The sequence below is a fragment of the Aeromicrobium stalagmiti genome (assembly GCF_013283745.1).
GTDB lineage: Bacteria > Actinomycetota > Actinomycetes > Propionibacteriales > Nocardioidaceae > Aeromicrobium > Aeromicrobium stalagmiti.
In genome coordinates, this window is record NZ_JABSTZ010000001.1 from 113352 (window position 1) to 225940 (window position 112589).

A 112589-nucleotide genomic window follows, 5' to 3' on the forward strand; every position below is an offset into this window, starting at 1 on the left:
ACAGCCGGTCGACCAGGCCGATGCCGGAGTCGCCGAGCGTCGGGTTGACGAGCTCGAGCTTGTGCATCGTGCCCCACCGCCACTGGCTCGGGTTGCGGGACTGGATCATCGTGAGCTCGTCACGAGCGTCCTCCATCGCCTGGGCGAGCACCTGGTCGCGGGTCTCGCGGGTGCTGGACGTCGTGACGTCGTCCCACCAGTGGTTGCCGGGACGGTCGAGGATCGAGCTCACCACGCTGAACCACCGCTCGCCGCCGTCGGGCCACTCCGACTCGGGCAGCTCGTCGTGGAACGTCAGCCTGAGCAGGTTGCGCCACACGGCGTTGAAGTAGGCGGCGCCCGGCGAGTCGGCGTCCTGGTCGTAGTCCCAGCTCCTGAGCGTCGCCTGGCCCTGGCGGTAGTAGCGGCTGCCCAGCTCGACGTCCAGCAGCTCCGGGACGAGGCGTGCGGCGACGGCGCTGTAGGTGTCGTTCTGGATGCGCGCCATGTCGGCGACGCCGAGGCCCTGGCCGGACGCGGCGGTGCCCGCCTCGATGAGGTCACGGATGCGCTCGGAGCGATAGCCCTCGGCGGTGTCGGCCCCCAGGAGCACCGGGTACTGGTCGCCGATGACCTTGTTGTTGGCCGTGACGATGAAGCCCTCGTCGGGGTTGTAGACCGTCGGCAGGGCGTCGAACGGCACCGATCCCTTCCACCCGTAGGACGGGTCCCAGCCCGGGACCGGCCAGCGCCCGTCGCCCTTCTTGCGGATCGGGATCGTGCCGGGCGACTGGTAGCCGATGTTGCCGTCGACGTCGGCGTAGACCAGGTTCTGCGACGGCACCGTGAACAGCTTCGCGGCGGCCCGGAAGTCGTCCCAGTCCTGCGCCCGGCCGAGTGCGAAGACAGCCTTGATCGTCGGCTCGGGCTTGAGCGCGGTCCACTGCAGGGCGACCTCGTAGGAGCCCTCCTCGACCGTCTTCTGCTCGCTCGTGCCGACGTCGGCGAGGTCGTCGTCGAGGTCGGACAGGATGGGACCGTGGCGGGTCGACCGCACCGTGATGGTCTCGGACTCGCCACCGGCGACCTCGAACGTCTCCTTGCGGGTCTCCAGCGGCACCTGCTTGCCGGCGTACTCGTAGGTGCTGCCCGTGACCTTCTCCAGGTAGAGGTCGGCGACGTCGGCATACATGGTCGTCACGCCCCACGCGATCTTCCGGTTGTGGCCGACCACGACGCCCGGGAGCCCCGAGAACGAGAAGCCGGCGACGTCATACGGGCACGCCTCGCTGACGGTGCGGCAGTGCAGGCCGACCTGGTACCAGATCCCGGGCATGGACGGCGCGAGGTGCGGGTCGTTCGCGAGGATGGGCTTGCCGGTCGTCGTGTGGTCGCCGTCGACGACCCATGAGTTGGAGCCGATGCCGTCGCCGGTGCCGAGCAGCGCCGGCAGCGCCTCGGCGCCCGACCTGGCCTTCTTCAGCGAGGCCACCGCGGACCGGGCCAGACCTGTGGCGGTCGGCGGCGCCTGGGCGACGTAGCGGCCGTCGGCCACGGTGCCCTCGTCCCCCACGATCGTGTGGTGGTCCTTCGGGTAGTCGGGATAGAGCTGCTCGACCTCGGGCACCGTCAGCTTCTCGGTCGACAGCACGCGGGAGATCTCGTCGCTCATGTTGCTGCGCAGGTCCCACGCCATCGCCTTGATCCAGGCCAGGGAGTCGGCCGCGGTCCACGGCTCGGGCGTGTAGCTCGGCCCGGTCAGGCCCAGCACGGCGTACTCGAGCGACAGCTCGGACCCCGAGCGACGGTCGATGTAGGAGTTGACGCCGCGTGCGTACGCGTTGAGCAGGCCCAGGGTCGTGTCGTCGAGGAGGGCCAGCTCCTTCTCGGCCACACGACGCCAGCCGAGCGTGCGGACGTACTTGTCGGTGTCGAGCGCGGCGTCGCCGACGAGCTCGGCCAGACGGCCGGACGTCACGTGGCGGCGGAAGTCCATCTCGTAGAAGCGGTCCTGCGCGTGCACGTAGCCCTGGGCGAGGAACAGGTCCTCGGGGGTGTCGGCGTAGATCTGCGGGATGCCCAAGCCGTCGCGCTTGACCTCGACGCTGCCCTGGAGGCCCGTGATGTCGACCTCGCCCGTCGTGTCGGGGAACGACTTGCGGACCGTGACGAACGAGAACACCGCCACCCCGAGGACCAGCAGGGCGAGCAGTCCGGAGATGACGATCAGGATGCGGCGCACCGAGTCATTCTCACCCACCGTCTCCGGCAGGGCGAACTCGCGGCGTCAGGCCCTCTCGGCAGAACGGATCTCGCCGACGAGCTCCTCCAGGACGTCCTCCAGCATGATGACGCCGAGCACCGTGCCACTCGCGTCGGCGACCCGCGCCATGTGCGACCCGCGGCCCTGCATGGTGCGCAGCGCCTCGTAGAGGCCAGACCCGGCGGCGACCGTGGCGAGCGGCCGCAGCCACTTGTCGGCGATCGTCTCGCGACGCGACTCGTCGTCGGTCTCCAGGACGTCCTTGATGTGCAGGTAGCCGGTGATGTCGCCCTCGGCGTCGACGACGGGGAACCGGGAGAAGCCCGTCTCGGCGCAGGCGCGCTCAACGTCGACCGGGGTCGCGCTCGGCGGGATCGTCACCAGGCCGTCGCGGGGCAGCAGCACCCGGTCGACCGTGCCGTCGGAGAAGTCGAGCGCGCCGGAGACGAGGCTGAACTCGTCCTCGTCGAGCAGGCCCTCGCGCCGCGACTCCTCGACCAGTCCGGCGACCTCGTCGTGGGTGTAGGTCGAGGAGACCTCGTCGACGGGCTGCACCCTGAACAGCCGCACGATGATGTTGGCCGCGCCGTTGAGCAGGATCACGAACGGCTTGAGCACGACGACGACGCCGAGCATGAACGGCCCGAGCACCAGCGCGGCCCGGTCGGGCCCGACCAGTGCGAGGTTCTTGGGCACCATCTCACCGAGGACGACGTGGGCACCGACGACCAACGTCATCGCGATGACGAACGAGATCGGGTGGACGAGGCCCTCGGGGACCTGCGCCGCCTCGAAGACCGGCTCCATGAGGTGGGCGATCGCCGGCTCGCCGACCGCGCCGAGACCCAGCGAGCAGATCGTGATGCCCAGCTGCGCCGCCGCCATGACCTGCGTGATGTTCTCGATCGCGCGCATCGCCATCCGGGCCGGACGCGAACCCGCCGCGATCCGCGGCTCCAGCTGCGTCCGCCGTGCGGAGATCAGCGCGAACTCTGCCGCGACGAACAGGGCGTTGAGCGCGAGCAGCACGAACGTCAGCGCGACGCCTCCCCAGTCAGACATGGGCGCTGCTCCCCTCGTCGTCGACGGTCAGCGAGACGCGGTCGATGCGGCGTCCCTCCATCCGCTCGATCGTCAGGGTGACGAGCAGCGGCTCCGGATCGTCCTCGTCGTCCCCCGCCAGCGGGCGGTGCCCCCAATCAGGCGTGCGGTCGAGGCTCAGGCTCACGACGTCGCCGCGGACGCCGATGCGACCGAGCTGCTCGTGGATGAGCCCGGCGATGGTCTCGTAGTCCTCGCCCTCCGGCAGCGCGACGCCCGTCTGCTCCTCGACCTCGTCGGGTCGCAGGAGGCCCGAGAGCGACCACGTGCCGTCGCGGCGGTGCCGGCTGCGGGACGAGAGCCGGTCGTGCTCGTCGGCGATGTCGCCCACGATCTCCTCGACGAGGTCCTCCAGCGTGACGACCCCGTCGGTGCCGCCGTACTCGTCGATCACGACCGCCATCTGCATGCCCTGCTCGCGCAGCACCGACAGCAGCGGGTCGAGCTCGATGCTGTCGGGGACCGTCGTCGCCGGATCCATGATGTCGACGAGGCGAACGTTGCGGCGACGGTCGACCTCGACGCCGACGGCCTGCTTGACGTGGACGATGCCGAGGATGTCGTCGGGGCTCCGGCCGATGACCGGGAACCGCGAGTGACCCGTCTGCCGGGCCGCCTCGATGACGTCGTGGGCCGTGTCGCGCCCCTCGAGGAAGTGCACCCGGACGCGCGGCGTACGGACGTCGGCGGCCGTGCGGTCGCCGAACGCGATGCTGCGGGCCACCAGGTCGGCGGTCTCGTCGTCGATCGCCCCCTCGACGGCGGAGCGGAGCACCAGCGACCGCAGCTCGACGGGCGAGCGGGCCGACCGGAGCTCCTCCTGCGGCTCGACCCCGAGCGCCCGCAGGATGCCGTTGGCCATGCCGTTGAGGAGCCGGATCGGCCAGGCCATGGCCTTGGTGAAGATGCGCTGCGGCAGCTGGGTGAGTGCCGCGGTGCGCTGCGGGAGCGCCAAGGCGAAGTTCTTGGGGACCAGCTCGCCGACGAGCATCGTCACGACGGTGCTCAGCACGAGCGCGACGGCGTAGGAGACCCCCTTGAGCGCCCCGCCCTCGAGGCCGAGCGACTCCAGCGGGTCGTGCAGCAGCTTGCCGATCGCCGGCTCGGCGAGGTAGCCGATCGCCAGGTTGGTGATCGTGATGCCCAGCTGGGCGCCGCTGAGCTGGGTCGACAGCGATCGCAGGGCGACGAGCGTGCCCTGGGCGCCTCGGTCGCCGGCCTCGGCGTCGCGCTCGATCGTGGCGCGGTCGACGGTGACGAAGGAGAACTCCGCGGCGACGAAGACACCGCAGGCCAGCATGAGGAGCAACGAGGTGGCCAGGAGCAGCCATTCGGTCATCGACGGGCTCCGGAAGGACTGTCCCGATGAGGGAGGGGATCGGTCACGGTGTCGCAACTGTACCCTTGAGAGGCAATTCCGATCGAGCGGGAGCAAGTCGTGCCGAAGTACCAGTACCAGTGCAAGGACTGCGGGGAAGCGCTGGAGGTCCAGCAGAGCTTCACCGATGATGCGCTGACCGTCTGCCCCCACTGCGGCGGCGACCTCCGCAAGGTGTTCAACGCCGTCGGCGTCGTCTTCAAGGGCTCCGGCTTCTACAAGACCGACAGCCGTTCCGGGGCGTCGTCGACGACCTCGACGTCGACCACCTCGTCCACCTCGAGCGACAGCAAGCCGGCCAAGACCGAGAGCGCACCGGCCCCCAAGGCCGAGGCCAAGCCGGCCAAGAAGTCCGGGTCCGACTCCGCCGCCTGACCCACCGGTCCCCCCGCTCGCCTGCTGCCTGTGGACGGGGCACGGCACCCGACGCCGGAACTTCCTAGAGTCCCGGCATGGACCGCATCCAGCAGCTCGTCCTCGAGCACCGGCGCCTCCTCGCCGCCCTGTTCACCGGACTCGCCGTCCTCGCCGGCCTGACGTCGTTGCGCTCGTCGCCTGACGGGGTGCGCATCGTGGTGGTCGAGCGCGATCTCCGCAGCGGCCACGTCATCGCCGGCTCCGACCTGCGGACGACGACCGTCCCGCCCGCCGCGGCGCCGGCACACGTCCTCGACCGGGAGGCCGCGGTGGGGCGGCGGGTGGCCGGGCCCATGCGCGCCGGTGAGGCCGTCACGGACTTCCGGGTCGTCCGGGCCGGATCGCTGTCGGGATACGGGCCCGGCGCAGTGCTCACCACGATCCGGGTCGACCGTGCCGACGGCGCCGCCGGCGTTCGGGTGGGCGACCGGGTCGACGTCGTGGCCGTGGATCCCGACGGCGAGAGCGGGGCCGAGGTCGTCGCCCGCGACGTCGAGGTCGTCACGGTGCCCACGGAGGACGACGCCGCGACCGCCCTCGGCGTCGTCACGTCCGAGAAGAACGCCCTCCGGCTGGCCTCCGCGGGCCTTTCGTCACGGTTCAGCATCATCAGCACGACGGGCTAGTGGACGCGGCACGGACCTCGCTAGGGTCGAGGCACCACCACTTCAGACCCACACAGGGGGAACCATGCTCAAGGGATTCAAGGACTTCCTGCTCCGCGGCAACATCGTCGACCTCGCGGTCGCGGTCGTCATCGGCACGGCTTTCACCGCGCTCGTCGGAGCGTTCACCAAGTCGTTCATCGAGCCGCTGCTGGGCGCCATCGGCGGGGGCGGCGAGCTCGGCATGAGCTTCACAGTCAACGACCAGGTCTTCACGGTGGGTGCGTTCATCACCGCCGTCATCACGTTCGTGATCACGGCGGCGGTCATCTACTTCTTCGTCGTGACCCCCATGAAGAAGGTCCAGGAGCGTCTCGCCGCGGGCAAGGTCGAGGCTCCGGTCGCCGTGCCGGAGGACGTACAGCTGCTCCGCGAGATCCGCGACTCGCTGGCCAGCCGGCCGGGGGGCACGACCCAGATCTGACGCCCCCTGGGAGGTGGATCCGCAACCTCACCGCCCTGGGAGGTGGATCCGCAACCTCAGCGTCGGGGTGCAGGTGACTCTGCAACGTCAAGACCCCGGACAAGGTTGCAGATCCACCTCCCGGGCCGGCAAGACCCCGGACAAGGTTGCAGATCCACCTCCTAGGCGGGCCCGACCCCGGACAAGGTTGCAGATCCACCTCCCGGGCAGGCCGGATCTCGCTAGCCGTGGTGGGGCGGGACGTCGCGCAGGAGCTCGTCATCGCGCGACGAACCGCCCCGCTCGCCCCAGCCCTCGTCGGTCTCGTCCGACGTCGTGCTGGGCAGCAGGTCGCCGAGCAGCTCCGCCGCCCGACGCCGACGCTCGCGCTCGGCGCGATCAGGCCCTGACGAGCTCATCGAACCAGTCCGGGGTGAGCTTGGGGTGCGACGGGTGCCAGCCCGTGCGGTCGCTGAACAGCTGCGAGCTGACCCGCTGCGAGCGCGTCAGGATCTCGAGCTTCTCGGCGCCGAGGCGCAGCAGCCACGGCGGCAGGAAGTGCCCCGCCTTGCGACCGGCCGCCAGCGCGATCGTGTCGACGTAGTCACGCCTCTGCACCGGCTCGGAGCCGACGTTGTAGATACCGCCCGGGGCGGTGAGCGCGTGCACGACCGCGGTGCCGACGTCGTCGGGGTGGATGACGTGCATCCACGACAGCTCTTCGCCCAGCCCGATCGACCGACCGGCGGCCGCCCGCCGGAACAGGAACGCCGTGTTGGGATCATCGCCCGTGATGAGTCCGAACCGCAGGCTGACGGACTCTCCCCCGGCTGCAGCGAACGCGCGGACGTTGTCCTCCGCGACGACGACGGGCTCGGTCGCGCGGGTCACGTCGACGGGGCTGTGCTCGTCGATCCAGTCGTCGTCCTGCTCGGCGTAGATGAAGCTCAGGCTCTGCTGGACCATGCGACCGACGCCGGCGCGCTGCGCCGCCTCGGCGACGACGCGCGAGCCGAACAGCCGGATGCGGTCGATGGCCTTGAGCGACCCGGGCCGAAGGGCGGCGCGTCCGACCGGGACCTTGGTGGCGAGGTTGGCGACGGCGTCACAGCCCTGCATGCCGGCGGTCAGCGTCGCGCCGTCGTAGAGGTCTCCCCTCCACGGCTGGGCTCCGGTCGCGGCGACCTGGGCCGCGTGCTCGTCGGTGCGGACGAGTCCGACCACGTCATGTCCTGCATGGTGCAACGCCTCGATGGACGATCGGCCCATCACTCCGCTCGCACCGGTGAGGAAAACCTTCACGTCTCACTCCCTGGTGGGTTCCCCCGGCACGGATGGCCCGGGCGTCCACGTCGGGCCCGGTGGGACCGTCGGCAGATTACGAAACGATAACAAAGAACTCCGCGAAGGTATTACCCGCAGGTAACATTCAGGCGTCCGGAAGGCTCAGCCGACCAGCGGGACGACGTCGGCGATCGAGGCGAACACCTCGGTCGGACGGAACGGGAACCGGTCGACCGCGCCGGCCGGTGTCGAGCCCGTGAGCACCAGGAACGTCCGCAGGCCGGCCTCGAGGCCCGACAGCACGTCGGTGTCCATCCGGTCGCCGATCATGACCGTCGTCTCGGAGTGTGCCTCGATCTGGTTGAGGGCGCTGCGCATCATGAGCGGGTTGGGCTTGCCGACGAAGTAGGGCTCGACGCCGGTCGCCTTGGTGATCAGTGCCGCGACGGAGCCGGTGGCCGGGAGCGACCCGCTGGGCGACGGTCCGGTGGCGTCGGGATTGGTCGCGATGAACCGCGCACCGTTCTCGATCAGCTGGATCGCGCGGGTGATCGCCTCGAACGAGTAGGTGCGGGTCTCCCCCAGCACGACGTAGTCGGGCTCGCTGCTGGTCATGATGTAGCCGACGTTGTGCAGGGCAGTCGTCATGCCGGCCTCGCCGATGACGTAGGCCGTGCCCTCCGGGCGCTGCTCGGACAGGAACTTCGCCGTCGCCAGCGCGGAGGTCCAGATCGCCGACTCGGGCACGTCGATGCCGGCGGCCCGCAGGCGCGCACACAGGTCGCGCGGCGTGAAGATCGAGTTGTTGGTGAGCACGAGGAACTTGCGCCCGGTCTCGCTGAGGCGGTTGATGAAGTCGGCGGCGCCGGGGATGGCCTTCTCCTCGTGCACGAGGACGCCGTCCATGTCGGTCAGCCAGGTCTCGATCGGCTTGGTCATCGCGGCACCCGGATCGACTCGTTCGTCATGCCCCTATTGTCCACCAGCGGGATGCTGATCGAAGAATTCCCAGATGACGTCCGTCGCGTCGACCGGGCTGTCCTGGGTCCGAGACGTCCGCCCCGGTGACATCGGCCCACCACCGGGCCAGCCGTGCACCCCGCCCACGACGGCGTAGATGTCGACGGACGTGCCGTCCTCGCAGCCGGTCCACGCGAAGTGACGCACGGTGTCGGTGGCCCGGGTCGTCGCGCCACCGGACGGGCAGCGGTCGTGCTTCGCCCACTTCGACATGATGTCGTTGACGGGCGGCAGCCGGCCGATCACCGTGTCGGCGCCCTCGTAAGGCACGGTCGTGTCGGCGGTGCCGTGGAAGTAGACGATCGAGGCCGCCGGAGCCTTGCGGCACTTCGGCTCGTAGTAGGGGCCCGACACCGCGGCGTACGCCGTGAACTGCGTCGACGCGTCGCACGCGAGCGCCAGCGTCAGCGCCGAGCCGTTGGAGAACCCCGCCGCGTACGTCCGCGACGAGTCGATGCAGGCGTCCCGCTTGACCTGCTTGACGAGGTCACGGACGAAGGCGAGGTCGGACCGCGGGTTGGTGATCGGCGACCGGAAGTACCACTGCGACACGTCGCCGCGGCCCAGGGGCAGCACCAGGATCGCGTTGTCCCGGTCGGCCATCTCGGCCATGTCGGTCGCCTCGAGCACGGTGCGCGGATCGCCGCCGAGACCGTGGAACATCAGCACCAGCGGGGTTCGACGGGTGGGGTCGTAGCCCGGCGGCACGTGCATCACGTACGACCGCTCACGTCCCCCGGCCACGAGGGTGCGGTCGGTGTCGCCGACGGGCAGCGGACGCGCGGTCGAGCACTGGGGCTGGACGGTCGCGGCCTGGGGCTCGTCGGCCGCCCCGCACGCGACCACGCCTGCGAGGACGAGAACGACGATCGCCGCACCCAGAACCAGTCGCCTCACCGCTCGCGCTCCGGGCGCGACGAGGAGCAGGGACGACTGGACACAAGGGCGATCGTAGGGGCTCGGAGCAAGGACCGATAACCTGACACACGACGCCCTCGTAGCTCAGTCGGATAGAGCGACCGCCTCCTAAGCGGTAGGCCACAGGTTCGATTCCTGTCGAGGGCACAGGAGCACCCTCGGTTCGGCTCGGGACGAGTCGATCGTCGAGAGGGCCATGGCCGCAGACGAGGCGGAGCTCCTCGGCGGGGACATCCCGGACCACCGGCACTCCAGCGCCTCTGACGGGGCCACTGGCGCCCGTAGTCGTCGTGCGCGGTTTCGAGCGGCCAGCCGCGGGTAACCCCTCTGGGCCATGGTCCGCCTCCGACGCACGTCCCCCAGCTCGGCCGGATGGTCGCGCGTGCGGCACGGTCGTGGCTTCCGCTACCTCGACCAGGACGGCGCTCCGCTCGAGCCCGAGCAGGTCGAACGGTGCAAGCTGCTCGTCATCCCCCCGGCCTGGACCGACGTCTGGATCTGCCAGCACGACAACGGCCACCTGCAGGCGGTGGGCACGGACGACGCAGGACGCCGGCAGTACCTCTACCACCCGGGCTGGCGGGAGCGCCGCGACCTGGAGAAGTACGCGCGCATGGAGGGGTTCGCGGCCTCGCTGCTGAAGCACCGCGCCGCGGCCCGGCGCGACCTCGGCGGCGACGAGCTGACCCTCGAGCGGGTCGCCGCCACGGCGTTCAGCCTGCTCGACCTCGGGATGTTCCGGATCGGCTCCGACCGCTACGTGGAGGAGAACGGCAGCTTCGGCCTCACCACCCTCGAGAAGCAGCACGTCCACCCCGAAGGCCGAGGGCTCGCATTCGCGTACGAGGCGAAGTCGGGCCAGCAGGTCGACGTCACGGTGCGTGACGAGCGGGTGCAGGCCGTCCTGGAGCAGCTGCGCCGGCGACGCGGTGGCGGCGACACGCTGCTCGCCTACAAGTCCGGGAGACGCTGGAAGGGCCTGGCGGCCGGCGACGTCAACGCCTACGTCAAGCAGCACCTCGGCGAGGAGTACTCCGCCAAGGACTTCCGCACCTGGCGTGGCACCTCGATCGCGGCGCTCGCCCTGGCGCGCTCCGACGCCGCGACCCCCACCGCGCGCAAGAAGGCTGTCGCCGCCGCGATGCGTGAGGTCTCCGAGCACCTGGGCAACACCCCGGCGATCGCCCGCTCGTCGTACGTCGACCCGCGGGTGGTCGACCGGTTCGAGGACGGCAGCACGGTCGGCGCCGACCATCGCCGGGTCGCTCCCGGAGCGCCGATCAGCCGGACGCTGGAGCGCCAGGTGCTGCGTCTGCTGCGCCGGTCGTGACCCGCCGGCCGAGGTGACCTACAGCGCCGACTCGATCGCCCGCCAGAACGTCGGGTAGGCGTAGATCGTGTTGCGGAGCGTCGCGAGCGGGATCTCGGCCCGCACGGCGACGGCGAGCGCGGACAGCGTCTCCCCGCCGGCCGGTCCGGCGCTGGTCGCGCCGACGATGACGTCGCGGTCGTCGTCGATGACGAGCTTGAGCAGGCCCTCGTGCCCGGGCCCGTGGACGAAGCCGCGGCTGCTGGCCGCGATGTCGGTCGAGCCGATCCGGACGTTGATCCCCTGCTCGCGCGCCTGCTTCTCGGTCATGCCCACGCCGCCGATCTCCGGATCGGTGAAGGTCACTCGCGGGAAGCTCGCGTCGTAGTCGCCCAGCTCCTCGCCGAGGATCGCCCGGGCAGCGCGCTCCGACTGGTACATCGACACGTGCGTGAACGCTCCGCGGCCGGCGATGTCGCCGATCGCCCAGAGACCGTCCTTGACGGCCATCGAGTCGTCGACCGTCAGGAACCGGCCCGCATCGACGCCGACGGTGTCGAGGCCGATGTCGTCGAGGCGGGACCGGCGGCCGGCCGCGACCAGGACCCGCTCGGCCTCATAGGTCACGTCGCCGCAGGTGACGTGGAAGACCTCGCCGTCGTGCGCGACGGCGTCGATCGAGATGCCGGCATGGACGCCGATCCCCTCCGCCTCGAGGACGGAGGTGATCAGCTCGGACGACTCGGGCTCCTCGACGCCGAGGATGCGGGGACCCACCTCCAGCACGGTCACCTCGGTGCCGAAGCGGGAGAAGGCCTGGGCGAGCTCGAGGCCGATCGCACCGCCACCGATCACGATCATCGACGCCGGGGCTGCCTCGGCCTTGAGGATCTCGCGGTTGGTCCAGTACGGGGTGCCGGCGAGCCCGTCGATCGGCGGGACGGCCGCCGTGGTGCCGGTGTTGAGCACGACGCCCTTGGCCGCGACGAACGTCTCGTCGCCGACCGTCACGCGGCGGTCACCGTCGAGCCGGCCGTGGCCGCGCACCAGGCGCGCGCCGGCCGCCGTGACCCGGTCGGCCGCGACGGTGTCGTCCCAGTCGTCGGTGGCCTCGTCGCGGATGCGGCGGGCCACGAGCGAGAAGTCCGGCTCGACGGTCGTGGTGCCCGCGACCCCCGCGGCACGGCGCGACTCGGCCAGTAGGTTGGCGGCGCGGATGAGCATCTTGGAGGGGATGCAGCCCCAGTAGGGGCACTCACCGCCCACGAGCTCGGCCTCCACGGCCACGACGTCGAGACCCGCCTTCGCGAGTCGACCGACCAGCGCCTCCCCACCGGGACCGAGACCGACGACGACGACGTCACACGAGATGTCAGGCATGCTGCCATCCTCTGACATCGCGGCGCCCCGCACCAGCGTGGGGTCGGCGGATCAGCGGCCGTAGAGCATGCGCTGGGTGTTGAGCCGGCCGAAGCCCGTCCGCCGGTCGTAGCCGGCCGCGCCCACGTCGTCGGCCTTGGCGGTCACGGCTGCCGCGACGTCCGAGGCCCTCCACCCCGGGCCGATGCGTGAGACGAGGATCGCGGCCGAGGCTGCCACGTGCGGCGCCGCCATCGACGTGCCGTCGAGGAAGCAGTAGCTCGTCCGGGCGGGGCACCCGAGCTCTGCGGGCGGGCTGTAGATCGTCGTCGAGACGATGTCGCTCCCCGGTGCGACGACGTCGACGAACGAGCCGCAGCTGGAGTACGACGCGATCGCACCGGACCGGTCGAGGGCGCCGACCCCGATGACACCGGGATAGGCCGCCGGGTAGGTCGTCCTCGAGCTGCCGAAGGCCGGGCAGCCGCTGTTGCCCGCCGCCGCCACGACCACGACGTTGCTGCGCTGGGCGTAGGCGACGGCCTCACGGCTTGCGGTGTCGGCCTGGGTCGTGCTGAGGGACAGGTTGATGACGTCCGCACCGTGGTTGACGGCCCAGACGATGCCCCGCGCCACGTCTGCTGTGCTGCCCACCCCGTCGCGGTCGAGCACCCGGACGGGCAGGATCCTCGCCGACGGTGCGAGACCGGCGACACCGCGACGGTTGTCGGCGACCGCTGCGATCGTGCCCGCCACGTGGGTGCCGTGGCCGTTGGTGTCCTCCGACGACGTGCCGGGGTCGACGAAGTCGCGACCGGCGAGCAGCCGCCCGGCGAGGTCTCGGTGCGTCCTGCGGACGCCGCTGTCGATGACGGCCACCACGGTGCCCTTGCCGCGGGACTTGCGCCACACGGTCTCGGCCTTGAGCTGGGTCAGGGCCCACTGCTGCGGCCGGAAGGGATCGTTGGTCGCCGCGGCCCGGACCGGGTGGGCGAGGTCGACACCGATCGTCGACGTCTGCGCGAGGGCCGCCCTGATCAGGTCACGGGCGCTCGCGAGGGACGACGTGCGTCGGCTCGTGATGATCGGGCCCTCCGCCGAGGCACGGGTCGTGACGACCTCGAGGGGGACGCCCGCCACCGCCGTCGAGAGGATCCGTTCGACCTCGGCCGTGACGCCGTCCCCGGCCTGCGCAGGCGGGAGCACGCCGGCCGTGACGCCGCACGCGAGCACGAGGACGGACAGGACCCGCGATGCCGTCGATCTCAGGAGTGCCACGCTGGTTCAACGCTTGCGTGTCACCCGGGGTTACGCCGGACCTGTCACGCCTCGGGACGCGGACCGTGGGTCTGGAGGAACAGCACCGGGCCGTCGAGGTCCCGGCCGAGGGTGCGGACGGCTCCCAGCGCCTTCGCCGTGTAGACCGGCTCGAGCTCGAGGTCGATCCCGGCGGCGCGGTCGAGCGCGGCCTGCCCGTCGGCGGTGGTGGCGCCGTACGTCGCGCCCATCCACTCGTCGCTGGCCGTGAGGTCGTCCGGGCCGAGGTCGATCGAGACGTCGGCGCCCCGGTCGCGCAGCAGCGCAGCCGTCCGGTTCGCGAGGCGGCTGACGGTCACGGCGTCGAGCCGGAACGAGTCGTTGACCACCACGCCGAGCACCCGGGTGCGCAGGCCGGCGAGGCGAAGCCCCAGCAGCAGGCCGGCGGCCGTTCCTCCCGATCCGACCGCGGTGACGATCGTCGCCGGCTCGGGCATCAGGCCCGCCTCGACCTGCGCGGCGATCTCGAGGGACGCCTCGACGTAGCCGAGGCTGCCGACCGGCGACGACCCACCGGCCGGCAGGTAGTACGGCAGCCGGGGCGGCGACCGCAGCGACCACGACGCGTGCCGGGCGAGGATCCACGGGGCGGCGACCTTCAACCGGCCGACCGACGGGTAGCGGTGCAGCGTCGCGCCGGACGCGTCCAACCGTCGCAGCTGCTCGCGCACGTGGTCGTCGACGGGTTGATCGACGAGTCCGAGGACCGTGTGGAGGCCGTGCTCGCGGCCGTACAGTGCCGCCGCCAGGCCCCAGTGGGTGCCGATCCCGCCGACCGTGAAGAGCGTGCTCGTGCCTCTGCGGTGCGCCTCGGGGATGATCCACTCCAGCTTGCGGACCTTGTTGCCGCCCCACGCGCCGTCACCGAAGACGCCCTCGTCCTTGATCCACACCTCGGCGTCGAGGTCGAGGCCGTCCAGGCGCCTGACCGGCGTCGGCGCGGTGCCCAGCGCGACGTGAGGCAGGTCGGCGTCCGGGAAGCGGTCACCCAGTCGGGTCATGAGCGCCACTCTAGGCCGGGCCCGGCCCTACGAGCGGGACGAGCCGCTCGTGGATCGGGGCTCGCGCCACCGCACGATGCTGAAGACCAGCAGGCCGAGCGCTGCCGCGGCGGACACCCACAGCCCGAGAGCCGTGACCCAGCCCGCCGCAGGCAGCTGGGGGCCGAACCCGACGCCGAGCACGGAGAACTCCGGGATCTCCGGCTTCGCCCACCAGACGCCACCGAGGAACACGAGCCACAGCACGCCGAGGACGCTGAGGACGATGCGCGGCCAGGTGGCGACGCCGAACTTCGCGGCCTCGATCGCCCGACGCTCGAGCGGGTCGAGGATCTTCTGCGCCCACACGTAGCGCCGCGACAGCAGCGCGATGCCGGCGACCAGCACGAGCGTGCCGGGGCCGGGCGCAGGCATCATCACGATGCCGACCGGCACCAGGATCCATCCGAGGATCTCCGTGCCCGTGCGCTGGAACCACCCCTTGACCGCGGCTCCTACGCTCATGAGAACAGTCTGCCGCATCACATGAATTCGGATGGCGCAACCCGCGGCTCACCGGTTGACTGGAGGATGTGAACATCGCATCCTCCCTCCTCTCGCTCGCCGAGGAGACCCTCGGCCTGACGCTCCCGATCCGCCTGCACGCGTGGGACGGCAGCGAGGCCGGCGTGCCCGGCGCCCCGGTCGTCGTGATCCGCAACAAGCGGGCCCTGCGCCACATCATCTGGAAGCCGGGCGAGCTGGGCGTCGCGCGGGCGTACGTCCAGGGCGACCTCGACGTCGAGGGTGATCTCGGTGACGGCCTGCGCGCGATGTGGAACGCGGTGCGCGACGCGCGCGCCGCCGACGCGACCGCGGGACGGCCGAAGATCGGCCCGAAGCAGGTCGCCAAGGGCGCCGCCCTGGCGGTGCGCCTCGGTGCGATCGGCAAGCGTCCGCCGGCGCCGGCGGCCGAGTCGAACCTCACCGGTGAGCTGCACAGCAAGGAGCGCGACCAGGCCGCGATCTCGCACCACTACGACCTGTCGAACGACTTCTACGAGCTGATCCTCGACCCCAACATGGCCTACTCGAGCGGCTTCCACGTGACGCCCGAGATGACCCTCGAGGAGGCGCAGACCGCCAAGCTGCACCTGATCTGCAAGAAGCTCGGTCTCAAGCCCGGCATGAAGATGGTCGACATCGGGTCCGGCTGGGGCTCGCTGACCCTGTTCGCCGCCGAGCACTACGGCGTCCACGTCACCGGCGTGACGCTGTCGGTCGAGCAGCGCGACTACGTGATGGGCAAGGCCGCCGAGCGTGGTCTCGCCGACAAGGTCAACGTCAGCCTGCGCCACTTCCGCGACCTCGAGGCCTCCGGCGTCGCCGACAACGGCATCGACGCGATCGCGTCGATCGAGATGGGCGAGCACGTCGGCGACGCCGAGTACGTCGTCTTCGTCGACTCGATCTACCGCTACCTCAAGCCCGGTGGACGCGCGCTCATCCAGCAGATGTCGCGCAGCAACGACGCCCCCGGCGACAGCCCCGGCGGCGGACCGTTCATCGAGACCTACATCGCCCCGGACATGCACATGAAGCCCCTGGCCAAGACGATCGGCCTCATCGCCGCGTCGGGCCTGGAGATCCGCGACGTCCAGGCGATGCGCGAGCACTACCCGCAGACCGTCGCCGGCTGGGCCCAGAAGCTCGAGGACAGCTGGGACACCGCGGTCAAGCTCATCGGCGAGGAGAACGCCCGGGTGTGGCGGCTCTACCTCGTCGGCGGTGCGCTGGCGTTCGAGGAGAACCGCATGGGTGTCGACCAGATCCTGTCGGTCAAGCCCACCGCGCGAGGCGTCAGCAGCATGCCGACCTCCCCGCTCGACTGGCTGACCTGAGCACGACTGACATGATCGACGCGTGATCACCAACGACCTGTCCCAGTCCGGCGCGGCCCTCCTCGGAGGGCTCGCGGTCGTCGTCGCCTTCATGGGCGTCGGCCTCGCGATCGCGCAGCGGCAGAAGAAGCTGACCGTCGTCGACACGATGTGGGGCATCGGGTTCGTCCTGGTGGCCGCCGAGACCGCTCTGGTGTCGTCGGGTGGGGACGGAGACTCGTCCCTGCGCTGGATCCTGCTCGCGATGGTGGGCGTGTGGGGACTGCGCCTCGCGTGGCACCTGCACCGCCGCAACTCCGGGCAGGCCGAGGACCCGCGCTACCAGGCGCTGGCCGACGAGGACGGTCGCTCGTTCACCCAGGTCGCCCTGATGCGGGTGTTCCTGCCGCAGGGGATCGCGATGTTCCTGGTCGCGACACCGATCATGATCGGCGCCAACAACGAGGAGATCAGCACCCCGTTGCTGGTCGCCGGACTCGTCGTCTGGGCGATCGGCTTCTTCTTCGAGGCGGTCGGCGACGCACAGCTCGCGGCGTTCAAGGCCGACCCGGCCAACAAGGGCCAGCTGATGGACCAGGGCCTGTGGCGCTACACGCGGCACCCCAACTACTTCGGCGACGCCTGCGTGTGGACCGGCATCTGGATCGTCGTCGCCGGCTCCGGCGCGGGCCTGGCCACGGTCATCAGCCCGATCGCGATGACGGTGTTCCTCACGAAGGTCACCGGCGCCGCGCTCAACGAGAAGGGCATGAAGAAGAGCAAGCCCGGCTACGACGAGTACGTCCGTCGGACGTCCGGCTTCATCCCGCTCCCGCCCAAGAAGTAACCCGTCAGGCGGAGACGAAGATGTGGGCCGCGGCCTCGGCGTCGATCTCGGCGGTCTCGCCCTGGCGGGCGACGACGACACCGTCGTGGCCCTGCGACACCAGCACGTCGTTGCCCGGCAGCGCCCCCACGCGGCGGAGCACCGACATGACCTCGGTGTCCTTCTGGAGCTCCTCGGCGATGCGGCGGACGACCAGGCGGGTCGGCTCGGTGGCGCCCCGCACGGCGGCGGTCATCGACTTGACGCCGGTGAGGAACTCGGCCTCCTCACCGGTCTCGCCGAGCTCGGCCAGGCCGGGGATCGGGTTGCCGTAGGGCGACTCGGTGGGGTGCTGGAGTATCTCGACGAGGCGGCGCTCGACCTGCTCGGACATCACGTGCTCCCAGCGGCACGCCTCCTCGTGGACGTACTCGATCTCGAGGCCGATGATGTCGATCAGGAGGCGCTCGGCGAGACGGTGCTTGCGCATCACGCGGGTCGCGAGCTGACGGCCCTTCTCGGAGAGCTCGAGGTGCCGGTCTCCCTCCACGGCCAGCAGACCGTCGCGCTCCATGCGCGCCACGGTCTGGCTGACGGTCGGACCGCTCTGGTGGAGGCGCTCGGCGATGCGCGCCCGCAGGGGCACGATGCCTTCCTCCTCCAGCTCGTAGACCGTGCGGAGGTACATCTCGGTGGTGTCGATCAGCTCGCTCACTCGTCCATTGTTCCACGACCTGCGGCTTCTCCCGCCACCCCGCACAATGGACCGCATGCCGACGTCCGTCATGTGGTTCCGAACCGACCTGCGCCTGCACGACCAGCCGGCTCTCCGCACAGCGATCGAGCACGGCCCCGACGGGGTCGTCCCGCTGCTGGTGCTGGACGACCGCTACTGGGGACCCGGCGCCTCGACCCGCCAGGCCTACCTCGTGCGGCTCCTGCACGAGTTCGACGACCGCATCGGCGGACTGCACATCGTGCACGGCGACCCGGTGTCCGAGGTCCTGCGCGTCGCGCGCCAGGTCGAGGCCGACACGGTGCACGTCTCGGCCGACTACACGCCGATGGGCGCCGAGCGCGACACCGACGTCGAGGCGGCCCTCGCCGAGCACGACATCCGCCTCGTCCGCACCGGATCGCCGTACGCCGTGGCACCCGGTCGGGTCACCAAGGACGACGGGACGGGCTATCGCGTCTTCACGCCGTTCTTCCGCGCCTGGCAGCAGCACGGGTGGCGGCAGCCCGCCCCGCCGGCCGACGACGTGCCGTGGCTGCGGCCGGGCGGTCGTACGCACCGCATCCCCGAGGCCGCGGTGCCCGACGGCATGACCCTGCCGCCGCACGGTGAGCGGGCCGCGCTGGAGCGGTGGCAGGAGTTCCTCGCGGACGACGTCGCCGACTACGACTCCGCCCGTGACCTGCCCGGTCCCGATCGCACGTCGCGGATGTCGGTGCACCTCAAGTGGGGCACCATCCACCCCCGCACGATGCTGGCCGACCTCGCTCCCCTGCGCTCTGACGGAGCTGCGGCGTACGCCCGCGAGCTCGCGTTCCGCGAGTTCTACGCCGACGTGCTGCACCAGCGCCCCGACTCGGCGTTCGGCTACTACAACCGGACGTTCGAGCACATGGAGTACGACCAGCCGGGCGACGACCTCGAGGCATGGAAGACCGGGCGCACGGGCATCCCGATCGTCGACGCCGGCATGCGCCAGCTGCTGGGCGAGGGCTGGATGCACAACCGCGTGCGCATGATCGTGGCGAGCTTCCTGGTCAAGGACCTGCACCTGGAGTGGCAGCACGGCGCCAAGCACTTCCTCGACCTGCTCGTCGACGCCGACATTGCGTCCAACCAGCACGGCTGGCAGTGGGTCGCCGGGTCCGGCACCGACGCGTCGCCCTACTTCCGGATCTTCAACCCCATGACGCAGGGCAAGAAGTTCGACCCGGAGGGTGAGTACGTGCGCCGCTGGGTGCCCGAGCTCGCCGACGTGCCGTCCAAGCACGTGCACACGCCCTGGGAGCTCGCCGAGCCTCCCGCGGACTACCCGGCCCCCCTCGTCGACCACGCCGAGGAACGCGCCGAGTCGCTGCGCCGTTACGAGGCGATCCGCCCCGCTCGATAGGTTGGTCGCCATGGTGACGATCCCGGCGCAGTTCAACGGACCAGACCACTCCGGCAACGGCGGCTACGTCGCCGGCATGCTGGCTGCCGAGCACGGCGGACCCGGTCCGGTCACCTCGACGCTGCGCCTGCCACCTCCGCTCGACGTCCCGCTCAGCTGGGAGCACGACACGCACCACGACGGCGAGATCGTCCGACTCCTCACCGCCGGCGGTGCCGTGGTCGGCGAGGCCACACCGGGCACGTTCACCCGGGACGTCCCCGCCGTCCCGACGGACGCCGAGGCAGCGACGGGCCTCGCGGCCTACCCGGGGTTTCACCACCACCCCTTCGACCGCTGCTTCACGTGTGGGACCGCGCGCGAGGACGGCGACGGCCTGCGCCTGTTCACCGGTCCGATCGGCGACGGCCGGACCGCCGGACCCTGGACTCCTCACGCCGCGTTCGGCCACACCGACGGGCTGCTCGACGTGCCGACGACGTGGGCCGCGCTCGACTGCCCCGGCGGGTGGGCGGCCGACTTCACCCAGCAGACCATGGTGCTGGGACGCATGACCGCCGAGGTCGTCCGTGCGCCCCGCGCGGGCGAGCCCCTGCTCGCGGCCGGCGAGCTCGACGAGCGTGACGGCCGCAAGTTCCTCACGAGCACCGCGCTCTACACCCCGGATGGCGAGCTGCTCGGCCGCGCCGAGCAGGTGTGGATCGAGGTCGACCCGGCAGGCTTCCGCTGACGTGGCTCCGGGAGTCGCGGCGTAACGTTCTCTGACGTGCCGCGGCTCTCCCACCTCCTCGCCGACACCCGGCCACTGCGCAACCATCACTTCCGGCGGCTCTGGATCGCCAACATCATCACGGTGATCGGCGCCCAGCTCACGGTCGTCGCCGTGCCCGCCCAGCTCTATGCCGACACGGGCGAGTCGTTCTACGTCGGGCTCGCCGGTGTGTTCGGCCTGGTGCCACTCGTCGTGTTCGGGCTCTACGGCGGCGCGCTCGCCGACGTCTTCGACCGGCGCACCCTGCTCGTCATCACGACCGTCGGCCTGATCGTGACGAGCGCCCTGTTCTGGGCCCAGGCCGCCGCCGGCAGCACCAACGTGTGGCTGCTGCTGTCGCTGTTCTCGGTGCAGCAGGCCTTCTTCGCGGTCAACCAGCCGACCCGCAGCGCCGTCATCCCCAAGCTCATCGAGCCCGAGCTGCTGCCTGCTGCCAACTCGCTCAACATGACGGTCACGATGGCAGGCGCGATCGCCGGCCCGCTGGTCGCCGGCGTCCTGATCCCGGTCATCGGGTTCGAGTGGATGTATCTCATCGACACCCTGACCCTGTTCGCCACCCTCGGTGCCGTGCTGCGGCTGCCGAGCCTCAAGGTGCTCGACGCGGCGACCGCCGTGCCCGGCATCCGCGCCGTCATCGACGGATTCGTCTACCTGCGCACCCAGCCCGTCCTGATGATGTCGTTCGTCGTCGACCTCATCGCGATGGTGTTCGGCATGCCGCGGGCGCTGTTCCCCGAGATCGCCCACCTGTCGTTCGACGGGCCGGACGACGGCGGGATCGTGTTTGCCCTGCTGTTCGCCGCGATCCCCGCCGGGGCGGTCATCGGCGGCGTGTTCAGCGGCTGGGTGTCGAAGATCGAGCGGCAGGGCCGTGCCGTCGTCATCTGCATCGTCGTCTGGGGCCTCGCGATGGCGGGGTTCGGCATCGCGGTGGCCCTGGCCGACCGTTGGATGACGCCGATGCTCGTCGTCGCGCTCGCCATGCTGGTCGTCGGCGGTGCAGCGGACATGGCATCAGCTGCCTTCCGCAGCAGCATGCTGCAGGCGGCTGCCGACGACGCGATGCGCGGACGCCTGCAGGGCGTGTTCATCGTCGTGGTGGCCGGCGGCCCCCGCATCGCCGACACCCTGCACGGCGCGACGGCCGCCGCGGTCGGCACCGCGGCGGCAGCAGCCGGCGGCGGCGTGCTGGTCGTGGTCGGCGTCGTGATCGCCTCCCTGGCCGTCCCCTCGTTCGTCCGCTACCGGATCACCCGCACCGCCGCCTGACCGCCTCGGCCCCCTGCCACACTGAGGCCGTGGCCCGTCGCGAGCTGAGCATCGAGCAGGTCCAGCGCTGGGTCGTGTCGTTCCTGATCCTGGCGGTCGCCTCGTTCCCGCTGGGAGCACTGACCGCCGTGTCCGACTCGATCGTGGACGACGGTCGGCGTGGTGACGCCGTCCTGCTGATCGTGGTCATGGCGGCCCTGGGCGTGCTGGCGCTCGGCGCGATACGCCTGGTGCACCGCCGCCCGGTGCTGTCGCCGTGGCTGGCGTGCGGCGCCGTCCCTGCCGTGGCCGCCGCGCTGCTGGTGCTCTAGCTTCCAGCGGCTCGGGGTTCCACCGGCTCGGGCGAGCCGTCAGACCCGGGGCTCGCCGACCAGCGGGGAGAACGTCGGGCGGCGCGGCATGACGCCCGTCGCCAGCTCGAGCGACGCCGTGTCGGGTGCGGCCTGCGCGGGACGCACCCCGATGACCGTGCGGACCACCAGCACCGGCACGACGACCAGCGCGAGCAGCACGACCAGCAGCCACGAGGCCCGGCCGAACGCGTCGTTGGTGGCGGCGGTCAGCCCGGCGACGACCGAGCCGCCGCCGACGTACGCGGACGACCACAGTGCGGATCCGGCGATCGAGGCGACGGCGAAGCGTCGGTACTCCAGGCCCGAGGCGCCCGCCGCGGCCGGCGTCAGGGTGCGGATGACGGGCACGAGGCGGGTCGCGAAGATCGCCACTCCACCGCGGCGTCGCAGCAGGTCGGTCGCGCGGTCGAAGTGGTGCCGCCCCAGGCGCTGCACGGCGCGGGTCTCGCGCAGCGCGTCGCCGTAGCGGCGACCGAGCAGGTAGCCGACGTGATCGCCGAGGCTCGCGCCGATCATGACCGCCACGCCGAGCAGCACCATCTGCGTGGGTGATCCCAGCGTCGCGGCGAGCACGACGACCGCGGTCTCGCCGGGCAGGAGCATCCCGAGCCCCAGCCCCGACTCCGCGAAGGCAAGACAGAAGCCCAGTCCGAGTGTCAGAGCGATTCCAGTCATGCACCCACCGTGCGAGACCGATACGTCGACCAGCCGGAGACGAGGTGGCTCACAGGTGAACATCGCCGGACGTGCGCGAGGCGCCGGGGCGTGATGCGATCGGAGCATGAGCACGCTCACCCCCCAGACCCGTCAGCCCCGCGCCCGTGGCCCCCTCGTCCTGCTCGGGCTTCTCGTCGCGTCGTTCGCGGTCGCCGCGATCGGCGGCCTCGCGACGGCCGGCAACGTCGACGGCTGGTACGCCACGGCCGACAAGCCACCGTTCAACCCGCCGAACTGGCTGTTCGCGCCCGTGTGGACGGCGCTGTACGCCGCGATGGCCGTCGCGGCGTGGCTGGTGTGGCGCCGCGGCGGCGACCTGCGCCTGTGGTGGGTGCAGCTGGCGCTCAACCTGGCATGGACGCCGGTCTTCTTCGCCGCCGAGCTGCTGTGGCCCGCGCTCGTCGTGATCGTCCTGCTCGACCTGGCCGTCGCGGCGACGTTGGTCATGTTCTGGCGCACCGACCGGGTCGCCGGCGCCCTGTTCGTCCCCTACCTGGCCTGGGTGCTCTTCGCGACGGCCCTCAACGCGTCGATCGCCGCGCTCAACTAGGTCCGGCACGACTGACTAGGGTGGGTCCATGACGACGGTGCTGACCTACGGGACGTTCGACCTGTTCCACATCGGCCACCTCAACCTGATCAACCGGCTGGCCGAGCTCGGCGACCGGCTGGTCATCGGGGTGTCGACCGACGAGTTCAACGCCGGCAAGGGCAAGAAGTCGATCGTGTCCTACGAGGACCGGGCCCGGATCGTGTCGAGCATCAAGGGCGTCGACCTGGTCGTGCCCGAGACGTCGTGGGAGCAGAAGGTCTCCGACATCAAGGCGCACGACGTCGACGTGTTCGCGATCGGCGACGACTGGCGCGGCAAGTTCGACGAGCTCAAGGAGCTGTGCGACGTCGTCTACCTGTCACGCACCGACGGCATCTCGAGCACCGAGATCAAGCAGATGCTCCGCGTCCTCGACCCGAGCCACATCACCGAGATGCAGGACGCGCTCTCGGTCATGAGCCGCCTGCTCGAGCACTACCGCGACCTGACCTGACGGCGCGAGGTCTCAGGGCGCGAGGCGCTCGCGGACCCACCCGCCGGGCACCTGGGTGAAGCGGATGCGATCGTGCAGACGGCTGACGCGCCCCTGCCAGAACTCGATCGACTCGACCGCGACGCGGTAGCCGCCCCAGACCGGCGGACGGACGACGTCGTGCCCCTCGAAGACCTGCTCGACCTCGACCACCCGCTGCTCCAACGCCTCTCGGCCCGCGATCGGACGCGACTGCGGAGACGCGACGGCGCCGATCTGCGAGCCGCGGGGACGCGACGAGAAGTAGGCGTCGGACTCGGCGTCGTCGAGGCGGGTGACAGAGCCCTCGACCCGGACCTGGCGCTGCAGGGGGTGCCACAGCATCGTGGCGGCGGCCCGGGGGTTGGCCGCGAGCTCGAGGCCCTTGCGCGACTCGTAGCCGGTGAAGAACGAGAGGCCCCGCTCGTCGAGACCCTTGAGCAGGACGATGCGGACGGACGGCCGACCGTCAGGCGTCGCGGTCGCCAGCGCCATGGCGTTCGGCTCGTGCACCTTCGCCGCCACCGCCTCCTCGAGCCAGCGCCCGAACAGGGCCAGCGGATCGTCGCCGGCGGCCGTCTCGTCGAGGCCGTCGCGGGCGTACTCCTCACGCATCCGGGCCAAATCAGGGGTCTCCATGTGCCCAAGGTAATGGCGCAGGGCAGAATGCACCGTATGACTGAAGTGCACCACGGACTTGAAGGCGTCATCGCGTTCGAGAGCGAGATTGCCGAACCTGACAAGGAAGGGTCTGCGCTTCGCTATCGCGGCGTCGACATCGACGACCTCGTCGGGCGCGTCCCCTTCGAGAAGATCTGGGGCCTCCTGGTCGACGGGACGTACGATCCCGGTCTGCCGCCCGCCGAGCCGTTCCCGATCCCCGTCCACTCCGGCGACATCCGCGCCGACGTCCAGAGCGCCATCGCGCTGACGGCCCCCGCCTGGGGCATGAAGCAGCTCTACGACATCGACGACACCCAGGCACGAGAGGATCTCGCCCGCACCGCGGTCATGGTCCTGTCCTACGTCGCCCAGGCCGCTCGCGGCGTCGGGCAGCCGATGGTCCCGCAGGCCGAGATCGACAAGTGCTCGACGATCACCGAGCGCTTCCTGACGCGCTGGCGTGGCGAGGTCAACCCCGACCACGTCAAGGCCATCGACGCCTACTGGGTCTCCGCGGCCGAGCACGGCATGAACGCCTCGACCTTCACGGCCCGCGTCATCGCCTCCACGGGCGCCGACGCTGCCGCTGCGCTCTCGGGTGCGGTCGGCGCGATGTCGGGGCCCCTGCACGGCGGCGCCCCGGCCCGCGTGCTGACGATGATCGAGGCCGTCGAGAAGTCCGGCGACGCCGAGAAGTACGTCAAGGAGCAGCTTGACGCCGGAGAGCGCCTGATGGGCTTCGGCCACCGCGTCTACCGCGCGCAGGACCCCCGGGCCCGCACGCTGCGCCGTACGGCCAAGGAGCTCAACGCTCCCCGCGCCGAGGTCGCCATCGCGCTCGAGGAGGCCGCGCTCAAGGAGCTCAAGGAGCGTCGTCCCGACCGCGTGCTCGAGACCAACGTCGAGTTCTGGGCCGCGATCATCCTCGACTACGCCGAGATCCCGCCGCACATGTTCACGGCGATGTTCACCTCCGCCCGCACCGCCGGGTGGAGCGCGCACATCCTGGAGCAGAAGCGCACCGGACGTCTGATCCGTCCCTCCGCGATCTACACCGGCCCGGCCTCGCGCCGCGCCGACGAGGTCGAGGGCTGGAACCCGGACTGGGCCAACAGCTGACCCTGCACCGCCACTGAGACGAGAAGATCTGGGTTTGTCCGCGCCGGCGCGGACAAACCCAGATTCTTTTCTCCCCGAGCGACTCGCCTAGAGTGAGGCCGGTGAAGTCCAGATGGGTCACGATCCTCGCCGGCGTCATCGCTGTTGTCGTGACCCTGAGCGTCGCGATCGGCCTGTCCTCGCCTGACGGCGTCGTCGCGGGTGCGGGTGACGACAGCCCCTCCGCGCGACCGTCGGGCACCCCGCAAGCCTCCGCCACGACGACCGCACCCGCCACGGCCGAGCCGGAGGAGACCGCCGACCGGGCGCCCCTGGACGTCAAGGGCACCTGGCCGGGACGTCCCGACGGCACCACGGCGTCGGGTCCGACGGTCGACTGGTGCCCCGCGGTGCGGACGACCGGCGCGGCCGAGGCCGAGCAGGTCTTCGGTGCCGAGGCCACCGATGCGGCCGCGTGCGCCGCGGTGCGGTTCATGTTCGAGCAGCGCTACTCGCGCCTGTCGCTTCCCCGCACCTCGTACGCAGCCGGCGACTTCGACTTCGTTCTGCCCGCCCTGACGGCCGCCACGGCACAGACCTATAGTCCCCGGATCGACCGCTTCGTCAGCTCGCCCGGCGACCGGACGGCCGCCGACGACCTCGGCCTGGTGCTCCTGCGGGCCGACGACGGCGGCGGCGCCGACCACGCCCTGGCCGGCGAGGGACGGGTGTTCTACGGTCCGGCGTTCACGACCCGGGGCTATCGCCAGCGGGCCGCGTGGATCAACCCCACGTGGTCGAAGGTCGCGATCCGGGTCGACCGCTCGAAGTCGCAGCCGCGCATCGTCGCGACGTTCACCGCCTCGGCCGCCGTGCCGGTGTTCGACACCGACGACGACACCGACGACATGATGACCGTGCCGACGAGCGCATCGCTGTTCCTGCGGCAGGAGGGCTCCGACTGGCGCATCGGCGGCTGGACGACGATGCGCACCGGCACGGTCGAGTTCGGCGCCCTCGAGCTCCGCTGACGGCGCCACGACGCCGTCCGGACATGAGAGGGGGCCGGCCATCCCCCCGAGACGGCCGGCCCCATGACGCTTGCGCGTCGGTGCCTCTGTGAAAGACCGTAACGAACTTCCGGCGATAAGTGCAGTCTTGACTTTTGGCGAGGAACTAGTTAATTAGGACTACAGGGCCTAGTCCTTCCGAGTACTCCCTCGGGGGACCCCTGGATGCGGAGGCGCTCCCTCGCCTCCGCATCGCCACGTCCGGGGCGGAATGCCCGCCAGGCCTCGGCAGTTGACCCAGTCATGACCACCATCGGACTCATCGGCGCCGGCCACATCGGCAGCCAGATCGCTCGCGCAGCAACAGCACACGGCCACCAGGTCGTCATCAGCAACTCCCGCGGACCCGAGACCCTGACGGACCTCGTCGCCGAGCTCGGCCCCGACGCCCGGGCGGCGACTCCCGAGGAGGCGGCGACGGTCGGTGACCTCGTCGTCGTGACCATCCCGCTCAAGGCGATCTCGACCGTCCCCGTCGAGCCCCTCGTCGGCAAGACCGTCATCGACACCAACAACTACTATCCCCAGCGCGACGGCCACGTCGATGCTCTCGACGACGAGTCCACGACCAGCGCCGAGCTGCTCCAGGCCCACCTCGTCGGCGCACACGTCGTGAAGGCGTTCAACCACATCCAGTCCGACCACATCACCGAGCACGCACAGCCCGCGGGCTCAGCCGACCGCCGCGCGCTGGTCGTGGCGGGTGACGACGAGGCCGCCAAGGCCACCGTCGCGGCGTTCATCGACGAGATCGGCTTCGACGTCGTCGACCTCGGCCCCCTGGCCGAGGGCTGGCGCATCCAGCCCGACACTCCGGGCTACGGCCCGCGGCTCACCGTCGACAGCCTGCGCGCGGCGGCCGAGGCGGCGCAGCGCCGCGGCTGACCGGGCCGACCGTCAGCGCAGCTGGACGAGCGCCTGCAGGTCGTCCTGAGGAAGCTCGTCGACGACCGCGGTGACCTCCATCCAGCGCAGGTCCACGGCAGCCCAGTGCTGCGAGAGGAACGCGGTCTCCGAGGCGTCCTGACCGGTGGCGATCCGTACGAGACTGCTGCGGGGAGCCAACGTCGTCGCGTCGACGACGTTCCATCGTCCATCGATGTAGGCCTCCGCGACAGCGTGGAAGTCCATCGGCGAGAGGCCGGGGGCATAGACCGACACCAGGCGGGCCGGCACGTCGAGGGCGCGGAGCAGGGCCACCACCAGGTGCGCGTAGTCACGGCACACGCCCTTGCGCGCCAGGAAGGTCGCGACGGCACCGTCGGTGGGCTGGCTCGCGCCGGGGACGTACGACAGGCGGTCGCCGACCCAGGAGCTCACGGCGTCGAGCAGGTCCTTGCCGGACAGTCCGACGAACTCCGACTTGGCCGTGGCGAACAGGGTGTCGGACTCGCAGTAGCGGCTCGGACGTCGGTAGGTGATGATGTCGAGCTCGCGGTCGGCGGCGGGGTCGGCGAGTCCGTCGAGCTCGGCCCGGTAGTCGATCGTGACGGGGCCCGTCGGGCCGGTCAGGCGGTGCAGACGGGTCCCGTGCTCACCCACCAGCTCGGTCGGCTCGACCGGCTGGCCACTGGCGATGATCGTCAGCGTCTCGGAGACCACCGGGCTGCCCGCCGCGACGGCGACGGAGAGGACCAGGTCGGCAGGGTTCCAGCAGTGGAGCTCGAGGTGGGTCGTCACAGTTCTCTTCACCGCCTGATCCTGTCACAGCACCGGGGTGGGCCGCCTGCTCGCAGGACGTGACGATCACGACCCCCTCCGGGGGGTTTGAGACGTCAGGAGTCGTACGCCTCGAGGATCTTGTCGGCGGCGGTCGCGGCGGGCATCTCGCCCGAGAGCACCGCCTCGCGGATCTCGGCCCGGACCGACGCGACGGTCGGGTCGGTGCGCAGGCGCTGGTCGAGCTCGTCACGGACGAGGGCCCAGGTGAAGTCGAGCTGCTGCTGCGCCCGCTTCTCGCGCAGACCCTTGCTGCCCATGAACTCGCGGTGCCGGATGATCCGGCTCCAGACCGTGTCGATGCCGGTGCCCTCGACGGCCGAGCAGGTCAGCACGGGAGGCACCCAGTCCTGCGTGCCGGCATAGACCAGACGCAGCGCACCGGCGAGGTCCTTCGACGTCGCCTCGGCCTCCTGCACGCGCTCGCCGTCGGCCTTGTTGACCGCGATCACGTCGGAGATCTCCAGGATGCCCTTCTTGATGCCCTGCAGCTGGTCGCCCGTGCGCGCGATCGTGAGGAACAGGAACGTGTCGACCATCCCGGCGACCGTGATCTCGGACTGACCGACACCGACGGTCTCGACCAGGATCACGTCGTACCCGGCGGACTCCAGGACCGTCATGGCCTGGCTGGTGGCCCGGGCCACGCCACCGAGGGTGCCGGCGCTGGGCGATGGCCGGATGTAGGCGTCGGGGCTCACCGACAGCCGGGCCATGCGGGTCTTGTCGCCGAGCACCGACCCGCCCGTCCGGACGCTCGACGGGTCGACCGCGAGCACGCCGACCCGGTGCCCCTCGTCGATCAGGTGGGTGCCGAGCGCCTCGATGAACGTCGACTTGCCGACGCCGGGCACACCCGAGATGCCGACCCGGATGGCGCCGCCGGCCGCCTCGTTGAGGATGCCAAGCAGCTCGCGGGCCTCGGCCCGGTGGTCGGCCCGGCTCGACTCGACCAGGGTGATGGCACGCGAGATCGCGGCCCGCTTGCCGACCTGGACGTCGTCGGCCAGCTCCGCGACGTCGACCATCAGACCCCGCCCGTCACGGGGCGAGCGTCGTGCGCAGCTTGTCGAGCAGGTCGAGCGCCGAGTCGGCGATGACCGTGCCCGGCGGGAAGACCGCTGCCGCACCCATGTCGATCAACGTCTGCACGTCGTCGGGCGGGATGACACCACCGATGACGACCATGATGTCGGGTCGACCGAGCTCGGCGAGCGACTCCTTGAGCGCCGGCAGCAGCGTCAGGTGCCCCGCCGCGAGCGAGGAGACGCCCACGATGTGCACGTCGGCGTCGATCGCCTGCTGGGCGACCTCCTCGGGCGTTGAGAACAGCGGGCCAACGTCGACGTCGAAGCCCATGTCGGCGAACGCCGTCACGATGACCTTCTGGCCGCGGTCGTGCCCGTCCTGGCCCATCTTGGCGACCAGGATGCGGGGGCGGCGGCCCTCGGCCTTCTCGAACTCCTCGGTCGCCGCGATGACCTGGGCGACGTTGCCGGCCTGGCCGGCCTCGGTGCGGTACACACCAGAGATCGTACGGATGACCGCCTGGTGGCGCCCGTAGACCTTCTCCAGCGCGTCGGAGATCTCGCCGACGGTGGCCTTGGCCCGCGCCGCGTCGACCGCCAGGGTCAGCAGGTTGTCGTCGAGCGAGCCGTCGCTGGCCGAGCCACGCTCCGCGCTGCGGGTCAGGGCCGCGAGCGCCGCGTCGACCTCGTCCTGGTTGCGCTCGGCCCTCAGCCGCTCGAGCTTGGCGATCTGCGAGGCGTAGACGGCCTTGTTGTCGACCTTGAGCACGTCGAGCGGGTCCTCGTCGGCGAGGCGATAGGTGTTGACGCCGATGACGGCCTGCGTGCCTGCGTCGATGCGGGCCTGCGTACGGGCTGCCGCCTCCTCGATGCGCATCTTGGGGATGCCTGCCTCGATGGCCTTGGACATGCCGCCGGCCTTCTCGACCTCCTGGATGTGCGCCCAGGCCCGGTTGGCGAGGTCGTGGGTCAGCCGCTCGACGTAGTATGAGCCGCCCCACGGGTCGATGATGTCGGTCGTGCCCGACTCCTGCTGCAGCAGCAGCTGGGTGTTGCGGGCGATGCGGGCGCTGAAGTCGGTCGGCAGCGCGATGGCCTCGTCGAGGGCGTTGGTGTGCAGCGACTGGGTGTGGCCCTGCGTCGCGGCCATCGCCTCGATGGCGGTGCGGCCGACGTTGTTGAACACGTCCTGCGCGGTCAGCGACCAGCCGGACGTCTGGCTGTGCGTGCGCAGGCTCAGGCTCTTGGGGTTCTTCGGGTTGAAGTCGGCGACGAGCTGGGCCCACAGGGCGCGGGCGGCCCGCAGCTTGGCGACCTCCATGTAGAAGTTCATGCCGATGGCCCAGAAGAAGCTCAGCCGCGGCGCGAAGGCGTCGATGTCCAGGCCCACGTCGAGGCCCGCGCGGATGTACTCGACACCGTCGGCCAACGTGTAGGCGAGCTCGAGGTCGTTCGTCGCCCCGGCCTCCTGGATGTGGTAGCCGGAGATCGAGATCGAGTTGAACCGCGGCATCCTCTGCGCCGTGTAGGCGAAGATGTCGGAGATGATCCGCATCGACGGTGCCGGCGGGTAGATGTAGGTGTTGCGGACCATGAACTCCTTGAGGATGTCGTTCTGGATGGTCCCGGAGAGCTTCTCGGGCGGCACCCCCTGCTCCTCCGCCGCGACGATGTAGAGCGCGAGCACCGGCAGCACGGCGCCGTTCATCGTCATCGACACGCTCATCTCGTCGAGGGGGATGCCCTCGAACAGCTTGCGCGTGTCGTAGATCGAGTCGATCGCCACGCCGGCCATGCCGACGTCGCCGACGACGCGCGGGTTGTCGGAGTCGTAGCCCCGGTGGGTCGCGAGGTCGAAGGCGACCGAGAGACCCTTCTGGCCCGCGGCGAGGTTGCGACGGTAGAACGCGTTGGACTCCTCGGCGGTCGAGAAGCCGGCGTACTGGCGGATCGTCCACGGCTGCGTCGTGTACATCGCCGGGTAGGGCCCGCGCAGGAACGGTGTCAGGCCCGGATAGGTGTCGAGGCCGTCGAGGCCCTCGAGGTCAGCGGCGGTGTAGAGGCCCTCGACGTCGATGCCCTCGGGCGAGGCCCACGGCTCGGCGCCGTCGGTCGCGCGCGCATAGGCGTCGGCGTCGGGCTCGTAGGGCTGCTCCGGATCGAGCGGGAGCCCCTGGAAGCTGTCGGGAATACTCATGCGGTGAGCTCCTCTCGGATCGAGCGGAGGAAGGCGAGCGCGTCGACTCCCATCGCGATGGTCGTGTCTGCCCCCACGTCGGCCTTGCCGGCGAGCACGACGTACGTCGCGCCGGCTCCTCGCAGGGCCGTGACCAGCTCGGAACCCCACTCCTGATAGGCCACGTCGTTGCCGACGAGGCAGACGACCGCCGAGGTGCCAGCCTCGCGGTGGGCCGCGAGGACGTCGTCGACGCCCTCGGTCGGGCCGGCCACCACGGTGTCGACGCCACCGGCGGCGAGCAGGTTGGCGGCGAACGTCGAGCGGGCCGTGAACGCGGCGATCGTGCCCATCGAGGCCAGGAAGACCGGGGTGGACGCGGGAGTCGCCCGCAGCGCCTCGAACTCGCCCGCGTAGCGGTGCACCTCGAGCGGCCGGTCGTACGGACGCCGCTCCGGCAGGTCCTCGTGGAGGTTGGGGAACTCCGAGACGCCGGTGATGGGGCGGCGACGCCTGGCGATCGCGAGAGCCCGCTCCGAGACCGTCGCCTCGACCCGGGTGCGCACGAGGTCGAGCGCGGCCTCGAGGCTGCTGGTCGCGTCGATCTCGCCGAACAGCGCCCACGCGGCGCGAGCCAGGTCGTCGGTCAGCTTCTCGACGGCGTGCGATCCGCCCGCCGGGTCGGTGACCTCGGCGACGTGCGACTCGCTGATCAGCAGGCTCGACGTGTTGCGGGCGATGCGACGGCTGAACGGCTCCGGGAGGCCCAGCGGCTCGTCGAACGGCAGCACCGTGACGGCCGCGGCGCCGCCCACACCGGCGGCGAAGGCCGCGACGGTCGTGCGGAGCATGTTCACGTAGGGGTCGTACGACGCCATCATCGGACGGGACGTCACCGCGTGCTGCATCTGTCCGGCCGCGGCGGTCGTGACCCCGCTGAGCTCGACCACCCGGTTCCAGAGCCGACGGGCGGCACGGAGCTTGGCGATCGTCGGGAACTGCTCGTCGGTCGCGGCGTAGCGAAAGTCGATCAGGGCGGCGGCCTCGTCGACGCTGAACCCCGCCTCGCCCAGCGTGCGCAGGTACTGCGCCCCCGTCGCGAGCGAGTAGGCCAGCTCCTGGACGTCGGACGCGCCGGCGTCGTGGACGGCGGTCGCGTCGACCGTGAGGGCGCGGACCCCCAGCGGCTGGGCCAGCCGTGCGATCTCGACGGCCGCCTCGAAGTCGACCACCCCGCGACCGCGGAAGGCCGCACCGACCGGGTCGGCGCCGAAGCTCGTGCCGGGCGCCGCGTCGACACCCTTGTCGGCGATGACCGCGGCCAGGGCCCGGGCCGCCTCGAGCGGCTCGAACGGTGCGTCGAGGGTGACGGCCGCCAGGTCGACGAACACCGGCTCGAGGATCGTCGCGAGCGCGTCGATCGGCACTCCCCCGGTGCCTGCGGAGATCCAGAGCGAGTTGACGCCGTTCTCGAGGTCGGTCACGACGTCGCGGGCCGTGCGCTCGGCATCGGGGTCGGTGAACCACGCGCGGACGTCCCAGCCGTCGAGCTCGCGCGTCGCGGTGGCGCCCCGGGTGAAGGGAGCCTGGCCCGGCAGGCCGCCGTCCGTCAGCTCGGCGCTCAGGGCCGGGGTGCCGAGCGGGGTGACCGAGATGCCGTCGAGCGTCGTGGTGGCGAGCTTCGCCCAGACGTCGGCGTCGGGTGCGTCGTCGGCGAGCCGGCGCGACTTGCGGAGAACCGCCGCCGTCGCCTTCTCCCACTCGTCCTGGGTGTGCTCGAGTCCCTCGGAGAGGGCGACCTCGACTGCGGGTCCGTCAGATGCCATAGGGGGCATCGTACGAACACCCTGTGACCCCGGCCACTCAATGTGACGAATGTGACGGTCCTGTTACGACGACGACCCGTCGACCTCGACCAGGAAGCCGGCCAGGTCGAGCACCTGGACGTGCTCGGCCGGGGTGGCGGTGATGGGGTAGGCCGTCGTGCGGCGGCGCCCGGTGACCATGAGGATCGTCGTGATGACACCGTCCACGACGCCGTCCCCGTCATCGTCGACGGCGCTGTCGACCGGGTGGTCGAAGCCGTCGGGCAGCTGCGGCAGCAGCTCGTCGAAGTCGGCGGTCAGCGCCGGCCAGCCGGTGGGGTCGCCCACCGCGAAGCCGCCGTCGACCGCGATGTCCTCCGCGCCGTCCACCCAGGTCCACACAGGCTCAACCGTACGGCGACGCGTCCAGCCAGTGCAGCGCGCCGTCCTCGTCGTCGAGCTCAGACCGCAGCAACCGCCCCGCTGCGGCACTCCAGGCCCCGTCTCGACGCGCGGCTGAGACAATGGTGCCGTGAAGATCCCCGCCGAGCTCCTGCCTCAGGACGGACGTTTCGGGTCCGGCCCCTCCAAGGTCCGCGTCGAGGCGCTCGACGCCCTCGCCGCGACCGGCACCTCCCTGATGGGCACGTCGCACCGTCAGGCCCCCGTCAAGGACCTCGTGGGACGTCTCCGCGAGGGACTCAGCACCTTCTTCGCGCTGCCCGACGGCTACGAGGTCGTGCTCGGCGTGGGCGGGTCGCACGCCTTCTTCGACGCTGCGACGTTCGGCCTGGTCGAGCGGCGCTCGCAGCACCTTGTGCACGGCGAGTTCTCCCGCAAGTTCGCGACTGCTGTCGCGGGCGCCCCGTTCCTCGACGATCCCGAGGTGCTGGAGACCGCTGCGTCGACCCACCCGCTCCCCCACGCGACCGCCGGCGTCGACGTCTACGCGTGGGCGCACAACGAGACCTCGACCGGCGTCATGCTGCCGGTCGCGCGGCCCTGCGACGTCGACGACGGGGCGCTCGTCCTGGTCGACGCAACGTCGGGCGCCGGCGGCCTGCCCGTCGACGTCGCCGAGACCGACGTCTACTACTTCGCCCCGCAGAAGGGGTTCGCCTCCGACGGCGGCCTCTGGATCGCACTGATGTCGCCGGCTGCGATGGATCGGGCCCAGAGGGTCAAGGCGAGCGGACGGCACATCCCCGGATTCCTCGACCTGCCGGTCGCGATCGACAACTCGGTCAAGAACCAGACCTACAACACCCCGGCCCTGGCGACGCTCTTCCTGATGGAGCAGCAGGTGCGGTGGATGCTCGACCAGGGTGGTCTCGACTGGGCCGTGACCCGCACGGCCGACTCGTCCTCACGCCTCTACACCTGGGCCGAGGCGTCGTCCTACGCGTCGCCCTTCGTCACCGCCCCGGCCGAGCGTTCGCAGGTCGTCGGCACGATCGACCTCCACGGGGTCGAGCAGGACGCCGTCACGGCCGTCCTGCGCGACAACGGCATCGTCGACGTCGACAGCTACCGGGGTCTGGGTCGCAACCAGCTGCGCATCGCGATGTTCCCTGCGGTCGACCCCGACGACATCACCCGTCTGACGCAGTCGATCGACCACGTGGTCGCCCACCTCTGACGGTTGACCACGGTCCCTCCGCCAGCTGGAGGGGGCAGACGCTCTCCCCGCGGCATCCTTCGTCCGCCCGAGGGAGATCCACCCCGGGCTGACGACAGGTCCCTCGGGAGGACAGCGCTGCTAGGTGACGACGGTCCCGGCGCGGTGGAGCTCGCGATGCTCCTGGTAGATCTCGGCGTTGCGGTGCAGGGTCTCGACCTCGGCGTCGCTCAGCTCACGGCGCACCTTGGCAGGCACGCCCGCGACGAGCGACCGCGGCGGCACGACCGTCCCCTCGAGCACCAGGGCGCCGGCCGCCACCAGCGACTCCGCACCGATCACCGAGCCGTTCATGATCGTGGCGCTCATGCCGACCAGCACGTGGTCCTCGACCGTCGCGCCGTGGATGACGGCGCCGTGGCCGACCGACACCCCCTCGCCGAGGACGACCGGCTTGCCCTTGTCGACGTGGAACACCGCGTTGTCCTGCACGTTGCTCCGCGCCCCGATCGTGATGGGCTCGTTGTCGGCCCGCAGGACCGCGCCGTACCAGACGCTCGCGCCCTCGCCGATCACGACCGAGCCGGCGAGCACGGCGGTCGGCGCGACCCACGCGCCGTCCGCGACCTGAGGGATCTTGTCTCCGAGTGCGATCAGCATGGGGCCAACGTATCGAAGAGTCCGCTCAGCTGACCCACCGCGAGATCGGATCGATCGCGAAGTAGACGACGAACAGGATGCTGATGAGCCACAGCAGCGGCGAGACGGCCGACGCCTTGCCCTTGACGGCCTTGATCACGACGTAAACGATGAAGCCCGCGCCGATGCCGGCGGTGATCGAGTAGGCGAACGGCATGAGCGCGATCGTGAGGAACGCCGGGATCGCGATCTCGTCGTCCGTCCAGTCGATGCCCTTGACCTGGCTCATCATCAAGAAGCCGACCAGGACCAGCGCCGGGACGGCGGCCTCGTTGGGGATGTGCTGCACGAGCGGGGCGAAGAAGGTCGACAGCAGGAACAGCAGGCCGGTGACGACCGACGCGAGGCCGGTCCGCGCACCGTCGCCGACACCGGCGGCCGACTCGATGTACGACGTGTTGCTCGAGACGCCCGCGGCACCACCGGCCGCGGCCGCGATGGAGTCGACCACGAGGATGCGCTGGGCGCCCTCGGGCGTCCCGTCCTCGTCGTTGAGGCCCGCCTCGGCGCCGATCGCCGTCATCGTGCCCATGGTGTCGAAGAAGTCGGCCAGCAGCAGGGTGAAGATCAGCAGCGCCGCGGTCACGAAGCCGACCCGCTCGAACGAGCCGAACAGCGAGAACTCGCCGAGCAGCGAGAAGTCGGGCTTCTCGACCAGGCTGTCGGGCCACGACGGCACGTTGAGGTTCCAGCCCTTCGACGTGGGGTCGCCGTTGCTGCCGGGCACGTCGGCGATCGCCTGGACGATGCCGGCCAGGACCGTCGTGGCCGCGATGCCGATGAGGATCGCGCCGGGCACGCCCCGGGCGTGCAGGGCGATCATGATGAGCAGGCCGATGCTGAAGACCAGCACGGGCCACCCGGCGAGGTTGCCGCCGATGCCGAGACTGACCGGGGGGGCAGCGTTGCCGGTGGTCCGCACGAAGCCGGCGTCGACGAAGCCGATGAACGCGATGAACAGGCCGATGCCGACCGCGATCGCGGTCTTCAGCTGACGTGGCACCGCGTCGAAGACTGCCTTGCGGAAGCCGGTGAGCACCAGCACCAGGATGATGAGCCCCTCGAGGACGACGAGCCCCATCGCGTCGGCCCACGTCATCTGGGTGGCGACCGAGTAGGCGACGAACGCGTTGAGGCCCAGACCCGTGGCCAGCGCCAGCGGGAAGTTGGCGACGACGCCCATGAGGATCGTCAGCAGTCCCGCCACCAGCGCAGTGGCGACCGCGATCGTCGCGAAGCCCGACCCCGGCTCGGTGCCGCCGCCCAGGAAGTTGCCGTCCTGGTCGGCCACGCCCGCGAGGATGATCGGGTTGAGGACGATGATGTAGGCCATCGTCAGGAAGGTCACGACACCGCCGCGCACCTCCCGGCCGATCGTCGATCCCCGGGCGGAGATCTTGAAGTACTGCTCGAGCGTGCGGGTCATGGCACTCCTGGTCGGGCGGGCGTTCGTCGACGAACGAGCATGCCAGACGCCGTCCGGCCGCGACAGCGGTGTGTCGACCCGACGTCAGCGCTGGTGCGTCGCGGCGGCGCTGACGACGCCGAGCAGGACGATCACGAGCGCCGCCCAGAACCACGTGGCCCCGGCGAACCCGCTGCCGCCGGGCGGCGGGGTGACCGTGGTCGTGCCGCCGGCCGGCGTGGTCGCCGCGACCTCGGGCGTCGGCGCCGTGAAGTCCACGCGGAACAGCGGCGATCCGCCCCCTTCGCTGCCGACGAGGAACGTCTTCCCGCCGAGCTCGGTCGCGAGGGTCTCACCCTGGTCTGCGGGCGGGAGGTCGATCGTGTCGACCTCCTTCCACGTCTTCGGGTCGAGGACGAAGGCCCGTGAGTAGTTGCGGGCGATGACGTGGCGGCCGTCGGGGGTGAACGCGGCGTCGGTGATGACGCCGGGGACGGCGCCGTCGAGGGCCGTGACGCGGTTGGGCTGGTCAGCCACCAGGTCGTCGGGGAGCGCGAAGACCTCGCCCCCGAGCAGGCCCTTGGTGAGCAGGTACTTCTCGTCGGTCCTCGGGTTGACGACGAGCGCCTCGACGTCGCGCGGCCCCTCGGGATAGGTGAGGGGATACCGCTTGACCGCCGCCGCCGAGATGTCGGTGCGGCCGAACTCGGGCACCGAGTAGAGCGCGATGTCGCTGCGCTGGCGGTCGTTGTCGCCGGTGTCGGCGACCCAGAGCGTGCCGTCGGCGTCGATCGACAGCGCCTCCGTGTCGACCCACGTCACGACGGGCGTGAGCGTGCCGACCGTCGCGCCGGTCGAGATCTGCACCGCATAGATCGCGGCCGCGCTGCCCGAGTCGTTGATCGTGTAGGCCAGGTCGTCGTCGGTGCGGCTGACGACGAGCCCGCTCGACTCCGTGATGCGGGGATCCTCCAGGCGGCTGACCGGCTCACCGCCGGAGGTGGCGGCATCGGCCTTGTTCGCCAGCGAGCTCACCACGACGATGACGAGCAGCGCGACGAGAAGGCCGGGGATCAGCAGGCGACGGTGACGCGGATTCATGGTCCTCCAGCATGACAGCAGGACGGCGGTCCCACGATCCGGGCGGGTAGTGTGAGGGGGTGAGCGAGCGTCAGCGAACGAATCACGAGGCCATCACGCCGGCGTCCTCGAACCATGCCTGTTCGACGGAGACGACGGCGTGAGCGACGACGACGAGTGGATGATCCAGCAGGGCGACGGTCCTGAGACCATCGAGCGCAAGATGGGGCACCGCGAGATCGCCCGCCTCGAGCGGGCCGCCCGGCGCCACGAGTTCGGCCGCCCTGAGCTCACCGAGCTCGAGATCGGCAACACGACGCACCGCGTCGCCGAGGTCGAGCCGATGGACGTCGACGGCGTCCGCACCATGACCGTCGGCACGATCGTCTGGGGCGTCATCGGCATCGCCCTGCTGCCGTTCCTCGGCACGTTGGAGGAGAACGGCCGCACCTGGTGGCTCTGGACCGCCGTGGCCGGCTTCGGCCTCGGCCTCATCGGCATCGAGTACTGCAGGCGGCGCCGCAACGCGCTGCGGATGCAGCCCGGGCGGCGCCGCAAGGGCGACTGAGTCGCCTCACGCCGTGAGGTCGGCGTCCACGTCGCTTGCCTTGCGGACCGTGGTGCGCAGCGGGACCTCCTTGATCAGCAGGGCCGCCACGAGGCTCAGCACCGCGACGACGGCTGCCACCCCGAAGATCGTTCCGGTCGCGTCGCCGTAGGCGGCGCGGACGACCTCGGCGACCTGCGGAGGCAGGCTCTTGACGTCGAGCAGCGACCCGCCGCCACCCGCGGAGTCGATGCCCAGCGCCGAGAGCTTCGACGTGACGTCGCCCTTGACCTGCGAGGCGAGGATCGCGCCGAGCACCGAGACGCCGACCGCACCACCCAGGGAGCGGAAGAAGGCCACCGTGGCGCTGGAGGCACCGACCTGCGAGACGTCGACGGTGTTCTGCACCGCGAGGACGTAGTTCTGCAGCAGCATGCCCATGCCGATGCCGACGAAGGCGATGAAGGCCATCGCGTGCCACTCCGGCGTGGTGTGGCTGATCGTCGAGAGCAGACCCATGCCGAGGATCAGCGAGACCGAGCCGATGACCAGGAACCGCTTCCACCGTCCGTAGCGCGTGATGAGCTGGCCCGAGAGCAGCGTGCCGAACAGCGAGCCGACCATCAGGGGGATCGTCAGGAGCCCGGCCTCGGTCGGCGTGCGTCCGCCGGCGACCTGGAAGTACTGGCCGATGAAGACCGATCCGCCGAACATCGCGATGCCGACGGCGACGCTGCCGATGATCGCCAGCGCCGTGGTGCGCTCCCGCACGACCGCGATGGGGAGCAGCGGCTCGGGGTGGCGCAGCTCGACCCGCACGACGAGCACGGCGGCCAGGACGGTGCCTCCGAGGAACGCTGCGGTCTGCCACGAGATCCAGTCGAACGAGTCGCCGGCGAAGGTCACCCACAGCAGCGGGAGGCTCGCGGCGATCGCGATGAGGACCGCACCGACGTAGTCGAAGTTGACCTTGCGGCGCACCGTGGCGATGCGAAGGTACTTCTGCAGCACGATCAGGCTGATGACCGCGAGCGGCACGCAGACGAAGAACGTCCAGCGCCAGCCGAGCCCGGGCGTGTCGACGATCAGGCCACCGAGGAGCGGGCCGCTGACCGTCGCGACCGCCATCGTGGCGCCCATGTAGCCGCTGTAGCGGCCACGCTGGCGCGGCGGGATGATCGAGCCGATGATCGACTGGGCGTTGGCCGTCAGACCACCCATCGCGATGCCCTGGACGACTCGCATCGAGATCAGCTCGGGCAGGTTGCGCGACAGGCCCGCCAGCATCGATCCGATGACGAAGATGACGATCGAGATCTGGACGAGCGCCTTCTTGTTCATCAGGTCCGAGAGCTTGCCCCAGATGGGCGTCGACACCGTCATCGCGAGCAGCGAGGCGGTCACGACCCACGTGTACTGGGTCTGCGACCCCTCGAGGTCGGCGATGATCGTCGGCAGCGCGTTCGACACGATCGTGCTGCTGAGGATGGCGGTGAAGAGGGCCGCGAGGAGGCCGAACAAGACCTCCATGATCTCGCGGTGGCTCAGCTCGTCGCCGCTGGCAGACGTCTGGGGGGCGGTCTCGGTCTTTAGTTGCATGCTGCAACCATACGTCTGGAAGTGTCCGCGGGCAAGTCGCGAACGCCCCACGTGAGCGGACTCACGTGGGGCGTCGGGTGCTGCGGGGACGAGCGAGGCCTAGAGGCCCTCGACCTCGTCGCGGGTGAGGGTGTCGAACACCGGGTCCGGGAGCTTCTGGGCGCTCGCCGCTCGGCTCAGGCGGGCACCTGAGTGGGCGCCGCAGCCGTGGTCGAACGACACGACACGGCCGTCGTCGTTGGCCATGCCGTTGGCGCAGACGCCGAACCGCTCCGAGAGCGGGCCGGCGAGGCTCACCATGAAGCCGCACGAGTGGCACACGCCCGAGGCCTGCTGGGCGATCGGGGCGTCAGGTCCTTGATCACCCTCCTGCCAACGCTCGGCGGCCATCTCGCGGCCCTCGAACGAGAGCACCCACTCGCGGCCGAGGCCGACCTCGCGGGCGAAGAACCGGTCGGGAGTCTGCTCGTCGCCGTCGCCGGCCGCCCACGAGGGCACGAGGCGCGCGTCGTCCTCGTCGGGCGGCAGGACGTCGCCCGGGCTCAGGTCGCCGGGGCGGATGCGATCGCGGTAGGGCGTCCAGGCCGGGGCGACGATCGCGTCGTCGCCGGGCAGCAGGACGACGTCGTTGACCGTGATCTCGTCGCTCTCGGGCGCCCGCGAGATGCTGACCGACCAGTACCACCCCGTGTAGCCCGGCTTCAGGCACGCGAAGTGGTGCGAGACGAGTCGCTCGCCGTCCTCGACGACGCGCAGGTGGTCACCGACCGTGCCGGCGTCGGCGGCGCCGTCAGCAGCCGCGCGGGCGGTGTCGACGGCTGCGGACAGCTGGGCATCAGTGGGCATTCCTCAATTGTGACCCATGTCTGGGCGCGCGCGCTTCTCGGGGTGAGGCAGGATTGATGACATGGAGGAACCGGAGGGACCGTACGACTACGCGCGTGACCCCGCGAACGACGAGGGGCAGACGCGTCCCGGCACTCCCCCGCCGTCGGGCATCGCCCGCACCGCCCAGGGGGTCGGTCGCCTGTCGCGCGGCACGGCCCGCGCCGTGGCCAAGGGCAGCACTGCCGCCTTCACCGGAGCCCGGCGGTTCACCCACTCCGGAGGCGCCGGCGAGAGCGGCTTCTCGCGGCTGCTCGAGCTGCACGCGTTCAACACCGCCGGAGACGCCGCCGTCGCCATCTCGCTCGCCGGCACGCTGTTCTTCACCGTCCCCACCGGCGAGGCCACCGGGCAGGTCGCCCTGTTCCTGGTGCTCACGATGCTGCCGTTCGCCGTCGTCGCCCCCCTCATCGGCCCGTTCCTCGACCGGTTCCGTCGCGGTCGTCGCTGGGCGATCGGTGCCACACTCGCGATCCGGGCGTTCTGCTGCTGGGTCCTGGCGGGTGCCGTCGCCGACGCGTCCCCCGCGTTCTACTTCGCAGCCCTCGGCTGCCTCGTGTCGTCCAAGGCCTACGGCGTGACCCGCGCGTCCGCCGTCCCGCGGCTGCTGCCCGAGACGTTCACGCTGGTCAAGGCCAACTCCCGGATCTCGCTGACCGGCACGGGGGCCGCGGCGATCTCGGCACCGCTCGCCGTCGGTGCCGCCACGATCGGCGCCGACTGGGCCCTGCGCTACGCGGCCCTGCTGTTCGCGGTCGGCACCGTCCTGGCGATCCTGCTGCCCGAGAAGGTCGACTCCAGCGAGGGCGAGGAGCAGGTCGACCTGACCCCGCACACCTCCGGGCCCCAGAAGGGCCTCAGCATCACCCGCGCCGTCGTCAACGCGCTGCGCAGCAACTCGGGCCTGCGGCTGCTGTCGGGCTTCCTGACGATCTTCATGGCGTTCACGCTGCGCGAGCCACCCGCCTCGATGGGCTGGGACTACAACGCCACGATCCTGCTCGGCCTCGTCGTCGGCGGTGCAGGTGCCGGCAACACGATCGGCACCCTGATCGGCTCGGCCGCGAGCTCCCGTCGGCCCGAGCAGGTCGTCATCGGCGTGCTGGTCATCGACGTCGTCGTGCTCGCCACGGTGGGCGTGTTCTTCACCTGGTGGACCGCAGTGATCCTCGGCCTGACCGTCGGCATCTGCCAGTCGTTGGGCAAGCTCAGCCTCGACGCGCTGATCCAGCGCGACGTGCCCGAGCGCGTCCGCACCAGCATGTTCGCCCGGTCCGAGACGCTGCTGCAGCTGGGCTGGGTCACCGGCGGCCTCATCGGCATCGGCCTGTTCACCCTCGACGCGACACCGCAGATCGGCTCGCTCGTCATCGGCGCGCTGCTGATCGTGTGGTTGGCATTCGTGGTGACCAAGGCGCGCCGGCCCGATGCCGCCCCGGCGGCTGCGCCACAGCCGCCGTCGTACGACCCCGAGAGCCAGCAGACCCGCCGGTTCTAGGCGGTCGTGCGGTCGGTCAGAGCTCGAGCTCGGTCGCCACGGCGCGCAGCACCTGCGCGATCGGCTTGGCCTTCTTGGCGTCCGGGTGACGGCCGTGACGGTAGCCCTCGCCGACGACGTCGAGCATCCGGATGAGGTCCTCGACGATGACAGCCATCGCCTCGGGGTCCTTGCGACGGGCCTGCGACTGCGAGCGCGACACCGAGCCGACCGGGTCGAGCACGCGGACCTGCAGGGCCTGGTCGCCCCGGCTGCCCTGGACGATGCCGAACTCGACCCGCGTGCCGGCCTTCAACGTGGTGACGCCGGCGGGCAGGGCGTCGGAGCGCACGTGGACGTCGGGTCCGTCCTCCTGGGTCAGGAAGCCGAAGCCCTTGTCTGCGTCGTACCACTTGACTTTGCCCGTGGGCATGATGCCACCTTCATGTCGCTCGATCAGGACGACCACTGGTCGTGCAGCCAGCCTAGTGGGCGGCACACCACGCCGTGAATTGCGGGACCGTCAGGGCCGGTCCGACGGAGCGTCCTGCGGCTGCGGCTCCACGCGATCGAGCGGCACCGTCCGCTCGATCCGCTCCGTCCGGTCGGCGTGATCGATCGGCTCCGTGCGGTCGACGTGCTCGCGCGGCGTGCGCTCCTCGAACGTCACCTCGACGGACTGGAAGCCCTTGTGCCGCTGCGACTTGGCGTAGGCGGCGTAGGCCTTCTGGTCGGCGTCGGTGAGGATCACGTTGTCGGTGAAGGGCGTCAGCAGCGCGCGCGGGTAGAGGCGCCGGCGCCTCACGACGTTGACCTCCAGACCCAGCACCACCATGATCGACGCGATGTAGATGAAGGCCATCAGGCCGAGGACCAGCGCGAACGTCTGGTTGACCTGGTCGTCGGCCTTGCCGATCACCTCGCGAACGTAGGTGTTGCCGACCCACTGCAGCCCCTGCCACAGGACGCCCGTGACGAACGCCCCCGGCAGGACGGACCGGAGCTTGGCACGCCCCAGGCTGACGAGCCGGAAGATCGCCGCGAAGATCATGACCGTGAGCAGGAAGCTGGCCACCTGCACGAGCCGCTCGAGGGTCGGCTCGAGGTTCGTCCCGATCGCGTCGGGATTGGACAGCACCGACGTCACGATCGCCAGGGCGAGGATGCCGAGGCCGCCGATCGACAGGAACGCCAGGCTGCGCAGCCGCAGGAGGAACGGGTTGGCGCGACTGTTGCGCGGTACCGACCACGCGATGTTGGCAGCGTTCTGGATCGCCTGGCCGAGCCCCATCGCACCGTACGTGGCGGTGAGCCCACCCGCGATGATGGCGCCGGTGCTGCCCTGCAGGCCCTCGGGCCTGCCCAGCTGGTCGCCGATGATCGGGAACTGGCTGAGCGCGGAGTCGATCAGCCGGTCCCGCAGGGCGTCGTCACCCTGCAGCACGAAGCCGAGGATCGACGTGCTGAGCAGCAGGAGCGGGAAGATCGCGATGAACGCGTAGTAGGTCAGGATCGCCGACAGGTAGGCGCCCTGGTCGTCGAAGTACTTGTAGACGACCGCGATCGGGAAGCCGACGACCGGGTGGCGGCGCTGGAACCGGTCGATCCGTCCGACCGGACGCGGCCCCTCCTCGCTCATCCCTGGACCAGTCGTGCAGGCAGGTGCGGCTGCAGCGCGGCCACCACGGCGTCGAACCGCGGACGGTCGAGCACAGCACCCTCGCGGCGGACGCCAGCCGGGTCGACGACGAGGAACCGGTTGAGGCGCACCTCGCTGGGTCGTCCGGCCGGGTCCCACGGACCGGGGCCGAGGTCGAACCAGAACCGTCCGTCCCGCGCCTCCTGCTCGTGGTCGCGGTCGTGGTCCTTCGACGTCATCATCAGCGCGACCAGCGCGGACGCGTCGCGGCCGATCAGCAGGACAGGTCGGTCCTTGCCCTGGCTCGGATCGTCCTCGAACGGGACCCACGTCCACACGACCTCGCCCGGGTCGGGCTGCCCGTCCGGATGCGGGTCGTAGGCGATGTCCACGCGACAACCCTGCCACAGGCCACCAGCAGTGGTGAGTCACCCGGACCGCGACACCGTCAGGCCGCCTGAGACCGAGCGAGGTAGGCGGCGCGCAGCCCTGCTCTCGCGCGATGACCCAGCGCCGACACGGCGTTGGGCGTCAGGCCCAGCTCGCCGGCTATCTCGTGCGGCCGGCGCCCCTCGACCTCGAGCTGCCACAGCACCTGGCGCCAGCGCGGTGGCAGCGAGCGGCACGCAGCGCGGACGGCGTCGTCGTCGACCTCGTCGACCCCGACGACGTCGGCCACCGGGTCGAGATCGGCCAGCAGGTCCCAGCGTCGAGCAACGACGCGTCGCCTGGCCGCCTCGTGCCGGACGGCCGTGAGCAGGTAGGCGCGGAACGACGTCACGGGCCCGCGGCCGTCGGCGACCTGGGCCAGCACCCGGGCGAAGGCCTCCGCCACGACGTCGTCGACGTCGTGACGCGCGGAGAGTCGACGTGCGACCCGGACGGCGACCTCCCGGTGGCGCACGAACAGGAGCCCGAAGGCCTCGCGGTCCTCGGCTCGTGCGCGCATCATGAGCTCGGTGTCGATGGTGGTGTCGGGATCGGCGTCCATGGCACCAGTTATCGCCGACCTGCCGGTCGACCACCAGCCCCCCGGACCCCGCCTGTGGACAACTCCGCGCCCCGGCCGACGGTCGGCACGACACTGGCCGGGTGGAGACCTTGACCCTCACCGAGCTGAGCCGTCGGACGGCACGACACTGGCGCACGCTCCTCGTGGGCGCCTGTGTCGGCCTGGCCGCCGGCGTGGCGATGCACGTCGTGATCCCGACCCGCTTCGAGGCCGTCGCCGTGGTCCGGGTCGATGCCGCCGACCCCGCCCTCGTCGACATGGCGGCCGAGGAGGCGCTGGCGTCCTCTCGGCGGGTCTCCGCGGAGGCCCTCGACGCCCTCGGCGAGCCGCAGCTGTCGATCGACGGGCTCGAGCAGGCCGCCACGACCCGCAGCGTCGACAACTCCCGGGTGCTGCACGTCACCTATCGCGCGTCCACCCCCCAGACAGCGGCACGCGGCGCCGACGCGGTGTCGAACGCCTACCTCGCGGTCCGGTCCGTCGACGTCGCCGGGACGGGGCACCGACCGACCTCCACCGCCGAGGTGGTCGATCCCGCCCGAACCCCCACGGCTCCCGTTGGTCCCGGCGGCGCCGCGACGACGCTCGCCGGGCTCGTGCTGGGGCTGCTGCTGGCCGTGCCGCCGGCCGCGCGGCCTACTCGAAGTCCGGCAGCTCGCGCTTCATGACCTTGCCCGTGGGGTTGCGCGGCAGCTCGTCGAGGAACATCGTCCGCGCCGGCACGGCGAAGCGGGCGACCCGCTCCTTGGCGTACGCCTTCAGCTCGTCCTCGCTGACCGAGCGTCCGTCCTTGACGACGACGTAGGCCGCGAGCACCTGGCCGAACTTCGCGTCGGTGATGCCCGTGACCACCACGTCGCTGATGTCCGGGTGCTCGATGAGGGCGTCCTCGAGCTCGCGAGGGAAGACGTTCTCCCCGCCGGAGATGATCATGTCGTCGTCGCGGCCGGAGACGAAGAGCCGGCCGTTCTCGTCGAAGTGCCCGACGTCTCCACTGTTCATCAGACCGTCGGCGAACGACTTGGTGTTGCCGTCGGTGTAGCCGCCGAACGGCATGTCGTTGCCGACGTGGATGACGCCGGTCTCGCCCTGCGGCACCTCGGTGCCGTCGGGCCCGAGGATCTTGACCGTCGTGCGGAACGGCGGGGTGCCGGCCGTTCCGGGGGCCTCCCGCAGGTCGGTCGGGCTGGCGATCGTGACCCACCCGGTCTCGGTCGCGCCGTAGAAGTTGTAGACCGAGTCGGTGAACAGGTCCATGTAGTGGTTGGCGAGCTCGCCGGCCAGCGCCGACCCGCTGCTCGCGGTGATGCGCAGCGACGAGACGTCGGCCTGGGCGATGACGTCAGGATCGGCGTCGACCATGCGTTGCATCATGAGCGGGACGACGACAAGGGCCTCGGCCCGGTGCTGCTCGACGTCGCGGATGACCTGCAGCGGGTCGAAGCGGCGCCGCAGGACGTAGGTCGGTGCCGTCGACAGGTTGAAGGCGAAGTTGATCAGGCCCCAGGAGTGGAACAGCGGCGCAGCGATGACGATCGTGGAGTTGCCGCGGTAGGGGATGGCGCCGAAGAAGGCGATGAGGGGCTTGAGGTCCTTCGGCTCCTCACGGCGCGCACCCTTGGGCAGGCCCGTGGTTCCCGAGGTGAAGATGATGATCTGGCCGTGGCGCGCAGGCTTGGGATGGCCCTTGGTGGGCTGGCCCGCGGACAGTCCCGCGACGGTCGGGATGTCGCCCGGCGCATCGGGGTCGGCCCACCCCAGCACGATCGTCGATCGGTCGACGTCACCTGCGACGTCGAGGAACTCCTGGTCGACGATGACGCACGAGGCGTCCTCTCGCTTCGCGAGCTCGCCGAGCTGCGAGCGGCTCGCCATCGTGTTGAGCAGCAGCACCCGTCCGCCGGCCTGCATGATGGCCACGATCGAGACGATCATGTGCCGGTGGTTGCGGGCGAGCACGGCGATCGAGTCGCCCGGCTCGACGCCCCGGTCCTTCAGCGCCTGCGTGAACTGGTTGATCTGGTCGGCCAGCCCGGACCACGTGATCTCGCCGGCGTCGTCGATGATGGCGGTCTGCTTCGGGAAGCGCTTGGCCGCGGCATTGACGCCCGACGGCAGGCCCGGACCCCACTTGGCCAGCTGCAGCCCCGCGCCGATCAGCCGGTGCGGAGGAAGCGGCTTGAGCATCCCGATCCGACGAAAGACCTTCAGGGTGTAGCCGAGCTCAGACATGCTTCTCCGTTCGGGATGCGGTGTCTCGACGGTAACCGCTGCCGAGACGACCTCGAAAGTGTAACAACGAGTTACAGGACACGGTGTCTAAGGAGCCTCTCATCACCGGCTCATCACGACCTCATCGTCGACCGGTCACATGGTCTCGACACCACCTCACCGACTGGAGACCTCACATGCGCACTCGAACCCGTACGACCGCCCTCATGGCCGTGGCCGGCCTCGGCCTGACGACCGTGGCAGCCCTGGGCCTCGCGGGCCCGGCCTCCGCCGCGACCTACGAGTGCCGCGGCGTCGCTGCCACGATCGTCGGCACGACCGGCAGCGACGACATCGACGGCACGTCGGGCCGCGACGTGATCGTCGCGCTCGGTGGCAACGACGACATCGACGGCCACGGCGGCAACGACCTCATCTGCGCCGGCTCGGGCCACGACGACGTCGACGGCGGCTCCGGCCGTGACACGATCTGGGGCCAGTCCGGGCACGACGACATCGACGGCGGCTCCGGCAGCGACCGGATCGACGGCGGGACCGGTCGCGACGAGATCGACGGCGAGTCGGGTCACGACCGCATCTGGGGATCGGCCAGCAACGACGAGCTCGCCGGCGGCTCCGGCAACGATCGCATCAGCGGCGGCAGTGGACGCGACCTGCTCGAGGGCGAGCGTGGTTCCGACCGCCTCGACGGCGGCTCCGGCAAGGACCGGGTCTACCAGGGCGAGAAGCCGGATCACGACGACGATGACGATCACGACGACGACTGAGCAGCTGCCGGCATGCCCCTGAGGCCTGGCGCCGGGTCAGCTCCTAGTGCGCACCGTCGCGGGCCAGCACGGCCCGGACGGTGCGCGCGAGGATCGCGAAGTCCAGGCGCAGGTTCCAGTTGTTGACGTACTGCAGGTCCATGCGGATCGACTCCTCCCACGAGAGCGCCGAGCGTCCACTGACCTGCCACAGGCCGGTGAGGCCCGGCTTGACGTGCAGCCGCCGCCACACCCACTCGCTGTACTGCGAGGTCTCCGACGGCAGCGCCGGGCGGGGGCCGACCAACGACATGTCGCCCTTGACGACGTTGACCAGCTGCGGCAGCTCGTCGATCGAGGTCTTGCGCAGGACGTGGCCGAGCCGGGTGATGCGCGGATCGTTCTTGAGCTTGAACAGCGGCCCGGCACCCTCGTTGTGGGAGCGCAGCGCGTCGAGCCTGTCCTCGGCGTCGACCACCATCGTGCGGAACTTCCAGATCGTGAACGGCTCGCCGTCCTGGCCGGATCGCTCCTGCTTGAAGATCGCGGGGCCGCGCGAGCCCAGGCGGATCATGACGGCGACCGCCAGCAGGAGCGGGGAGAGCACGAGCAGGGCCACCGCGGCGGATGAGCGGTCGAACAGCGACTTGACCGCCAGAGACATCAGGTGGTCGTTGGGCGCCCGCAGCGACAGGGCGATCTGGTCGCCGACGCGTCGCGGCCGCAGGTACTCGACGTGGTCGTTCATGTCGGCGACGACGAGGCACTCGACCTCGGCCCGCTGCAGCGCCCACGCGAGGTGGCGCAGGGCGGGACTCGCGAGGGCGCGGCCGCTCGCGATCACGACGGACGTCGCCTGACGCTGGGCCACGGCGGTGAGGACCTCCCGCACGACCTCGGCGAGGCCGTCGTCGGAGACCGAGCCGGCCGGAGCCAGCTCGTGCGGGGAGCGCCACGAGCAGGTCGCCACGACGTTGACGTCGCCACGACCGGCCCAGCGGTCCTCGAGCCGGCGGACCGACTCGACCTGCCCGACGAGGATCGTCGGCGTCCGGCGCAGCAGCTGTCGGTGCACGAAGGCAGAGCCGGCCAAGACAGCCGGCGCCGCGAGGATCGCGACCGCCGACTGGCGCGTGAGGTCGGTGTTCTGGACGTCGCCGATGACGAAGGCGAGGGAGAGAACACCCAGCACCTCGATGAAGCGGATCGCCGGCTTGAACGATCGCGCCCGGTCGAAGGCCGGGAGTGCCGCGAAGCTGTAGAGGAGCCACGCCGCGACGATGCTGACCACGGTCGACTTCCAGGCGATCGGCAGCGCGAAGTGGCGGTCGGCGAGGTACCACGTGACGGCCAGCGCTCCCGCGTAGCCGGCCACTCCCTGCCGCAACAGGGCTCGGGGAACGCGACCCAGGCCGGCACGGCGTGCCGCGCGGGCCTCCAGATCGGTCTGCAGCCCCCTCAGCGGCGTGTTGACGTTCATCACGGCCATGACTCAGATGCCCTTGCCGACGAGGTTGGCGACCCGGGCGATCGCATCGGCCGAGAGCAGCCGGAACGAGATGAGCAGACCCAGCCAGGCCCGCACGTTGAGTCGCTGCAGCCGCAGCGCCTGACGCAGCCAGGTCCGCGCGGCCTTGCGCTGGCCGGCCGCGGCGAGGGCGAAGCCGATCTGCGAGCTCATCCGGGCGAGCGCGGCCGGATCGGTTCGCAGCTCGGTGTGCTTGTCGAGCAGATAGGTGAGCCCCTCGGCATACTGCGCCCACTTGCCGTAGAAGAACGACTGGCCCGACCAGCGGACCGACACGAGCGGCTCGTTGACGAGCCGGATCGGCGCGAGCTGGGACGTCGTCAGGAGCACGTCGTAGTCCTCGCCGTAGGCGCCCGGGAGGCTCTCGTCGATCATGCCGACGCGCTCGACCAGCACCTGGCGCCGGAACACGAAGCTGCTGGAGTGCAGCCCCGCGATGCGGTCGCGCACCAGGTCGTCGTGCGTCACCAGCGTCAGGGGGACCGGACGCTGGTGGATCGTGCGTCCGTCGTCGACCTGCATCGCGGTGCCCACGAGGCCGACCTCGGGGTGCGCCGCGAAGACGGCCATCTGGGCAGCGAGCTTGCCGGGCATCCAGTGGTCGTCGTCGTCGAGGAACGCGACGAAGTCGTGGGAGGCCTCGACGATGCCGGTGTTGCGGGCACCGGCCAGTCCGCGGACGCGCTCGTTGGACACGGCCCGCAGCGTGCGGTCGGGCCCGGTCTCGACGGGCGGCAGATCGGGCTCGCAGGCGTCGAAGACCACGATGATCTCGATCTGACCCGCGTAGGTCTGGTCGACGATGCTCTGCACGGCCTGCCGCATGAGCTCGGGACGACGATGGGTCGGGACGACGGCGGTGACCGCCGGGAGCCCGTCGGTGGTGGCCCCGGACCGCTCGACGGCGGTGTCGGGGCGACGATCGGCGGCGATCACTCCTCCGACTCCGCGAGGAAGGACCGCAGCATCGAGCTCGATGTGTGGCGCGTGTAGGGGAAGTAGACGACGTCGACGCCGAGCTCACCCATGGTGCGCTCGAGGCGATAGCCCTTCGGCGTGCCCTGCCAGTCGTTGCCCTTGAAGATCGCGTCGAACGGGCGCTGCTGCCACACCGCGACCTTGTCCTCCGACCGGTCGATGATGACCTCGTCGACGATGCCCAGGGCCGAGATGATGTCGATGCGCTCGTCGCACGGCACGACCGGGAGCCGGCCCTTGAGGTTCTCGACGTACTCGTCGCTGCCGACGCCGACCACGAGGTGGTGGCAGTAGTTGCGGGCGCGCCGCAGGAGGTTGAGGTGTCCGACATGGAACATGTCGAAGACGCCGCTCGAATAGCCGACGTCGTACTTGGGGCGTGCTTCAGTCACTGGGGTTCCATGCCTTCACTCGGTGTTGCCATGGAAGAGGAGGCTGGCGCTCGTTCGTGACGGGTGGCCGACCAGATTTCACCGATCAAGCACCGTGACGGCCGTCACCCGGCCGTGGCAGGGCGGCGGCCGACCACGTCACCGTCCGTCACTCGACGGTCGGCGGACTCGCCGACGGAGTCGACGCAGGCTGCTCGGGCGTCGGGGTCGGTGTCGGGCTCGGTGGCGTGCTCGGCTGTCCGCCCCCGCTCGCTGCCACCAGGATCCGGACGCCACCCAGGGTCAGGTCGAGGAGGCCGCCCGAGCTGCCTCGGTCGACCACGACAGGCGGAGCCGGCACCGATGGTGATGCCGAGGGACGCGACGGGCGTCGCGTCGGAGGCGTCGTTGTCCGCCCGGCGGACGGCCCCTGCGGTTCTGCCTCCACCGACTGCGGAACAGCACTCACGTGGTCCTGCACCACTTCTGGTGTCGGCGACGGCACAGCCGGTGAAGCCGACGATCGCGACGTCCGGGGGGTGGTGTCTGGCTCGGGGGCGTCCGTCTCGGCGCCCGCCGCCGCATACAGCGGCGTGCGGGTCGGCTCGGCGAGCCGGGTGCCGGTCGCGCCGACGATGGTCGCCGTCGTCAGGGCGGCAGCGGCGGTCGGCGGGGCGAGCGCGGCGAGGATTCCCTTGCCCAGGACCACCGCGTGGGTGACCGCGGCTGCTGCACCACCGGTGGCGGCCGCGACGACGACGCCTCCTGCGACGGATGCCGCGAGAGCGGCCGGCGCGATGATGGCTCCGACGTCGCGGTTGACCTCCTGCAGATCGAGGTAGATCGCCATGCACGACGAACACGACTCGAGGTGCGCGTGCACCTTCTCCTGGTCGCGGGCCGAGGCCGTACGGCGCACGAACGCCGACAGCTTCGATCTCACGTCGCGACACGACCGGCTGTCGGTCGAGTCGTCACGCTTGATGTGCTGCTGGAGATAGGCCTCCCGCAGGCCGGAGCGGGCACGGTAGACCAACGCGGAGATGCTGTTGGACGACAGGTCCATGAGCGGCGCGAGCTCGTGGGGCTTTCGCCCCTCGACGTCGAGGTGCCACAGGACCGTGCGCCAGCGCTGGGGCAACGACTCATAGGCCGCTCGGATGGCTGACCGCTCGAATCCGTCGAGCTGGCCGGCGCCGAACGCCACCGGCTGGTCGATCTGCTCCACGTCGTCGGTCGGCATCACCCGCCGACTTGCCTTGGCGCGTCGGCCGCACTCGTGCCGGACGGTCGTGAACAGATAGGCACGGAACGCGTGCTCAGGGCCCTTGCCGCGGCGCACGAGATCGAGCACCTGGGCGAACGACTCCGCGACGACGTCCTCGGAGTCCTCCTTCTGCCCCAGGTGCCGCGCGAGTCTCTGGGCGGCATAGCTGTAACGGGTGAACAGTGCTGCATAGGCTTCTTGATGGCCGTCACGAGCCAGCGCGAGCAGTGCCACGTCGTCGAGCTCGTCGACGGACACCTCTGCGCCAGGCACGTTGACCGGGTCAACGTCCTGCATGGTCTTACCCCTGGATGGTGTAGATCGACCTCTGTAGAGGTCCCCCTGATCTGTAACCGTTGGTTACGGCGTTCGCAGCATTGCATGCGACGAGAAACCGCGTCCAGAGGGTCAGAAGCACAGATTTCCGGCGCGACGGCGGCCCACGAATAAACAATTGCGGCGCCCCACGCACCGCGAAACGGGACGATCGTCCGGTTTTGCGCGTGATGGCGCCGTCCGCAGCAATTGTTTTTCTGCTCGCTCACCGCCCTCACGCGTCGATCGGGCTCCATTGTGATTCACACCTCATCCAACAAAAACCTTCTGCCCCCGTCATAGGCGACAGGTGGACCGCTCCTTCTGTATAGAGCCCCCGATCCAGGGGAGCTTGTGAACCCAAGGACAGATCAGATGGCCCCCGCTCAGCAGACCGCGCAGCTCACCGACCTCGTCGGTTCGCTCAAGCGGCACTGGCCCATCGTCGCCGTCGTGGCGATCATCGGCCTCATCCTCGGTGTGCTCGCGTCGTTCGCGGTCCCTGCGAAGTACGACGCCACGACCACCGTGTCGGTCAACCCGATGAACGCCGACCCGCTCACCAGCACCGTCGACGCATCGCGGTCGGTCAGCATGCCGACCGAGGCCGGCATCGCGGCCTCGGCCAAGGTGGCCGAGGCCGCGTCCGACGCGCTCCGCCCCACCTATCGCATCGACGCCGGTCGCATCAAGGACTCGACGACGGTGTCGTCACCCGACGAGTCGCTGATCCTGACGATCAGCTTCTCCGGCGACACCCCGAAGCAGGCCGCCGCCGGCGCCGATGCCGTGGCGGAGGCCTACCTCATGCTGCGGCGCGACGACGCCGCCAGCGAGGTCGAGCGGCTCGTCAAGGCCGCCGAGACCCAGCTGCGCAAGATCCGCATCGACTCCAACGAGGACGCCTACGCGAGCCGGATCGCCCAGCAGTCGCTGCGCATCCAGGCCGACTCCCTCGGCGAGAAGCTCGCCCAGCTGAGCAACGTCGACCTCAACCCCGGACAGATCGTCGGCAACGCCGAGACGCCCTCGACCCCGTCGACGCCCGGCGCCGTCCCGCTGGGCCTGGCCGGGCTCTTCCTGGGCCTCCTCGCCGGCATCCCGATCGCCCTGCTCCGCAAGGAGGAGGACTCCGAGATCGGCGGCGTCGACGGACTCCACGCGATCGGCGACCAGATCGTCCTCGACGGCACCAAGGACACCAACCGCGCCGACACGTGGGACATCGCGGCGTTCATGCTCAAGATCCCCACCGAGATCGGCACCGAGGGCCCGTTCATGATCATGGTCGACGCCGAGGACGGCGACGGTCGATCGGCCACCGCGGGCCAGGAGCTGGTCGACGCCCTCTCGCGGCGCGGCCGCTCGGCCCGCTTCGTCGATGCCGGCGCCATCAACGAGGGCAAGATCAGCCGCGGCTGGCCGACCGACAAGAAGCGGGTGTCGTGGGCCGGCGAGATCATCGTCATCGACACGACGCACCTGACCTCCGACGCCAACAAGGTCGCCCTCGCGACGCGCTCGGACTCGGTGCTCGTGGCCCGTTCCACGACCGACGACGCAGCCGCCCTGCGCCGCCTGGCGGGTCTGCTGAAGTCCAAGAACGTCGACATCGCGCTGACGGCTCTGTTCCCGTCCCGCCACGAGATGATCGCGCTCAACCGCTGATCCCTGCCGACCGCTCCCGCGGTCGTCGCACCTGAAGGCGCCCGGACCATCCATGGTCCGGGCGCCTTCGCGTCGTCGCGGCGGGCCCTGACCGGGTGGTGTGCAGCAGAACCCCGGGCCGACACGGTGCCGAGCAGCACCGACACCGGGCGACCGGCCGGGCCAGACCGACAGGTCGGCCGCCGCCCGAGCAGTCGCCGCCCCGGTCGCTGCTCGCAGGGGCGCCGTCGCGCCGGGTTCAGGCTGAGCGGTGCGCCAGCAGGGCCACGAGGCCCAGGCGATGGCGCAGCGGGAAGCTCACGGCGAGGTAGACCGCAGCGACCACCACGATGGTGCCGAGCAGCACCGGCACGGACGACCCCAGGGCCAGCCGCGACAGCACGGACAGCGACCCGACCAGGCCGATCGACAGGCCCGCGGCCACCCAGAGCGACCGCCCCTGCGGTCGCAGCCCCATGAGGTGCTGCACCTGGTAGACCACCACCGCGGTGTCGACGATGATCGTCACCGCCCACGCCACGGCCGCACCCTCGATGCCCCACATCGGAACGAGAGCGAGGTTGAGCGCGACGTTGAGGGCGAGCGCCGCAGACTTGTCGGCCAGCTGCCAGGTGCTGCGACCACCCATGAGCAGGATCGTCTGCACGGTGCCGGCCGCCGTGGCGAGCCCCATCGCGAGCGCCAGCGTCGCCAGCGACACGGCGCCGGCGTCGAAGCCGGGGCCGAACAGCGAGAGCACGGCGTCGCCGAAGACGGCCAGGATCACGAAGAAGGGCCACGCCAGCCAGATCATCGCGGAGGTGACGAGGCCGTAGATCTCGCGCGCCTCCTCGATCGCCCCCTTGGCCAGGGCGGCGCTGATCTGGGGGCCGACCGCGATGCGTGCGGCCTGCTGGATGACCTCACCGGCGCGCGCGCAGCGTGTGACGACGGCGTAGATGCCGGCCTGCTCGGCCGAGGTGATGGCACCGACGATGATGACGTCGACCCACTCGAGCAGGATCTCGACGGCCGCCGTCACGCCCCGCGTGGCGCTGAACGCCCAGAACTCGCCCGCCACGCGACGCAGCTCGGCGGGGCGGGCCGGCCGTGGCCGCGCCGAGCCGGAGTGTCGCACCATCATCACCACGGCGACGATCGTCGCCAGCACGAGGACCACCGGGACCGGCGCCATCCACGCCGTCAGGACGGCCGCGACTCCCCCACCGGCGGAGACGACGACGAAGACCCCGATCAGCCGGAGCATCGGCAGCGCGATGTTCTGCAGCAGCGGATAGGTCAGGACGTCACCGAACCCTCGTGACACCGAGAGCATCACGGCGACGAGCGACGACATGACGGCCAGTGCCGCGGCGATCACGACGAAGCGCGACGAGAGCCCGGAGAACAGGTCGGGGTGCGCCCGGATGATCGCCGCGGACACCACGACGACGAGCACGCCGCCGAGCAGGACCGGCCGCACCGCCGTGCGGACGAGGTGCGGGACGTCGACGAGCCGCCCCGTGGCTCGGGCCGCGGAGACGTAGCGCACCAGCCCCGTGTCGGCGCCGAGCTCGGCAACGTTGGAGACGATCATGAACACCGCCACGACCAGGAAGTAGGTGCCCGCGCCCTCCGTGCCCAGCTCACGACCGACGATCGCGGCGAGGAGCAGGCCCACGATCGAGCCGGCTGCACCGCCGACGAGGTTGACCGCGCCGGCCCAGGCGATCCCGCGAGATCCCGGCTCAGCCACCGGAGTCGCAGGTGTCGAGCCCGTAGCGTCTGCGCAGCAGCACCGCTGCGACCAGCATGACCGCGAGCAGCTGCATGATGTCCATGCCGTAGACCACGATGATCGCGCTGGCGACCACCAGGACGCTGTGCAGGATCAGGTCGACGTCGCCCGGCGAGCGCCACGTGCGGATCGTGGTGCCCCACAGGAACGTCAGGAACAGGACCAGGCCGACGAAGCCGTAGCTGAACATCAGCATCCAGACGTAGCCCTGGGTGCCGAGCGAGATGCCCTGCTCGGCCGACGGACGCGGCGCCCCGTAGCCGAGCAGCGGTGACTGCAGCGTGCGCCGGAAGGTCTCCTCGTAGAGCGTGAAGCGGGTGCCGTTGGAGTCGCCGTACTCCTGACGGGTCTGGATCTGGGTGAGCAGGCCGTTCGCGATCAGGACGGTGGCGCCCGCGATGCCGAGCACCGCGATCGTGATGACCGGTGCGGCGCGGTCGCGCAGCGCCATGCGGATGACGACGTAGACCGCAGCGAGCACGAGACCCGCGAACATGCCGCGATTGGACGTGCTGAGGGCGGGTGCCATCATCGCCACGAGACCCACGATGATCGCGATCCGCAGGACCACGGACCGGGTCTGCAGGAAGCAGGCCACCGCCACGGGGGTGAGCAGGACGATCGCGACGCCCCAGCTGTTGGCGTAGGGGAACGGCGCCGACGGGCGGAGGAAGTCCGTCGGCGACCCGAACGGCGACTGCACCTCGGCGAACGGCGGGAAGAACAGGTCGTGCACGTACTCGTTGCTCGTCAGGGACGACGGCAGGAGCAGACCCACGGGGGTCGACAGCCGCGTCTCGGGGAAGGCGAGACCGGCGAGGCCACCCACGATCGTGAAGAACCACACGAACGTGAGGGCGTTGACGATCTTGCGCCGGCTGAGCCGGCTGCCGGCCGCGATCGTGTAGACGAAGGCGGTGCCGACGATGACCAGGATCGAGAAGCGGTAGGCATAGCCCAGCAGGCGGGTCGTGCCCTCGACCATGATCGCGCAGGGGATGACCCAGGCCACGAACGCCGTGAAGGCGTAGACACCCGGGACGAACCGCGCAGCAGCGTGGTGGGCGAGGTAGGACAGCATCACGACGGTCAGCAGGACCCCGGTGATGACGGTCGCGCCCAGCACCCAGAACACCGGGAAGCCCCAGAGCAGCGCCAGGACGGGCCAGGCCGGGAGCGCCTCGCCCGGCTGGTCGAGGACGACGTCGGTCCGACGGGTGCTGGTGGAGGTCGCCATCAGGGCTCCCGGCGCAGCGCCGCGAGCTCGCGGTAGCGACGCACGCAGGTCGCCGCGAGCAGCAGGGCGTTGAGCGCGGCGAACGCGCCGTAGGCCCACAGGAACGGGGTCGTCCACGCCCACAGGAGCACGACGAGGTTGAGCAGGCCCGTGTCGGCGGGAGCCTGGATCCAGACGCCGAAGCGCGGCACCGACTCCGGGCCGGCGACCGGGTCGCGGCGGGCGAGCTGCTCGGCGAGGATCTGGGCGAAGAAGCGCACCGTCGAGACCAGCCCGAAGGCCATCGGCACGAGGAGCACGGCGTCGGACACGTCGGTGAACCGGTAGAGCCCGACGAGCACGGCGAGGTGGAACAGCAGGTGGCGTCCGGAGTCGACGACGTGGTCGAGCCACTCCCCCGCCGGCGACCCGGTGCCCCGCAGGCGGGCGAGCTGTCCGTCGGCGGAGTCGAACGCGAACCCGAGCTGCAGCAGCACCATGGCGCCGACCGCCATCGGCACGCCCGGCGAGACGGCGACGAGCAGGCCGGCGCCGGCCAGGAACGCGACGAAGCTCGCCGCCGTCATGTGGTTGGGAGTGGCCGGGGTCTGTGCCGCGACCGACGCGATGAGGCGCCCCAGCCGACGGTTGACGACGCGCATGTACCAGGGCACGCCGGCCCCGCTCTTCTGCGCGCGGGCCAGTTGGGCGTAGGCGGCGCGGGCCCCGGTCTGCTCCGTCGTGTCGTCCATGGCGCTCACGAGGTCGCCACCAGCGACAGGTCCATGCTGGCGTTGGGCGTCGACCGGTAGTTGGAGTGAACCTCGACCGCGATGCTGTTGGCGCCGGTCTGCAGCAGGCCCAGCGGCACGTCGAACGTGACCGGGTTGCTGGTGGCCGCAGCGGTCGAGACTGCCGACGACGCGTAGGTCGTGGGCGTCAGCGTGCCCGCGGGCAGGTTGGAGCGGGTGACCTCGACGCCGTTGACGTAGACCGCGACACCGTCGTCGGCCCGGGTCGTCAGCTTCAGCGTCTTGACCGCCGAGGCGTCGGCGACCGTGAACGATCGACGGTAGTAGGACGTCAGCGCGCGGGTGCCTCCCGCCGGCACGTCGATGTTGGTCGCGATGGGTCCGGACGTGCCCCAGCCGAGCGGCGCAGCGCCTGAGCGCCAGGCGCTCGTGGCCGACGCGGACGTCGTCCAGTCCGTCGGCACGGTGGCCGCGCTGTCGAAGAAGTAGGACCAGGCCGACCCCACGGCCACGAGCGGCGTCGTCGTGGTCTCCGCCGCCGGCGCCTGGCTGCCGGCCTCGGCGACGAGCGACAGGTCCATGCTCGAGCTCGGCGTGGTGCGATACATCGAGTGGACCTCCACCGACACCGTGTTGGTGCCGATGCGCAGTGCGGACACCGGAACGGTGTAGGTGACCGGGTTGGCCACCGCCGTCGCCGTCGAGGGGGCGGACGAGGCGTACGTGCTGCCGGTCAGCGTGCCGGCGGGCAGGTTGGCCCGCGTCATCTCGACCCCATTGACGTAGACGGCGACACCGTCGTCGGCCCGGGTCGTGAGTGTCACCGCACCGAACGTGCTGCCCGGCGCGATCGTGAACTTCTTGCGGTAGTAGGACGCGACGGCGCGGGTCTGACCCGCCGGGACGTCGATGTTGGTCGCGATCGGACCGGTGCCCCAGCCGAGCGGGGCCGTGCCCGTCGCCCAGGCCGAGTCGTCGAAGAACGACCGGTTCCAGTCGGTGCCGACGGCGGCAGTGTTGGAGAAGTAGTAGGCCCAGGCGGAACCGGCCGGCACCAACGTCGTCGTGACGGGCGCGGCCGCCGGGACCGCGACCGCGGTCGACGCCGAGCGGTTGCCCCAGCTGTCGGCTGCACGGACGACGTAGCGGTCCGAGCCGGTCGAGCCGGGGACCGTCACGGTGGTGGAGGTCGTGGTCGCCACGACCCGGTCGTTGCGCAGGACCTCGTAGGTGACGTCGGACGAGGATCCAGCACTCCAGGTGAGCGTGGCCGATCCTGCGGCCAGAGTTGCCTTGAGGGCCGTCGGGGCGCCCGGAGCCGTGCTCGGCCGCGGGGCGTAGCGGACGAACCCGCCGATCCACTGGTTGCTGCCGTTCTCCTTGACCGACGACGTGATCGAGCCGCCGGCCCACAGCGTGCCGTCCTTGGCGACCTTCAGCGCCCAGGCCCCGAGGCCGTTGCGGGCCCGCATCTCCGGGGTGAACTCCATCGCGAAGTCGCCGGTCTTGGCGTCCCACGCGCCGACGTAGTAGGTCTTGTCGGCCTGGGTCCACGTGATGTTGGTGCCGCCCGGGTTGGTGCTGTCGTAGGCCGTGGTGTCGGAGTAGACCCAGTTCTCGCAGTGGCAGCCGCCGAAGACCAGCCCGTTGCCGCCCGTGATGGCCTGCAGGTCGCCGCCGGCCTTGGTGATGTGCTTGTTCTCGAGCGCGAACGTCGAGGGGTTGTAGGAGAACATGCTGTGCTGCGAGCCGCCCAGCCACACCTTGGACCCGACCTGCTGGATCGCCTGCTGATAGCGCGCCGAGCCCGCCGTGCTGAAGGTCGGCTGCCAGTTCGCGACCTTGGCAGCGCCCGAGGCCGTGCTGATCGCGGCGGCACGGTCGGCAGGCTGCGTGTTGTTCTTCATCTGCGTGAAGTAGCCCGAGAAGTAGACCGTCGACTTGTCGTCGCTGACGTCGAGCGCGGTGCCCGTGCCGTTGAACTCGGGGTTCCAGCTGTTGTCGGCGGTGCCGGTCGAGAGCGCGATGCGCGCTCCGTTCTTGGCGTAGCGGTCGCTGGACCCCGGCTTGACGAAGTGGGTGAACGAGCCGGTGAGGTAGAGGTAGGTGCCGTCGGTGTCGAGCCCGCGCACCGACACGACACCGCCGGAGACCCTGTTCTCGAGGTTCGTCGTCCAGCTCGGGTCGAGCGCTCCGGTCTGCGGGTCGAGGACGACCAGGCCGCTGCGGGCCGTGCCGGACACCTGGGTGAACTCGCCCCCGACGGCCAGCTTGCCGTTGGGCAGTGCCGTCAACGACTTGACCATGCTGTTGAGCTGGGGCGTGAACGAGCGGATGAAGTCGCCCGTCGTCGCGTCGAACGCCGCGAGGTAAGGCTGGGCGACGCGATCGTCGCCGGTCGCCGACGCACCCTTCAGCACCGTGGTGAAGTTGCCGCCGACGTACATCGTGTTGCCGATCTGGGCGAAGGCCTGCACCTCGGTCGCGTTCTCGGTCGTGCCGCCGTTGCCGAGCCCCGTGACGCCCCAGCTGCTGCTGAGCGAGCCGTTCCTGGGCACCGCGCGGATCGTCTGGGCGGGCGTGCCGGCGTCGGGGACCGGCGTGAAGGTCAGGTCGCTGCTCATGAGCTTGGGTCGGATGAAGACCTGGCTGAACGGCGTGCCGTACGCACCGCCGCCCACCTCGGAGTAGATGTAGCTGTCGGACGCCGTCGAGCCGATGCCGTTCTGGCCGAAGTTGAACCCCCGGACGTAGTTGTTCTTGACGTTCTCGTAGGTCCACAGCCGCTTGTAGGCCGTGTCGGCGCCGAACTCGTAGGTCGTGAGGTTGCTGCCCGTCGACCCGCCGATGTTGACGGTGGCCAGCGGGAAGCCGGCGCCGAGTGCCCAGCTCCAGCGGTCACGACTGTTGGCGCGGTAGGTCCAGCGGGTCTCCTGCCAGGCGGTGCCGGTCTGGTTGGTCGCCCGGCGGATGCGGACGCCGCTGCCGTAGGTCGGGTCGTCGAAGCGCTTGCCGCCGAGCAGGCCGTTGATGACGGTCGAGTCGAGCTGCTTGGGCGAGAACGCCGCGGTGCCCGTCACGGTCGTGGCGACCTCGGCCGGCGTGCCCTTGCCGTTGTAGTTGTAGGTCCAGTTCTCGCGGCCACGGCCGATGAGCTCCCAGCCGCCGCCATCGGTCGTCTGGTCGCAGTAGATCTGGGTCGGGACCTGCAGCTGCGGGGTGAGGATCCAGTAGACGCCGTCGGGCGAGGCGCTGTTGAGCTGCTTGATCTCCCAGCACGACGCGGCGGCGGTCGACGGGCGCAGGCCGTCGACCGGGCTCGCGGCGCTCGCCGGCGCGCTCAGAGCGGTGAGCCCGGAGACGACGACCGCAGGGACCAGGACTGCCAGCAGGGCAGAGCGGAACGTCCGGGGAGTGAAGGCACGCACGATGAGGATCCTCAGGTGTTTCGGCGAGGGCCTGGCGAGTCGCTCGGCCCTTCTACCTCCTGAGAGTGATCAGCGTCCAGAGCATGACGACATCTCGGCCGCACCTTTTCGCGAGACGTCGGTCACGGGGCGCCATCTCCCTTGACAGCGCCGTCTAGCGCGCCGGCTCCGCGGCGAGCAGGGCCGTCTCCTCCTCGGTGAAGATCCGCGACCGGATCATGAACCGCATGCCCGTCGGACCCTCGATCGAGAACCCGGCACCGCGACCCGGCACCACGTCGATCGTGATGTGGGTGTGGGACCAGTAGTTGAACTGCTCCCGCGAGATGTGCACCGGGACGATGCCCTCGGGGTCGATGTCGGGATCGGGACCGATGTCGAGGTCGCCGAGGTGCACATCGGTCGGCCCGACGATGTAGAAGCCCTGCGTGAAGCACATCGGCGCCGAGCCGTCGCAGCACCCACCCGACTGGTGGAACATCAGCGGCTTGCCGTGCGTGGCCCGAAGGCTGCGGAGGAGCTCCGCAGCCTTCGGGGTCATCGCGATGCGTTCCACGCGAGCGTTCATGCTCAGAAGAAGCCCTGGGCGTTGTTCGAGTAGCTCACCAGCAGGTTCTTGGTCTGCTGGTAGTGGTCGAGCATCATCAGGTGGTTCTCGCGACCGATGCCCGATGACTTGTAGCCGCCGAACGCCGCGTGCGCCGGGTAGGCGTGGTAGTTGTTCGTCCACACCCGACCGGCTTGGATGTCACGGCCGGCACGGTAGGCGGTGTTGGTGTCGCGCGACCACACCGCGGCACCGAGGCCGTAGAGCGTGTCGTTGGCGATGCTCATCGCGTCGTCGTAGTCGTCGAAGCCGGTCACCGAGACGACGGGGCCGAAGATCTCCTCCTGGAAGACGCGCATCTTGTTGTTGCCCTGGAAGATCGTCGGAGCGACGTAGTAGCCGCCCGACAGGTCGCCACCGAGGTCGACGCGCTCGCCACCGGTGATGATGCGGGCCCCCTCCTGCACGCCGATCTCGAAGTAGCTCAGGATCTTCTCGAGCTGGTCGTTGCTGGCCTGCGCACCGATCATCGTCTCGACGTCGAGCGGGTTGCCCTGCTTGATGAGCTTGGTCCGCTCGGTCGCGGCGGGCAGGAACTGCTCGAGGATCGAGTTCTGGATGAGCGCGCGCGAGGGGCACGTGCAGACCTCGCCCTGGTTGAGGGCGAACATCGTGAAGCCCTCGAGAGCCTTGTCGTAGAACGCGTCCTCCTTGGACGCGACGTCCTCGAAGAACACGTTGGGCGACTTGCCACCGAGCTCCAGCGTCACGGGGATGAGGTTCTGGCTGGCCATCTGCATGATGAGGCGACCGGTCGTGGTCTCACCCGTGAAGGCGATCTTGCGGATGCGGCTGGACGAGGCCAGCGGCGCGCCCGCCTCGGTGCCGAAGCCGTTGACGACGTTGACGACACCGGCCGGCAGCAGGTCGGCGATGAGCTCCATCAGCAGCATGATCGAGGCCGGGGTCTGCTCGGCGGGCTTGATCACGACGGCGTTGCCGGCCGCGAGCGCAGGAGCGAGCTTCCAGACCGCCATGAGGATCGGGAAGTTCCACGGGATGATCTGGCCGACGACGCCGAGCGGCTCCTGGAAGTGGTAGGCGACCGTGTCGTCGTCGATCTGCGAGAGGTGGCCCTCCTGGGCACGGATGGCACCGGCGAAGTAGCGGAAGTGGTCGACCGCCAGCGGCAGGTCGGCCGCCATGGTCTCGCGGACCGGCTTGCCGTTGTCCCAGGTCTCGCCGACGGCGAGCATCTCGAGGTTCTCCTCGATGCGGTCGGCGATCTTGTTGAGGACCACGGCCCGCTCGGCCACCGACGTCTTGCCCCAGGCGGGGGCGGCGGCGTGGGCGGCGTCCAGCGCCAGCTCGATGTCCTCGGCCGTGCCGCGGGCGATCTCGCAGAAGACCTTGCCGTTGACGGGCGAGATGTTCTCGAAGTACTGGCCCTTGACCGGGGCGACGTACTCGCCACCGATCCAGTTGTCGTAGCGCGACTTGTAGGTGACGACGCTGCCTTCGGTGCCGGGCTGGGCGTACACGGTCATGCGGAGCTCCTTGGTTCGGGGACTCTGTGACCGTAGTCACAGGCCCGTTGCAAGGGCGTTGCAGCAATGTTGCGCAGGTCACACGACCGGTCAGGCGCCGAGCTCCAGGTCGAGCCTCTGCACGTGGGCTGCGACCTGCGCGTAGCGCGGCGACGTCGGCGGCAGGATCGACAGCACGCGCTCCCAGACCTCGAAGTCGTCGCGGCCGTGGCCGGTGTCGGCGAACGACAGCAGCGCGTCGGCGTCGTCCGAGGCGAGCAGGCACGACCGGACGTGCATGTGCAGCTCGTCGCGGAGCCGCTCGACCGCCGGCGCCGTCGACGCCGGCAGGATCGGACCGCGGTAGCGGGCGACCGCGGTGCGCAGACGCCCGGCGGCGAGATCGGCCCGCACCTGCACGATGTCGGTGTCGACGACGCTGTCGATGCGATAGGGCCGCGACTCCAGCCGGATCGGGCCGAGCACCGACCGCAGGCGCGACAGCTCGGCGCGCACCGTGACCTGCGCCTGCTCGTCGTCGCTGAGGGCGACGCCCAGCTCGGCCGTCGTCATGCCGTCCTCGGACTCCGAGAGCAGCAGGATCAGCTCGCTGTGCCGCAGGCTCAGCCGGGTCGTCGTCGTGCCGTGGCGCAGCGTGGCCCCGTGGCCGCCCAGCACCTCGAGCATCGGGGTGGACCAGCCGCTCGTGGTGACCGTCGCGTGCCGCGGAGGGCTCAGCCGCTCGATGCGCAGCTCGGCCTCGACCGCGGCGACCGTGGCGCGGACGAGGGTGAGGCTCTGCGGGGTCGCGACCTCGTCGCCGCCGGTGAGGTCGAGGACTCCGAGGATCGCACCGGTGTCAGGGTCGTGGATGGGCGCGGCCGAGCAGCTCCACGGCGTGACCTGCCGCGCGAGGTGCTCCGGGCCGAAGATCTGGACCGGCCGGTCGAGCGCGAGGGCCGTCCCGGGGGCGTTGGTGCCGGCGCTCCCCTCGCTCCAGTCGGCGCCGGGCAGGAAGTGCATGCCCTCGGCTCGCGCCCGCAAGGAGGCGTTGCCCTCGACCCACAGCAGCTGGCCGGCGGCGTCGCTCACGGCGACGAGCAGACCCGCATCTGCCGCGCTCTCGACGAGGAGCTTGCGGATGACCGGCATGCCGGCGGCGAGCGGGTGGGCGTCGCGGATGTCGGCGAGCGCGTCGTCGTCGAGCCGGATGGCCGCGAGGACCTGCTCGGGGTCGACCCCACCGTCGATGCTGCGCTGCCACGACTCGAGCACGAGACGGCGCAGGGCCGGGTCGCCGCGTCCCGACGCGACGAACGTGTCGTGTGCGGCATTGAGATACCTCGACAGCGCGGCCGGGTCTGCACCGGGCGGCATCGCGAGGTCGTTGCTCCGACCCATGCAGCGAGTGTACGTCGCCCTGTGACCCCCGTCACTCCGGGATTTTTCGGGCCTGTCGCGAGGAGGTCACGGGACGTCGTCGTGGCTCCAGGTCACGTCCTCGCGGACGATCCGCGCGGGCGTGCCGGCCGCGACGCTGAAGGCCGGGATCTTCTGGCCCCGCACCACGCTGCGGAGCCCGACGACGGAGCCCTCGCCGATCTCGACGTGACCCGTGACCACGGCGTCGCGGCACAGCCACACGTGCGGCCCGAGCCGGATGTGGGCGCCGAAGGGGTTGATCCGCTCCCCGGTCCAGCGGTCCTGCAGGCGATGCATGTCGTCGGTCGCGATGTAGACGTCGGCGGCCCACAGCTGGTCGGGCCCCGCCACGATGCTGCCGCCGTTGCGGGCGTCGACGATCGCGCTGCGGGTCGCGAGCACCGGACCGTGCAGGACGATCCGGGAGTCGGCCCCGCAGTAGAGCTCGCCGGCCGTCAGCGCGCAGCCGTGCCCGACGAAGACCGTCGCTCCGTCGCCCCCGACGAGCAGCGACGTGAGCCACTCCAGGTGCGAGCCGACCGCGATCAGCACGTCGCGCACCGTGAACAGTCGCAGCGACGCCAGCACGTGCTCGGGCAACGACGCCCCGTCGGCGAGGTAGAGCGCGTTGCCCCGGTCGTGCCACCAGTCGGGCATCGGGTCGGTGACCCGTCGCCACGTTCCCTCCAGCGCAACGGCGTCGACGCCCGCCGCGCGCAGGCGGTCGTGGTGCTCGGCCGCCAGGGCCGGCGCCGGCGCGTCAGGCATCACGCTTGAGGAACAGGGCGTAGGCGATGGCGAGCAGCGCCGCGACGAAGACGCCCATCACGATGCCGCCGCCGACCGGGCCGAAGGGCGTGTAGCCGAGGAACGACAACAGGTCGTCGAGGGAGGCACGCGTGTAGAGCTTGCCGCCGGCGTCGTAGGGCAGGTACTTGAGGATCTGCACGATCCCGCCGTCGGACTGCGGGTCGTCGGAGGCGCTCTTGATCGCGATGACGATGGCCCGGATGATCGACTCCAGCACCGTCGGCACCAGCAGCAGCAGGGCGACCGCCGCGGTCTGGTTGCGGGTGATCGCGGCGAAGGCGAGCCCCGACAGCGAGAACAGCGTCGTGAAGATCGTGGTGCCCAGCGCCATCTCGCCGAGGGCGCTCCCGGTCGGCAGGTCGAGCCCGAAGGCGAGGATGCTGAGCAGGGCGATCAGCACGCACAGCAGTGCCGCGACGGCCGAGACCACGACGGTCGAGACGATCTTGGCGACGAACACGTGCGTCCGGTTCGGGATCGCCGTCAACGTCGCGCGAATCATGCCGTGGCGGTACTCGTGGCCCGTGGAGAACACCCCGAGCAGCCCGATGATGTAGGCGATGAACAACGGCGCGAAGCCGCTCGACGCGCCGATCGTCGCGATGACGTCGAAGGCACCGTCTCCGCCGAACGAGGTCGACGACGAGATCACCGCCGCGAGGATGACGGACATGATCAGCTGGAACGTCACGGCGATGCCGACGAGCCAGTAGGTCGAGCGGATCGTCTGCAGCCGGACGACCTCGTAGCGCAGTGCGTCGATCATGCCTGCCCCCCACGGAACTCCTCGGAGAGGCCGGTCGCCTCGAGGAACGCCTGCTCGAGCGTCGCCTGCCGCGTGACCAGCTGGTGCAGCCTCGCCCCCGCGGCGTGGGCAGCGTCGCCGATCTGCTCGGCGGTCGCCCCACGCACGGTGAGCAGACCTCCGTCGGTCGTCACCTGGGCGCCGAGCGCCGCCAGCGCCGGCTGCAGCAACGCACCGTCCGGCGTCCTGACCTCGACCGCCCCGATCGTGCTGTGCTGGATGAAGTCCTTCACGGGTCCGTTGGCCAGCATCCGCCCGCGGCCGATCACGACGAGCTCGTCGGCCAGGACCCCCATCTCCTGCAGCAGGTGGCTGGACACGAAGACCGAGCGACCCTCCCCCGCCAGGTGCTTGAGCAGCGTGCGCAGCCACTGGATGCCCTGGGGGTCGAGGCCGTTGCTGGGCTCGTCGAGGATCAAGGTGTGCGGGTCGCCCAGCAGCGCGCAGGCGATGCCCAGGCGCTGGCCCATGCCGAGGCTGAACTTGCCGGGCTTGCCGCGCGTCACGGTCTCCAGGCCGACCAGCGCCATGACCGCGTCGACCCGGCTGGTGGGGATGTCGTTGGACGCCGCGAGCATCCGCAGGTGGTTGCGGGCGTGGCGGGTCGGGTGGAACGGCTTGGCCTCGAGCAGCGCGCCCACGTGCCGCATGGGGTGCTCGAGCTCGTCGAACCGCACGCCGTCGAACGTCGTCACGCCCTCGCCGCGGTCGAGACCGAGCATGAGGCGCATCGTGGTCGACTTGCCCGATCCGTTGGGTCCGAGGAATCCCGTCACGCTGCCGGGTCGCACCGTGAAGGACAGGTCGTTGACCGCCCGGGTCTGCCCGTACGACTTCCCGAGCCCGCGAGCCTCGATGAGTGCCATGCCCCAACCCTGTCATGGACCGGCACCCCCTACCGTGCAGACATGGATCCGACATACCGACCGATCGAGGACGGGGTCGCCACCGACCTCCGCGGTGAGATGACGTACGCGAGCTATCTGCAGCTCCCGACGCTGCTCTCGGCCCAGCAGCCCGTCTCCGACCACCACGACGAGATGCTGTTCATCGTCCAGCACCAGGTCACCGAGCTGTGGCTCAAGCAGCTCGTCCACGAGCTGCGCTCGGCGATCACGCTGCTCGCCGCCGACGACCTCGCCCCCGCCCTGAAGCGGCTGGCACGGGTCAAGGCCATCCAGCGTCAGATGTTCGAGCAGTGGTCGGTGCTCGAGACCCTGACGCCGGTGGAGTACGTGCAGTTCCGCGACTCGCTCGGCAAGGCATCGGGCTTCCAGTCGCCGCAGTACCGCACGGTCGAGTTCCTGCTCGGCAACAAGAACCCCCAGATGATCGCGGTGTTCGCCCACGACCCCGACCTGCACGCGGCCCTGTCGGCCGACCTGCGGTCGCCCAGCCTCTATGACGCGTTCCTGCACTTCCTGGCCCGGCGCGGTCACGACGTCCCCACCGCGGTGCTCGAGCGCGACCTCACCCAGCCCTACGCCGCCGACGCGGGCGTCGTCGAGGTGTTCCGCCGCATCTACGCCGACCCCCACGCACACTGGGACGCCTACGAGATGTGCGAGGAGCTCGTCGACGTCGAGGAGAGCTTCCAGCTGTGGCGGTTCCGGCACCTCAAGACCGTCGAACGGATCATCGGGTTCAAGCGGGGCACCGGCGGGTCGTCCGGAGTCCACTTCCTGCAGAAGGCACTAGAGCTGACGTTCTTCCCCGAGCTGCGCGACGTCCGCACGCACCTGTGACCCGGCCCCCGAGCGGGACCTGCGGGCGGTCCGGCGTCAGGCCGGGCCCGTGTGGTGGACGCGTCGCTGCGTCCGGGTGAGCGGGGCACCCGTGCCACCCCAGCGCCGGGCGACGATCTCGGCCGCGATCGAGACGGCGGTCTCCTCGGGGGTGCGGCCGCCGAGGTCGAGACCGATCGGGCTCGACAGCAGGGCGAGCTGGTCCTCGGTGAGACCGACGTCGCGCAGGCGTGCCATCCGGTCGTCGTGCGTCGTCCGCGACCCCATCGCCCCGACGAAGGCGGGCTGCAGGTCACCCGTCAGGCGCAGCGCGACCTCGAGCACCGGCACGTCGAACTTCGGGTCGTGGGTCAGCACGCAGATCGTCGTGCGGCGGTCGACGAGCCCGGCGTCGACCTGTGCCGCCAGGTAGCGGTGCGGCCAGTCGACGACGACCTCGTCGGCGTCGGGGAACCGCGCCGCGGTGGCGAACACAGGTCGGGCGTCGCACACCGTGACCTCGTAGCCAAGCAGCGCGCCCTGGCGGGAGACCGCCGAGGCGAAGTCGATCGCGCCGAAGACGATCATCCGCGGCGGCGGCTGGAACGACGACACGAAGACCCGCATGCCCACGTCCATCCGCTGCCCCTCGGCGCCATAGGTCAGCAGCGTGCTGGTGCCGGCGGCCAGCAGCCCCCGCACGTCGTCGGTCAAGGTGTCGTCGACCCGTTCGGAACCGATCGACCCCTCGGTCGAGTCGGGTCGCACCACCAGGTGGCGCCCGACCCACGACGGGTCGGGGTGCTCGACGACCGTGGCGACGGCGACCGGGCGGCCTTCCGCGACGTCGACGGCGACCTTCTCCAGCTCGGGGAACGTCGCGGCGGACACCGGCTCGACGAAGATGTCGATGATGCCGCCACAGGTCAGGCCGACGGCGAAGGCCTCGTCGTCGGAGTAGCCGTACTGCTGCAGCGCAGCCCGCCCGTCGGCGACGACGTCGGTCGCCAGCTCGTAGACCGCGCCCTCGACGCACCCGCCCGAGACCGAGCCGAGCACGGCGCCGTCGGGCATCACGACCATGGCCGCTCCGGGCCGTCGGGGTGCCGACTTCTGCGTGCCGACGACCGTGGCGAGGCCGACCGTGCGGCCGTCGTGCCACGCGCCCATGAGGGCAGGGATCACGTCACGCACGACACCCCTCCGATCGATCCGGTCATCCCAGCATAGGTCCCGGCTCGTCGACGTCGGCCCCCGTCGCCAGGTCGCCGCACTCGACGCCCACCACGTCGCGGGCCCTCAGGTAGGCCTGAGCTCCCCGGTCGCCGGCCAGCACCGCGGCCACGCCGGACCAGTGGTCGCGGCCGATCAGCACGGGGTGGCCGGGGGTCTCGTCGTACGTCGCGCGCGCCAGGAGGTCCGGCGCCCCGAGGGCGACCAGCCGCGCCACCACGTCGGCTCCGACGTCGGGCAGGTCGACCAGGTGCACGAGCACTGCCGCAGCGTCGTCGCCGTCGATCGCGGTCAGTCCCGTCCGCAGGGAGGCTCCCATCCCGTCGGCCCAGTCGCTCGCCTCGACGACGCGCACGTCGGCATCGCGCAGGAGCGTCCGCACCGCCTCGGCCTCGGCGCCGACGACCACGACCACCGGGTCGCACCCGCCCTCTCGCAGCACCCGCGACGCGGACCCGACCCACGTCTCACCTCCTGCACCGACCACCTGCGCCTTGGGCCGCCCCATCCGCCGACCGGCTCCGGCAGCGAGCAGCAGACCAACGGTGCGAGGCATGCGGACATTGTCCCCGATCGCCGCGCCACCGCGGGTTTGGAGTTGTGACCCAGCACACACTGTGCTGAGATCGCTTCGGGGGGAGAACCACCTGTCCACGACGTGACGACCTTGGGGGAGGGGTCGCGTAGGAGACATGCATGACCACGTACGTTCCACCGACCGACCAGCTCGAGGAAGACGACGACACGTCGTCAGGGACCGACCGACGGCGGTTCCTGACCTATCTGGTGGCTGCACCGACGCTCACCATCGCGGTGCAGCTCGGCATCGACGGCGGCAGCCCGGCGGCGGCGCTCGTGCCGCAGCCGGCCGACATCATCGACCTCGGCGAGCTGTTGATCCTCGCGGGCGCGGCGACGTCCGGGATGCTGACGATCGAGATCACCGAGGACGGCACGGCGCGCCTCGCCCTGCCGCGCGCCGAGGTGGGCCAGGGCATCACGACGACGTTCTCGATGCTGCTCGCCGAGGAGCTCGACCTCGCGCTCGACGACGTGGAGGTGACCCTCGCCGACGCGCGCCCCGAGCTGCTCTTCAACCAGCTCACCGGTGGGTCCAACACGGTGCGCAGCATGTACGACCCCGTCCGCCGGGCCGCGGCCGCGGCCCGCGGACGACTCCTCGCGGCAGCGGCCGCGCGGTGGAAGGTGTCCACCAGCGGCCTCACCACGAGTGGCGGCGTGGTCAGCGGCCCCGACGGTCGCACCGCGACCTACGCCGAGCTCACGGCCGACGCGGCGTCGAGCGGGCTGCCCAACCTGCGGGTCTCGCCCAAGAAGCCGGCCGACTACGAGGTCATCGGCACACCGACCGGCCGGGTGGACGCCCGCAAGGCCGTCACCGGCCAGATCGAGTACGGCGTCGACGTCGACGTGCCGGGCGCGATGCCGGTCATGGTCGCTCGCCCGCCGACGATCAACGGCAGCCCCACCTCGTTCAACGAGGCAGCGATCAAGGCCATGCCCGGCGTGATCGACGCCGCGATGATCGAGACGGGTGTCGCCGTCCTCGCCGAGACGTTCGGCCAGGCGCTCGATGCCAAGATGGCCGTGGAGGCGACCTGGACGAAGGGCACGATCGACGACCTGTCGGACGAGCAGATCTTCGCCAGGCTGCGCAAGGCGACGCTGCCGTTCACGGTGCCCAAGACCGGCCTCTCGCTCGACGCCGAGTTCGACTTCCACTTCGTCAGCCACGCGCCGCTCGAGCCCAACTCCGCGGTCGCCGACGTCCGCAAGGACGGTGCGACGATCTGGGCCGCGGCGAAGTCGCCGATCATCGCCGCGCAGGCCATCGCCCAGGAGCTGGGCCTCCCCCAGGGCAAGGTGACCTTCCACGTCCTGCAGGGCGGCGGCTCGTTCGGGCGGCGGCTGTTCTACGACGCGGCGCTGGAGGCCGCGCGGGCCTCGAAGGCGTTCGGCCGCCCCGTGCGACTGATGTGGACCCGCATCGACGACATGCGTCACGGCCGCGCCCGCGCCGCGTCCCACCACAAGCTGCGAGCCACGTTCGCGCTCGGCGGGGTCCTGTCCTACGAGCAGCGGGTCGCCTCGGTCGAGACCGACACCCGGCACGGCCTCGGCGAGATCCTCACGGCGGTCGCAGCGAGCCTGCCGGTCGCCGGCAACGCCAGCTTCGCGCAGACGATCTTCCTGACCACGGTGAAGTGCCCCTACAACTTCGGGGTGGTGACCCAGCTGCTCAACGAGATCCCGCTCAAGATGCACACCGGCAGCTGGCGATCGGTCTACTCGGCCAACACCCGCGGCGCCGAGGAGATCCTGGTCGACGAGATGGCAGCCAAGCTCGGCCGCGACCCCGTCGCCTTCCGTCGTCAGCAGCTCAAGACCCGACGCCAGAAGGCGGTGCTCGACCGAGCCGCCCAGGAGGGCGGCTGGGGCAGGGCGATGCCGAAGGGGCACGCCCAGGGCATCGCGTTCCACGACGAGTACAAGTCGTGCACCGCCGTGCTGGTCGAGATCGACGCGACCGATCCCCAGGACCCCCGGGTCACCAAGGCGACGATCGTCGCCGACGTCGGGCTGTGCCTCAACCCCTCGGGGCTGAAGTCGCAGCTGCTCGGCGGCCTGACCGACGCGATCGGCACCACGCTGCGTGCGGGGCTCCACATCAAGAACGGCCTGCCGCTGGAGGGGAGCTACTCGCAGTTCCACTACACGCGCCAGGCGGACTCCCCCACCGACGTCAACATCATCATCATGGACAGCAGCGAGAAGCCGGGCGGTGCCGGCGAGCTCGGCGTCCCGGCGGCCGTCGGTGCCGTCGCCAACGCCTACGCACGGGCCACGGGCACCAAGCCGCGCTCGTTCCCGATCATCTTCCCCGTCGACTTCGAGCCGTTCCCGGCCCACTGAGGAGCACGCCATGCCCGCTTACACGTTCACCCTCAACGGCTCACCGGTCACGGTCGACGCCCCGGCCGATCTCGACCTGCTCTGGGTCCTGCGCGACAAGCTCGGTGTCCGCGGCCCGAAGTACGGCTGCGGGATCGACGTCTGCAAGGCCTGCACGAGCCACCTCGACGGCGAGGCCTTCAACCCGTGCGTGACACCGGTGTCGGAGGTCGGCGGCCGCGAGGTCACGACGATCGAGGGCCTCGCCGACGGCGACACCCTGCACCCGGTGCAGGAGGCCTGGATCGACCAGGACGTCGCCCAGTGCGGCTACTGCCAGCCCGGTCAGATCATGGCCGCGGTCGCCCTGCTGAAACGGACCAAGAACCCGACCGACGCCGACATCGACGCGATCGAGAACGTCTGCCGCTGCGGCTCGTACTTCCGCATCCGGGAGGCGATCAAGGCCGCCGCCGCGTCGATGTAGGACGACCCAGGACGGACGAAGGCCCCGAACCGCCGGAGCGGTCGGGGCCTTCGCTGGTCTGCTGGAGCTCAGGTCACGAGGTGACTAGAAGCCCATGCCTCCCATGTCACCCATGTCCGGGGCGCCGCCGCCGGCCGGAGCAGGCTCCGGCTTGTCGGCGACGACGGCCTCGGTGGTGAGGAACAGTGCCGCGATCGAGGCTGCGTTCTGCAGCGCCGAGCGCGTGACCTTGGCCGGGTCGATGATGCCCGCGGCGATCAGGTCGACGTACTCGCCGGTGGCGGCGTTGAGGCCGTGACCCTCCGGGAGGTTGGCGACCTTCTCCGCGACGACTCCACCCTCGAGACCGGCGTTGACGGCGATCTGCTTGAGCGGGGCCGAGGCGGCGACGCGCACGATGTTGGCACCCGTGGCCTCGTCACCGGTGAGCTCGAGCTTCTCGAAGACAGCGGCAGCGGCCTGGACGAGAGCGACGCCACCACCGGCGACGATGCCCTCCTCGACGGCAGCCTTCGCGTTGCGGACGGCGTCCTCGATGCGGTGCTTGCGCTCCTTGAGCTCGACCTCGGTGGCCGCGCCGACCTTGATGACGGCGACGCCGCCGGCGAGCTTGGCCAGACGCTCCTGGAGCTTCTCGCGGTCGTAGTCGGAGTCGCTGTTCTCGATCTCGGCCTTGATCTGGTTGACGCGGCCCTGGATCTGGTCCTCGGAGCCACCGCCCTCGACGATCGTGGTCTCGTCCTTGGTCGTGACGACCTTGCGAGCCGTGCCGAGCAGCGTCAGGTCGGCGTTCTCGAGCTTGAGACCGACCTCCTCGCTGATGACCTCACCACCGGTCAGGATGGCGATGTCGGCCAGCATGGCCTTGCGGCGGTCACCGAAGCCGGGGGCCTTGACGGCGACCGACTTGAACGTGCCACGCATCTTGTTGACGATCAGCGTCGCGAGGGCCTCGCCCTCGATGTCCTCGGCGATGATGACGAGCGGCTTGCCCGACGCCATGACCTTCTCCAGGACGGGGACCATGTCCTTGACCGACGTGATCTTGGAGTTGACGATCAGCAGGTAGGGATCGTCGAGGACGGTCTCCTGGCGCTCCGGGTCGGTCACGAAGTAGCCCGACAGGTGACCCTTGTCGAAGCGCATGCCCTCGGTGAGCTCCAGGTCGATGCCGAACGTGTTCGACTCCTCGACCGTGATGACGCCTTCCTTGCCGACCTTGTCCATCGCCTCGGCGATGATCTCGCCGACCGTGGTGTCAGCGGCCGAGATGGAGGCGGTCGAAGCGATCTGCTCCTTGGTCTCGACGTCCTTGGCCATGCCGAGCAGCTGCGCGGAGATGGCCTCGACGGCGGTCTCGATGCCCTTCTTCAGGCCCATCGGGTTGGCGCCGGCCGCGACGTTGCGCAGGCCTTCGCGGACGAGTGCCTGGGCGAGGACCGTGGCGGTCGTCGTGCCGTCACCGGCGACGTCGTCAGTCTTCTTGGCGACCTCCTTGACGAGCTCGGCGCCGATCTTCTCGTAGGGATCCTCGAGCTCGATCTCGCGCGCGATGCTGACACCGTCGTTGGTGATCGTGGGGGCTCCCCACTTCTTCTCCAGGACGACGTTGCGGCCCTTGGGGCCGAGGGTCACCTTGACGGCGTCGGCGAGCTGGTTCATTCCCCGCTCGAGGCCGCGACGGGCTTCCTCATTGAAAGCAATGGTTTTTGCCATGTGTACGTGTCTCCGACTTGGTTGTCGACGTGGGTGACCAGGCGATGCCCGCGACGGACGGCTGCGGCGTGTGGCGAACCCTTCTCGCCGCGGCCCACAACCTCATCGATCTGGTCAGATGCCGGACACGTGGGTGTCTGGCACTCTCACTATACGAGTGCTAATCAACGGTGCGCAATCAGGATGCGGATCGAACCTCGTAGACCAGCTCGGCGAACGGGCCGACCTGCCGGACCGACGTCAGCGTGAGCCGGTCCGAGCGGATGTCGCGCGGCAGCAGCGGCGCACCGGCCCCGAGGGTCACCGGTGCCACCGTGACGATCAGCTGGTCGACCAGCCCCGCGTCGGCGAACTGGCCGACCAGGTCACCGCCGCCCATCAGCCAGATGTCACGGTCTCCTGCGGCGGCGAGCATCTCGGCATGCACCTCGGCGACCGGAGCCCGGGTGAAGCGGATGTCGGCGCCGGCCAGGACCGGCAGGTCACGGTGCGTGAAGACCCAGGTGGGGCGATCGCCGTACCACTCGGTCCACTTCTCGGGGTGCTCGACGAGCGACTCGTGCCGGACGACCCACTCATAGGTCGAGGAGCCCATCGCGAGAGCCCCGACACGGGCCGTGAAGTCGCCGATGCCACTCTCCGCCTCGTCGGATCCGGGCACCTCGAACAACCAGTCGAGGGAGTGGTCGGTCGTCGCGAGGTAGCCGTCGAGCGTGGTCGCGGTGTTGAAGATCGTCGCCATGCCCCGACGCTATCGCCGACCTCGGACACTCCGCCCCCGGCGCGGTGCGTACGCCACCGTCTCCCCCGGCGCGGTGCGTACGCCACCGTCTCCCCCGGCGCGGTGCGTACGCCACCGTCTCCGGCCGATAGCCGCCTCGTACGGTGGCAGAACCACCGCGCTGGGGTGGGGTCGGTCAGACGGAGAAGAGCAGGTAGAGCCCCGTGAAGGTGTAGGCGACCATCAGCAGGAGCATCGCGAGCTGGCCGCTGAGGCGGTGCGCCTTGGGCAGCAGCACCAGCGCCCGGTCGTGCGCCGCGATCACGGCCAGCACGTGACCGGCGACGACGAACGTGACCTTGAGCGCCGCCAGCGTCGACGTGTGCTCGGACAGGACGTAGCTCACGCCGGGGTCGCCGAGCGGCGTCCACCCCCGCCCCAACGGGTCGAGCAGCGCGAAGAACGCCGTCTGCCCCTTCTCGACCAGGTAGGTCAGGTAGTGGGCGAAGATGTAGCCGACCACGATCGGCACCAGCGAGTGCGCGAGCAGACCGGGCATGGCACGCCGCTGCTCCGGAGTGACTCCCCCGGTGGCCATCGCCGCGCCGACGAACAGCACCGCGACCACGATGCAGAACGCCAGCAGCGTCAGCGTGTGCTCCAGGCTCGACAGCGACCTGCCCTGCCAGAACGGCGACGCGGAGAAGCTGTCGTACGCCGTCGAGCCGAGCAGCACCGCCAGCAGCGCCACCAGTCCGGGCGCCACCGGCACCGTGGTCAGGCCCCGCAGCGGGTTGCGCGAGAGCCGTCCACCGCGAGCGATCGGCGACATCCTCGCCACGATCGCGCTGTAGACGTCGAACGGGTCGGCGCGGTCGAACCAGCGCGGGCCGAACGCGACGCCGCCGAGCAGCATCGCGGCGACGTAGACCCCGACCCAGACCCGCACCGACACGACGTCGCCCGGGTCGGGCGAGGCGAGCTCGAGCCACACGAAGGCGAACAGGCCCGCGACGGCCGGCCAGTAGCCGAGGCGCTCGGGATAGGTCCAGATGCCGCGGCCGGTCAGCGTCCGCCACGGCGAGAGGTCACGCCAGACGTGGCCGGCGACCAGGGCCAGCGGCACCAGCCCGACCCACACGAAGATGTAGAACGCCTGCAGGCCACCGTTGGACGGATCGGCCGGCCCGGCGTAGAGCGCGACGAGCACCCACGCCGTGAGCAGCATCCCGACGACCGCGAGCCACGGCCGCCGCCGGTCGGGCTCGCCAGCCCCCCAGGATCCCTGGAACCGGGGCTCCTTCCAGGCCAGCGCGAGGACCGCGAACGAGATCGTCAGGGCCCACGAGGCGCCCACCATCGCGTAGATGAACGGGATCGGCAGGTCGGTCGACCCACCGACGCCGTGGGCCGCGAGGCCCGCGCCCAGCCCGGTCGTCAGCGTCACGGACGGACGACGAGCTGCACGATCGTCACGCCGAGCTCGTGGGCCTCGACCGCGACCTGCCCGGGCGTGTCGACCGTGAACGTCTCGGTCACCGTCTCGCCCGCAGCGACCTCGTAGGTGTGCTCGGGGTCGGAGTGGACGTGGATCTCCTCGTCGACGTCGGAGCGGATGGTGAGGGTGATGTCTGCGCCGACCTTGGCCTCGACGCGCTTGCCCTGCGGGACGACCTTGCCACCGGCGATGACGATGCCGACGACCGTGCCGGAGGTCTCGCTCGGCTCGGCACTGCTCGGCTCCGAGCTCGTCGGCTCGACGCTGGTCGGCGCGCTCGCGGCGGTGGGATCGGCGGATGCCCCGTCGTCGGACGATCCGCCACACGCGGACAGGAGCAGTGCTGCGGCGAGCAGGGCTGCTGCGGTCTTCATTCGGTGTCGCTCTCCTCGTGGTCGGTGCCGTCGAAGGCACGCTCGATCAGGTCACGCTCCTCGCGCTCCTCACGGCGGTCCTTGCGGGCGATGTAGAGGACGACTCCCACCACGACGACCGCAGGGACGATCGCCGGGATGGCGAGCAGTGCGACGTGGTGCGCGAAGAGCTCGTCGCCCAGGGGCGTGGCGCCAGCAGGGATCATGAGGTCAGCGTAGGTGCTGGCGCAGACCCCTCGGACGCCTCGTGCTCCTCGATCTTGCGGGCCACCCGCGAGACCGAGACGCAGATGCCCAGGATGATGGCCAGGCTGCACAGCAGGACGACCATGTTGGCGGCACCCCACAGCAGGGCCGAGCTGTCGTCCTTGCGCTCGCGCTGCAGGATGTCGATCTCGGGCACGAAGTCACGGGTGAACGACGCCTCGGCGGGCACCTCACCGACCTTCAGCGGCGGGTCGGCGGGCAGGAAGATCGGGACGGCCGCGAGCGTCCGTCCGTCCTGCACGCGCAGGAGCGTCTTCCAGTTGCCACCGACGGGGACCGGCTTGGTCGACTCGTAGGTGTTGTCACCCGTGCGGCGCAGGCGGTCGGTCACGACACCCTCGCCGCCGCCCTGCCACGCGGTGATCTGCACCCACGTCGGGTCGTCGTCGGCGACGCCCTCGGACAGCGTGACCTGCGCGGTGACCTCGGGCTCGGCCGTCGTGCCGACCTGGGTCAGGGCGAACGTCGCCGACTCGTCCTGGGGCACCGTGGCGTAGAGGCCGTTGGCGACCGAGGCCGACAGCACCAGCACCGATCCGGTGACGATGACGCGGCCGACGCTCTTCGACGGCAGCTGGCCCTTGAGGCCCATCGCGAACAGCGCACCGCAGAGGCCAGACGCGATCGCGACGGGGACGGCCATGAGCAGACCCTCGAGCCACATGTCCTGGGTCCACGGGAACTGGAAGACCTGGTCGTTCCAGAGCTTCTCGATGACGAGGCCGACGGTGCCGATCGCAAGGCCCGCGATCGCACCGAACCACAGCGGCTTGTGTCGCAGCCGCGAGATCGCCAGGAGCTCGACGATGACCGCGCTGCCGAGGTAGAGCGGGAAGACGTGGTGCGCCTCGCCCATGACGTCGGTGACGACGAACGAGATGATGCCGCGCATCAGCAGGAAGAACACGGCTGCACCGATCGCGGCGCCGACGCCGACGTACAGACGGGCGGCGACCAGGGTCAGGCCCGCCGCGGCGACGATCATCATCGGCGCGAAGACCATGCGGAACTGCGCGATGCCGAAGTCGAACTCGGCCTGGAAGACCGAGAGGCCGATGAGCAGGCCGCCGAAGGCGATCGAGTTCATGATGGTCTTGAGCCACACGGGCAGCGCCTTGCCGCGGCCGCGCATGTGGATCTCGGCCTCGCGGTTGAGCAGGATGATGCCGGCGGTCGACAGGCCCGCGCCGCCGATCAGCATCAGGTGCGTGGGGCCCCAGAGCGTCACGTCCTGGCCGAACATGCGGTGCCAGATGTCGTCGAGCGGGAAGCCGATCAGGGCGTACATGCCGCACGCCGCGATGAAGATGCCGCTCACGGGGGCGTACCAGGACCGGGTGATGCGCACGGACGCGATGCCGGGCTTCTCCCCGTCACGGGGGTAGACGATCGCGGACATGCCGGCGATGAACAGGGCGAAGAGCCCGTAGAGGATCAGGTAGTGCGCGGGGTTGGCGAGCGGCCCGGCGTCACGGCCACGGCCGGCGTGCAGGCTGACGTCCCACATGAAGCCGAGCAGGGCGACGATCAGCGAGCTCGCGACGAACATCGTCGGGATGGTCGACCACCCGGGCTCGCCGTACTGCGCACCGAGGCGCTTGCCCAGCTTGTCGAACCAGTCGATCCGGTGGGTCCGGTGGGCCCAGGCGATGACCAGCAGGATGCCGGTCACGATCGTCGCGGCGATCGAGAGGCCCAGGACCTGGCCGAGCTCGGCGCCGCCGACGGGCGCGGTGGCGGGTTCCGCAGCAGTGATGAACATACCGGGAGTATGTCAGCGCCGATGTGACATCGCAAGTGTCGTGAAGAACACGCCCGCGTTTCCTGCGAGTGACATCTTGTCGGCCGGTCCGCGAGCCGGCGGGTCAGGACGCAGAAGGACCCGGTCCCCCCGGACCGGGTCCTTCTGCGTCGCTCGTGTGTCTCAGTGCCCGATGACCTCGTGGGCCTCGCGGCCCTTGGGTCCGTCCACGACCTCGAACTCGACCTTCTGGCCGTCCTCGAGGGTCTTGTAGCCGTCGGACGCGATCTTGGACCAGTGGACGAAGACGTCGTCCTGGCCCTCGACCTCGATGAATCCGTAGCCCTTGTCAGCGTTGAACCACTTGACGGTGCCCTGCACCATGCCGCTACTCCCACCTGTCACAGAGACGGACCCACCTGCCGAGGGCCCGATGCGGAGAGCCTATACGGCTCAGCACCCACCGGCTACGGCGGGACTTCGCCCCTCCCCTGAGTTTTTCGAGCTCAGCAGCCGCCGGCGACGGCGGGGATGATCGACACCTGGGCACCGTCCGGCGTCGGGGTGTCGAGGCCCTGGGAGAACCTGACGTCCTCCTCGGCCACGTAGATGTTGACGAACCGGCGCAGCTTGCCCTCGTCGTCGACCACGCGGGCCTTGATGCCCGGGAAGCTGGACTCCAGCGACTCCAGGACGTCGCTGAGGGTCGCGCCGTCGGCGGTGACCTGGGACTGGTCCTGCGTGTACGAGCGCAGGATCGTGGGAATACGGACGTTGATGCTCACGGTGCTCCTTGAACGGTTCTGGTCTCAGGCGATGCCCGAGGCGACGAACGCCTCGTACGTCGGGGCGATGGTGGCGGCGGGACCGACGAGGCTCGTGACCGCGTCGAGGGTCTTCAGGCCGTGGCCGGTGTTGATGACGACGGTCTCCAGGGACGGGTCGAGGACGCCGGTCTCGACGAGCTTCTTCAGCACGCCGACCGTGGTGCCGCCGGCGGTCTCGGTGAAGATGCCCTCGGTGCGGGCGAGCAGCACGATCGCGTCGCGGACCTCGTCGTCGGAGATGTCGGCGACGGCTCCGCCGGTCTCGCGGCAGATGTCGAGCACGTAGATGCCGTCGGCGGGGTTGCCGATCGCCAGCGACTTGGCGATCGTGTCGGGGCGGACGGGCTTGATGGCGTCCCAGCCCTGGCGGAACGCCTCGGAGACCGGCGAGCAGCCGGTGGCCTGGGCGCCGTAGATCTTGACCGGCTTGTCCTCGACGAGCCCAAGCTTGACGAGCTCGCGGAACGCCTTGTGCACCTTGGTCAGCTGCGAGCCGGACGCGACCGGGATGACGATCTGGTCGGGCAGGCGCCAGCCGAGCTGCTCGGCGATCTCGTAGCCGAGCGTCTTGGAGCCCTCGGCGTAGAAGGGGCGGACGTTGACGTTGACGAACGCCCAGCCGTCCTCCTCGCCCGCGATCTCGCTGGCGAGCTTGTTGACGTCGTCGTAGTTGCCGTCGACCGCGACGAGGTTCTCGGTGTAGACCGCCGAGTTGACCTTCTTGGGGGTCTCGAGGTTGCTCGGGATGAAGACGACGGTCTTGATGCCGGCGCGGGCGCCCGCAGCGGCGACGGCGTTGGCCAGGTTGCCGGTCGAGGGGCACGCGAAGACGCGGCTGCCGAGCTCGCGGGCGGCGCTGAGCGCGCACGCCACGACCCGGTCCTTGAAGGAGTTGGTGGGGTTGGTGCTGTCGTCCTTGACCCAGAGCTTGGTCAGGCCGAGCTCGGCGGCGAGGTTCTTGGCCTCCAGCAGCCGGGTGTAGCCGGGCTCGAGGTTGGGGCTGGTCTCGATGTCGTCCGGCACGGGCAGCAGTGCCTTGTAGCGCCAGATGTTGGCGGGGCCGGCCTCGATCTGCTCGCGCGTGATCGCCGGGAAGTCGTACGCGATCTCGAGCGGGCCGAAGCACTCCTGACAGGCGTAGTGCGGTCCGAGCTCCTGGGTGGCGCCGCACTCGCGGCAGACGAGCCCGGTGGCGTGGCCGAAGGCGCCCTCGCGAAGCGTGGTGCGGGTGGAATCCTGGGCGGTGATGGTCACGCGATCCTCCTGGTCATCTTTCCCGGATCGACTGTCGACCGGGACGGATTGAGCACCTGGTCGCTTCGTGCGACTGGTTGCTGGGGTGTCGTCGGGCCGTGTCCCTGTACCCCTCTGGATGAGTGATTCCAGCGTACGTGGGCGTCTCACGATGTGTCCACTCTGTCCACATCGTGGACGGTGAGCGTTCGCTCCTCGGACACCCCGTCTTGCGTCATCAGAGCTGAGGTCCCCGGGCCGCGCTTGTCATGACGCAAGGGGGTCGGTCCAGCCGCCGGCGACGAGGCCGTCGCGCACCTGGCGCATGAACTGCGCCGGCGCCACCCGCAGCCCCAGGAGCGGGAGGCGCAGGACCGTGTCGGACGCCAGCGACAGCTCGTTCTGGCGCAGCGCGTCGGACACCACCGCCGGTGCCTCGAGGTGATGGATCCCGTCGACCTCGACCACGAGGCGGTAGGCCAGCCAGTAGACGTCGAGGTAGGCCGTGCCGCGCGAGGTCCTGCGCACGACCTGGCGGTCCGGAGCAGGCAGCCCGTGCTGGCGGCACAGCCGTGCGAAGTCGAGCTCTCCCATGGCCTGGGCGCCGTCGAGCAGGTCGATCAGCACGGCCTCGAGGAGCTTCTTGCGAGCGTGCCGTCGCACGGTCAGGAGGGACTCGGCGATGGCCTGGGGCGTGCAGAGCCCCTGCTGCACGACCATGGCCAGCACGGTCGCTGCCTGCTTCGCGCTGACCGCCCACAGCGCCGCCCGCACGGCGGCGATCGGCACCCGGACACGGGGCAGGCCGGTGGGCACGACGTCCGCCCGCTGGAGACGTCGCGTCTGACGGACCACGAGACCCGGACGGCGAACAGCCGGAGCACCGCGCGGCACCGAGACACGCACGTGGTCGATCGTGAACCCCGTCAGGCCGGCCGCCTGCAGCGCGCTGACGCCATCGATCGCCGCCCTGGGCCCGGCCTCGATGACGCCGTGCCAGCGCATCGATGCCGCGGACAGCGGACCCGTGTGCAGGCAGATGGACTGACGCCCGTGGAGGCGCCACCGCTGGGCCCGGAGGTTGGCTGCGATCATCCACCGGGTGATGCCGAGGCGGTGGAGCTGTCGCCGGGAGACGACTCCCTCCTGCGCTGCTGCGAGCGCGACGAGATCGGGGCGCAGTCGGGGCGGGACGTGGTCGAGGGCGTGCATCCGTCGAACCTCCCTCGCCCCGGCAGGCGCACGACACCCCGTCCCGGCGCCCTGTGGACGGGCGAAAGCACCGCGGCCCGCTGTGGACCCCGCGTTGCGTCATGACAACGGTGGCGCCGGCCCCTCAGTTGCTATGACGCAAGGCGGGGCGGACGAGCGGGGCGGGTCAGGAGCGCTTCTTGGCGAGCCGGGTCGTCGGCGGCGGGTAGTTGCCGTCGGCGAGGCCGGCGAGCCGCTCGAACGGGTTGTAGGACGAGTAGTCACCGGCGACGGCGTAGGAGACGGCGACCGACAGGACGTAGATCGGCAGCATGACGACCCCGAGGACGAAGGCGTACTGGGTGCAGTGACGGTCCTCGTGCTGCAGCAGGACGAGCCGCTGCTCGAAGTAGGCCGGGTCGTGCTTGCTGGTGATGACGCTGCCCACCGTGAAGGCGCTCGCCACCGGGAACCCGTAGCGGTATCCCGTGGCGAGATAGGTGCCCCGACCGCGTCGGGTGATCGTCGCGCCCCCGATCCGGGCGATCAGCAGGCCCAGCGGCGTCGAGAGGTTGATCCAGTTGAGAGCCGTCCGCAGCCGGGTCCACGGCGTGTGCGGCAGTGGCGCGGCCCGGTCGGAGCTCATCGGTCGGAGCTCATCGGCTAGAACTCATCGGCGAGCTCTTCCAACCACCCCGCCACGGCGTCCGGCCCCTCGAGGACGATGTCGGACCGCGACACGAGGGCGTCCTGCTCGGTCGAGGCCGAGCAGATCAGCAGACCCCCGACACCGCTGGCGCGCAGCTCCTCGACCGCGGCGAACGCCGGGAGGTCGCCCAGGTCGTCGCCGGCGAAGACCACCTGCTTCGCCCCGAGCGCGGCGACGAGCCGACGCACGGCGTCACCCTTGTCGTTGCCCGGTGCCCGCAGCTCGATGACCTGCCGCCCCGGCTCGACCGCGAGCCCCAGCTCGGCAGCCAGGTCGGACAGCGGCGCCCGCAGCGTGTCGAGCAGCCCGTCGCCCACCCCGCGGGTGTGGATCGCGATGGCGAGGCCCTTGTCCTCGATGCGCACGTCGCCCGCACCCCGCTCGGCGAGCCAGTCGGGCAGCAGACCCGCGAGGCGGACGATCGGCTCGGGCCGGTCGGGACGGGTGGTGGTGCCGTCGGCCGCGTCCCAGCGCTCGGCGCCGTACTGGCCGTAGATCACGAGACGTTCGAGGCCGGCGCGGCCCTCGAAGCCGCCGAGCTCGAGCGCCTGGGGCACGGGACGACCGGTCACGATCGCCACCTGGCCGAGGACCGCGCCGAGGCGGGCGAGCGCGTCGACCGAGCGCGGGTGGGCAAAGGCCCGGGTCGGGTCGTCGACGATGTGCGCGAGGGTTCCGTCGAAGTCGAGGGCCAGGAGCGTGTGTCCCGGGTCGGCGACGATGGCAGAGCGGATGGTCGAGGTCACGACCCCATCATTGCGGCCCGGACAGGATGATGGTCAGCCGGTCCATCCTCATGGGCGCCACGCTCGGCCTGATGCGGGTGATCCCGACGTCCTGGCCGAGCAGCTCGGCCTGTGCCTGCAGGCCGGGCGGGTAGTAGACGGTGTTGCTGCCGATGGAGCCGGTCCAGTTGCCGATGCCACCGAGCGGCCAGCCGGCCTGGCTCACCTTGCCCGAGAACACCCGGGCCGCCCCGGCGATGCCGGAGTTGTTGAGCACCGACACCGTCGCGTCGCGCGCCGTCGCGGGCTCGTCGGTCGGCTCTGCGGTGGGTTCTTCGGTCGGCTCCTCGGTGGGCTCTTGCGTCGGCTCCGGTGTCGACTCGGTCGCATCGGGCGAGACCGAGATCGACGGCGTCGGGGTCGTCGGGGAGGCAACCGGGGCGTCGTCGTCACCGACGAGCAGGAGACCCAGCCACCCGGCGCCACCGATGCAGAGCATGACGGTCAGGAGGATGAACCATCCCGACGGCACGTACGCCTTGCGAGTCGGGACGTTCTTGCGGTGCGCCACCATGGCGCGTCAGAGGTCGATGCCGAGGCGCCTGGCCGAGCGGCTGCGCTGACGCTGCGCGCGGAGACGGCGCAGACGCTTGACCAGCAACGGGTCGAACGCCAGGGCGTCCTCGCGGTCGATCAGCGCGTTGAGGACCTGGTAGTAGCGCGTGGCCGACATGTCGAACTTGTCGCGGATCGCCTGCTCCTTGGCCCCGGCGTACTGCCACCAGAGTCGCTCGAGCGCCAGGATCTCCCGGTCACGCTCCGACAACGACTCGACGGCAGCCGAGCCTGCGGGGTTCGACTTCTCCACGGCGCTCATGCCTTGCATCCTAGGCCATGAATAACACGTGTGTCATTCGCTTGCCCCAATGGCAAGGTGTGTCCCATGACCTCCATCGACCCGATCCGCTGGGGAATCCTGGCCACCGGCGGCATCGCCGCGAAGTTCGCCACCGATCTCGCCCTCCTCGACGACAACGTGCTCGCCGCCGTCGGCTCGCGCCGACCCGAGGCGGCGCAGGAGTTCGCCGGCCGTTTCGGGGGGTCCCGCGCCCACGGGACCTACGAGGAGCTCGCTGCCGACCCCGACGTCGACGTCATCTATGTCGCGACCCCGCACGGCCGCCACGTGGAGGACGTCATGCTGTGCCTCGAGGCCGGCAAGCACGTGCTGTGCGAGAAGGCGCTGACGATGAACGCGACCGACTCCGCGGCGCTCGTCGCCGAGGCGCGCGAGCGCGGCCTCTTCCTCGCCGAGGCGATGTGGATGCGCACCAACCCCAACGTCCGCCGGGTGCACGAGATCGCCACGAGCGGCGCGATCGGCGAGATCCGCCAGGTGCGCGCCGAGCTGAGCCACGTCAGCCGCGCCGACAGCGTGCGGCTCTGGGACCCGGCGCTCGGCGCGAGCGCCCTGCTCGACGTCGGCATCTATCCGCTGACCTTCGCCCACCTCGTGCTCGGTGAGCCCGTTGACATCGCGGCGTCCGGCACCCTGACCGACCAGGGCATCGACGACAACGCCGGCGCCGTCCTCACCTATGCGTCAGGGGCGGTCGCGAGCATCGCCTGGAGCCAGGTCAGCGCCGGCGACAGCAGCGCGGTGGTCGCCGGCACGACGGGACGCATCGAGGTGCCGGCACGGTTCCACGAGGCGACCTCGCTGCGACACGGGGACGGCGACGACCTGACCACGATCAGCGAGCCCGTCATCGGGCGCGGCTACGCCCACGAGATCCAGGAGGTCGCCGCCTGTCTGCGGGCCGGCGCGACCGAGTCGGCGCTCCTGCCCCTCGACGAGACGGTCTCGATCCAGCGCCAGATGGACGAGATCCTGTCGCTGCTCGGCGTCGCTGCGCGGTGAGGGTCATGGTTCAGCGCTAGGGTGACGACATGGCCACCGGCTCAGCAGACTTCGTGGTGATCGCCAACCGCCTGCCCGTGGACCGCATCACCGCCCCCGACGGCGAGACCCTGTGGCGCACGTCGCCCGGTGGCCTCGTCACCGCGCTCGAGCCGGTCATGAAGCGCAACGGCGGGGCGTGGATCGGCTGGCACGGCGCGGCCGACGAGAAGGTCAAGCCGTTCGACCACAACGGCATGCACCTGGTGCCCGTCCCCCTCAGCGAGGACGAGGTCGAGGAGTACTACGAGGGCTTCTCCAACGCGACGCTGTGGCCGCTCTACCACGACGTCGTCGCCCCACCGGAGTTCCACCGCGAGTGGTGGGACTCCTACGTCCGGGTCAACCGCCGCTTCGCCGAGAAGGCCGCCAAGGTCGCCCGCGAGGGGGCCGTCGTCTGGGTGCAGGACTACCAGCTCCAGCTCGTCCCGACGATGCTGCGCGAGCTGCGACCCGACCTTCGCATCGGCTTCTTCCTGCACATCCCGTTCCCTCCCACCGAGCTGTTCCAGCAGCTGCCGTGGCGTCGCGAGATCCTCGAGGGCCTGCTCGGCGCCGACCTGGTCGGCTTCCAGATGCCCGGCGCGGCGCAGAACTTCGTCCGCCTGGTGCGCCAGCGCGTCGGCCACAAGACGCACCGCGACATGATCTATCTGCCCGACGGCCGCACGGTGCTCGCCAAGGCCTACCCGATCTCGATCGACGCCGCAGGCTTCGAGGAGCTCGCCCGCACCCCCGAGGTCATCGCCCGCGCCGCCGAGATCCGCGAGAGCCTCGGCAACCCCAAGACGATCCTGCTCGGCATCGACCGCCTCGACTACACCAAGGGGCTGCGCCAGCGGCTCCGCGCGTTCGGCGAGCTCATCGCCGACGGGTCCCTGCACGTCGACGACGCGGTGTTCGTCCAGGTCGCGACCCCGTCGCGCGAACGCGTGCAGCAGTACAAGCTGCTGCGCGACGACATCAACCGCCTCGTCGGTCGCATCAACGGCGACGTCGGCCGCATCGGCCAGCAGCCGGTCACCTACCTGCACGCCTCCTACCCGCGGGTCGAGATGGCCGCGCTCTACCGCGCCGCCGACGTCATGGTCGTCACCCCGCTGCGCGACGGCATGAACCTCGTTGCCAAGGAGTACGTCGCGTGCCGCTACGACGAGCGTGGCGCGCTGGTGCTGAGCGAGTTCGCCGGCGCCGCCTCCGAGCTCAAGTCGGCCTACCAGGTCAACCCGCACGACATCAACGGCATGAAGAGCATGATGCTCGCCGCGATCAACGCCAGCCCGCGCGAGAACGGTCGCCGCATGAAGGCGATGCGCAAGCAGGTCATGGAGAACGACATCGAGCTGTGGGCCAACAACTTCCTCGAGGAGCTCACGTCCTCACGCGACCCGCACGTGAAGAACCCCCGACCGGTCTGACCGTGCGACTCCCTCGAGGACCACGCCCCTGATGACCGCCGAGGAGATCGACGCGTTCTGGTCGGTCGCGCGCAACCAGACACGCACCAACCCGGTGCCCGGCTACCTGGGCACCTATTCCGGCGAGGCGCTCGCACCCCCGGCCTGGGCGTTCGGGGCGACGCCCGAGCAGGCCGACGAGCTGATCGGCCTCGTGCTCGACGGCACCAAGACGGCGACGGCCAGCGCGCAGTGGGACTACGACCACGAGAGCGAGTCGATCCCCCGCGTCGGCGACCTCGCGATCGTGCTCGACGGGTCCGAGCACCCGCGGGCCCTGATCGAGGTGACCCACGTCGACGTGGTCCCGTTCGACGACGTCGACGAGCAGCACGCCCACCTCGAGGGCGAGGGCGACCGGTCGCTCGGTCACTGGCGCACCGTGCACGAGCGGTTCTTCACCGACCACGCTGCCCACGCCCGTGGCTTCTCCCCCACCATGCCGGTCGTGCTCGAGCAGTTCAGGGTGCTCTACCCGCGCTGACCGGCTGCCGCCGATCAGCTCGTCGTGACGCGCCCCGCCTCGACGTCCCACCGCTGGTCGAGGCTGACGTTGTCGAGCAGCCGGCGGTCGTGCGAGACCAGCAGCAGGGCGCCCTCGTACGCCTCCAGCGCCTGCTCGAGCTGCTCGATCGCGGGCAGGTCGAGGTGGTTGGTGGGCTCGTCGAGCACCAGCACGTTGACGGCGCGCGCCTGGAGCAGCGCCATCGCCGCGCGCGTCCGCTCCCCCGGCGAGAGTCGACCGACGAGGCTGCCGACCTGGTCGGCCTTGAGCCCGAACTTCGCCAGCAGGGTGCGCCCGTCGGCCGGCGAAAGATCGGGCACCGCGGCCTCGAACGAGTCGCCCAGGGTCGCGTCGTCCGGCAGCACCGCCCTGGCCTGGTCGATCCGACCGACGGCGAGCGACGCCCCGAGCGAGGCCCGGCCGCTGTCGGGCGGGGCCTCGCCGAGGAGCAGCTGGAGCAGGGTCGTCTTGCCCGCACCGTTGGGCCCCGTGATGCCGATCCGGTCCCCGGCGCTGACCTGCACCGACACCGGTCCGAGGACGAAGTCGCCGCGCCGGACGGTCGCGGCGTCGAGCGTCGCCACGACGCTGCTCGACCGTGGCGCGGCGGCGATGTCGAAGCGCAGCTCCCACTCCTTGCGCGGCTCCTCGACCTCGTCGAGGCGGGCGATCCGCGACTCCATCTGCCGGACCTTCTGCGCCTGCTTCTCCGACGACTCGCTCTGGGCCCGACGGCGGATCTTGTCGTTGTCAGGGCTCTTCTTCATGGCGTTGCGGACGCCCTGCGAGCTCCACTCGCGCTGGGTCCGCGCCCGTGAGACCAGGTCGGCCTTGGTGTCGGCGAACTGCTCGTACGCCTCGCGGGCGTGGCGCCGCAGGACCGCGCGCTCCTCGAGGAACGCGTCGTAGCCACCGTCGTAGACCCGCACCTGCTGCTGCGCGAGGTCGAGCTCGACGACCCGGTTGACGCAGCGGGCGAGGAACTCCCGGTCGTGCGAGACCAGCACGATCCCGGCGCGCATGCCGGTGACCATCCGCTCGAGCCGTTCGAGCCCGTCGAGGTCGAGGTCGTTGGTCGGCTCGTCGAGCAGGACGACGTCGAACCGGCTGAGCAGCAGGGCTGCGAGCCCGACCCGGGCCGCCTGCCCGCCCGAGAGCGACGTCATCAGGGCGTCCCCTCCCACGCCGAGACGCAGGTCGCCGAGGACGGCGGGGATGCGGTCGTCGAGGTCAGGCGCACCGGACGCGAGCCAGCGGTCGAGCGCGACGGCATAGGCGTCGTCGGCCGCGGCGTCGCCCGAGCCGAGAGCCGCGGCAGTCGACTCCATGGCCTCGGTCGCCGCGGCTGCTCCGGTGCGACGAGCCAGATGTCCGGACACCGTCTCGCCCTCACGGCGCTCGTGCTCCTGCGGCAGCCAGCCGACGAAGGCGTCGGCGGGAGCCGCCGAGACGGTGCCGGCCAGCGGCGTCATGTCACCGGCGAGGATGCGCAGCAACGTCGACTTGCCTGCGCCGTTGGCCCCCACGACGCCCACGACGTCGCCGGGCGCGACGGTCAGGTCGAGCCCCTCGAACAGGGTGCGGTGCGCATGACCGCCGGACAGGGCCTTGGCGACGAGGGTGGCACTCACGTCGCGATCCTAGGCGGGGAGCACGCAAGGCCCGCACACCGCGCTCGATAGGTTGGACGCATGCCCGACTTCCGCGCGACGCCCGAGCTGGTCGGCGATCACGTCCACCTCAGGCCGATCACTGCAGCCGACGCGCCCGGCATCCTGGCCGCTGCCGACGACGACGCCGTCTTCGAGTGGCTGCTGGTCGACCGGCCGACGACGCTCAGCCAGGCGCAGTCGCTGATCGACCACTACCTCGGCCGCACCGACCTGGTGATGTGGGCCCAGGTCGACGTCGCCTCCGGCGAGCTGGCCGGCGTGACGACCTACTACGAGATCGACCCCGAGCTGCGCACCGTGGCGATCGGGCACACCTGGCTCGGCTCGCGCTTCTGGCGCTCCGGGCTCAACACCGAGGCCAAGCTGCTGCTCCTGCGGCGGGCGTTCGACGACCTGGGCTGCGTACGCGTCGTGTGGCACACCGACATCCGCAACGAGCGGTCGCAGGACGCGATCGCCCGGCTCGGGGCGCAGCGCGAGGGCGTCATGCGCAAGCACCGCATCCGGCGCGACGGGTCGTGGCGTGACACCGTGACCTTCTCCATGACCGACGACGAGTGGCCGGCCGCCCGGGCCGCCCTGGAAGGCAGGCTCGCCCGATGACCGAGAACGACACAGGCCAGGAGCTGCCCACCCTGCCCGCCCCGTGGACCGCGCGGGTGCCCGCCTTCGCCGACATCGACGCCCTGGTCGAGCTGCGCCGTCTCGACGAGCTGCAGGGCACCGGCGGGGCGCACATCGATCCCGCCGGCATCGAGTCCGAGGTCGCCGGACAGGCCTCGTGGACCCGCCGCCAGCTCGTCGCCGTGGGCCCCGACGACGTGCCCCGGGCATGGATCACGGTGCACGACCGTGCCGCCGGACGCGCGCTCATCTGGGGCTACTTCGACCGTGACGTCGACGAGGTCGACGAGATCGCGGCGGCGTTCTACGCCTGGGCCGAGGAGACCGCGATCGGCATGGCCCGGCTGCGCGACGTCGAGCAGACCCGCCTCGACGAGAGCCCCTTCGCCGACGACTCGCGGCAGGCCGGGTGGCTCGCCGAGGCCGGCTACGCCAAGCGACGCACGTGGCTGCACATGGAGCGTCCGGTCACCGCCGACGACGCGGCGCTCGAGCCGCGGGCCGGCGTGACGGTCCGCCCCGTGGAGCGACACGAGAACGGCTTCCCGGTGGCGGCCGACCTGCAGATCGTCCACCAGATGCTCGAGGAGTCGTTCGAGGACCACTTCAACTCCTACCGCGAGAGCTTCCCCGAGTTCGTCCAGCGGCTCCGCGAGGAGCCCGGCCACAGCTGGGACCACTGGTGGCTCGCCTACGTCGAGCCCGAGGACGGAGGCGAACCGGTCGCCGCCGGCACCGTCGTCTGCTCGGTCGTCTCGGCACCCGAGGGTGGGTCCGAGGGGTCCTACGTCGAGTACATCGGCGTCAACCGCGCCGCCCGCGGTCGCGGAGTCGCCAAGTCGCTGCTCGGCACCGTCATCGCCGACGCCGCCCAGCGCGGTCGCGACCGCGTCGGCCTCGAGGTCGATGCCGACTCCCCGACCAAGGCCGACCAGCTCTATCTCGCCCTGGGCTGGACGACCGACTACGCGACCGACTCGTGGTTCAAGGACATCACGATCGACACCGCCTAGGTCACTCGGCCAGCCTGCCCCTCTTGTGCTCGAAGATCAGGTTGGTCTCGGTGAGGGCCACCTCGGGCGCCGAGCTCAGGTGGTCGACGACGAAGGCGCGCAGGTCCTCCGGGTCGCGGGCCGCGACGTGCACGTGGAAGTCGTCGGCACCGGCGAGGAAGTAGACGTTGAGCACCTCGGTCATGCGAGCGAGCCGGTCGGAGAAGTCGTTGATCGCGCCGCGGGCGTCGCTGCGCAGGCGGACCGCGATCATGGCCTGGATCGGTCGGCCGAACCACGCAGGATCGACCTCGGCGTGGAAGCCGGCGATGACGCCACGGTCGACCAGGCTGCGCAGCCGGGTCAGACAGGTGGACGCCGCGATGCCCACCTTCTCGGCCAGGGCGTTGTTGGGCAGCCGCCCCTGACGACGCAACGCGGCCACGATCCGTTCGTCGATGTCGTCGAGCTCGCGAACATCCTTCGCCATGGGGGCTCCCTCGGGGTCGATATCTGCGGATCTGACTGCTCAGACAGAGTTTACAGAATCTTCTTCACGCTGTTGCCAGCACTTCCGCAGAACCTTCACCATGGAGGTCTCACCCCACGGATTCGAATCGCTCTGAAGGAGCAACCATGCTGGTCGGCGTCCCCCGCGAGATCAAGAACCACGAGTACCGCGTCGCCATCACGCCGGCCGGCGTGCACGAGCTGGTCCGGCACGGTCACGACGTCGTGATCGAGCTGGGCGCGGGCCTCGGCTCCTCCATCACCGATGACGAGTACGTCGCGGCCGGCGCCAAGATCCTCGACACCGCCGACGAGGTCTGGGCCACCGCCGACCTGGTGCTCAAGGTCAAGGAGCCCATCGCCGAGGAGTACGGCCGCATGCGCGCCGGGCAGACGCTCTTCACCTACCTGCACCTCGCCGCCTCGCGCGAGTGCACCGACGCGCTCCTGGCATCGGGCACCACGTCGATCGCCTACGAGACGGTGCAGCTGCCCGACCGCTCGCTGCCGCTGCTGGCACCGATGTCCGAGGTCGCCGGCCGGCTCGCACCGCAGGTCGGCTTCCAGCACCTGATGGCCAGCAACGGCGGCCGCGGAGTGCTGCCGGGCGGCGTCCCCGGCGTCTATCCCGCCGACGTCGTGGTCATCGGTGCCGGCGTCTCCGGCGTCAACGCGGCCGAGGTCGCACGGGGCATGGGCGCCCGGGTCGAGATCCTCGACCTCGACGTGGCCAAGCTGCGCGCCGTCGACGCCCGCTTCCAGGGCATGATCACGACCGTCGCGTCCAACGCGTACGCCGTCGAGAAGGCCGTCAAGGAGGCCGACCTGGTCATCGGTGCCGTGCTGGTGCCCGGCGCCAAGGCCCCCACCATCGTCAGCGACGACCTCGTCGCGCAGATGCGACCCGGCTCGGTGCTGGTCGACATCGCGATCGACCAGGGCGGCTGCTTCGAGAGCTCACGGGCCACGACGCACGACGACCCGACGTTCCGGGTCCACGACTCGATCTTCTACTGCGTCGCCAACATGCCCGGCGCGGTGCCGCGCACCTCGACGTACGCCCTGACCAACGTCACGCTGCCCTATGCGGTCGCGCTGGCCGACAAGGGCTGGCGCCAGGCCGTCGCCGACGACGCGGCCCTCGCCGGCGGTCTCAGCACCCACGAGGGCAAGCTCGTCAACGGCCCCGTGGGCGAGGCGCTCGGCCTCGAGGTCACCCCGCTCAGCGCGCTCTGAGGCGGACCGCCGGCTCGGGCTGCCACATCGGCGGTCCCGGGGTTCAATGACCCCATGGCCTCCGACGACGCGGGACGACCCGGCGACGCCGAGCTGACCATCGCCGTCCGGGCGGGCCTCGTCGCGGTCGTCGGCTGGTTCTTCGCCGATCTCGTGTCGGGCCTGACGTCGCCGACCGGTCTCTCGCTCACGTTCCTGCTGTGGCTCCTGACGTTCCTCGCCGCGGCACGGGCCCTCCTCGCGGTGTCGATCGGTCTCTGGCGTCGCAGCCACGGCTGACCGTGGGACGGGTCAGTAGCCCTGGTCGACCGGGACGGCCTCGCGCAGGGCCTTGTTGGACGTCAGCGCGATGACCACCGCCAGACCCGCCGCCGCGACCGTGACCGCGAACGCGGCGGTGTGCCCGTTGACGTCGGCGAGCCGGCCGGCCAGGGCGGCACCCAGCGCGTAGCCGATGCCGGTCGCTCCCGCGAGCATCGTCATCGCGGTGCTGACCTTGTGCACCGGCACGAGGATGCCGGCGAGGGCGAAGTTGCTGATCATGTAGGGCGCGACGGCGAAGCCGAGCAGCGCGATGACGCCGATCAGGCTCGGCAGGGAGTCGACGAGCAGCAGCGGCGACGCCAGCACCAGCAGCCCGATCGCCGCGACGGCCATGCGCGTCGCGTAGAGCACCCGCTCGGGCAGACCCGTCACCGCGAGCCCCGCGATGACGCTGCCGATGCCGAGCACCGCGTGGATCAGGCCGGCGAGGCCCGCCTGGCCCTCGGCCGTCGCGAGCACCGTCGTGCCGGTCTGCACGCTGCCGAAGATCATCCCGATGCACAGCTGAGCCAGCACCAGGACCACGAAGACGCCCGTCCAGAGAGGCTCGGCTCCGCCCCCTCCGGTGAGGGTCCGACGCGCGACCAGCGCCGACGTGGGGTGCAGCGCGAACCACGAGCCGAACACCGCGAGCAGGCCCGCGGCGGCCAGCAGCGCGCCGGACGGCTCGGCGACGATCGCCAGCACGCCGATCGTGGCGGGGCCGAGCACGAACGAGGCCTCGTCGGCGGCACCCTCGTACGAGAAGGCCGCGTCGACGAGTCGCCGCTGGTCGCCCTTGTCGCGGGTGATCGGACGCCACCGGACCCGGGCGAGCGGGCCCACCTGCGGCATCGCGAAGCCGGTGAGCGCAGCCATCGCGAAGATCGCGCCCTGCGACGCCTCGGGATCGGTGACCGCGACGACGCCGGCGAGTCCGGCGGCACCCACGAGCGACTGGACCAGCACGACGGGGCGCTGGCCGAAGCGGTCTGACAGCGAGCCGAAGATCGGCGAGCCGACCGCGTTGGCGACCGCGAGGATGCCGGCCGCGGCGCCGCCGACGCCGTAGCGACCGGTCGCCTCGCTGACCAGGACGAGGACTCCGAGCTGGCTCATGGCAAGCGGAATTCGCCCGAGGAAGGCTACGAGGATGTAGGCGGGCCCGACGATCCGCAGGAGTGCGCGGTAGGCGGCGATTGCTGACACAGCCGAACCATCCTAGCGGTGATTCGGACGTCCCCTGACCGGCGGCTAGGCTCGTCGGGTGCCCCCCACCAGAGCCCGGATCGCGACGTTCGGCATCTTCGCGCTCAACGGCTTCGTGCTGGGCATGTGGGTCGTCAACATCCCCACGATCAAGGACCGCACGGGCGTCGACCAGGCCGACCTCGGCCTGATCCTGCTGGCGCTCGGCGCGACCGCCTGGGTCGGCATGCAGCTCGCCGGCCCCGCGATCGACCGCTTCGGCAGCCGGCCCGTCGTGACGATCGCCGCCGTGGCCCTCGCCCTGACGATCCCGGGCCCGGCGCTCGCCACCAGCGGGCTGCAGCTCGTCCTCGCCCTCATGGTCGTCGGCTTCTTCAACGGCATGGTCGACGTGGCGCAGAATGCGCAGGCCGTCGTGGTCGAGCGCGCGTACGGCCGCCCCATCATGTCGGCGTTCCACGCCCTGTTCTCGCTCGGCGGGCTGCTCGCGTCGGTGCTCGGCGGCACCCTCATCGCGCTCGACGTCGACGTGCGGGCGAGCCTGGGCGTCGCCGCGATCCTCGGGGTCGTCGTCGCCCTGTCGCTGCGGCCGTCGCTCGTGGCCGCTCCCGCGATCGTCGAGGACGCCGCCCCGCGCGGTCGCGCCCCGTGGACGTCGCGCGTCCTGCTGCTCGGGCTGCTCGCCTTCGCCCTGCTGCTCGGCGAGGGCGTCGCCTACGACTGGAGCACGGTGCACCTGCGCGACTCGCTCGGCTCGAGCGAGACCGTCGCCGCGTTCGCCTACGGCGCGTTCTCGATCACGATGACGATCGTGCGCCTGTTCGCCGACCGGGTCGTGGCCGCGTGGGGTCCGGCGGTCTACGTCGGGCGAGCCGCCCTGATCGGTGCGCTCGGCCTGCTGGGCGCGGCGCTCGCCCCCAACGCCGGCCTGGCGATCGCGGCGTGGGCCGTGTTCGGCATCGGCCTCGCCGGGTGCGTGCCGCAGTTCTTCTCCGCGGCCGGCAACGTCGACCCCGCCGCGTCGGGCACCTATCTCGCCCGGGTGACCAGCATGGGCTACATCGGCCTGCTCGCCGGGCCGTCGGTCATCGGGCTGCTGACCCACTGGATCCCGCTGACGGCCGCGTTCGCCGTCCCCATCGCCGGGTGCCTGGCCGCGGGGCTGCTCGCGCCACGCGCGCTCGCCCCTGCCGAGGAACGGGTGTGAACCGCCCCCTCGCCGAGCTCATGGCGCCCGACTGGGCCGAGGCGCTCGAGCCCGTCGCCGACCAGGTCGCCGCGATGGGCGAGTTCCTGCGCTCCGAGATCGCCGCGGGCCGCTCCTACCTCCCCCACGGCGACCACGTGCTACGGGCGTTCGCCGAGCCGATGTCGTCGGTCAAGGTGCTCGTCACCGGCCAGGACCCCTACCCGACGCCCGGCCACGCCGTCGGGCTGTCGTTCTCCGTCGCGCCCGACGTCCGGCCGCTCCCCCGCAGCCTGAAGAACATCTACACCGAGCTCGAGGCCGATCTCGGCATCCCGCCCGCACCGTCCGGCGACCTGACCCCGTGGTCGCAGCAGGGCGTCCTGCTGCTCAACCGGGTCCTGACCGTGCGCCCCGGCGAGCCCGCCAGCCACCGCGGCGAGGGGTGGGAGGCTGTCACCGAGCAGGCCATCCGGGCCCTCGCGGCACGCGGCACCCCGCTGGTCGCGATCCTGTGGGGCCGCGACGCCCAGAGCCTGCGGCCGATGCTCGGCGACGTCCCCGCGATCGAGTCCGCGCACCCCAGCCCGCTGTCCGCATCGCGCGGCTTCTTCGGCTCACGGCCGTTCAGCCGGGCCAACGAGCTGCTGGCCGCCCAGGGTGCGCCACCGGTGGACTGGCACCTCGGCCACTAGGCTGGACACGTGCCCGACAACCAGCAGATCCGCGACCGGGGCGTCGTCATCGACGAAGCCTTCGGCAACATGCAGCGCTGGGGGCTGCGGATCATCGTCATCTCCGCCGCCGCGTTCGTCATCGGCTGGAGCATCGGCCACGTCTGGATGGTGCTCTTCCCCGTCTCGATGGCCCTGCTCGTCGCGACGGTCCTCGCGCCGCCTGTCACCTTCCTGCGCAGTCGCAGCTGGCCGTCGGGCCTCGCCGCGGCGTTCGTCGTGGTCACCTTCATCGCCGCGCTCGTCGGGGTCATCACGATCCTGACGCCGCAGGTCGCCGGACAGGCCGGCCCGATCGCCGCCCAGGCGTCGAGCGGCCTGCAGAAGGTCCGCGACTGGGTCACGGGCGAGCCGCTCAACCTCTCCGACGGGCAGATCACCCGGGCGATCGAGGCGCTGCAGGACAAGCTGCAGTCGAGCGCGAGCGCGATCAGCTCCGGCATCTTCTCGACCATCAGCACCGCGACCTCGATCATCGTCAACCTCGTGCTCGTGCTCATGCTGACGTTCTTCTTCGTCAAGGACGGCCACAAGTTCCTGCCGTGGATCAACACCCTCGGCGGCCAGCGCACCGGCGCGCACCTCACCGAGGTGCTCGGCCGGGTGTGGGACACCCTCGGCGGGTTCATCCGAACCCAGACGCTGGTGGCCCTCATCGACGCGATCATCATCGGCGTCGGACTGTGGATCCTCGGCTCGCCGCTCGCCGTCCCCCTGGCGGTCATCACCTTCTTCGGCGGCTACATCCCGATCATCGGCGCCTTCGTCAGCGGCGCCGTCGCAGTGCTCGTCACGCTCGTGACCAACGACTACAAGGACGCCCTGATCGCGTTGGTCATCGTCATCGCGGTGCAGCAGCTCGAGGGCAACGTGCTCTCGCCGATGCTGCAGGGCAAGAACATGAACCTGCACCCCGCGGTCGTCCTGCTGAGCGTCACGGCCGGCGGATCCCTGTTCGGCATCACCGGGGCCTTCCTGGCCGTGCCCGTCGCGGCGAGCGTCGCCGAGATCTTCCGCTACGTCAACGAGCGCATCGACGACTCGGTCTCGGTGCTGGCGCCCAAGGAGGACGCCCGCGCCGCCGAGACCCTCGCCGGCGACGACTAGGCACCAGCGGCCGCACCGGCCTTCACGAGCGCCAGCTCGCGGCGCCGCTCGGCGTGCGCCAGCGCGTCGTCCCACGAGGCGCCCTTCGCGATCATCACGCGATACTTCATGATCTCGGTCTGGCCGTTGACGGTGAGCGCACCGACGAGACGGTCACCGCGGCGGTAGAGCGCGACCCACCGTCCTGCGGTCTCGGTGTCGCCGTCGACCAGCAGCACCTCGTCCGCGTCCGGCACGCCGACGAACTGGATGCGGTCGTCGTACCAGTCCGACCAGAAGTAGGGCACCGTCGCATACGGCTTGGCCTGGTCGGGGGCGATCGCGTTGCGGGCGGCTGCGGCCCCCTGCTCGGCGGCGGCGGTCCAGTTCTCCATCCGCTGGCGCGTGCCGAAGACCGGGTTGACCCAGCTCGCCACGTCGCCTGCGGCGTAGACACGCGGGACACCGGTCCAGAGCGTCTCGTCGCACACGATGCCGTCGTCGATCGTGACGCCCGACCCCTCGAGCCACTGCGTGCTGGGAACGACCCCGATGCCCACCACCACGAGGTCGGCCGGGATGACGGTCCCGTCGTCGAGCACGACGCGCTCCACCCGCCCGTCGCCCTCGACGGCGGCGACGCCGGTGCCGCACAGCAGACGGGTGCCGTTGCGCTCGTGCAGGCCGGCGATCGCGGCGCCCATCGCGGTGCCGGTGGCCCGGACCAGCGGCGTCGGCAGGGCCTCGACGATCGTGACGTCCAGCCCTCTCCTCGTCGCCCCGGCAGCAACCTCCGAGCCGATGAAGCCGGCGCCGATCACGACCGTACGAGCGCCCGCCTCCAGCGCCGATCGCACCGCGACGGAGTCGTCGAGGGTGCGCAGTCCGTGGACTCCCGCCAGGTGCTCGGTGCCCGGGAGCGTCCGCAGCCGGCACCCGGTGGCGATGACCAGGGCGTCGTAGCCGATCTCGCGATCGCCGACCCGGACGACCCGCCGGTCGGTGTCGAGCCCCGTCGCCGCCTCCCCCAGCACCAGCTCGACCCCCAGCTCGTCACGCAGCACCTCCTCGGTGCGGAAGTGGGGCGGCTCGTCGTCGCTCGCGGCGAGGAACCCCTTCGACAGGGGCGGCCGGTCGTAGGGCAGGTGTGGCTCGGCGCCGACCAGGGTGATCGACCCGTCGAAGCCGGCCTTGCGCGCGGCCTCGACCGCGCGAAGACCTGCGAGCGACGCCCCGACCACCACCAGGCTCCGCACCGTCATGACCGGATCAGCAGGGCCTCGGTCGGGCAGCTCGCGACGGCTTCCTCGACTGCCTGGAGCTCCTCGTCGCTGATGTCCTCCTTGAGCAGGACCAGCTCTCCGTCGTCGTTGACCTCGAAGAACTCCGGCGCCATCGACTCGCAGATGCCGAGCCCCGTGCACTTCTCGAAATCGACCACTACCTTCATGTCACTCACCTCTTCGTCTGGTGCGAACCGGTCTGGTTCGGGTTCGTCTGGTGCGAACCGGTCTGGTTCGGGTTCGTCTGGTGCGAACCGGTCTGGTTCGGGTTCGTCTGGTGCGGGCTTGTCTGGTTCGGGCCTGGATGCGAGTCGCCCCGGTCAGAAGATCCGGCGCAGGATCTTCTGGGCCCGATCCGAGTAGGGCGGGTAGACGACCTGCAGGTCGGGCGTGAACGTCTTGGCGAGCACCGACTTGCGGTGGCTCAGCGCCTGGAACCCCCACTCCCCGTGATAGGCGCCCATGCCGCTCGCCCCGACGCCGCCGAACGGCAGCGACGGCACGAGGCAGTGCAGCGCGACGTGGTTGACTACCGCTCCGCCTGCGGGGATGCGGTCGACGAGCCGGCGCTGGATCGCCCTCGACCGCGTGAACACGTACAGGGCGAGCGGCTTGGGTCGGCTGTTGACGAAGGCGATGGCCGTGTCGACCGAGGTGAACGACAGCACCGGGAGGATCGGTCCGAAGATCTCGTCGGTCATGCTCGGCTCGTCGGGATCGGGGTCGACGATGACCGCGGGCTGGATCGTCAACGACTCGCGATCGGTCTCGCCCCCGGCGACGACCACACCCCGGGTCGACTCGAGATAGCCCGCGAGACGGTCGAACTGACGCTCGTTGACGATGCGCATGCCGGCACCGCCCTGGTCGGCGCGGAACGCCACCACGGTGGCGACGATCTTGTCGACCAGCTCGTCGCGGACCGATGCGTCCACCAGGACGTAGTCGGGTGCGATGCAGGTCTGCCCGGAGTTGAGCAGCTTGACCCAGGCGATGCGGCGGGCGACGACGTCGAGGTCGGCGTCGGCCGTCACGATGACGGGGCTCTTGCCGCCGAGCTCCAGCGTGACCGGCGTCAGGGTGGCGGCCGCCCCGGCCATGATCTTCTTGCCGATCTCGGTGCCGCCGGTGAACAGCGCGTGGTCGAAGCCCAGGGCGAGCAGCGACTGGGTGGTGCGGCCGTCACCCTCGACGACCTTGACGGCCTCGGCGTCGACGTACTGCGGGATGAGTCGTGCCAGCAGGGCGGACGTCGCCGGCGCGAGCTCGGAGGGCTTGACCACGGCACAGTTGCCGGCCGCGACGGCGGCGATCAACGGCGCGAGGCTGAGGTAGACCGGGTAGTTCCACGGGCCGATGACCAGCACGACGCCCAGCGGCTCGTACTGGATCCATCCCGACCCCGGCAGCTGGTTGAGCGGCAGCCGCTGCTTCTTGCGCCGCATCCAGCGCTTGAGGTGCTTGCGGGCGAAGACCACCTCGCCGTGGGTGGACGTCACGTCGCCCAACCAGGCCTCGACGGCGCTGCGACCCAGGTCTGCCGCCAGCGCCGCGGCGATCTCGGACTCACGCTCGACGAGGAGCCGCTCGATGCCCTCGAGCTGACGCAGCCGCCACTCGATCGGCCGGGTCCGACCACTGGCGTGGACGATGCGCAGCCGGGCGATCAGGTCTGCGAGGTCGCGCTCGCTGGGGGTCTGCTCGCCGGGGGCCAGGCCCGCGGAGGTCTGGTCGCTCGGGGTCTGGTCCGTCGGGGTCTGGTCGCTGGGTGCAGCGATCTCGGTCGTCATGGTCGCCGCCTCAGATCTCGGGCACGGGGACGAGGCCGGTGAACACCGAGCCGGAGACTCCGCCGTCGGCCAGGAGTAGGTGACCGTTGATCCACCGCGACTGGTCAGAGGCCAGGAACAGCACTGCGGACGCGATGTCGTCGGGTGCCGCATGACGGCCGAGCAGCTCCTTGAGCCCGTCGAGGGTGTCCTTGCCCATCGACTCCTCGAAGTCGGTGAGGATCGGCGTCTCGACCGGCCCGGGCAGCACGGCGTTGATGCGAAGACCCATCTCCCGGACGGCCAGTCCCATCGTCATCACGTAGACGTTGCTGACCTCCTTGGAGAAGTTATAGGCGTTGCCCTCCTGCGGGTGGTCGGCGAACCACTGCGCTCCCTCCTCGTACGTGTCGGTCGCGAGGAGCTCCTTGATCGTCTCGAGCCGGTCGGCCCACTGGAAGCCCGCGGTCGACGAGACGACGACGATGGCGGCCCCCTCGACGAGCTGGCCGAACAGCGACTCCGTCAGGTGCCGCACGGCCAGCGAGTTGACGGCGAGCACGGTGTCGGCCGGCGCCGTTCCGGGGATGCCGGCGATGTTGAGCAGACCGTCGTACTCGCCGTCGAGCTCGGTGAGGGCCTTGTCGATGCTGTCGACGTCGGCGAGGTCGACCGTGACGTGCTGGTCGACCGCTGCCGCCGGGTCGTTGCGGTCGAGGCTGTGGACGTGGGCGCCGGCAGCGAGCAGGCGCTCGGTCACCGCGTGGCCGATGCCGGACGCCGTGCCGGTGACGATGTAGCGCTTTCCTGCGAAATCAGACATGCGTGGTCCTCCGGGGGTCGGCACAGATGGGTCAGCGGATGGTGAAGGGCATGGACTTGACGGCTCGGACGAAGTTGCCGGTCAGGTACTCCGGCTCACCGAGCTCGAGCGTCGGCACCCGGTGGAGGAGCTGGTCGAAGATCTCACGCAGCTGCATCTTCGCCACGAAGTTGCCCATGCAGTAGTGCGGCCCGCCGCCACCGAAGCCCAGGTGCGGGTTGGGCCAGCGGCTGAGATCGAGCTCGTCGGGCGCGTCGAAGACGGCCGCGTCGCGGTTGCCGGAGGAGTAGACCATCGCGACCCACTCGCCCTCCTTGATCTGCTGGCCACCCAGCACGGTGTCCTGCGTCGCGGTGCGACGGAACGTCATGACCGGCGTCGCGAAGCGGATGAACTCCTCGATCGCCTTGGTGATGCGCCCGTCGAAGTCCTCGAGCAGCCAGTCCCGCTGGTCAGGGTTCTCGAGCAGCGCCTTCATCGTGAGACTGATCGAGTTGCGGGTCGTGTCGTTGCCGGCGATCGACAGCAGCGTGAAGAACGAGCCGATCTCCTCGTCCGTCAGCTGCACGCCGTCGACCTCGGCCGTCACGAGATTGGTCATGAGATCGGCGCGGGGCGTCTCGCGGCGCTCCTCGGCGAGCTCCATGCCCAGCATCAGCAGCCCGACGAGCGACTCGTTGAGCACTTCGCCCGGCTCGCGGCCGGCGGCGACGTCCTCGTCGGCCCACGAGACCATGCCGTCGGCGAAGTGCGCCGCCTGCTCCCGCTTGTCGGGGTCGTCGAGGCCGACCATCTCGTAGATGGTCCACATGGGCAGTCGTTGGGAGACCTGCTGCACGAAGTCGCCCTCGCCGGCCTCGATGAGCTCGTCGACGATCGCGACCGCCTGCTGCTTGATCTGGTCGTGGATCTTCGCGACCTGCTTGGGCGTGAACGCCGAGCTGATGAGCTTGCGGAGAGCCCCGTGACGCGGTGCGTCCATGCCGAGGAACGAGCCGGCCGCCTCGGTGACGTCGTCCGGCGCCTCCTCGAACTGGAAGCCCTTGCTCGAGCAGAACAGCTCGGGGTGCTTGCTGACCTCCGAGATCAGGGCGTGGCTCGTGACGACCCAGACCCCGTCGTTCTCGGGCGGGATCAGCGCGCCCTCGAGCGGTGGGTGCCAGCTGATCGGGCGCTGCTCCCGCAGCTGCCTGAACGTCTTCTCGCGCTCCTCCGCCGTCGTCGACCAGAAGCTGAGCGGGGAGATGCTCAGCGGGTCGTAGCCCGTCGCAGCGTCGATCGTGGAGGTCATGTCAGACGACCAGGTCGTCACGGCCGTCGGCCTGCAGCCGCTCGACGTAGACCGGGTAGAACTTCTTGCTGAGGGGAGCGAGCTTCAGGAGGCTGGCGACGTTGCCCTGCACCTTGATCTTGCTCTTGGCCATCGCCAGGGGCAGGTTGACCTTGCCCTGCCAGTAGGCGTTGCCGGTGTCGGCACTCATCGTCATCTCGGCCGTCGCCTCCTCGGTCGCGCCCTCGAGGTCGGTCACGGTGCCGTTGACGGTGTCGACGACGAGCACCGTGTCGGGGTCGCTGTAGACGGTCTTGAGGACGATGCCGGTGGCCTGCAGCTTCGGGCCGATCTCGGGGTCCTCGAACGCCGTGACGAAGATGCCGCCCAGGTACTTCTGGACCTCTGCCGCGTCAGCGAATGCCATGGTGCCTCCTTCGTGAGTGCGACCTGGAGCGGCCGCCGTGTCGTGTGCCTTGCATCACACCGGGACCATAACATAAGTTGACTTATGCTCGTCAAGAGCGGGATCTCGCGGAGCCTCCTACGATGAGGGCGACCACTCTCCCGCCGCCCCCACCCACGCCACCCGGAGGAACGTTGGCCACCACGACCGACCTGCGCACACCGTTCTTCGACTGCGCCCTCGAGATCCTCGGCACCGACGGCTACGCCGGGCTCAAGCTCGCGCCCCTGTGCTCGTCGATGGGGGTCACGACCGGCGCGTTCTACCACTCGTTCTCCAGCTGGAAGGACTTCACGACCCAGCTGCTCGACCACTGGCGCGCCGAGCGCACCACGCGGCTCGTCGAGCTGGTGCGCCAGATGCCCGACCCCCTCGACCAGCTGGAGAACCTGCTGCGCGCGACGATCGACCTGCCCCACCAGGCCGAGGCCGCGATCAGGGTCTGGAGCGCGATCGACCCGGACGTCGCCGTCCTGCAGGCCGGTGTCGACCAGGAGCGACTCGCCGTCATCCGCGACGCCTTCTCGACCATGGTGAGCCCCGGGGAGGCCGAGACCTTCGCCCGGGCCGGCATGTTCCTGCTCATCGGCTTCGAGCAGGGCGACAGCACCCGCGACCCCCATACCCTCGAGTGGGCCCTGCGGATGATCAAGCAGACGGCCGCCGACCTCTCAGCGCAACGGAGCACCTCATGATCCCGACCGACCTCCTGTCGATGCAGGTCACCACCAGCGGACCCGTCGCCGAGGTGACCCTGCTCGGCCCGGCGCCCGGCAACGCGATGGGCCCGGACTTCTTCCGTGAGCTCCCCGAGGTCTTCGCCGCGCTCGACGCCGACCCCGAGGTCCGGGCGATCGTCCTCACCGGGTCAGGCGGCCAGTTCTCGTACGGCCTCGACCTCACCGGCATGGCACCCCTGCTGCAGCCGCTGCTGGGCGACGCCTCTGCCACTGCACGGCAGGCTTTCCTCGCCCACCTCAAGCAGCTGCAGGCCGCCATCACCGCGGTCGCCGACTGCCGCACGCCCGTGGTCGCGGCGATCGCCGGCTGGTGCATCGGCGGCGGCATCGACCTCGCCGCCGCAGCCGACATCCGCCTCGCATCACCTGATGCCCGCTTCAGCGTGCGGGAGGCCCGGATGGCGATCGTCGCCGACCTCGGCAGCCTCCAGCGACTGGTCGGCATCATCGGTGACGGGCACCTGCGCGAGCTGGCCCTGACCGGCGCCGACATCGACGCTGCCCGCGCCGAGCACATCGGGCTGGTCAACGACGTCCATGACGACGTCCTCGCCGCGGCTCACGAGCTGGCGGCCACGATCGCGGCCAACTCGCCTCTCGTGCTCGGCGGCATCAAGGACGTCCTCGACGCCGAGCGGGCGCCACGGGTCGAGGCGGGCCTGCGCTACGTCGCGGCGTGGAACGCGGCCTTCCTGCCCAGCCGCGACCTCGGCGAGGCGCTCGCCTCGTTCACCGAGCGTCGCCCGCCCCGTTACACCGGCGCGTGACCTCTTCTCCCCCACCGCCCCGTCCCCACCGCCCTGTCCTTGAAGCACCCGACCCAGGAGCACCCGTGAGTTCTTACGACGGCAAGGTCGTGTTCGTGTCCGGCGGCACGAGCGGCATCAACCTCGGCATCGCCCGGCGCTTCGCCGGCGAGGGCGCCCACGTCGCGGTGATGAGCCGAAGCCAGGACAAGGTCGACGCGGCCGTCGCCGAGCTCGGGGAGCACGCCATCGGCTTCGCAGCAGACGTCCGCGAGCCCGACGCCGTCGCGGCCGCGCTCGCGGCGACGGCCGAGCGTCTCGGGCCCATCGACGTCCTCATCTCCGGAGCGGCCGGCAACTTCCCTGCTCCCGCCGCCACGATGTCGAGCAACGCGTTTCGCAGCGTCGTCGACATCGACCTCAACGGCACGTTCAACGTCATGCGCGGTGCATACGAGCACCTGCGCAAGCCCGGGGCGGCGATCATCAACATCACCGCGTTCCAGAGCTGGTCGCCGACCCCGTTCCAGGCGCACGTCTGCGCGGCCAAGGCCGGCATCGATCAGCTGACCCGCACCCTGGCGATGGAGTGGGGCCCCTCGGGTGTGCGGATCAACTCGATCGCGCCGGGTCCGATCGCCGGCACCGAGGGGATGAGGCGGCTCGCTCCCACGCCGGAGGCGGAGGCCGCCACCACCGCTGCCGTCCCGCTGGGCCGCTACGGGACGACCGACGACATCGCCGAGGCCGCACTCTGGCTGTGCTCCGACAAGGCCGGCTATGTCACCGGGACCGTCCTGTCGGTCGACGGCGGGCTCGCCCTCGGCGGCTCGAGCGCCCTTTCGAGCGCCATCATGGCCTGACCCGTCCGAGCGTGCCGGTGGGCCGCCGGACCAGGGGGACGGGTGGCTGGTCAGGCGGCTCGGCGGTAGCCGGTTCGTCGTCGGCGGCGCAGTCGCCGTCCGTCGCGGGTCGTGAACACGAACCCGGACACGGCGTCCCCACTGATCTGCAGCAGGTTGCGATGCACTAAGTGATGGCAGCGGGTGCAGAGACCGACGAGCAGGTCGATGTCGGTCGGGCCACCGAGTGACCACCAGATCGAATGATGAATCTCCAGATGGGTCTGCTTGCACCCGGGGGCCGCGCACTCGCCCATCTGCCGAGCGATCACACCCTTGCGCTGCCGCAGGTTGGGCGAGTACATCGCCGTGCCGACGTTCAGGATCTGCGACTGGACGGCCTGGCCGTCCTTCATCACGATCGGCGTCACCGCAGCCATGCAGGTCAGCATCATCAACAGCTGCGGCCCAATCGCACCATGACCGGCCAGCACAGCGGGCTCCGTCGCCGGCATGGCCGGAGGGTTCAGATAAGGCTTCTTCGTGGTCTGCTCCACATGGGCCGCAGCAGCAGCCAGCGTCTCAGCGTCCACGAACACCGACATGTGGGGCTTCACGCCCTTGTCGGCCGGAAGACCCGAACCGAGGAACGCAGAGGCGAGATCGTCGACAGCCTGGACCCGCCGCTCAGCACCAGTGCGCTTGTCGTCAGCGTCCTTCGGAGCCGACAACGCGTCGATCGCCTTCTTCAGCTTCGACCCGGTGACGGTGTTCAAGAAACCGGTCACATGAAACCCGTCCGGCAGGGCGTCGATGGAGAAGTCCTCCTTCTCCATCCCGTCCAAGTACTTCTCATCCAGGTCCTCGGGATGCAGCACGTCCTGCAGATGCTTGACCGCCTCAAACAAGTCACCCGGCGCACGAGCCAACGCGACGTCGACGAACTCGGCCTCGAACTCGCGCATCGACTCCAACCCGATGTGCCGCAGCCCGTAGGCGAACACCGCCACATGAGCCGCGCTGATCTTGCCGGCCAGAGCAGCTTCAGCCACCAACGACAAGTCACCCAACACCTGAACGTTCCGAACGAGGATCGACGCCTGACCCGGCTTCAACCGCAGCTGGTTACGGACCCACGCATTCAGGGTCGACGCACCATCGAGCTCGAACTCCTTCGAACCCTGCAGCTCGGCCAGCAACATGGACTTCGCCGCGTCAACAGCGTCCTGGACCTCTTGAAGGGCGTGAAGCTTCTCCCGCACATCCCCCGACGAGAGTGCGAGCGCAGCAGTGCGCATCGCCTCGATCGTCGGCTGCGGATTCATGACTTAACACTACTCGAACAGATGTTCGATCACAAGACTTTGGCGGCATGAATTTGCTGCAAATGCAGCAGAAAGTGTGCGATTCTGCACCTCAGCCGCGAGCGGCCACCACAGCGTCGCGGAACGACGTCAACCCACCTGCGGGCTCGGCGACGTACGCCTCGATGTCGCGCTCCCGCACCACCATGTCGACCTGCAGGCTCTCGATCAGCGAGCTGGCGAGGCTGGTCGGCACCGGGGCGAGGATGCCCGCCCACAGGGCCGCCGTCCGCGGCATCAGGATCGGCACCGTGAGGATCGCCCGCCGCCGCAGTCCGGCGACCTCGGCATAGACCTGGATGAGGTCGCGATAGGCCAGTGCGTCTGGGCCACCGATGTCGAAGGCACGGCTGACCTCGGCCGGCAGATCAGCACTGGCGGCGAGGTAGTGCAGCGCATCGTCGATCGCGATGGGCTGCACCTGGTGGTTCAGCCAGTCCGGCGCCACGACGACCGGGAGCCGTTCGGCCGACAACCGAAGCATCTCGTACGACACCGAGCCGCGACCCACCACGATGCCCGCCTGGAGCACCGCGGTCGGGACTCCGGAGCTGATCAGCGCCAGACCGACGTCACGGCGCGAGGCGAGGTGCGGCGAGAGGTCCTCGTCGGGCGCGAGACCGCCGAGGTAGACGATGCGCGAGACGCCGGCCTCGCTGCACGCCCGTCCGAAACGCTCGGCGATCTCGAGGTCGCGGTCGGCGTAGTCGTACGTGCCCGTCATCGAGTGGATCAGGAACCAGGCGACGTCGACACCCTCGGTCGCACGGGCCAGGACCCGCTGGCTGCGGGCGTCTCCCTCGATCACCTCGACGTCGCCGCGCCAGGGCTGGTCGGCCAGGCCCGACGCGTCACGGGTGATGACGCGCACCGCCCAGCCGTCGGCCAGGAGCCGCGTCGTGAGGTGGGAGCCGATGTAGCCGGTCGCACCCGTGACGAGCGCCGTGCGGGTGGGGGAAGCCATTCATCGACGATGACACGAGCCCGGCTGTCTCGCCTCCCGACGGGCGCTCGTGCGGCCGCGACGTAGAGTTCAGGACATGGCCGGCCGACTCACTCGTCGCACCCGCGTCACCCGGTTCGACCCCGCGGCGACGACGGTGCAGCGCGAGGACACCCTCGCCGTCGAGGAGCCGCTCGAGATCCGGGTCGACGGGCGCTCGTTCTCGGTGACGATGCGCTCCCCCGGCGACGACTTCGACCTGGTCGCCGGGTTCCTCGTCTCCGAGGGCGTCGTGTGGTCGGCCGAGCAGCTGGTGTCGCTGCGCTTCTGTGCCGGCACCGACGACCAGGGGCTGCAGACGTTCAACGTCGTCGACGCACAGCTGAGCGCCGACACCGCTCCACCGGACCTGTCGCTCGAGCGGCACGTCTACACGTCGAGCTCGTGCGGCATCTGCGGCACCGCCTCGATCGAGGCGGTCGAGAAGGCCACCCACTTCGGTCACGCCGACGACGACCGCACCTGGTCGGCCGAGCTGATCGGGTCGCTGCCCGACCGGCTCCGCAACCACCAGAAGGTCTTCGACCGCACCGGCGGCGTGCACGCTGCCGGCCTGTTCGACGCTGCCGGCGATCTGCTGTGCCTGCGCGAGGACGTCGGTCGGCACAACGCCGTCGACAAGGTCGTCGGATGGGCGCTGCGCGAGGGGCACCTGCCGCTGCGGGGCACGACCCTGCAGGTCTCCGGACGCGCCTCGTTCGAGCTCGTCCAGAAGGCCCACATGGCTGGCATCCCGGTGCTCGCCGCGGTGTCGGCGCCGTCATCGTTGGCGGTCGAGCACGCCGAGGCGGCCGGCATGACCCTGGTCGGGTTCAGCCGGGGCGGCGCCTTCAACGCGTACGCCGGCGCCCACCGCATCACCTGACCGGAAGTGGGCGGTCAGCTCACGTAGTCGGCGAGGTGCTGACCCGTCAGCGTCGAGCGCGCTGCCACCAGGTCGGCCGGGGTGCCCTCGAACACGACCGCACCGCCCTCGTGACCGGCGCCGGGGCCGATGTCGATGATCCAGTCGGCGTGCGCCATCACGGCCTGGTGGTGCTCGATGACGATGACCGACTTGCCGGAGTCGACGAGCCGGTCGAGCAGGCCGAGCAGGTTCTCGACGTCGGCGAGGTGCAAGCCCGTCGTCGGCTCGTCGAGCACGTAGACCCCGCCGTCGGTGCCCAGGTGAGTGGCGAGCTTGAGCCGCTGCCGCTCGCCGCCCGACAGGGTCGTCAGCGGCTGACCGAGGCTGACGTACCCGAGACCGACGTCGTCGAGGCGCAGCAGGATCTTGTGCGCTGCGGGGACCTTGGCCGCGTCGGAGCCGAAGAACACGGCCGCCTCGGCGACCGGCATCGCGAGCACCTCGCCGATGTTCTTGCCCCCGAAGGTGTACTCCAGCACCGCGGCCTGGAACCGGCGGCCCTCGCAGTCCTCGCACTGGGTCGGCACGCCGGCCATCAGGCCGAGGTCGGAGTAGATGACGCCGGCACCCTTGCAGGTCAGGCAGGCACCCTCGGAGTTGGCGCTGAACAGGGCGGGCTTGACCCCGTTGGCCTTGGCGAACGCCTTGCGGATCGGCTCGAGCATCCCTGTGTAGGTCGCGGGGTTGCTGCGCCGCGATCCCTTGATCGCGCCCTGGTCGATCGACACCACGCCCTCGCGGCCTGCGACCGATCCGTGGATCAGCGAGCTCTTGCCCGACCCCGCCACCCCGGTGACGACCGTCAGCACCCCCAGCGGCACGTCGACGTCGACGTCGCGCAGGTTGTTGGTCGAGGCACCGCGGATCTCCATCGCCTCCGTCGAGGTGCGCACCGCCTCCTTGAGCGAGGCCCGGTCGTCGAGGTGCCGGCCGGTGAGGGTGTCGCAGGCCCGCAGCTGCTCGACCGTGCCCTCGAACACGATCTCGCCGCCGGCCGTGCCCGCCCCGGGCCCCAGGTCGACGACATGGTCGGCGATCGCGATCGCCTCGGGCTTGTGCTCGACGACCAGCACCGTGTTGCCCTTGTCGCGCAGCTGCAGCAGCAGCTCGTTCATGCGCTGGATGTCGTGCGGGTGCAGCCCGATCGTGGGCTCGTCGAAGACGTACGTGATGTCGGTCAGCGCCGATCCCAGGTGACGGATCATCTTGGTGCGCTGGGCCTCGCCGCCGGACAGCGTCCCCGACGGGCGCTCGAGCGACAGGTAGCCCAGACCGATCTCGACGAACGAGTCGAGCGTCTCGGACAGCGCAGTCAGCAGCGGCGCCACCGAGGCGTCGTCGAGCTGCTTGACCCACGCAGCGAGGTCGCTGATCTGCATCGAGCACAGGTCGGCGATGCTCCGGCCCTCGATCGTGGACGAGCGGGCCTCCGCACTGAGCCGCGTGCCGTCACACTCCGGGCAGGTGGTGAACGTGATGGCGCGCTCGACGAACGCCCGGATGTGCGGCTGCATCGCCTCGACGTCCTTGGCCAGGAACGACTTCTGGATCTGCGGGATGACGCCGAGAAACGTGAGGTTGATGCCCTCGACCTTGATCTTGGTCGCCTCGGAGTGCAGCAGGGCGTCGAGCTCCTTGGCCGTGAAGTCGCGGATCGGCTTGTCGCAGTCGAACAGCCCGACCCCGCGCAGGATGCGGCCCTGCCAGCCGTCCATGCTCCAGCCGGGGATCGTCAGCGCGCCCTCGTTGATCGTCTTGGAGTCGTCGTAGAGCGCGGTGAGGTCGAAGTCGTTGACCGCTCCGCGGCCCTCGCACCGCGGGCACATGCCGCCGGTGATGCTGAAGCTGCGCCGCTCCTTGGTCTCGCGACCACCCTTCTCGAACGTGACGGCGCCGGCACCCGAGACCGAGGCGACGTTGAACGAGTAGGCCTGCGGGCCGCCGATGTGCGGCTCACCGAGGCGGCTGAACAGGCGGCGCAGCATCGCGTTGACGTCGGTCGCGGTGCCCACCGTCGAGCGGGGGTCGGACCCCATCCGCTCCTGGTCGACGATGATCGCGGTGGTCAGGCCGTCCAGCACGTCGACATCGGGCCGCGCCATCGTCGGCATGAAGCCCTGCACGAAAGCGCTGTAGGTCTCGTTGATCATCCGCTGCGACTCCGCGGCGATCGTGGCGAAGACGAGCGAGCTCTTGCCTGATCCGGACACGCCGGTGAAGACGGTCAGCCGACGCTTGGGCAGGACGACGCTGACGTCCTTGAGGTTGTTCTCCCGAGCGCCGACGACCCGGATCAGGTCGTGGCGGTCGGCGGCATGGTGTGCGGTGTCCATGGGCGTCACTCTAGGGAGTGTCGCCGACAGGATGTCTTCGTCTGACGATCCCCGCGACACCACATCGCAACCTTTTCCGTATGGCGTGTGTCCGGGGCGTCGGCGAGACTGACGTCCACCGAGTCACTTCCCCGGGGGGAAGTCGGGCCATCACCCGAGTTGAGAAGAGGACGTCCTTCATGTCACATCCACGCGTCACGCGTCGAAGGGCCGGCGCCACCGTCGGCATCATCGGCGCCTTCCTGGCCGCATCGATCACACCGGGATCGGCGGCCACCACCGACGACCCGAAGGCCAAGGTCCAGAAGGCACCTGCAGCCGACGCCCAGACCGAGCCCGCCAAGGAGGTCCGCTCAGGCGACAAGCTCGGCCAGCACGACCGCGAGCTCCTCGCCAAGGCCGAGAGCAAGGGCACCAAGCGCGTCACCGTGATGCTCGCGACCGACCGCAAGGCGACCCAGCCCGTCGTCGCGTCGCTGGAGTCCGCCGGCGCCTGGGTCGGCATGGTCAACGACAAGGTCGGCTACGTCCGCGCCAGCGTGCCCACCGGCTCGGTCGACAAGGTCTCCAAGCTCAGCGCCGTCACCGCTGTCGACCTCGACGAGAGCGTCAAGGTCGACCCGCCGCCCGCCACGAAGTCCGGCGCCGCGGCCGCAGCCGTCGCCGCGCCTGGTGCGAAGACACCCGACAGCAACCCCTACATGCCGACCCGCGACATCGGCTCCGTCGCGTTCAAGAAGGCCCACCCGAAGTGGGACGGCCGCGGCGTCACGATCGGCGTGATCGACTCCGGCGTCGACCTCGACCACCCGGCCCTGCAGGAGACCACGACCGGAGAGCGCAAGATCGTCGACTGGGTCACCGCGACCGACCCGGTCCTCGACAGCGACGCGACCTGGCGCGCCATGATCACCGAGGTCGACGCGGCCCCGACGTTCACCTACGCCGAGGCCACCTGGACCGCTCCGGTCGAGGGCACGTTCACCGTCAGCCGCTTCTCCGAGAACATCACCGCGGCGAGCGAGCCGGGCGGCGACGTCAACCGTGACGGCGACACGACCGACCAGTTCGGCGTGCTCTACGACGCCGAGACGAACGACATCTGGGTCGACGCCGACCAGGACAAGACCTTCACCGACGCCGAGAAGATCGCTCCCTACGCGGAGCGCTTCGACGTCGGCCACTTCGGCACCGACGACCCGGGCACCGACATCGTCGAGTCCAGCCCGTTCGTCGTGGAGTACCGCGAGGACGTGAGCCTGGCGCCGTACGGCCTGCCCGGCGACGCCGACTTCGTCAACATCGGCCTCGTCGAGGACGCCCACGGCTCTCACGTCGCCGGCATCACCGCCGCCAACTCGATGTTCGGCGGCGCGATGGACGGCCAGGCGCCCGGCGCGCAGATCGTCTCGTCACGTGCGTGCACGTGGGGCGGCGGTTGCACCAACGCGGCCCTGCTCGACGGCATGGTCGACCTCGTCACCAACCGCGGTGTCGACGTCGTCAACATGTCGATCGGCGGCCTCCCGGCCCTCAACGACGCCAACAACGCCCGCGCCCGCATCTACGACCGTCTCATCGCCGACTACGGCGTGCAGCTGTTCATCTCCGGCGGCAACAGCGGCGCCGGCGTCAACACGATCGGCGACCCGTCGGTCGCCACCGACGTCGTGAGCGTGGCCTCGTCGATCACCAAGGAGACCTGGCTGTCCAACTACGGCTCGGTCGTGTCGTCGGCGATCAACCTGCACACGTTCTCCTCGCGTGGCCCGACCGAGAGCGGCGGCTTCAAGCCCAACATCTCCGCTCCCGGCTCGGCGGTCTCGACCGTCCCGCGCTGGCTCAAGCAGCCCGACCTCGCCGAGGCCGGCTACACGCTGCCCGTCGGCTACGCGATG

At 70.5% G+C, this 112589-nt stretch carries 110 protein-coding genes, 1 tRNA gene and 1 riboswitch (2 of these 112 cut by a window edge); of the genes, 40 read left to right on the forward strand and 71 right to left on the reverse strand.

What is annotated here, in order from left to right; translation table 11 throughout:
- The 3 genes in view from HQK15_RS00540 to HQK15_RS00550 are tightly spaced (at most 45 nt apart) and all read right to left on the reverse strand, a layout consistent with a single transcriptional unit that may run on beyond the window.
- Nucleotides 1–2221: the 5' portion of a penicillin acylase family protein gene (locus tag HQK15_RS00540; protein WP_173489496.1), read on the reverse strand. The gene continues 305 nt to the left of window position 1, outside the view; 2221 of the gene's 2526 nt are visible here — the first part of the coding sequence; the start codon lies at nt 2219–2221; its stop codon lies off the left edge, out of view.
- A gap of 45 nt (nt 2222–2266) precedes the next feature.
- A complete protein-coding gene (locus HQK15_RS00545) occupies nt 2267–3304 on the reverse strand; it encodes a hemolysin family protein (RefSeq protein ID WP_173489497.1) in 1038 nt (345 codons plus the stop codon).
- Entirely contained in the window at nt 3297–4682 is a 1386-nt protein-coding gene (locus HQK15_RS00550; protein WP_173489498.1) for a hemolysin family protein, read from the reverse strand. The genes HQK15_RS00545 and HQK15_RS00550 overlap by 8 nt, the downstream gene beginning before the upstream one ends.
- A gap of 99 nt (nt 4683–4781) precedes the next feature.
- On the opposite strand from HQK15_RS00550, the gene HQK15_RS00555 reads away from it, so the two are divergent.
- The 3 genes from HQK15_RS00555 to mscL all read left to right on the forward strand — a co-directional run bounded on the left by HQK15_RS00555 (nt 4782) and on the right by mscL (nt 6227).
- A complete protein-coding gene (locus tag HQK15_RS00555; protein WP_173489499.1) occupies nt 4782–5096 on the forward strand; it encodes an FmdB family zinc ribbon protein in 315 nt (104 codons plus the stop codon).
- A gap of 77 nt (nt 5097–5173) precedes the next feature.
- A complete protein-coding gene (locus tag HQK15_RS00560; RefSeq protein ID WP_173489500.1) occupies nt 5174–5764 on the forward strand; it encodes an SAF domain-containing protein in 591 nt (196 codons plus the stop codon).
- A 64-nt stretch (nt 5765–5828) separates the two neighbouring features.
- Entirely contained in the window at nt 5829–6227 is a 399-nt protein-coding gene (mscL, locus tag HQK15_RS00565; protein ID WP_173489501.1) for a large conductance mechanosensitive channel protein MscL, read from the forward strand.
- 221 nt (nt 6228–6448) lie between these two features.
- On the opposite strand, the gene HQK15_RS00570 is transcribed toward mscL, so the two are convergent.
- The 4 genes from HQK15_RS00570 to HQK15_RS00585 form a co-directional block, all read right to left on the reverse strand.
- Nucleotides 6449–6625, reverse strand: a complete 177-nt coding sequence (locus tag HQK15_RS00570; protein WP_173489502.1) for a hypothetical protein — start codon at nt 6623–6625, stop codon at nt 6449–6451.
- On the reverse strand, nt 6606–7508 hold the full coding sequence (locus tag HQK15_RS00575; RefSeq protein WP_173489503.1) for an NAD-dependent epimerase/dehydratase family protein: 903 nt from the start codon (nt 7506–7508) through the stop codon (nt 6606–6608). Before HQK15_RS00575 ends, HQK15_RS00570 begins: the two co-directional genes overlap by 20 nt.
- A gap of 144 nt (nt 7509–7652) precedes the next feature.
- Nucleotides 7653–8429, reverse strand: a complete 777-nt coding sequence (locus HQK15_RS00580) for an HAD-IIA family hydrolase (RefSeq protein WP_173489504.1) — start codon at nt 8427–8429, stop codon at nt 7653–7655.
- Between the two features lie 33 nt (nt 8430–8462).
- Nucleotides 8463–9407, reverse strand: coding sequence for a CE1 family esterase (locus HQK15_RS00585; protein ID WP_173489505.1), 945 nt, complete (start codon nt 9405–9407; stop codon nt 8463–8465).
- Nucleotides 9408–9501: 94 nt separating this feature from the next.
- Here HQK15_RS00585 and HQK15_RS00590 point away from each other — a divergent pair.
- Nucleotides 9502–9575, forward strand: a tRNA-Arg gene (locus tag HQK15_RS00590).
- Nucleotides 9576–9762: 187 nt separating this feature from the next.
- Complete coding sequence (locus HQK15_RS00595) at nt 9763–10758, forward strand: DNA topoisomerase IB (RefSeq protein ID WP_173489506.1); 996 nt, start codon at nt 9763–9765, stop codon at nt 10756–10758.
- A gap of 18 nt (nt 10759–10776) precedes the next feature.
- On the opposite strand, the gene HQK15_RS00600 is transcribed toward HQK15_RS00595, so the two are convergent.
- Genes HQK15_RS00600 through HQK15_RS00615 form a run of 4 tightly spaced genes read right to left on the reverse strand, consistent with a single transcriptional unit; the run spans nt 10777 to nt 14918 of the window.
- Nucleotides 10777–12117, reverse strand: a complete 1341-nt coding sequence (locus HQK15_RS00600) for a dihydrolipoyl dehydrogenase family protein (protein WP_173489507.1) — start codon at nt 12115–12117, stop codon at nt 10777–10779.
- 51 nt (nt 12118–12168) lie between these two features.
- Nucleotides 12169–13374, reverse strand: a complete 1206-nt coding sequence (locus HQK15_RS00605) for a S8 family serine peptidase (protein ID WP_173489508.1) — start codon at nt 13372–13374, stop codon at nt 12169–12171.
- A 44-nt stretch (nt 13375–13418) separates the two neighbouring features.
- A complete protein-coding gene (locus HQK15_RS00610; RefSeq protein WP_173489509.1) occupies nt 13419–14414 on the reverse strand; it encodes a 1-aminocyclopropane-1-carboxylate deaminase/D-cysteine desulfhydrase in 996 nt (331 codons plus the stop codon).
- Between the two features lie 27 nt (nt 14415–14441).
- Entirely contained in the window at nt 14442–14918 is a 477-nt protein-coding gene (locus tag HQK15_RS00615) for a PGPGW domain-containing protein (RefSeq protein ID WP_173489510.1), read from the reverse strand.
- Nucleotides 14919–14986: 68 nt separating this feature from the next.
- On the opposite strand from HQK15_RS00615, the gene HQK15_RS00620 reads away from it, so the two are divergent.
- Nucleotides 14987–16294, forward strand: coding sequence for a class I SAM-dependent methyltransferase (locus HQK15_RS00620; protein WP_173489511.1), 1308 nt, complete (start codon nt 14987–14989; stop codon nt 16292–16294).
- A 22-nt stretch (nt 16295–16316) separates the two neighbouring features.
- Nucleotides 16317–17120, forward strand: coding sequence for a DUF1295 domain-containing protein (locus tag HQK15_RS00625; RefSeq protein WP_367649008.1), 804 nt, complete (start codon nt 16317–16319; stop codon nt 17118–17120).
- A gap of 4 nt (nt 17121–17124) precedes the next feature.
- Here HQK15_RS00625 and HQK15_RS00630 read toward each other — a convergent pair whose 3' ends face one another.
- Nucleotides 17125–17814 carry an iron-dependent transcriptional repressor DtxR gene (locus HQK15_RS00630; protein WP_173489512.1) on the reverse strand — a complete coding sequence of 230 codons (690 nt, stop codon included), beginning with the start codon at nt 17812–17814 and terminating at the stop codon, nt 17125–17127.
- Nucleotides 17815–17869: 55 nt separating this feature from the next.
- Here HQK15_RS00630 and HQK15_RS00635 point away from each other — a divergent pair, with 55 nt between their 5' ends.
- The 4 genes from HQK15_RS00635 to HQK15_RS00650 are packed head-to-tail and all read left to right on the forward strand — an operon-like array spanning nt 17870 to nt 21580.
- Entirely contained in the window at nt 17870–19225 is a 1356-nt protein-coding gene (locus tag HQK15_RS00635; RefSeq protein WP_173489513.1) for a cryptochrome/photolyase family protein, read from the forward strand.
- Between the two features lie 10 nt (nt 19226–19235).
- A complete protein-coding gene (locus HQK15_RS00640) occupies nt 19236–19955 on the forward strand; it encodes a hotdog family protein (protein WP_173489514.1) in 720 nt (239 codons plus the stop codon).
- Nucleotides 19956–19991: 36 nt separating this feature from the next.
- Nucleotides 19992–21269: an MFS transporter gene (locus tag HQK15_RS00645; protein WP_173489515.1), complete on the forward strand. Its 1278-nt coding sequence runs from the start codon at nt 19992–19994 to the stop codon at nt 21267–21269.
- A 29-nt stretch (nt 21270–21298) separates the two neighbouring features.
- Nucleotides 21299–21580 (forward strand): hypothetical protein, encoded by a 282-nt coding sequence (locus tag HQK15_RS00650; RefSeq protein ID WP_173489516.1) that lies wholly within the window; start codon nt 21299–21301, stop codon nt 21578–21580.
- Nucleotides 21581–21619: 39 nt separating this feature from the next.
- Here HQK15_RS00650 and HQK15_RS00655 read toward each other — a convergent pair whose 3' ends face one another.
- A complete protein-coding gene (locus HQK15_RS00655; protein WP_173489517.1) occupies nt 21620–22297 on the reverse strand; it encodes a DedA family protein in 678 nt (225 codons plus the stop codon).
- Between the two features lie 106 nt (nt 22298–22403).
- On the opposite strand from HQK15_RS00655, the gene HQK15_RS00660 reads away from it, so the two are divergent.
- Together HQK15_RS00660 and HQK15_RS00665 are read left to right on the forward strand one after the other, a co-directional pair.
- Entirely contained in the window at nt 22404–22889 is a 486-nt protein-coding gene (locus HQK15_RS00660; protein ID WP_173489518.1) for a TspO/MBR family protein, read from the forward strand.
- 28 nt (nt 22890–22917) lie between these two features.
- Nucleotides 22918–23385, forward strand: coding sequence for an adenylyltransferase/cytidyltransferase family protein (locus tag HQK15_RS00665; protein WP_173489519.1), 468 nt, complete (start codon nt 22918–22920; stop codon nt 23383–23385).
- A 12-nt stretch (nt 23386–23397) separates the two neighbouring features.
- On the opposite strand, the gene pdxH is transcribed toward HQK15_RS00665, so the two are convergent.
- Complete coding sequence (pdxH, locus tag HQK15_RS00670) at nt 23398–24042, reverse strand: pyridoxamine 5'-phosphate oxidase (protein ID WP_173489520.1); 645 nt, start codon at nt 24040–24042, stop codon at nt 23398–23400.
- Nucleotides 24043–24078: 36 nt separating this feature from the next.
- Between pdxH and HQK15_RS00675 the strand changes: the two genes are divergently transcribed.
- The 3 genes from HQK15_RS00675 to HQK15_RS00685 all read left to right on the forward strand — a co-directional run bounded on the left by HQK15_RS00675 (nt 24079) and on the right by HQK15_RS00685 (nt 27119).
- Nucleotides 24079–25185, forward strand: coding sequence for a citrate synthase 2 (locus HQK15_RS00675; RefSeq protein ID WP_173489521.1), 1107 nt, complete (start codon nt 24079–24081; stop codon nt 25183–25185).
- Between the two features lie 101 nt (nt 25186–25286).
- Nucleotides 25287–26195 carry a hypothetical protein gene (locus HQK15_RS00680; protein ID WP_173489522.1) on the forward strand — a complete coding sequence of 303 codons (909 nt, stop codon included), beginning with the start codon at nt 25287–25289 and terminating at the stop codon, nt 26193–26195.
- 204 nt (nt 26196–26399) lie between these two features.
- Nucleotides 26400–27119, forward strand: coding sequence for an NADPH-dependent F420 reductase (locus tag HQK15_RS00685; protein ID WP_367649009.1), 720 nt, complete (start codon nt 26400–26402; stop codon nt 27117–27119).
- 12 nt (nt 27120–27131) lie between these two features.
- Here the strand turns inward: HQK15_RS00685 and HQK15_RS00690 are convergent, their stop codons facing one another.
- The 5 genes from HQK15_RS00690 to HQK15_RS00710 all read right to left on the reverse strand — a co-directional run bounded on the left by HQK15_RS00690 (nt 27132) and on the right by HQK15_RS00710 (nt 33364).
- Entirely contained in the window at nt 27132–27926 is a 795-nt protein-coding gene (locus HQK15_RS00690) for a transglutaminase-like domain-containing protein (RefSeq protein WP_173489524.1), read from the reverse strand.
- A gap of 83 nt (nt 27927–28009) precedes the next feature.
- Entirely contained in the window at nt 28010–28981 is a 972-nt protein-coding gene (gene meaB, locus HQK15_RS00695) for a methylmalonyl Co-A mutase-associated GTPase MeaB (RefSeq protein ID WP_173489525.1), read from the reverse strand.
- A gap of 13 nt (nt 28982–28994) precedes the next feature.
- Nucleotides 28995–31178 (reverse strand): methylmalonyl-CoA mutase, encoded by a 2184-nt coding sequence (gene scpA, locus HQK15_RS00700; RefSeq protein WP_173489526.1) that lies wholly within the window; start codon nt 31176–31178, stop codon nt 28995–28997.
- Nucleotides 31175–32983, reverse strand: a complete 1809-nt coding sequence (locus HQK15_RS00705) for a methylmalonyl-CoA mutase family protein (protein WP_173489527.1) — start codon at nt 32981–32983, stop codon at nt 31175–31177. Before HQK15_RS00705 ends, scpA begins: the two co-directional genes overlap by 4 nt.
- Before the next feature lie 63 nt (nt 32984–33046).
- Nucleotides 33047–33364 (reverse strand): hypothetical protein, encoded by a 318-nt coding sequence (locus tag HQK15_RS00710; RefSeq protein WP_173489528.1) that lies wholly within the window; start codon nt 33362–33364, stop codon nt 33047–33049.
- Between the two features lie 130 nt (nt 33365–33494).
- Here HQK15_RS00710 and serC point away from each other — a divergent pair, with 130 nt between their 5' ends.
- Nucleotides 33495–34601, forward strand: coding sequence for a phosphoserine transaminase (gene serC, locus HQK15_RS00715; protein WP_173489529.1), 1107 nt, complete (start codon nt 33495–33497; stop codon nt 34599–34601).
- 120 nt (nt 34602–34721) lie between these two features.
- Here the strand turns inward: serC and HQK15_RS00720 are convergent, their stop codons facing one another.
- The 3 genes from HQK15_RS00720 to HQK15_RS00730 all read right to left on the reverse strand — a co-directional run bounded on the left by HQK15_RS00720 (nt 34722) and on the right by HQK15_RS00730 (nt 37785).
- A complete protein-coding gene (locus tag HQK15_RS00720) occupies nt 34722–35240 on the reverse strand; it encodes a gamma carbonic anhydrase family protein (protein ID WP_173489530.1) in 519 nt (172 codons plus the stop codon).
- Between the two features lie 25 nt (nt 35241–35265).
- Complete coding sequence (locus HQK15_RS00725; protein WP_173489531.1) at nt 35266–36705, reverse strand: NCS2 family permease; 1440 nt, start codon at nt 36703–36705, stop codon at nt 35266–35268.
- A gap of 84 nt (nt 36706–36789) precedes the next feature.
- Nucleotides 36790–37785: an SdiA-regulated/phytase-like domain-containing protein gene (locus HQK15_RS00730; protein WP_173489532.1), complete on the reverse strand. Its 996-nt coding sequence runs from the start codon at nt 37783–37785 to the stop codon at nt 36790–36792.
- Nucleotides 37786–37924: 139 nt separating this feature from the next.
- Between HQK15_RS00730 and HQK15_RS18935 the strand changes: the two genes are divergently transcribed.
- Nucleotides 37925–38332, forward strand: coding sequence for a hypothetical protein (locus HQK15_RS18935; protein WP_367649010.1), 408 nt, complete (start codon nt 37925–37927; stop codon nt 38330–38332).
- A 6-nt stretch (nt 38333–38338) separates the two neighbouring features.
- On the opposite strand, the gene HQK15_RS00740 is transcribed toward HQK15_RS18935, so the two are convergent.
- The gene (locus HQK15_RS00740; RefSeq protein ID WP_173489533.1) at nt 38339–39910 is read right to left on the reverse strand and encodes an MDR family MFS transporter; all 1572 of its coding nucleotides are present in this window, start codon (nt 39908–39910) and stop codon (nt 38339–38341) included.
- A 99-nt stretch (nt 39911–40009) separates the two neighbouring features.
- Nucleotides 40010–40756 carry a DUF3027 domain-containing protein gene (locus tag HQK15_RS00745; RefSeq protein ID WP_173489534.1) on the reverse strand — a complete coding sequence of 249 codons (747 nt, stop codon included), beginning with the start codon at nt 40754–40756 and terminating at the stop codon, nt 40010–40012.
- A 61-nt stretch (nt 40757–40817) separates the two neighbouring features.
- On the opposite strand from HQK15_RS00745, the gene HQK15_RS00750 reads away from it, so the two are divergent.
- A complete protein-coding gene (locus tag HQK15_RS00750; RefSeq protein ID WP_173489535.1) occupies nt 40818–42293 on the forward strand; it encodes an MFS transporter in 1476 nt (491 codons plus the stop codon).
- Between the two features lie 16 nt (nt 42294–42309).
- On the opposite strand, the gene HQK15_RS00755 is transcribed toward HQK15_RS00750, so the two are convergent.
- The 4 genes from HQK15_RS00755 to HQK15_RS00770 form a co-directional block, all read right to left on the reverse strand.
- Entirely contained in the window at nt 42310–42705 is a 396-nt protein-coding gene (locus HQK15_RS00755) for a cold-shock protein (RefSeq protein ID WP_173489536.1), read from the reverse strand.
- A 90-nt stretch (nt 42706–42795) separates the two neighbouring features.
- Complete coding sequence (locus HQK15_RS00760) at nt 42796–43911, reverse strand: YihY/virulence factor BrkB family protein (RefSeq protein ID WP_173489537.1); 1116 nt, start codon at nt 43909–43911, stop codon at nt 42796–42798.
- Complete coding sequence (locus HQK15_RS00765) at nt 43908–44303, reverse strand: type II toxin-antitoxin system PemK/MazF family toxin (RefSeq protein WP_367649011.1); 396 nt, start codon at nt 44301–44303, stop codon at nt 43908–43910. The genes HQK15_RS00760 and HQK15_RS00765 overlap by 4 nt, the downstream gene beginning before the upstream one ends.
- A gap of 56 nt (nt 44304–44359) precedes the next feature.
- Nucleotides 44360–44902: an RNA polymerase sigma factor gene (locus HQK15_RS00770; protein WP_173489538.1), complete on the reverse strand. Its 543-nt coding sequence runs from the start codon at nt 44900–44902 to the stop codon at nt 44360–44362.
- A gap of 101 nt (nt 44903–45003) precedes the next feature.
- On the opposite strand from HQK15_RS00770, the gene HQK15_RS00775 reads away from it, so the two are divergent.
- Complete coding sequence (locus tag HQK15_RS00775) at nt 45004–45591, forward strand: YveK family protein (protein WP_173489539.1); 588 nt, start codon at nt 45004–45006, stop codon at nt 45589–45591.
- On the opposite strand, the gene HQK15_RS00780 is transcribed toward HQK15_RS00775, so the two are convergent.
- Nucleotides 45560–47155, reverse strand: a complete 1596-nt coding sequence (locus tag HQK15_RS00780) for an AMP-binding protein (protein ID WP_173489540.1) — start codon at nt 47153–47155, stop codon at nt 45560–45562. The two genes, HQK15_RS00775 and HQK15_RS00780, sit on opposite strands and share 32 nt — an antisense overlap.
- Nucleotides 47156–47331: 176 nt before the next feature.
- Here HQK15_RS00780 and HQK15_RS00785 point away from each other — a divergent pair, with 176 nt between their 5' ends.
- A complete protein-coding gene (locus HQK15_RS00785) occupies nt 47332–47922 on the forward strand; it encodes a calcium-binding protein (RefSeq protein WP_173489541.1) in 591 nt (196 codons plus the stop codon).
- 43 nt (nt 47923–47965) lie between these two features.
- Here HQK15_RS00785 and HQK15_RS00790 read toward each other — a convergent pair whose 3' ends face one another.
- The 4 genes from HQK15_RS00790 to HQK15_RS00805 form a co-directional block, all read right to left on the reverse strand.
- On the reverse strand, nt 47966–49390 hold the full coding sequence (locus tag HQK15_RS00790; protein WP_173489542.1) for an exopolysaccharide biosynthesis polyprenyl glycosylphosphotransferase: 1425 nt from the start codon (nt 49388–49390) through the stop codon (nt 47966–47968).
- Between the two features lie 3 nt (nt 49391–49393).
- On the reverse strand, nt 49394–50365 hold the full coding sequence (locus HQK15_RS00795; RefSeq protein ID WP_173489543.1) for a glycosyltransferase family 2 protein: 972 nt from the start codon (nt 50363–50365) through the stop codon (nt 49394–49396).
- Nucleotides 50362–50799 (reverse strand): FAD synthase family protein, encoded by a 438-nt coding sequence (locus tag HQK15_RS00800; RefSeq protein ID WP_367649012.1) that lies wholly within the window; start codon nt 50797–50799, stop codon nt 50362–50364. Before HQK15_RS00800 ends, HQK15_RS00795 begins: the two co-directional genes overlap by 4 nt.
- 148 nt (nt 50800–50947) lie before the next feature.
- Nucleotides 50948–52342 (reverse strand): sigma-70 family RNA polymerase sigma factor, encoded by a 1395-nt coding sequence (locus tag HQK15_RS00805; RefSeq protein WP_173489544.1) that lies wholly within the window; start codon nt 52340–52342, stop codon nt 50948–50950.
- Between the two features lie 393 nt (nt 52343–52735).
- On the opposite strand from HQK15_RS00805, the gene HQK15_RS00810 reads away from it, so the two are divergent.
- Nucleotides 52736–54028 (forward strand): Wzz/FepE/Etk N-terminal domain-containing protein, encoded by a 1293-nt coding sequence (locus HQK15_RS00810; protein ID WP_173489545.1) that lies wholly within the window; start codon nt 52736–52738, stop codon nt 54026–54028.
- A gap of 238 nt (nt 54029–54266) precedes the next feature.
- Here the strand turns inward: HQK15_RS00810 and HQK15_RS18940 are convergent, their stop codons facing one another.
- The 10 genes from HQK15_RS18940 to HQK15_RS00860 all read right to left on the reverse strand — a co-directional run bounded on the left by HQK15_RS18940 (nt 54267) and on the right by HQK15_RS00860 (nt 67177).
- Nucleotides 54267–55763 carry an oligosaccharide flippase family protein gene (locus HQK15_RS18940; RefSeq protein WP_173489546.1) on the reverse strand — a complete coding sequence of 499 codons (1497 nt, stop codon included), beginning with the start codon at nt 55761–55763 and terminating at the stop codon, nt 54267–54269.
- On the reverse strand, nt 55756–57042 hold the full coding sequence (locus tag HQK15_RS00820) for an O-antigen ligase family protein (protein WP_173489547.1): 1287 nt from the start codon (nt 57040–57042) through the stop codon (nt 55756–55758). Before HQK15_RS00820 ends, HQK15_RS18940 begins: the two co-directional genes overlap by 8 nt.
- Entirely contained in the window at nt 57042–57773 is a 732-nt protein-coding gene (locus HQK15_RS00825) for a CDP-alcohol phosphatidyltransferase family protein (RefSeq protein ID WP_173489548.1), read from the reverse strand. The genes HQK15_RS00820 and HQK15_RS00825 overlap by 1 nt, the downstream gene beginning before the upstream one ends.
- A gap of 5 nt (nt 57774–57778) precedes the next feature.
- Entirely contained in the window at nt 57779–61201 is a 3423-nt protein-coding gene (locus HQK15_RS00830; RefSeq protein ID WP_173489549.1) for a fibrinogen-like YCDxxxxGGGW domain-containing protein, read from the reverse strand.
- Nucleotides 61202–61355: 154 nt separating this feature from the next.
- Nucleotides 61356–61769: a DUF779 domain-containing protein gene (locus tag HQK15_RS00835; protein ID WP_173489550.1), complete on the reverse strand. Its 414-nt coding sequence runs from the start codon at nt 61767–61769 to the stop codon at nt 61356–61358.
- Nucleotides 61770–61771: 2 nt separating this feature from the next.
- Nucleotides 61772–63295, reverse strand: a complete 1524-nt coding sequence (gene exaC / locus HQK15_RS00840) for an acetaldehyde dehydrogenase ExaC (protein ID WP_173489551.1) — start codon at nt 63293–63295, stop codon at nt 61772–61774.
- Nucleotides 63296–63385: 90 nt separating this feature from the next.
- Entirely contained in the window at nt 63386–64675 is a 1290-nt protein-coding gene (locus HQK15_RS00845) for a GAF domain-containing protein (protein WP_173489552.1), read from the reverse strand.
- A 66-nt stretch (nt 64676–64741) separates the two neighbouring features.
- On the reverse strand, nt 64742–65464 hold the full coding sequence (locus HQK15_RS00850) for an acyltransferase (protein WP_173489553.1): 723 nt from the start codon (nt 65462–65464) through the stop codon (nt 64742–64744).
- Nucleotides 65457–66272, reverse strand: coding sequence for an ABC transporter permease (locus HQK15_RS00855; protein WP_173489554.1), 816 nt, complete (start codon nt 66270–66272; stop codon nt 65457–65459). Before HQK15_RS00855 ends, HQK15_RS00850 begins: the two co-directional genes overlap by 8 nt.
- Nucleotides 66269–67177 (reverse strand): ATP-binding cassette domain-containing protein, encoded by a 909-nt coding sequence (locus tag HQK15_RS00860; RefSeq protein WP_173489555.1) that lies wholly within the window; start codon nt 67175–67177, stop codon nt 66269–66271. The genes HQK15_RS00855 and HQK15_RS00860 overlap by 4 nt, the downstream gene beginning before the upstream one ends.
- 42 nt (nt 67178–67219) lie before the next feature.
- Here HQK15_RS00860 and kynA point away from each other — a divergent pair, with 42 nt between their 5' ends.
- Nucleotides 67220–68056, forward strand: a complete 837-nt coding sequence (kynA, locus tag HQK15_RS00865; RefSeq protein ID WP_173489556.1) for a tryptophan 2,3-dioxygenase — start codon at nt 67220–67222, stop codon at nt 68054–68056.
- 36 nt (nt 68057–68092) lie between these two features.
- On the opposite strand, the gene HQK15_RS00870 is transcribed toward kynA, so the two are convergent.
- Together HQK15_RS00870 and HQK15_RS00875 are read right to left on the reverse strand one after the other, a co-directional pair.
- Nucleotides 68093–69229, reverse strand: coding sequence for an XdhC family protein (locus HQK15_RS00870; RefSeq protein ID WP_173489557.1), 1137 nt, complete (start codon nt 69227–69229; stop codon nt 68093–68095).
- Between the two features lie 22 nt (nt 69230–69251).
- Nucleotides 69252–69824: a nucleotidyltransferase family protein gene (locus HQK15_RS00875; RefSeq protein WP_173489558.1), complete on the reverse strand. Its 573-nt coding sequence runs from the start codon at nt 69822–69824 to the stop codon at nt 69252–69254.
- Nucleotides 69825–69964: 140 nt separating this feature from the next.
- On the opposite strand from HQK15_RS00875, the gene HQK15_RS00880 reads away from it, so the two are divergent.
- Entirely contained in the window at nt 69965–72202 is a 2238-nt protein-coding gene (locus HQK15_RS00880) for a xanthine dehydrogenase family protein molybdopterin-binding subunit (protein ID WP_173489559.1), read from the forward strand.
- Between the two features lie 10 nt (nt 72203–72212).
- The gene (locus HQK15_RS00885) at nt 72213–72668 is read left to right on the forward strand and encodes a (2Fe-2S)-binding protein (RefSeq protein ID WP_173489560.1); all 456 of its coding nucleotides are present in this window, start codon (nt 72213–72215) and stop codon (nt 72666–72668) included.
- 84 nt (nt 72669–72752) lie between these two features.
- On the opposite strand, the gene groL is transcribed toward HQK15_RS00885, so the two are convergent.
- From groL to HQK15_RS00955, 14 genes are all read right to left on the reverse strand, one after another.
- On the reverse strand, nt 72753–74384 hold the full coding sequence (gene groL, locus HQK15_RS00890; protein ID WP_173489561.1) for a chaperonin GroEL: 1632 nt from the start codon (nt 74382–74384) through the stop codon (nt 72753–72755).
- Nucleotides 74385–74562: 178 nt separating this feature from the next.
- Entirely contained in the window at nt 74563–75126 is a 564-nt protein-coding gene (locus HQK15_RS00895) for a dihydrofolate reductase family protein (RefSeq protein ID WP_173489562.1), read from the reverse strand.
- Between the two features lie 175 nt (nt 75127–75301).
- A complete protein-coding gene (locus tag HQK15_RS00900) occupies nt 75302–76552 on the reverse strand; it encodes a hypothetical protein (RefSeq protein WP_367649013.1) in 1251 nt (416 codons plus the stop codon).
- Nucleotides 76549–76977, reverse strand: coding sequence for a hypothetical protein (locus HQK15_RS00905; RefSeq protein WP_173489563.1), 429 nt, complete (start codon nt 76975–76977; stop codon nt 76549–76551). The genes HQK15_RS00900 and HQK15_RS00905 overlap by 4 nt, the downstream gene beginning before the upstream one ends.
- A complete protein-coding gene (locus HQK15_RS00910) occupies nt 76974–77183 on the reverse strand; it encodes a hypothetical protein (RefSeq protein WP_173489564.1) in 210 nt (69 codons plus the stop codon). Before HQK15_RS00910 ends, HQK15_RS00905 begins: the two co-directional genes overlap by 4 nt.
- Nucleotides 77180–79006 carry a hypothetical protein gene (locus HQK15_RS00915; protein WP_173489565.1) on the reverse strand — a complete coding sequence of 609 codons (1827 nt, stop codon included), beginning with the start codon at nt 79004–79006 and terminating at the stop codon, nt 77180–77182. The genes HQK15_RS00910 and HQK15_RS00915 overlap by 4 nt, the downstream gene beginning before the upstream one ends.
- A gap of 162 nt (nt 79007–79168) precedes the next feature.
- Nucleotides 79169–79369: a cold-shock protein gene (locus tag HQK15_RS00920; RefSeq protein ID WP_056211909.1), complete on the reverse strand. Its 201-nt coding sequence runs from the start codon at nt 79367–79369 to the stop codon at nt 79169–79171.
- Nucleotides 79370–79491: 122 nt separating this feature from the next.
- The gene (locus tag HQK15_RS00925) at nt 79492–79770 is read right to left on the reverse strand and encodes a ubiquitin-like small modifier protein 1 (protein ID WP_173489566.1); all 279 of its coding nucleotides are present in this window, start codon (nt 79768–79770) and stop codon (nt 79492–79494) included.
- A 24-nt stretch (nt 79771–79794) separates the two neighbouring features.
- Complete coding sequence (gene thrC, locus HQK15_RS00930) at nt 79795–81066, reverse strand: threonine synthase (RefSeq protein ID WP_173489567.1); 1272 nt, start codon at nt 81064–81066, stop codon at nt 79795–79797.
- A 10-nt stretch (nt 81067–81076) separates the two neighbouring features.
- Nucleotides 81077–81191: riboswitch (SAM riboswitch) on the reverse strand.
- Nucleotides 81192–81312: 121 nt separating this feature from the next.
- Nucleotides 81313–82257 carry a putative endonuclease domain-containing protein gene (locus HQK15_RS00935; RefSeq protein WP_173489568.1) on the reverse strand — a complete coding sequence of 315 codons (945 nt, stop codon included), beginning with the start codon at nt 82255–82257 and terminating at the stop codon, nt 81313–81315.
- Nucleotides 82258–82423: 166 nt separating this feature from the next.
- Nucleotides 82424–82882 (reverse strand): hypothetical protein, encoded by a 459-nt coding sequence (locus tag HQK15_RS00940; protein ID WP_173489569.1) that lies wholly within the window; start codon nt 82880–82882, stop codon nt 82424–82426.
- A 17-nt stretch (nt 82883–82899) separates the two neighbouring features.
- The gene (gene otsB, locus HQK15_RS00945) at nt 82900–83691 is read right to left on the reverse strand and encodes a trehalose-phosphatase (RefSeq protein WP_173489570.1); all 792 of its coding nucleotides are present in this window, start codon (nt 83689–83691) and stop codon (nt 82900–82902) included.
- A gap of 7 nt (nt 83692–83698) precedes the next feature.
- Nucleotides 83699–84244, reverse strand: a complete 546-nt coding sequence (locus HQK15_RS00950; RefSeq protein ID WP_217361309.1) for a LytR C-terminal domain-containing protein — start codon at nt 84242–84244, stop codon at nt 83699–83701.
- 6 nt (nt 84245–84250) lie between these two features.
- Nucleotides 84251–84547 carry a DUF3263 domain-containing protein gene (locus HQK15_RS00955; protein WP_173489572.1) on the reverse strand — a complete coding sequence of 99 codons (297 nt, stop codon included), beginning with the start codon at nt 84545–84547 and terminating at the stop codon, nt 84251–84253.
- A gap of 66 nt (nt 84548–84613) precedes the next feature.
- Between HQK15_RS00955 and HQK15_RS00960 the strand changes: the two genes are divergently transcribed.
- The 3 genes from HQK15_RS00960 to HQK15_RS00970 are packed head-to-tail and all read left to right on the forward strand — an operon-like array spanning nt 84614 to nt 87571.
- Nucleotides 84614–85591, forward strand: a complete 978-nt coding sequence (locus HQK15_RS00960) for a Gfo/Idh/MocA family protein (protein ID WP_173489573.1) — start codon at nt 84614–84616, stop codon at nt 85589–85591.
- A 29-nt stretch (nt 85592–85620) separates the two neighbouring features.
- Nucleotides 85621–87048 carry an alpha,alpha-trehalose-phosphate synthase (UDP-forming) gene (locus HQK15_RS00965; protein WP_173489574.1) on the forward strand — a complete coding sequence of 476 codons (1428 nt, stop codon included), beginning with the start codon at nt 85621–85623 and terminating at the stop codon, nt 87046–87048.
- A gap of 31 nt (nt 87049–87079) precedes the next feature.
- Nucleotides 87080–87571, forward strand: a complete 492-nt coding sequence (locus tag HQK15_RS00970) for an ASCH domain-containing protein (protein WP_173489575.1) — start codon at nt 87080–87082, stop codon at nt 87569–87571.
- A 14-nt stretch (nt 87572–87585) separates the two neighbouring features.
- On the opposite strand, the gene HQK15_RS00975 is transcribed toward HQK15_RS00970, so the two are convergent.
- On the reverse strand, nt 87586–89223 hold the full coding sequence (locus HQK15_RS00975) for an ABC-F family ATP-binding cassette domain-containing protein (protein ID WP_173489576.1): 1638 nt from the start codon (nt 89221–89223) through the stop codon (nt 87586–87588).
- Between the two features lie 60 nt (nt 89224–89283).
- On the opposite strand from HQK15_RS00975, the gene HQK15_RS00980 reads away from it, so the two are divergent.
- Together HQK15_RS00980 and HQK15_RS00985 are read left to right on the forward strand one after the other, a co-directional pair.
- On the forward strand, nt 89284–89868 hold the full coding sequence (locus HQK15_RS00980) for a GNAT family N-acetyltransferase (protein ID WP_173489577.1): 585 nt from the start codon (nt 89284–89286) through the stop codon (nt 89866–89868).
- On the forward strand, nt 89865–90902 hold the full coding sequence (locus HQK15_RS00985) for a GNAT family N-acetyltransferase (RefSeq protein WP_173489578.1): 1038 nt from the start codon (nt 89865–89867) through the stop codon (nt 90900–90902). Before HQK15_RS00980 ends, HQK15_RS00985 begins: the two co-directional genes overlap by 4 nt.
- Before the next feature lies 1 nt (nt 90903).
- On the opposite strand, the gene HQK15_RS00990 is transcribed toward HQK15_RS00985, so the two are convergent.
- Nucleotides 90904–91371, reverse strand: coding sequence for an Lrp/AsnC family transcriptional regulator (locus HQK15_RS00990; RefSeq protein ID WP_173489579.1), 468 nt, complete (start codon nt 91369–91371; stop codon nt 90904–90906).
- 146 nt (nt 91372–91517) lie between these two features.
- On the opposite strand from HQK15_RS00990, the gene ald reads away from it, so the two are divergent.
- Entirely contained in the window at nt 91518–92627 is a 1110-nt protein-coding gene (gene ald / locus HQK15_RS00995) for an alanine dehydrogenase (protein WP_173489580.1), read from the forward strand.
- A gap of 54 nt (nt 92628–92681) precedes the next feature.
- On the forward strand, nt 92682–92906 hold the full coding sequence (locus tag HQK15_RS01000) for a hypothetical protein (protein WP_173489581.1): 225 nt from the start codon (nt 92682–92684) through the stop codon (nt 92904–92906).
- A 12-nt stretch (nt 92907–92918) separates the two neighbouring features.
- Here HQK15_RS01000 and HQK15_RS01005 read toward each other — a convergent pair whose 3' ends face one another.
- Nucleotides 92919–94139 carry an MFS transporter gene (locus HQK15_RS01005; RefSeq protein ID WP_173489582.1) on the reverse strand — a complete coding sequence of 407 codons (1221 nt, stop codon included), beginning with the start codon at nt 94137–94139 and terminating at the stop codon, nt 92919–92921.
- 58 nt (nt 94140–94197) lie between these two features.
- Here HQK15_RS01005 and HQK15_RS01010 point away from each other — a divergent pair, with 58 nt between their 5' ends.
- Genes HQK15_RS01010 through HQK15_RS01020 form a run of 3 tightly spaced genes read left to right on the forward strand, consistent with a single transcriptional unit; the run spans nt 94198 to nt 97166 of the window.
- Nucleotides 94198–95346, forward strand: coding sequence for an MFS transporter (locus HQK15_RS01010; RefSeq protein WP_367649014.1), 1149 nt, complete (start codon nt 94198–94200; stop codon nt 95344–95346).
- On the forward strand, nt 95343–96020 hold the full coding sequence (locus tag HQK15_RS01015; RefSeq protein WP_173489583.1) for a uracil-DNA glycosylase: 678 nt from the start codon (nt 95343–95345) through the stop codon (nt 96018–96020). The genes HQK15_RS01010 and HQK15_RS01015 overlap by 4 nt, the downstream gene beginning before the upstream one ends.
- 9 nt (nt 96021–96029) lie before the next feature.
- Nucleotides 96030–97166: an AI-2E family transporter gene (locus HQK15_RS01020; RefSeq protein ID WP_367649015.1), complete on the forward strand. Its 1137-nt coding sequence runs from the start codon at nt 96030–96032 to the stop codon at nt 97164–97166.
- On the opposite strand, the gene HQK15_RS01025 is transcribed toward HQK15_RS01020, so the two are convergent.
- The 6 genes from HQK15_RS01025 to HQK15_RS01050 form a co-directional block, all read right to left on the reverse strand.
- Nucleotides 97163–98407: an NAD(P)/FAD-dependent oxidoreductase gene (locus tag HQK15_RS01025; RefSeq protein WP_173489584.1), complete on the reverse strand. Its 1245-nt coding sequence runs from the start codon at nt 98405–98407 to the stop codon at nt 97163–97165. The genes HQK15_RS01020 and HQK15_RS01025 overlap by 4 nt on opposite strands.
- Nucleotides 98404–98595, reverse strand: a complete 192-nt coding sequence (locus HQK15_RS01030) for a ferredoxin (RefSeq protein WP_173489585.1) — start codon at nt 98593–98595, stop codon at nt 98404–98406. The genes HQK15_RS01025 and HQK15_RS01030 overlap by 4 nt, the downstream gene beginning before the upstream one ends.
- Nucleotides 98596–98748: 153 nt before the next feature.
- Nucleotides 98749–100218, reverse strand: coding sequence for an aldehyde dehydrogenase family protein (locus tag HQK15_RS01035; protein ID WP_173489586.1), 1470 nt, complete (start codon nt 100216–100218; stop codon nt 98749–98751).
- Nucleotides 100219–100228: 10 nt separating this feature from the next.
- Entirely contained in the window at nt 100229–101020 is a 792-nt protein-coding gene (locus HQK15_RS01040; protein WP_173489587.1) for a coniferyl-alcohol dehydrogenase, read from the reverse strand.
- Between the two features lie 31 nt (nt 101021–101051).
- Complete coding sequence (locus HQK15_RS01045; protein ID WP_173489588.1) at nt 101052–102311, reverse strand: cytochrome P450; 1260 nt, start codon at nt 102309–102311, stop codon at nt 101052–101054.
- A gap of 1 nt (nt 102312) precedes the next feature.
- A complete protein-coding gene (locus tag HQK15_RS01050) occupies nt 102313–102717 on the reverse strand; it encodes an SCP2 sterol-binding domain-containing protein (RefSeq protein ID WP_173489589.1) in 405 nt (134 codons plus the stop codon).
- 122 nt (nt 102718–102839) lie between these two features.
- On the opposite strand from HQK15_RS01050, the gene HQK15_RS01055 reads away from it, so the two are divergent.
- The 3 genes from HQK15_RS01055 to HQK15_RS01065 all read left to right on the forward strand — a co-directional run bounded on the left by HQK15_RS01055 (nt 102840) and on the right by HQK15_RS01065 (nt 105105).
- A complete protein-coding gene (locus HQK15_RS01055) occupies nt 102840–103451 on the forward strand; it encodes a TetR/AcrR family transcriptional regulator (protein ID WP_173489590.1) in 612 nt (203 codons plus the stop codon).
- Entirely contained in the window at nt 103448–104263 is an 816-nt protein-coding gene (locus HQK15_RS01060) for a crotonase/enoyl-CoA hydratase family protein (RefSeq protein ID WP_217361310.1), read from the forward strand. The genes HQK15_RS01055 and HQK15_RS01060 overlap by 4 nt, the downstream gene beginning before the upstream one ends.
- 65 nt (nt 104264–104328) lie before the next feature.
- Nucleotides 104329–105105 (forward strand): SDR family oxidoreductase, encoded by a 777-nt coding sequence (locus HQK15_RS01065; protein ID WP_173489591.1) that lies wholly within the window; start codon nt 104329–104331, stop codon nt 105103–105105.
- 50 nt (nt 105106–105155) lie between these two features.
- On the opposite strand, the gene HQK15_RS01070 is transcribed toward HQK15_RS01065, so the two are convergent.
- Both HQK15_RS01070 and HQK15_RS01075 read right to left on the reverse strand, forming a co-directional pair.
- The gene (locus tag HQK15_RS01070; protein WP_173489592.1) at nt 105156–106409 is read right to left on the reverse strand and encodes an HNH endonuclease signature motif containing protein; all 1254 of its coding nucleotides are present in this window, start codon (nt 106407–106409) and stop codon (nt 105156–105158) included.
- Between the two features lie 91 nt (nt 106410–106500).
- On the reverse strand, nt 106501–107412 hold the full coding sequence (locus tag HQK15_RS01075) for an NmrA family NAD(P)-binding protein (protein ID WP_173489593.1): 912 nt from the start codon (nt 107410–107412) through the stop codon (nt 106501–106503).
- A gap of 76 nt (nt 107413–107488) precedes the next feature.
- Between HQK15_RS01075 and fdhD the strand changes: the two genes are divergently transcribed.
- On the forward strand, nt 107489–108316 hold the full coding sequence (fdhD, locus tag HQK15_RS01080; protein WP_173489594.1) for a formate dehydrogenase accessory sulfurtransferase FdhD: 828 nt from the start codon (nt 107489–107491) through the stop codon (nt 108314–108316).
- Nucleotides 108317–108330: 14 nt separating this feature from the next.
- Here the strand turns inward: fdhD and HQK15_RS01085 are convergent, their stop codons facing one another.
- Nucleotides 108331–110691 (reverse strand): ATP-binding cassette domain-containing protein, encoded by a 2361-nt coding sequence (locus HQK15_RS01085; RefSeq protein ID WP_173489595.1) that lies wholly within the window; start codon nt 110689–110691, stop codon nt 108331–108333.
- 179 nt (nt 110692–110870) lie between these two features.
- Here HQK15_RS01085 and HQK15_RS01090 point away from each other — a divergent pair, with 179 nt between their 5' ends.
- On the forward strand, nt 110871–112589 hold the 5' portion of the coding sequence (locus HQK15_RS01090; protein WP_173489596.1) for a S8 family serine peptidase. It continues 1575 nt past the right edge of the window; 1719 of the gene's 3294 nt are visible here — the first part of the coding sequence; its start codon is at nt 110871–110873; the stop codon falls past the right edge of the window.

Bases quoted from the DNA above. Each gene is read 5' to 3' on its own strand.
- HQK15_RS00675 (WP_173489521.1), top strand. From the start codon at position 24,079: ATGACTGAAGTGCACCACGGACTTGAAGGCGTCATCGCGTTCGAGAGC.
- HQK15_RS01070 (WP_173489592.1), bottom strand. From the start codon at position 106,409: ATGAATCCGCAGCCGACGATCGAGGCGATGCGCACTGCTGCGCTCGCA.
- HQK15_RS00665 (WP_173489519.1), top strand. From the start codon at position 22,918: ATGACGACGGTGCTGACCTACGGGACGTTCGACCTGTTCCACATCGGC.
- HQK15_RS00615 (WP_173489510.1), bottom strand. From the start codon at position 14,918: ATGAGCGTAGGAGCCGCGGTCAAGGGGTGGTTCCAGCGCACGGGCACG.
- HQK15_RS00595 (WP_173489506.1), top strand. From the start codon at position 9,763: ATGGTCCGCCTCCGACGCACGTCCCCCAGCTCGGCCGGATGGTCGCGC.
- HQK15_RS00810 (WP_173489545.1), top strand. From the start codon at position 52,736: ATGGCCCCCGCTCAGCAGACCGCGCAGCTCACCGACCTCGTCGGTTCG.
- exaC (WP_173489551.1), bottom strand. From the start codon at position 63,295: ATGACCGTGTACGCCCAGCCCGGCACCGAAGGCAGCGTCGTCACCTAC.
- HQK15_RS00980 (WP_173489577.1), top strand. From the start codon at position 89,284: ATGCCCGACTTCCGCGCGACGCCCGAGCTGGTCGGCGATCACGTCCAC.
- HQK15_RS00745 (WP_173489534.1), bottom strand. From the start codon at position 40,756: ATGCCCACTGATGCCCAGCTGTCCGCAGCCGTCGACACCGCCCGCGCG.
- HQK15_RS00720 (WP_173489530.1), bottom strand. From the start codon at position 35,240: ATGCTGATCGCACTCGGAGACAAGATCCCTCAGGTCGCGGACGGCGCG.
- HQK15_RS01040 (WP_173489587.1), bottom strand. From the start codon at position 101,020: ATGTCTGATTTCGCAGGAAAGCGCTACATCGTCACCGGCACGGCGTCC.
- HQK15_RS00920 (WP_056211909.1), bottom strand. From the start codon at position 79,369: ATGGTGCAGGGCACCGTCAAGTGGTTCAACGCTGACAAGGGCTACGGA.
- HQK15_RS01075 (WP_173489593.1), bottom strand. From the start codon at position 107,412: ATGGCTTCCCCCACCCGCACGGCGCTCGTCACGGGTGCGACCGGCTAC.
- HQK15_RS00660 (WP_173489518.1), top strand. From the start codon at position 22,404: ATGAGCACGCTCACCCCCCAGACCCGTCAGCCCCGCGCCCGTGGCCCC.
- HQK15_RS00820 (WP_173489547.1), bottom strand. From the start codon at position 57,042: ATGGCGACCTCCACCAGCACCCGTCGGACCGACGTCGTCCTCGACCAG.
- HQK15_RS00685 (WP_367649009.1), top strand. From the start codon at position 26,400: ATGCGGAGGCGCTCCCTCGCCTCCGCATCGCCACGTCCGGGGCGGAAT.
- HQK15_RS00610 (WP_173489509.1), bottom strand. From the start codon at position 14,414: ATGACCCGACTGGGTGACCGCTTCCCGGACGCCGACCTGCCTCACGTC.
- HQK15_RS01030 (WP_173489585.1), bottom strand. From the start codon at position 98,595: ATGAAGGTAGTGGTCGATTTCGAGAAGTGCACGGGGCTCGGCATCTGC.
- HQK15_RS00545 (WP_173489497.1), bottom strand. From the start codon at position 3,304: ATGTCTGACTGGGGAGGCGTCGCGCTGACGTTCGTGCTGCTCGCGCTC.
- HQK15_RS00640 (WP_173489514.1), top strand. From the start codon at position 19,236: ATGGTGACGATCCCGGCGCAGTTCAACGGACCAGACCACTCCGGCAAC.
- HQK15_RS00940 (WP_173489569.1), bottom strand. From the start codon at position 82,882: ATGAGCTCCGACCGGGCCGCGCCACTGCCGCACACGCCGTGGACCCGG.
- HQK15_RS00655 (WP_173489517.1), bottom strand. From the start codon at position 22,297: ATGACTGGAATCGCTCTGACACTCGGACTGGGCTTCTGTCTTGCCTTC.
- mscL (WP_173489501.1), top strand. From the start codon at position 5,829: ATGCTCAAGGGATTCAAGGACTTCCTGCTCCGCGGCAACATCGTCGAC.
- HQK15_RS00860 (WP_173489555.1), bottom strand. From the start codon at position 67,177: ATGGCACTCATCGAGGCTCGCGGGCTCGGGAAGTCGTACGGGCAGACC.
- HQK15_RS00990 (WP_173489579.1), bottom strand. From the start codon at position 91,371: ATGGCGAAGGATGTTCGCGAGCTCGACGACATCGACGAACGGATCGTG.
- HQK15_RS01025 (WP_173489584.1), bottom strand. From the start codon at position 98,407: ATGACGGTGCGGAGCCTGGTGGTGGTCGGGGCGTCGCTCGCAGGTCTT.
- fdhD (WP_173489594.1), top strand. From the start codon at position 107,489: ATGGCCGGCCGACTCACTCGTCGCACCCGCGTCACCCGGTTCGACCCC.
- HQK15_RS00780 (WP_173489540.1), bottom strand. From the start codon at position 47,155: ATGTCTGAGCTCGGCTACACCCTGAAGGTCTTTCGTCGGATCGGGATG.
- HQK15_RS00740 (WP_173489533.1), bottom strand. From the start codon at position 39,910: ATGCAACTAAAGACCGAGACCGCCCCCCAGACGTCTGCCAGCGGCGAC.
- HQK15_RS00850 (WP_173489553.1), bottom strand. From the start codon at position 65,464: ATGCCTGACGCGCCGGCGCCGGCCCTGGCGGCCGAGCACCACGACCGC.
- HQK15_RS00580 (WP_173489504.1), bottom strand. From the start codon at position 8,429: ATGACCAAGCCGATCGAGACCTGGCTGACCGACATGGACGGCGTCCTC.
- HQK15_RS00805 (WP_173489544.1), bottom strand. From the start codon at position 52,342: ATGCAGGACGTTGACCCGGTCAACGTGCCTGGCGCAGAGGTGTCCGTC.
- HQK15_RS00635 (WP_173489513.1), top strand. From the start codon at position 17,870: ATGCCGACGTCCGTCATGTGGTTCCGAACCGACCTGCGCCTGCACGAC.
- HQK15_RS00785 (WP_173489541.1), top strand. From the start codon at position 47,332: ATGCGCACTCGAACCCGTACGACCGCCCTCATGGCCGTGGCCGGCCTC.
- HQK15_RS00725 (WP_173489531.1), bottom strand. From the start codon at position 36,705: ATGACCCGCACGCTCGAGCAGTACTTCAAGATCTCCGCCCGGGGATCG.
- HQK15_RS00935 (WP_173489568.1), bottom strand. From the start codon at position 82,257: ATGCACGCCCTCGACCACGTCCCGCCCCGACTGCGCCCCGATCTCGTC.
- HQK15_RS00985 (WP_173489578.1), top strand. From the start codon at position 89,865: ATGACCGAGAACGACACAGGCCAGGAGCTGCCCACCCTGCCCGCCCCG.
- HQK15_RS00905 (WP_173489563.1), bottom strand. From the start codon at position 76,977: ATGAAGACCGCAGCAGCCCTGCTCGCCGCAGCACTGCTCCTGTCCGCG.
- HQK15_RS01035 (WP_173489586.1), bottom strand. From the start codon at position 100,218: ATGACGACCGAGATCGCTGCACCCAGCGACCAGACCCCGACGGACCAG.
- HQK15_RS00845 (WP_173489552.1), bottom strand. From the start codon at position 64,675: ATGGGTCGGAGCAACGACCTCGCGATGCCGCCCGGTGCAGACCCGGCC.
- meaB (WP_173489525.1), bottom strand. From the start codon at position 28,981: ATGGTCGACGTCGCGGAGCTGGCCGACGACGTCCAGGTCGGCAAGCGG.
- kynA (WP_173489556.1), top strand. From the start codon at position 67,220: ATGGATCCGACATACCGACCGATCGAGGACGGGGTCGCCACCGACCTC.
- HQK15_RS00875 (WP_173489558.1), bottom strand. From the start codon at position 69,824: ATGCCTCGCACCGTTGGTCTGCTGCTCGCTGCCGGAGCCGGTCGGCGG.
- HQK15_RS00550 (WP_173489498.1), bottom strand. From the start codon at position 4,682: ATGACCGAATGGCTGCTCCTGGCCACCTCGTTGCTCCTCATGCTGGCC.
- HQK15_RS00910 (WP_173489564.1), bottom strand. From the start codon at position 77,183: ATGATCCCTGCTGGCGCCACGCCCCTGGGCGACGAGCTCTTCGCGCAC.
- HQK15_RS00750 (WP_173489535.1), top strand. From the start codon at position 40,818: ATGGAGGAACCGGAGGGACCGTACGACTACGCGCGTGACCCCGCGAAC.
- HQK15_RS00895 (WP_173489562.1), bottom strand. From the start codon at position 75,126: ATGGCGACGATCTTCAACACCGCGACCACGCTCGACGGCTACCTCGCG.
- HQK15_RS00755 (WP_173489536.1), bottom strand. From the start codon at position 42,705: ATGCCCACGGGCAAAGTCAAGTGGTACGACGCAGACAAGGGCTTCGGC.
- HQK15_RS00600 (WP_173489507.1), bottom strand. From the start codon at position 12,117: ATGCCTGACATCTCGTGTGACGTCGTCGTCGTCGGTCTCGGTCCCGGT.
- HQK15_RS00835 (WP_173489550.1), bottom strand. From the start codon at position 61,769: ATGAACGCTCGCGTGGAACGCATCGCGATGACCCCGAAGGCTGCGGAG.
- HQK15_RS00855 (WP_173489554.1), bottom strand. From the start codon at position 66,272: ATGATCGACGCACTGCGCTACGAGGTCGTCCGGCTGCAGACGATCCGC.
- HQK15_RS00965 (WP_173489574.1), top strand. From the start codon at position 85,621: ATGGCCACCGGCTCAGCAGACTTCGTGGTGATCGCCAACCGCCTGCCC.
- HQK15_RS00730 (WP_173489532.1), bottom strand. From the start codon at position 37,785: ATGAATCCGCGTCACCGTCGCCTGCTGATCCCCGGCCTTCTCGTCGCG.
- HQK15_RS00915 (WP_173489565.1), bottom strand. From the start codon at position 79,006: ATGTTCATCACTGCTGCGGAACCCGCCACCGCGCCCGTCGGCGGCGCC.
- scpA (WP_173489526.1), bottom strand. From the start codon at position 31,178: ATGAGTATTCCCGACAGCTTCCAGGGGCTCCCGCTCGATCCGGAGCAG.
- HQK15_RS01055 (WP_173489590.1), top strand. From the start codon at position 102,840: ATGAGGGCGACCACTCTCCCGCCGCCCCCACCCACGCCACCCGGAGGA.
- HQK15_RS00970 (WP_173489575.1), top strand. From the start codon at position 87,080: ATGACCGCCGAGGAGATCGACGCGTTCTGGTCGGTCGCGCGCAACCAG.
- HQK15_RS00960 (WP_173489573.1), top strand. From the start codon at position 84,614: ATGACCTCCATCGACCCGATCCGCTGGGGAATCCTGGCCACCGGCGGC.
- HQK15_RS00760 (WP_173489537.1), bottom strand. From the start codon at position 43,911: ATGAGCGAGGAGGGGCCGCGTCCGGTCGGACGGATCGACCGGTTCCAG.
- HQK15_RS00570 (WP_173489502.1), bottom strand. From the start codon at position 6,625: ATGAGCTCGTCAGGGCCTGATCGCGCCGAGCGCGAGCGTCGGCGTCGG.
- ald (WP_173489580.1), top strand. From the start codon at position 91,518: ATGCTGGTCGGCGTCCCCCGCGAGATCAAGAACCACGAGTACCGCGTC.
- HQK15_RS01000 (WP_173489581.1), top strand. From the start codon at position 92,682: ATGGCCTCCGACGACGCGGGACGACCCGGCGACGCCGAGCTGACCATC.
- groL (WP_173489561.1), bottom strand. From the start codon at position 74,384: ATGGCAAAAACCATTGCTTTCAATGAGGAAGCCCGTCGCGGCCTCGAG.
- HQK15_RS01060 (WP_217361310.1), top strand. From the start codon at position 103,448: ATGATCCCGACCGACCTCCTGTCGATGCAGGTCACCACCAGCGGACCC.
- pdxH (WP_173489520.1), bottom strand. From the start codon at position 24,042: ATGGAGACCCCTGATTTGGCCCGGATGCGTGAGGAGTACGCCCGCGAC.
- HQK15_RS00885 (WP_173489560.1), top strand. From the start codon at position 72,213: ATGCCCGCTTACACGTTCACCCTCAACGGCTCACCGGTCACGGTCGAC.
- HQK15_RS00705 (WP_173489527.1), bottom strand. From the start codon at position 32,983: ATGGCATCTGACGGACCCGCAGTCGAGGTCGCCCTCTCCGAGGGACTC.
- HQK15_RS00880 (WP_173489559.1), top strand. From the start codon at position 69,965: ATGACCACGTACGTTCCACCGACCGACCAGCTCGAGGAAGACGACGAC.
- HQK15_RS00955 (WP_173489572.1), bottom strand. From the start codon at position 84,547: ATGAGCGCCGTGGAGAAGTCGAACCCCGCAGGCTCGGCTGCCGTCGAG.
- HQK15_RS01050 (WP_173489589.1), bottom strand. From the start codon at position 102,717: ATGGCATTCGCTGACGCGGCAGAGGTCCAGAAGTACCTGGGCGGCATC.
- HQK15_RS00950 (WP_217361309.1), bottom strand. From the start codon at position 84,244: ATGGTGGCGCACCGCAAGAACGTCCCGACTCGCAAGGCGTACGTGCCG.
- HQK15_RS00790 (WP_173489542.1), bottom strand. From the start codon at position 49,390: ATGGCCGTGATGAACGTCAACACGCCGCTGAGGGGGCTGCAGACCGAT.
- HQK15_RS01045 (WP_173489588.1), bottom strand. From the start codon at position 102,311: ATGACCTCCACGATCGACGCTGCGACGGGCTACGACCCGCTGAGCATC.
- HQK15_RS00560 (WP_173489500.1), top strand. From the start codon at position 5,174: ATGGACCGCATCCAGCAGCTCGTCCTCGAGCACCGGCGCCTCCTCGCC.
- HQK15_RS01085 (WP_173489595.1), bottom strand. From the start codon at position 110,691: ATGGACACCGCACACCATGCCGCCGACCGCCACGACCTGATCCGGGTC.
- HQK15_RS00770 (WP_173489538.1), bottom strand. From the start codon at position 44,902: ATGGACGCCGATCCCGACACCACCATCGACACCGAGCTCATGATGCGC.
- HQK15_RS00825 (WP_173489548.1), bottom strand. From the start codon at position 57,773: ATGGACGACACGACGGAGCAGACCGGGGCCCGCGCCGCCTACGCCCAA.